Source organism: Pseudomonas sp. NPDC087814 (assembly GCF_044742865.1).
GTDB lineage: Bacteria > Pseudomonadota > Gammaproteobacteria > Pseudomonadales > Pseudomonadaceae > Aquipseudomonas.
Window position 1 is genome coordinate 57,672 of the sequence record NZ_JBIUVK010000004.1, and the last position, 111,550, is coordinate 169,221.

The 111,550-nt window shown below is 60.7% G+C and carries 111 protein-coding genes, 1 tRNA gene and 2 pseudogenes (2 of these 114 only partly in view); 83 read left to right on the forward strand and 31 right to left on the reverse strand.

Annotated features, from left to right (window positions below; genetic code table 11):
• The 4 genes in view from ACIOMR_RS04910 to ACIOMR_RS04925 are tightly spaced (each overlapping or abutting the next) and all read right to left on the reverse strand, a layout consistent with a single transcriptional unit that may run on beyond the window.
• Positions 1-824, reverse strand: partial view of a hypothetical protein gene (locus ACIOMR_RS04910; RefSeq protein WP_401192619.1) — the 5' portion only. The gene continues 250 nt to the left of window position 1, outside the view; the window shows 824 of its 1,074 coding nt (coding positions 1-824); its start codon is at positions 822-824; its stop codon lies off the left edge, out of view.
• A complete protein-coding gene (locus tag ACIOMR_RS04915) occupies positions 817-3,072 on the reverse strand; it encodes a tyrosine-type recombinase/integrase (RefSeq protein ID WP_401192622.1) in 2,256 nt (751 codons plus the stop codon). Before ACIOMR_RS04915 ends, ACIOMR_RS04910 begins: the two co-directional genes overlap by 8 nt.
• Positions 3,065-5,248, reverse strand: coding sequence for a hypothetical protein (locus ACIOMR_RS04920; RefSeq protein ID WP_401192625.1), 2,184 nt, complete (start codon positions 5,246-5,248; stop codon positions 3,065-3,067). Before ACIOMR_RS04920 ends, ACIOMR_RS04915 begins: the two co-directional genes overlap by 8 nt.
• Positions 5,248-6,114, reverse strand: coding sequence for a deoxynucleotide monophosphate kinase (locus ACIOMR_RS04925; RefSeq protein ID WP_401192628.1), 867 nt, complete (start codon positions 6,112-6,114; stop codon positions 5,248-5,250). The genes ACIOMR_RS04920 and ACIOMR_RS04925 overlap by 1 nt, the downstream gene beginning before the upstream one ends.
• A 97-nt stretch (positions 6,115-6,211) precedes the next feature.
• On the opposite strand from ACIOMR_RS04925, the pseudogene ACIOMR_RS04930 reads away from it, so the two are divergent.
• The 12 genes and pseudogenes from ACIOMR_RS04930 to ACIOMR_RS04985 all read left to right on the forward strand — a co-directional run.
• Positions 6,212-6,568: pseudogene (locus ACIOMR_RS04930) on the forward strand (dTMP kinase); the annotation flags it as partial.
• Positions 6,561-7,550, forward strand: a complete 990-nt coding sequence (locus ACIOMR_RS04935) for a DNA polymerase III subunit delta' (protein WP_004371282.1) — start codon at positions 6,561-6,563, stop codon at positions 7,548-7,550. The pseudogene ACIOMR_RS04930 and the gene ACIOMR_RS04935, both read left to right, overlap by 8 nt.
• Positions 7,551-7,613: 63 nt before the next feature.
• Positions 7,614-8,399: a TatD family hydrolase gene (locus ACIOMR_RS04940; RefSeq protein WP_169386005.1), complete on the forward strand. Its 786-nt coding sequence runs from the start codon at positions 7,614-7,616 to the stop codon at positions 8,397-8,399.
• 438 nt (positions 8,400-8,837) lie between these two features.
• Entirely contained in the window at positions 8,838-9,491 is a 654-nt protein-coding gene (locus ACIOMR_RS04945; RefSeq protein WP_004371278.1) for a TetR/AcrR family transcriptional regulator, read from the forward strand.
• Positions 9,492-9,630: 139 nt separating this feature from the next.
• A complete protein-coding gene (locus ACIOMR_RS04950) occupies positions 9,631-10,599 on the forward strand; it encodes a GTP 3',8-cyclase MoaA (protein ID WP_401192633.1) in 969 nt (322 codons plus the stop codon).
• Between the two features lie 75 nt (positions 10,600-10,674).
• Positions 10,675-11,280 (forward strand): DUF4823 domain-containing protein, encoded by a 606-nt coding sequence (locus ACIOMR_RS04955; protein WP_004371272.1) that lies wholly within the window; start codon positions 10,675-10,677, stop codon positions 11,278-11,280.
• 17 nt (positions 11,281-11,297) lie between these two features.
• Positions 11,298-11,858 carry a DUF1285 domain-containing protein gene (locus tag ACIOMR_RS04960; RefSeq protein WP_102604967.1) on the forward strand — a complete coding sequence of 187 codons (561 nt, stop codon included), beginning with the start codon at positions 11,298-11,300 and terminating at the stop codon, positions 11,856-11,858.
• 70 nt (positions 11,859-11,928) lie between these two features.
• Entirely contained in the window at positions 11,929-12,642 is a 714-nt protein-coding gene (locus ACIOMR_RS04965) for a GntR family transcriptional regulator (protein ID WP_080673275.1), read from the forward strand.
• On the forward strand, positions 12,639-13,640 hold the full coding sequence (locus ACIOMR_RS04970) for an ADP-ribosylglycohydrolase family protein (RefSeq protein ID WP_004371263.1): 1,002 nt from the start codon (positions 12,639-12,641) through the stop codon (positions 13,638-13,640). The genes ACIOMR_RS04965 and ACIOMR_RS04970 overlap by 4 nt, the downstream gene beginning before the upstream one ends.
• Before the next feature lie 198 nt (positions 13,641-13,838).
• Complete coding sequence (locus tag ACIOMR_RS04975; protein ID WP_177067002.1) at positions 13,839-15,305, forward strand: cytosine permease; 1,467 nt, start codon at positions 13,839-13,841, stop codon at positions 15,303-15,305.
• Complete coding sequence (locus tag ACIOMR_RS04980) at positions 15,298-16,218, forward strand: PfkB family carbohydrate kinase (protein ID WP_177019568.1); 921 nt, start codon at positions 15,298-15,300, stop codon at positions 16,216-16,218. The genes ACIOMR_RS04975 and ACIOMR_RS04980 overlap by 8 nt, the downstream gene beginning before the upstream one ends.
• Before the next feature lie 38 nt (positions 16,219-16,256).
• On the forward strand, positions 16,257-16,985 hold the full coding sequence (locus tag ACIOMR_RS04985) for a class I SAM-dependent methyltransferase (RefSeq protein ID WP_401192640.1): 729 nt from the start codon (positions 16,257-16,259) through the stop codon (positions 16,983-16,985).
• Positions 16,986-17,113: 128 nt separating this feature from the next.
• On the opposite strand, the gene ACIOMR_RS04990 is transcribed toward ACIOMR_RS04985, so the two are convergent.
• The 5 genes from ACIOMR_RS04990 to ACIOMR_RS05010 all read right to left on the reverse strand — a co-directional run bounded on the left by ACIOMR_RS04990 (position 17,114) and on the right by ACIOMR_RS05010 (position 20,239).
• Positions 17,114-17,494, reverse strand: a complete 381-nt coding sequence (locus tag ACIOMR_RS04990) for a Rho termination factor N-terminal domain-containing protein (protein ID WP_087692768.1) — start codon at positions 17,492-17,494, stop codon at positions 17,114-17,116.
• Positions 17,495-17,551: 57 nt separating this feature from the next.
• Positions 17,552-17,818 (reverse strand): hypothetical protein, encoded by a 267-nt coding sequence (locus ACIOMR_RS04995; RefSeq protein WP_004371249.1) that lies wholly within the window; start codon positions 17,816-17,818, stop codon positions 17,552-17,554.
• Between the two features lie 48 nt (positions 17,819-17,866).
• Positions 17,867-18,214 (reverse strand): hypothetical protein, encoded by a 348-nt coding sequence (locus ACIOMR_RS05000; RefSeq protein ID WP_177008408.1) that lies wholly within the window; start codon positions 18,212-18,214, stop codon positions 17,867-17,869.
• Positions 18,215-18,299: 85 nt separating this feature from the next.
• Positions 18,300-19,493 carry an MFS transporter gene (locus ACIOMR_RS05005; protein WP_401192644.1) on the reverse strand — a complete coding sequence of 398 codons (1,194 nt, stop codon included), beginning with the start codon at positions 19,491-19,493 and terminating at the stop codon, positions 18,300-18,302.
• Positions 19,494-19,579: 86 nt separating this feature from the next.
• The gene (locus ACIOMR_RS05010) at positions 19,580-20,239 is read right to left on the reverse strand and encodes an HD domain-containing protein (protein ID WP_004371242.1); all 660 of its coding nucleotides are present in this window, start codon (positions 20,237-20,239) and stop codon (positions 19,580-19,582) included.
• Between the two features lie 112 nt (positions 20,240-20,351).
• Here ACIOMR_RS05010 and ACIOMR_RS05015 point away from each other — a divergent pair, with 112 nt between their 5' ends.
• The 6 genes from ACIOMR_RS05015 to ACIOMR_RS05040 all read left to right on the forward strand — a co-directional run bounded on the left by ACIOMR_RS05015 (position 20,352) and on the right by ACIOMR_RS05040 (position 26,290).
• Positions 20,352-20,831 carry a GNAT family N-acetyltransferase gene (locus ACIOMR_RS05015; RefSeq protein WP_004371239.1) on the forward strand — a complete coding sequence of 160 codons (480 nt, stop codon included), beginning with the start codon at positions 20,352-20,354 and terminating at the stop codon, positions 20,829-20,831.
• Between the two features lie 149 nt (positions 20,832-20,980).
• Positions 20,981-21,802 carry an SDR family oxidoreductase gene (locus ACIOMR_RS05020; protein ID WP_004371237.1) on the forward strand — a complete coding sequence of 274 codons (822 nt, stop codon included), beginning with the start codon at positions 20,981-20,983 and terminating at the stop codon, positions 21,800-21,802.
• Positions 21,803-21,833: 31 nt separating this feature from the next.
• Positions 21,834-22,814 carry a substrate-binding domain-containing protein gene (locus ACIOMR_RS05025; protein WP_008434927.1) on the forward strand — a complete coding sequence of 327 codons (981 nt, stop codon included), beginning with the start codon at positions 21,834-21,836 and terminating at the stop codon, positions 22,812-22,814.
• Positions 22,811-24,319, forward strand: coding sequence for an L-arabinose ABC transporter ATP-binding protein AraG (gene araG / locus ACIOMR_RS05030; RefSeq protein ID WP_004371233.1), 1,509 nt, complete (start codon positions 22,811-22,813; stop codon positions 24,317-24,319). Before ACIOMR_RS05025 ends, araG begins: the two co-directional genes overlap by 4 nt.
• Positions 24,320-24,335: 16 nt before the next feature.
• Positions 24,336-25,301 (forward strand): L-arabinose ABC transporter permease AraH, encoded by a 966-nt coding sequence (gene araH, locus ACIOMR_RS05035; protein ID WP_004371231.1) that lies wholly within the window; start codon positions 24,336-24,338, stop codon positions 25,299-25,301.
• Between the two features lie 185 nt (positions 25,302-25,486).
• Complete coding sequence (locus ACIOMR_RS05040) at positions 25,487-26,290, forward strand: IclR family transcriptional regulator (protein ID WP_004371229.1); 804 nt, start codon at positions 25,487-25,489, stop codon at positions 26,288-26,290.
• A gap of 136 nt (positions 26,291-26,426) precedes the next feature.
• Here the strand turns inward: ACIOMR_RS05040 and ACIOMR_RS05045 are convergent, their stop codons facing one another.
• The gene (locus ACIOMR_RS05045) at positions 26,427-27,479 is read right to left on the reverse strand and encodes an NAD(P)-dependent alcohol dehydrogenase (RefSeq protein WP_177019619.1); all 1,053 of its coding nucleotides are present in this window, start codon (positions 27,477-27,479) and stop codon (positions 26,427-26,429) included.
• A 181-nt stretch (positions 27,480-27,660) separates the two neighbouring features.
• Here ACIOMR_RS05045 and ACIOMR_RS05050 point away from each other — a divergent pair, with 181 nt between their 5' ends.
• Positions 27,661-28,551, forward strand: a complete 891-nt coding sequence (locus ACIOMR_RS05050) for an AraC family transcriptional regulator (RefSeq protein ID WP_004371227.1) — start codon at positions 27,661-27,663, stop codon at positions 28,549-28,551.
• Between the two features lie 193 nt (positions 28,552-28,744).
• Here the strand turns inward: ACIOMR_RS05050 and ACIOMR_RS05055 are convergent, their stop codons facing one another.
• The gene (locus ACIOMR_RS05055; protein ID WP_008434918.1) at positions 28,745-30,409 is read right to left on the reverse strand and encodes an electron transfer flavoprotein-ubiquinone oxidoreductase; all 1,665 of its coding nucleotides are present in this window, start codon (positions 30,407-30,409) and stop codon (positions 28,745-28,747) included.
• A 553-nt stretch (positions 30,410-30,962) separates the two neighbouring features.
• Here ACIOMR_RS05055 and ACIOMR_RS05060 point away from each other — a divergent pair.
• The 14 genes from ACIOMR_RS05060 to ACIOMR_RS05125 all read left to right on the forward strand — a co-directional run bounded on the left by ACIOMR_RS05060 (position 30,963) and on the right by ACIOMR_RS05125 (position 42,634).
• A complete protein-coding gene (locus ACIOMR_RS05060; protein ID WP_004371224.1) occupies positions 30,963-31,712 on the forward strand; it encodes an electron transfer flavoprotein subunit beta/FixA family protein in 750 nt (249 codons plus the stop codon).
• 2 nt (positions 31,713-31,714) lie between these two features.
• Positions 31,715-32,644, forward strand: a complete 930-nt coding sequence (locus ACIOMR_RS05065; protein WP_004371223.1) for an electron transfer flavoprotein subunit alpha/FixB family protein — start codon at positions 31,715-31,717, stop codon at positions 32,642-32,644.
• An 83-nt stretch (positions 32,645-32,727) separates the two neighbouring features.
• Positions 32,728-33,543: an ABC transporter substrate-binding protein gene (locus ACIOMR_RS05070; protein WP_177027703.1), complete on the forward strand. Its 816-nt coding sequence runs from the start codon at positions 32,728-32,730 to the stop codon at positions 33,541-33,543.
• Positions 33,544-33,552: 9 nt separating this feature from the next.
• Entirely contained in the window at positions 33,553-33,915 is a 363-nt protein-coding gene (locus ACIOMR_RS05075) for a DUF4398 domain-containing protein (RefSeq protein ID WP_178902611.1), read from the forward strand.
• Positions 33,912-34,724, forward strand: a complete 813-nt coding sequence (locus ACIOMR_RS05080; RefSeq protein ID WP_004371220.1) for an OmpA family protein — start codon at positions 33,912-33,914, stop codon at positions 34,722-34,724. Before ACIOMR_RS05075 ends, ACIOMR_RS05080 begins: the two co-directional genes overlap by 4 nt.
• Before the next feature lie 313 nt (positions 34,725-35,037).
• The gene (locus tag ACIOMR_RS05085) at positions 35,038-36,477 is read left to right on the forward strand and encodes a PLP-dependent aminotransferase family protein (protein WP_401192656.1); all 1,440 of its coding nucleotides are present in this window, start codon (positions 35,038-35,040) and stop codon (positions 36,475-36,477) included.
• Between the two features lie 104 nt (positions 36,478-36,581).
• Positions 36,582-37,082 carry a hypothetical protein gene (locus tag ACIOMR_RS05090; RefSeq protein ID WP_004371218.1) on the forward strand — a complete coding sequence of 167 codons (501 nt, stop codon included), beginning with the start codon at positions 36,582-36,584 and terminating at the stop codon, positions 37,080-37,082.
• A 163-nt stretch (positions 37,083-37,245) separates the two neighbouring features.
• Complete coding sequence (locus ACIOMR_RS05095) at positions 37,246-37,500, forward strand: YkgJ family cysteine cluster protein (RefSeq protein WP_004371217.1); 255 nt, start codon at positions 37,246-37,248, stop codon at positions 37,498-37,500.
• A 44-nt stretch (positions 37,501-37,544) separates the two neighbouring features.
• Positions 37,545-38,150 (forward strand): START domain-containing protein, encoded by a 606-nt coding sequence (locus ACIOMR_RS05100; RefSeq protein WP_004371215.1) that lies wholly within the window; start codon positions 37,545-37,547, stop codon positions 38,148-38,150.
• Positions 38,151-38,229: 79 nt separating this feature from the next.
• Positions 38,230-38,490: a hypothetical protein gene (locus tag ACIOMR_RS05105; RefSeq protein ID WP_004371213.1), complete on the forward strand. Its 261-nt coding sequence runs from the start codon at positions 38,230-38,232 to the stop codon at positions 38,488-38,490.
• Between the two features lie 213 nt (positions 38,491-38,703).
• Entirely contained in the window at positions 38,704-39,045 is a 342-nt protein-coding gene (locus ACIOMR_RS05110; RefSeq protein ID WP_003193463.1) for a ribonuclease E inhibitor RraB, read from the forward strand.
• A gap of 425 nt (positions 39,046-39,470) precedes the next feature.
• The gene (locus ACIOMR_RS05115) at positions 39,471-40,880 is read left to right on the forward strand and encodes a circularly permuted type 2 ATP-grasp protein (RefSeq protein WP_087692761.1); all 1,410 of its coding nucleotides are present in this window, start codon (positions 39,471-39,473) and stop codon (positions 40,878-40,880) included.
• A gap of 3 nt (positions 40,881-40,883) precedes the next feature.
• Complete coding sequence (locus ACIOMR_RS05120) at positions 40,884-41,834, forward strand: alpha-E domain-containing protein (protein WP_004371204.1); 951 nt, start codon at positions 40,884-40,886, stop codon at positions 41,832-41,834.
• Entirely contained in the window at positions 41,831-42,634 is an 804-nt protein-coding gene (locus ACIOMR_RS05125; RefSeq protein ID WP_004371203.1) for a transglutaminase family protein, read from the forward strand. Before ACIOMR_RS05120 ends, ACIOMR_RS05125 begins: the two co-directional genes overlap by 4 nt.
• A 104-nt stretch (positions 42,635-42,738) precedes the next feature.
• Here ACIOMR_RS05125 and ACIOMR_RS05130 read toward each other — a convergent pair whose 3' ends face one another.
• Positions 42,739-43,542, reverse strand: coding sequence for a cytochrome c (locus ACIOMR_RS05130; RefSeq protein ID WP_177019576.1), 804 nt, complete (start codon positions 43,540-43,542; stop codon positions 42,739-42,741).
• Positions 43,543-44,223: 681 nt separating this feature from the next.
• Here ACIOMR_RS05130 and ACIOMR_RS05135 point away from each other — a divergent pair.
• From ACIOMR_RS05135 to ACIOMR_RS05145, 3 genes are all read left to right on the forward strand, one after another.
• On the forward strand, positions 44,224-45,429 hold the full coding sequence (locus ACIOMR_RS05135) for an acetyl-CoA C-acetyltransferase (RefSeq protein ID WP_008434901.1): 1,206 nt from the start codon (positions 44,224-44,226) through the stop codon (positions 45,427-45,429).
• Positions 45,430-45,445: 16 nt separating this feature from the next.
• The gene (locus ACIOMR_RS05140; RefSeq protein ID WP_401192665.1) at positions 45,446-47,590 is read left to right on the forward strand and encodes a 3-hydroxyacyl-CoA dehydrogenase NAD-binding domain-containing protein; all 2,145 of its coding nucleotides are present in this window, start codon (positions 45,446-45,448) and stop codon (positions 47,588-47,590) included.
• 95 nt (positions 47,591-47,685) lie between these two features.
• Complete coding sequence (locus tag ACIOMR_RS05145) at positions 47,686-48,414, forward strand: amidotransferase (RefSeq protein WP_401192668.1); 729 nt, start codon at positions 47,686-47,688, stop codon at positions 48,412-48,414.
• A gap of 131 nt (positions 48,415-48,545) precedes the next feature.
• Here the strand turns inward: ACIOMR_RS05145 and ACIOMR_RS05150 are convergent, their stop codons facing one another.
• The 3 genes from ACIOMR_RS05150 to ACIOMR_RS05160 all read right to left on the reverse strand — a co-directional run bounded on the left by ACIOMR_RS05150 (position 48,546) and on the right by ACIOMR_RS05160 (position 51,249).
• Positions 48,546-49,517: a magnesium and cobalt transport protein CorA gene (locus tag ACIOMR_RS05150; RefSeq protein ID WP_004371189.1), complete on the reverse strand. Its 972-nt coding sequence runs from the start codon at positions 49,515-49,517 to the stop codon at positions 48,546-48,548.
• 71 nt (positions 49,518-49,588) lie between these two features.
• Positions 49,589-50,344 (reverse strand): 1-acyl-sn-glycerol-3-phosphate acyltransferase, encoded by a 756-nt coding sequence (locus ACIOMR_RS05155; protein WP_004371188.1) that lies wholly within the window; start codon positions 50,342-50,344, stop codon positions 49,589-49,591.
• 215 nt (positions 50,345-50,559) lie between these two features.
• On the reverse strand, positions 50,560-51,249 hold the full coding sequence (locus ACIOMR_RS05160; protein ID WP_102369687.1) for a crotonase/enoyl-CoA hydratase family protein: 690 nt from the start codon (positions 51,247-51,249) through the stop codon (positions 50,560-50,562).
• Positions 51,250-51,582: 333 nt separating this feature from the next.
• Here ACIOMR_RS05160 and ACIOMR_RS05165 point away from each other — a divergent pair.
• The 3 genes from ACIOMR_RS05165 (at position 51,583) to ACIOMR_RS05175 (ending at position 52,479) form a co-directional block, all read left to right on the forward strand.
• Positions 51,583-51,672 (forward strand) — tRNA-Ser (locus tag ACIOMR_RS05165).
• A 111-nt stretch (positions 51,673-51,783) separates the two neighbouring features.
• Positions 51,784-52,017: a DUF4160 domain-containing protein gene (locus tag ACIOMR_RS05170; protein ID WP_169385986.1), complete on the forward strand. Its 234-nt coding sequence runs from the start codon at positions 51,784-51,786 to the stop codon at positions 52,015-52,017.
• 3 nt (positions 52,018-52,020) lie between these two features.
• Positions 52,021-52,479: a DUF2442 domain-containing protein gene (locus ACIOMR_RS05175; RefSeq protein WP_087692754.1), complete on the forward strand. Its 459-nt coding sequence runs from the start codon at positions 52,021-52,023 to the stop codon at positions 52,477-52,479.
• Positions 52,480-52,554: 75 nt separating this feature from the next.
• Here ACIOMR_RS05175 and ACIOMR_RS05180 read toward each other — a convergent pair whose 3' ends face one another.
• The 6 genes from ACIOMR_RS05180 to ACIOMR_RS05205 all read right to left on the reverse strand — a co-directional run bounded on the left by ACIOMR_RS05180 (position 52,555) and on the right by ACIOMR_RS05205 (position 56,167).
• Positions 52,555-52,824 (reverse strand): short-chain dehydrogenase, encoded by a 270-nt coding sequence (locus ACIOMR_RS05180; RefSeq protein WP_087692753.1) that lies wholly within the window; start codon positions 52,822-52,824, stop codon positions 52,555-52,557.
• A gap of 243 nt (positions 52,825-53,067) precedes the next feature.
• Positions 53,068-53,421 (reverse strand): gamma-glutamylcyclotransferase family protein, encoded by a 354-nt coding sequence (locus tag ACIOMR_RS05185; protein ID WP_401192674.1) that lies wholly within the window; start codon positions 53,419-53,421, stop codon positions 53,068-53,070.
• Positions 53,422-53,439: 18 nt separating this feature from the next.
• Positions 53,440-54,102: a M24 family metallopeptidase gene (locus ACIOMR_RS05190; protein WP_004371178.1), complete on the reverse strand. Its 663-nt coding sequence runs from the start codon at positions 54,100-54,102 to the stop codon at positions 53,440-53,442.
• A gap of 157 nt (positions 54,103-54,259) precedes the next feature.
• Positions 54,260-54,535: a hypothetical protein gene (locus ACIOMR_RS05195; protein ID WP_401192678.1), complete on the reverse strand. Its 276-nt coding sequence runs from the start codon at positions 54,533-54,535 to the stop codon at positions 54,260-54,262.
• A gap of 114 nt (positions 54,536-54,649) precedes the next feature.
• A complete protein-coding gene (locus ACIOMR_RS05200) occupies positions 54,650-55,228 on the reverse strand; it encodes a DUF4337 domain-containing protein (RefSeq protein WP_177067022.1) in 579 nt (192 codons plus the stop codon).
• A gap of 54 nt (positions 55,229-55,282) precedes the next feature.
• On the reverse strand, positions 55,283-56,167 hold the full coding sequence (locus ACIOMR_RS05205; protein ID WP_401192683.1) for a LysR family transcriptional regulator: 885 nt from the start codon (positions 56,165-56,167) through the stop codon (positions 55,283-55,285).
• A 96-nt stretch (positions 56,168-56,263) separates the two neighbouring features.
• On the opposite strand from ACIOMR_RS05205, the gene ACIOMR_RS05210 reads away from it, so the two are divergent.
• Positions 56,264-57,232, forward strand: a complete 969-nt coding sequence (locus ACIOMR_RS05210; protein WP_401192686.1) for an NAD(P)H-binding protein — start codon at positions 56,264-56,266, stop codon at positions 57,230-57,232.
• On the opposite strand, the gene ACIOMR_RS05215 is transcribed toward ACIOMR_RS05210, so the two are convergent.
• Positions 57,219-57,575 carry a DUF2784 domain-containing protein gene (locus ACIOMR_RS05215; protein ID WP_087692747.1) on the reverse strand — a complete coding sequence of 119 codons (357 nt, stop codon included), beginning with the start codon at positions 57,573-57,575 and terminating at the stop codon, positions 57,219-57,221. The genes ACIOMR_RS05210 and ACIOMR_RS05215 overlap by 14 nt on opposite strands.
• Before the next feature lie 24 nt (positions 57,576-57,599).
• A complete protein-coding gene (locus ACIOMR_RS05220; RefSeq protein ID WP_401192689.1) occupies positions 57,600-58,496 on the reverse strand; it encodes a LysR family transcriptional regulator in 897 nt (298 codons plus the stop codon).
• Positions 58,497-58,593: 97 nt separating this feature from the next.
• Here ACIOMR_RS05220 and ACIOMR_RS05225 point away from each other — a divergent pair, with 97 nt between their 5' ends.
• Positions 58,594-59,442, forward strand: a complete 849-nt coding sequence (locus ACIOMR_RS05225) for an oxidoreductase (RefSeq protein WP_307520324.1) — start codon at positions 58,594-58,596, stop codon at positions 59,440-59,442.
• Positions 59,443-59,546: 104 nt separating this feature from the next.
• On the forward strand, positions 59,547-60,233 hold the full coding sequence (locus ACIOMR_RS05230; RefSeq protein ID WP_004371166.1) for an HAD-IA family hydrolase: 687 nt from the start codon (positions 59,547-59,549) through the stop codon (positions 60,231-60,233).
• Positions 60,234-60,288: 55 nt separating this feature from the next.
• Here ACIOMR_RS05230 and ACIOMR_RS05235 read toward each other — a convergent pair whose 3' ends face one another.
• On the reverse strand, positions 60,289-60,681 hold the full coding sequence (locus tag ACIOMR_RS05235) for a YbaN family protein (protein WP_177008388.1): 393 nt from the start codon (positions 60,679-60,681) through the stop codon (positions 60,289-60,291).
• Positions 60,682-60,701: 20 nt separating this feature from the next.
• A complete protein-coding gene (locus ACIOMR_RS05240; protein WP_004371163.1) occupies positions 60,702-61,289 on the reverse strand; it encodes a YecA family protein in 588 nt (195 codons plus the stop codon).
• A 276-nt stretch (positions 61,290-61,565) separates the two neighbouring features.
• On the opposite strand from ACIOMR_RS05240, the gene recQ reads away from it, so the two are divergent.
• Both recQ and ACIOMR_RS05250 read left to right on the forward strand, forming a co-directional pair.
• A complete protein-coding gene (gene recQ / locus ACIOMR_RS05245) occupies positions 61,566-63,692 on the forward strand; it encodes a DNA helicase RecQ (RefSeq protein ID WP_004371161.1) in 2,127 nt (708 codons plus the stop codon).
• Between the two features lie 121 nt (positions 63,693-63,813).
• A complete protein-coding gene (locus ACIOMR_RS05250) occupies positions 63,814-64,248 on the forward strand; it encodes a MarR family transcriptional regulator (RefSeq protein WP_004371158.1) in 435 nt (144 codons plus the stop codon).
• 133 nt (positions 64,249-64,381) lie between these two features.
• Here the strand turns inward: ACIOMR_RS05250 and ACIOMR_RS05255 are convergent, their stop codons facing one another.
• On the reverse strand, positions 64,382-66,571 hold the full coding sequence (locus tag ACIOMR_RS05255) for a patatin-like phospholipase family protein (RefSeq protein ID WP_003214625.1): 2,190 nt from the start codon (positions 66,569-66,571) through the stop codon (positions 64,382-64,384).
• A gap of 83 nt (positions 66,572-66,654) precedes the next feature.
• Between ACIOMR_RS05255 and ACIOMR_RS05260 the strand changes: the two genes are divergently transcribed.
• The gene (locus tag ACIOMR_RS05260) at positions 66,655-66,942 is read left to right on the forward strand and encodes a SelT/SelW/SelH family protein (protein ID WP_003214624.1); all 288 of its coding nucleotides are present in this window, start codon (positions 66,655-66,657) and stop codon (positions 66,940-66,942) included.
• On the opposite strand, the gene ACIOMR_RS05265 is transcribed toward ACIOMR_RS05260, so the two are convergent.
• A complete protein-coding gene (locus ACIOMR_RS05265; RefSeq protein WP_401192696.1) occupies positions 66,936-67,826 on the reverse strand; it encodes a DMT family transporter in 891 nt (296 codons plus the stop codon). The genes ACIOMR_RS05260 and ACIOMR_RS05265 overlap by 7 nt on opposite strands.
• Before the next feature lie 174 nt (positions 67,827-68,000).
• Entirely contained in the window at positions 68,001-68,771 is a 771-nt protein-coding gene (locus ACIOMR_RS05270; RefSeq protein WP_401192699.1) for an AraC family transcriptional regulator, read from the reverse strand.
• 133 nt (positions 68,772-68,904) lie between these two features.
• Between ACIOMR_RS05270 and ACIOMR_RS05275 the strand changes: the two genes are divergently transcribed.
• A complete protein-coding gene (locus ACIOMR_RS05275; protein ID WP_003214618.1) occupies positions 68,905-69,714 on the forward strand; it encodes a UDP-2,3-diacylglucosamine diphosphatase in 810 nt (269 codons plus the stop codon).
• Between the two features lie 141 nt (positions 69,715-69,855).
• Here ACIOMR_RS05275 and ACIOMR_RS05280 read toward each other — a convergent pair whose 3' ends face one another.
• The 3 genes from ACIOMR_RS05280 to phhA all read right to left on the reverse strand — a co-directional run bounded on the left by ACIOMR_RS05280 (position 69,856) and on the right by phhA (position 72,304).
• Entirely contained in the window at positions 69,856-71,052 is a 1,197-nt protein-coding gene (locus tag ACIOMR_RS05280) for an amino acid aminotransferase (protein WP_102604680.1), read from the reverse strand.
• Positions 71,052-71,408, reverse strand: coding sequence for a 4a-hydroxytetrahydrobiopterin dehydratase (locus ACIOMR_RS05285; RefSeq protein ID WP_003214616.1), 357 nt, complete (start codon positions 71,406-71,408; stop codon positions 71,052-71,054). The genes ACIOMR_RS05280 and ACIOMR_RS05285 overlap by 1 nt, the downstream gene beginning before the upstream one ends.
• Positions 71,409-71,512: 104 nt before the next feature.
• Positions 71,513-72,304, reverse strand: coding sequence for a phenylalanine 4-monooxygenase (gene phhA, locus ACIOMR_RS05290; RefSeq protein ID WP_003214615.1), 792 nt, complete (start codon positions 72,302-72,304; stop codon positions 71,513-71,515).
• Between the two features lie 266 nt (positions 72,305-72,570).
• Between phhA and ACIOMR_RS05295 the strand changes: the two genes are divergently transcribed.
• The 37 genes and pseudogenes from ACIOMR_RS05295 to flhF all read left to right on the forward strand — a co-directional run.
• Positions 72,571-74,136, forward strand: coding sequence for a sigma-54-dependent phenylalanine hydroxylase transcriptional regulator PhhR (locus ACIOMR_RS05295; RefSeq protein ID WP_003214613.1), 1,566 nt, complete (start codon positions 72,571-72,573; stop codon positions 74,134-74,136).
• A gap of 307 nt (positions 74,137-74,443) precedes the next feature.
• Positions 74,444-75,184, forward strand: coding sequence for a flagellar basal body rod protein FlgF (locus ACIOMR_RS05300; protein WP_401192705.1), 741 nt, complete (start codon positions 74,444-74,446; stop codon positions 75,182-75,184).
• Between the two features lie 63 nt (positions 75,185-75,247).
• The gene (gene flgG / locus ACIOMR_RS05305) at positions 75,248-76,033 is read left to right on the forward strand and encodes a flagellar basal-body rod protein FlgG (RefSeq protein ID WP_003214609.1); all 786 of its coding nucleotides are present in this window, start codon (positions 75,248-75,250) and stop codon (positions 76,031-76,033) included.
• 53 nt (positions 76,034-76,086) lie between these two features.
• The gene (gene flgH, locus ACIOMR_RS05310; protein ID WP_003214607.1) at positions 76,087-76,782 is read left to right on the forward strand and encodes a flagellar basal body L-ring protein FlgH; all 696 of its coding nucleotides are present in this window, start codon (positions 76,087-76,089) and stop codon (positions 76,780-76,782) included.
• A gap of 27 nt (positions 76,783-76,809) precedes the next feature.
• Entirely contained in the window at positions 76,810-77,898 is a 1,089-nt protein-coding gene (locus ACIOMR_RS05315; protein ID WP_032899355.1) for a flagellar basal body P-ring protein FlgI, read from the forward strand.
• Positions 77,899-77,902: 4 nt separating this feature from the next.
• Positions 77,903-79,165 (forward strand): flagellar assembly peptidoglycan hydrolase FlgJ, encoded by a 1,263-nt coding sequence (flgJ, locus tag ACIOMR_RS05320; RefSeq protein WP_102604681.1) that lies wholly within the window; start codon positions 77,903-77,905, stop codon positions 79,163-79,165.
• A 10-nt stretch (positions 79,166-79,175) separates the two neighbouring features.
• Positions 79,176-81,212, forward strand: a complete 2,037-nt coding sequence (gene flgK, locus ACIOMR_RS05325; protein WP_401192710.1) for a flagellar hook-associated protein FlgK — start codon at positions 79,176-79,178, stop codon at positions 81,210-81,212.
• Positions 81,213-81,226: 14 nt separating this feature from the next.
• Positions 81,227-82,810, forward strand: a complete 1,584-nt coding sequence (locus ACIOMR_RS05330; RefSeq protein ID WP_003214602.1) for a flagellar hook-associated protein 3 — start codon at positions 81,227-81,229, stop codon at positions 82,808-82,810.
• A gap of 303 nt (positions 82,811-83,113) precedes the next feature.
• Positions 83,114-84,043: a ketoacyl-ACP synthase III gene (locus tag ACIOMR_RS05335; RefSeq protein ID WP_177067027.1), complete on the forward strand. Its 930-nt coding sequence runs from the start codon at positions 83,114-83,116 to the stop codon at positions 84,041-84,043.
• Between the two features lie 266 nt (positions 84,044-84,309).
• A complete protein-coding gene (locus ACIOMR_RS05340) occupies positions 84,310-85,743 on the forward strand; it encodes a flagellin (protein WP_087694338.1) in 1,434 nt (477 codons plus the stop codon).
• Positions 85,744-85,817: 74 nt separating this feature from the next.
• Positions 85,818-86,174: a flagellar protein FlaG gene (locus tag ACIOMR_RS05345; protein ID WP_177035126.1), complete on the forward strand. Its 357-nt coding sequence runs from the start codon at positions 85,818-85,820 to the stop codon at positions 86,172-86,174.
• Between the two features lie 80 nt (positions 86,175-86,254).
• Positions 86,255-87,646, forward strand: coding sequence for a flagellar filament capping protein FliD (fliD, locus tag ACIOMR_RS05350; protein WP_401192716.1), 1,392 nt, complete (start codon positions 86,255-86,257; stop codon positions 87,644-87,646).
• A 129-nt stretch (positions 87,647-87,775) separates the two neighbouring features.
• Positions 87,776-88,171: a flagellar export chaperone FliS gene (fliS, locus tag ACIOMR_RS05355; RefSeq protein ID WP_003214591.1), complete on the forward strand. Its 396-nt coding sequence runs from the start codon at positions 87,776-87,778 to the stop codon at positions 88,169-88,171.
• Between the two features lie 24 nt (positions 88,172-88,195).
• Complete coding sequence (locus ACIOMR_RS05360; protein WP_008434847.1) at positions 88,196-88,492, forward strand: hypothetical protein; 297 nt, start codon at positions 88,196-88,198, stop codon at positions 88,490-88,492.
• Between the two features lie 171 nt (positions 88,493-88,663).
• Positions 88,664-90,139, forward strand: a complete 1,476-nt coding sequence (locus tag ACIOMR_RS05365) for a sigma-54 dependent transcriptional regulator (RefSeq protein WP_003214588.1) — start codon at positions 88,664-88,666, stop codon at positions 90,137-90,139.
• Positions 90,140-90,249: 110 nt separating this feature from the next.
• Positions 90,250-91,461 carry a PAS domain-containing sensor histidine kinase gene (locus ACIOMR_RS05370; RefSeq protein WP_102604700.1) on the forward strand — a complete coding sequence of 404 codons (1,212 nt, stop codon included), beginning with the start codon at positions 90,250-90,252 and terminating at the stop codon, positions 91,459-91,461.
• Between the two features lie 6 nt (positions 91,462-91,467).
• On the forward strand, positions 91,468-92,850 hold the full coding sequence (locus tag ACIOMR_RS05375) for a sigma-54-dependent transcriptional regulator (protein WP_401192721.1): 1,383 nt from the start codon (positions 91,468-91,470) through the stop codon (positions 92,848-92,850).
• A gap of 129 nt (positions 92,851-92,979) precedes the next feature.
• The gene (fliE, locus tag ACIOMR_RS05380; RefSeq protein ID WP_003214581.1) at positions 92,980-93,312 is read left to right on the forward strand and encodes a flagellar hook-basal body complex protein FliE; all 333 of its coding nucleotides are present in this window, start codon (positions 92,980-92,982) and stop codon (positions 93,310-93,312) included.
• 14 nt (positions 93,313-93,326) lie between these two features.
• The gene (fliF, locus tag ACIOMR_RS05385; protein ID WP_008434839.1) at positions 93,327-95,102 is read left to right on the forward strand and encodes a flagellar basal-body MS-ring/collar protein FliF; all 1,776 of its coding nucleotides are present in this window, start codon (positions 93,327-93,329) and stop codon (positions 95,100-95,102) included.
• Positions 95,095-96,114 (forward strand): flagellar motor switch protein FliG, encoded by a 1,020-nt coding sequence (fliG, locus tag ACIOMR_RS05390; RefSeq protein ID WP_003214577.1) that lies wholly within the window; start codon positions 95,095-95,097, stop codon positions 96,112-96,114. Before fliF ends, fliG begins: the two co-directional genes overlap by 8 nt.
• Before the next feature lie 10 nt (positions 96,115-96,124).
• On the forward strand, positions 96,125-96,889 hold the full coding sequence (fliH, locus tag ACIOMR_RS05395) for a flagellar assembly protein FliH (protein WP_008434837.1): 765 nt from the start codon (positions 96,125-96,127) through the stop codon (positions 96,887-96,889).
• Positions 96,879-98,237 (forward strand): flagellar protein export ATPase FliI, encoded by a 1,359-nt coding sequence (fliI, locus tag ACIOMR_RS05400; RefSeq protein WP_087694334.1) that lies wholly within the window; start codon positions 96,879-96,881, stop codon positions 98,235-98,237. Before fliH ends, fliI begins: the two co-directional genes overlap by 11 nt.
• 3 nt (positions 98,238-98,240) lie before the next feature.
• Positions 98,241-98,690, forward strand: coding sequence for a flagellar export protein FliJ (gene fliJ / locus ACIOMR_RS05405; RefSeq protein WP_008434833.1), 450 nt, complete (start codon positions 98,241-98,243; stop codon positions 98,688-98,690).
• An 88-nt stretch (positions 98,691-98,778) separates the two neighbouring features.
• The gene (locus tag ACIOMR_RS05410) at positions 98,779-99,084 is read left to right on the forward strand and encodes an STAS domain-containing protein (protein ID WP_003214569.1); all 306 of its coding nucleotides are present in this window, start codon (positions 98,779-98,781) and stop codon (positions 99,082-99,084) included.
• A pseudogene (locus ACIOMR_RS05415) lies at positions 99,081-100,798 on the forward strand (SpoIIE family protein phosphatase). Before ACIOMR_RS05410 ends, ACIOMR_RS05415 begins: the two are co-directional and overlap by 4 nt.
• Before the next feature lie 30 nt (positions 100,799-100,828).
• Entirely contained in the window at positions 100,829-101,176 is a 348-nt protein-coding gene (locus ACIOMR_RS05420; RefSeq protein ID WP_003214564.1) for an Hpt domain-containing protein, read from the forward strand.
• A gap of 415 nt (positions 101,177-101,591) precedes the next feature.
• On the forward strand, positions 101,592-102,962 hold the full coding sequence (locus tag ACIOMR_RS05425) for a flagellar hook-length control protein FliK (RefSeq protein ID WP_401192728.1): 1,371 nt from the start codon (positions 101,592-101,594) through the stop codon (positions 102,960-102,962).
• Positions 102,963-103,185: 223 nt separating this feature from the next.
• Positions 103,186-103,686, forward strand: a complete 501-nt coding sequence (fliL, locus tag ACIOMR_RS05430; RefSeq protein WP_003214560.1) for a flagellar basal body-associated protein FliL — start codon at positions 103,186-103,188, stop codon at positions 103,684-103,686.
• A gap of 9 nt (positions 103,687-103,695) precedes the next feature.
• Positions 103,696-104,664, forward strand: coding sequence for a flagellar motor switch protein FliM (fliM, locus tag ACIOMR_RS05435; protein WP_003214559.1), 969 nt, complete (start codon positions 103,696-103,698; stop codon positions 104,662-104,664).
• A 34-nt stretch (positions 104,665-104,698) separates the two neighbouring features.
• Complete coding sequence (gene fliN / locus ACIOMR_RS05440) at positions 104,699-105,166, forward strand: flagellar motor switch protein FliN (protein ID WP_003214557.1); 468 nt, start codon at positions 104,699-104,701, stop codon at positions 105,164-105,166.
• A 1-nt stretch (position 105,167) separates the two neighbouring features.
• Positions 105,168-105,602, forward strand: a complete 435-nt coding sequence (gene fliO, locus ACIOMR_RS05445; RefSeq protein ID WP_023659254.1) for a flagellar biosynthetic protein FliO — start codon at positions 105,168-105,170, stop codon at positions 105,600-105,602.
• Positions 105,602-106,345 carry a flagellar type III secretion system pore protein FliP gene (gene fliP, locus ACIOMR_RS05450; RefSeq protein WP_003214554.1) on the forward strand — a complete coding sequence of 248 codons (744 nt, stop codon included), beginning with the start codon at positions 105,602-105,604 and terminating at the stop codon, positions 106,343-106,345. The genes fliO and fliP overlap by 1 nt, the downstream gene beginning before the upstream one ends.
• 3 nt (positions 106,346-106,348) lie before the next feature.
• Entirely contained in the window at positions 106,349-106,618 is a 270-nt protein-coding gene (gene fliQ / locus ACIOMR_RS05455) for a flagellar biosynthesis protein FliQ (protein ID WP_003214552.1), read from the forward strand.
• 13 nt (positions 106,619-106,631) lie between these two features.
• Positions 106,632-107,408, forward strand: a complete 777-nt coding sequence (fliR, locus tag ACIOMR_RS05460) for a flagellar biosynthetic protein FliR (RefSeq protein WP_003214551.1) — start codon at positions 106,632-106,634, stop codon at positions 107,406-107,408.
• Positions 107,409-107,411: 3 nt separating this feature from the next.
• On the forward strand, positions 107,412-108,548 hold the full coding sequence (gene flhB, locus ACIOMR_RS05465; protein WP_087694331.1) for a flagellar biosynthesis protein FlhB: 1,137 nt from the start codon (positions 107,412-107,414) through the stop codon (positions 108,546-108,548).
• 489 nt (positions 108,549-109,037) lie between these two features.
• Positions 109,038-111,152: a flagellar biosynthesis protein FlhA gene (flhA, locus tag ACIOMR_RS05470; RefSeq protein ID WP_023659255.1), complete on the forward strand. Its 2,115-nt coding sequence runs from the start codon at positions 109,038-109,040 to the stop codon at positions 111,150-111,152.
• A gap of 11 nt (positions 111,153-111,163) precedes the next feature.
• On the forward strand, positions 111,164-111,550 hold the 5' portion of the coding sequence (flhF, locus tag ACIOMR_RS05475) for a flagellar biosynthesis protein FlhF (RefSeq protein ID WP_401192736.1). The gene runs 930 nt beyond the window's last position; only the first 387 of its 1,317 coding nucleotides appear in the window; it begins with the start codon at positions 111,164-111,166; its stop codon lies beyond the right edge, outside the window.

A 111,550-nucleotide genomic window follows, 5' to 3' on the forward strand; every position in this document is an offset into this window, starting at 1 on the left:
ATCAGGCAGGTCTCGTCGGGCAAGGTTGTATACCGCTCGGCGAACTTGTTGAACCTGGAAACGTACCTGTCTGCAAACAGCACCACATGGACATCGGGCATGGATGTGAACCGAGCAAATTTTTCCCTGATGGCTATGAGCTCCGCCTCCTTCGCATCCTCGAAATCATCCAGGCTCTTCGTACGTTGGTAATGGATGCACAGCTGCTCGATGTCGACATCGTAGATGATCTTGTCCCGGCTCGATGCGCTCTGCAGCGGTGCTTCCCGCTGGAAGGATGTAGCAAGCTTGAGCTCCAGTAGGGCGTTTTTCTTCGTGAGCTCGACCGCGTGCAGGGTTTGTTTCTCCAAAGACTTACGCAACTGATTGCTTTCGAACATGGCGATGTCGTCGTTCATCAGCGTACTGACATGGCTGTTGATGGCCTTGGCAATCTCCTTGTCTCGCTCCACGAGAACCTGATCAAGACGTGCCTTCCATTTCGCGTCAGTGGCATTGATGGTGGCCTGGGTTTCCACCTTCGCCTTGGCCGCCGTGCCATCCACAAGGTCAGTCACATCCTTCTTGCCAGCGATATACGGCTTGAACTCGGAGTAGTAGCGATCCAAAGCTTGACGCGTAATGCCAGCGCGCTTAGCTACATCCTTCAGCTTGAGTTTGTGGATAGCTCCGGACGTGTAATGCGAGACGATGATGTCCTTGATGACCTGGCGGCGGTCGGCTTGAGCAGCAGCCTGTGCCAACAGAGCGTCTGCGCTACAGTCCTCTGGTACTGCTTGTACTGGGATATCGGCGTCGTTATGAACCTGCTTGACTTTAGACATGGCGCGCCTCGATGTGCGTCGACGCTGAATGTCCGGTGCTGATGAGGTTATTCAGGTGACCTTCGCTCGTCGCAATACGACGCAGCAGCTCGGACTCCACTTTCGGTGCGAGCTTCCCACGAGCGTTATCAAGTACCGCCTCGTAGAACTGGATGTTGTCAGTCAGGGCTTGCTTCGCTGAGCCCAGCATGACGATCTTTTTGCATTCCAGCTTGCAGTTACCAGGGTCTGGCATGATCAAGCCCTCGTCGAACTGTCTGCCATCCAGGCAAGGGGGCAGGTTCGACGGGGTGAAGCGCTCTCCGGAGAGGCAATACGTGCCCAAGGCGGTACGGCGGATGAAGAGAGGCTCGCCAGCCTTCAGCAGGTGGCTGACATACGAGACGATAGTCACTTTGAACTGCTGGCCAGCAAACTCATCCGGACGCTTGAGGATTTGCTTGTAGATACGCTGCGCAGCGGCCCCTGAATGACCAAGCCGTAGGCCGGCAACGATGTCGTGAAATTCCCGGGCGTAGTTCTGCTCAATCGCCAGGGCGACGCTGCGCACCATGAGCGGATTTCGGGCGATGTACCGAAGCGTCATCGCATAGCTCTTGTGCCCGAACAACGCACGGATGATGTCGATGTTGCGTTCATCCCGGTTGATCAGGATCTCAGCAATTGTCTTTCTGAACCTGTGGCAATGCAGCCGCTCGATGGGTAACGCATTTTTGAGCTGCTCAATCACCGAAGTGATCTGAGAGGGGGTGGCCCTGTTAACGACCTTGGTTGAGCGCATAGGCTGAAACAACCAGCCTTCCTTCACAAATGGAGGAATCGATCGCAACTGCTCATACTTGCGGATCATGTCTCCGACGAAACGGGGTAGGGGGAGGATGTCCTCTTCACCGTGCTTCGGACTGGCAGCGGTCTTCCAGCGAGTGATCTTCAGCCAGTAGTCGCCGTTATGATCTTGCGTGACATGAGAGAAATGCATCGCTGCCAATTCACCCTTGCGCGCACCGGTCACCAGAGCGACGAGGATGAAGATCGAGTTGCGAATGCCATCCAGAACTTTGCCGTAGCCAGTCACCCAGCTATAGGTAAGGTGCGGCAGGTCGTCCTTGTAATGTTCGTGCACCTTGGGCGACATCACTGTTTTTCCATCGACTTCGATGTTGCACAGGGATTCCAGCTCCGGCAGACGCTCCCGTCGAGTAACCACTAGGTCTTTGAGGAACGCAAACTTGCTTTCCACTAGATAGTCCTTGAGCGCCTCCGCTTTGGGCATGACGCGTTCAAGCCAGAAGAAGGCGTACTCCATGAGAATCTCCAGATCCTCTTCCGAATACGCGATCCAGCTTTCGATTGCGCCGTTGAAGCGATTCTGTACCACTTCCTTTCGGCGCTCTGGGATGTCGATGTGCTCTGACGAGACATCCAGTCGAAGCGCTTCTGGGAGCAGCTTCTGTTCGGATAGCCTGGCCCAGAAGCGCATGTGCTTGAAGAGCGCGAAATAGTGATGCTTCGCCGTGCTGGCTTTGGCACGCTCAAAAGCCTGGTTGATCATCGGCATTGAGATCAGAGCGATATGCTGAGGCTCGGCAGTGAGGCCGTTATCTTTGAAGATATACTGCTCGACGATCGCGTACTCGTTGCCGAATGCCTTGGTCGTGGTGTTCGAGCGGATATAACTGAACGGCGAGAACGCAGGGATGGTGTGATATGTCAGCGCGCGCTTGAGATCATTGGAGCCCGGGAGTTCGCGATCAAATCGGATGTTGTTCGGATGCGCGTGAGGCCCGTGGGGCAATGACCACATGGCAGCCCCATAGCTAACACCGTTGCTAACCGGGAAGTCCTCGCCCATCTCGGCGATCTTGTTGGCCAGCGACATCGATGGCAGTGACGCCTTGGACGTCAGCTCCTCTTGAAGTGCTTCAAGCTCCTCAAGAAGGGCCTCCGAGTAATCTTCATTGATGTCATCCAGGATCGCTTGAGCGTCTGCATCGATAATGTTTTCGGTGGCCTCGGTGTCTTCAGCTGCTTCAGTGTCTTCGTGGCTGGATTTGTCGCGTGCTTGCGTAGGCTGGCCAGGCTTTTTGGCTTTGGCTTTGGCTTTGGCTTTGGCTTTGGCTTTGGCTTTGGCTTCTGGTTGAGTGCCTTCCTGGCTGACCTCGGCAGTGGTCGCTGGCTGGATTCGCTCGTCTTCGATCAGGGCGCCGTCAGGCTGAATCGAGAAGGAGGTGAAATTGTTGTTAGGCATTGTGCACCTCACTTTCAAAGATGATTTCCAACAAATCGAGGTCGCGCGGGAGCAGCGGGCCATTGTTACGGCGGTAGCGAGCGGCTTGCTTGATCTCGTCGTAATCACCCCATTCGTCGAGGATGAACCTGATAGCTTCTTGCTCTTTCACAAACCGAGAAGAGAACCCGCCGGCGCCAGATTCCAGCAGCTCGCTCAGGTGCGCATCACGCTCCATCAGGTAGGGAAGGGAGTCTTGGAAAATCCGAAGTTGAGAGCAGAAAATGCACTCCTTGATCTTCCAGCACTTCTTGCCAGTCGTGGCAATGATCTCGGAGCCGACCCAGTTCGGCTTGGTTTGATCCGCACAGCCCCACAACGCCTTGAGTTGGCCGGGGATATGGAAAACCTTCCACATAGCTGCGGCCAGCGCTTGAGTATGCTTGCTCAGCATCCCTTTGAATCTGCGGGCCCGCAGCAGCTCGATGATGGCCTCCAACTCACTACGCAAGCGTTGCAGGCGCTCCTGGTGAGCGACTGCAGAGTTGTCGTAGAACATATCCGTCGTGTCCCGACTTTCATGGCCCATCGTCATGGATAGCAGTGCAATGGGGTTGTCCCGCTTCTTATAAAGCAGCCAGGTAGGGCGCAGGCGTCGAGTCAGTTCACTGGCACTCGTCAGTCTCTTGCCGTTTTCCATGACTTCGTACTGCTGAAGGAAATGCTGCACGCACACGCGGAACGTTTTGGGATGAGCGATGGAAGTTAGGCGGCCACCCCGGCTCCAGTCTTCTCGCAGGCGCAAGCAGAGGAACAGCGGGTTCATCTGGTCTTCCGTCATGTCCACTGGGATCTGATCGATCGGGTAAGGGGACAGGGGAGCGGCCAGGTGCTTGGCCAGCCGGATCAGGTTGTAGAACGAGTAAGGATCATCGCCGCTTGTGGGGATCTCGATGCGTTTAGCTGAGAAGTAAGGCTTGTCATTCCCCTGGGAGCGTGCTTTCTCCGCGAACACGACCTTAACTGCTTCATCAATGGTGCCGGTCAGGAGGTGCTCGAAATTGTCTTTATCCAGCGACAGAGCTGTCTCTTTGTTCCACCCCGACTGGAACATCATGAAGAGCAGAATGGCGGTCATGTCGACAACTGTCGGGTAGTAGTACCCAAGTACTTCGTCGACCATAGGCAGGAACAGCGACTCTTCACGGTTCGCCACAGTGAACCGGTACAGAAGCAGCTTGATGACGTCCTGGCAGCCCACCCCGTGAGCATTCAAATTTTTTCTGCGCAGCTCGTTGTAGAGGTAATCCAAAGACATCTCGAACGGGTAGCCCTGAGTGAGGAAGGTCTTGATCACGCGGTGGTAGTCAGGCTGCCAGTAGCTCATGGGAATGCCCGCGAGGGGATCTTCCCCCGTGTCGAATGAGGGAAGACTTCTCAGCTCCCGTTCGTAGATCGCTCTGAGGCGTTGCATCGCCGTTTCGGGGGTGAGCGTGAGCTCGCGAAGTTCCGGATCCGTGGATTCGGAGAGTCGCTTCAGCCAAACTTGTTTTTTGGGCTTGATGTCGTTTACACGCTGGTAGTGAAAGGACTGCAGCATCCTGACCCGAGTCCGAACTGGGAATACTTGGTCGTTGATCTCATCGGCGGTATATGGCTGGACGCTTTCCACCACTTCGCGGAACAACATCTTGTCCCAGAGGACGTTGACGTGCGCCGTCAGTGCTTCCTCCAAAGAGTTGAGGCCCTCGGCGGACAAAGGCGGGTTCTTGCCGGTCTTGGGCGGCAGGGGCACGATTGGCAGCGTCAGCGGCGGAAGCTTGCCGGTTTCTTCCGGTACGACTTTGGCTGCGGTTTTGAAAATTTCCGGCTTGGCGGGTGTATCGCCCAGGTCTTTTACGTACTCGATGTAGCGGTTGAAGATCTCTGCGTTGATGTCCGTGTACATCTTGATATGCAGGGGTTCGGGGTTGTTCGAGTTGTGAAGGTGCGCAAAGTCCACAAAGAGGTTGATGGCATCGCGCAGCAGGTAAGCCCGTGCGTGGTTTCTGGCAGGGCAATAAAGAAGGAACAACCAGTGGAGACAGGCGCAGACGTTACTGGTTGGATCGTAGTTCGGGTTGCTCAGGTATGAGCACTCCACCTTCCGGCCAGTGGAGGTCATTACTTCGGTAATGCTGTGGTCGAAGGCAGACATCAGTTGCGGCCTCCGGTGCGGCTGGTTTCTGAGTTGGCTTCGGTGTTGTTTGTTGTAGGCGACTGGCGATGGACGTGGGATTGCCAGGCCTCCGCTACACGGGTCTTGAGGTCTTCCAGGGTGCCATCATTGATTAGACACAGATCGCCGGAGGCCTGGGCGATGCCAAGCTCTGAGGAGTGGGCGTTGATTTTCTGCAGGTTTGGTCTGGTGATGTGCCAGATCTCACCGTTGTGCGCTCGAAGGAACGCAGCTTCGTTTTCAAAGCGGATGTCCTTGAAGATGATTGTTCTCGCGTTAGCCGGAATCTGTCCGCGCGGGGTCGGCTTGCTGACAGGGCGGTGACTGCGCAGGGCATCGAAGTCCGGGTACAGGTCATAAGCGTGACGTTTGAGCAGCGCTACGGCATCGGCAGGGGAGAGGCCCCAGTAGCTGTCGAGAGTCATGTAGGACTCCGAGTTCCAAATCTGGTCGTCGCTGAAGTCGAAAATCGCCTGAGCTGCCAGCAGGAATGGAGCGTCCGGGGCGCTGAGGTTTGCGGGTGTTGCAGGGGTTTGTGGGCGCTCTGGGGGATTGATCTCCCTCGCAGCTCTCATTAACCAATGCTCTGCGTTATGATGGCGCATCCATTCAGTACCCACCGTTTGAAAGAACGCCCGAGGCGAACGGCCCCAGAGCTCGATGGTTTCTTCCTTTATGTCGTCCTGCCACGCCTCTGCGTCTGTCAGGCCGAACAACGCTTGGCATCCCATTTTGAGTGGGTCAGCCAGAGCAAAGGCGGCTACCCCCGGGATGCTCAGAAGCATCGAAGCTACGGTGTCTTTGCCGGATCTGGCTAGGGCGGCAAGGCCGATAATGGTTCTCACGGTGGACTCCTGTTTTCGGCTCAAGCCTTGTGGTACGGGGATTTGAGCACGTTTACCTTTTTGTGAAAAGGGTTATAATTTTCTGATGTTGACGTTTTTGAAAAACCGAAAACAAGATTCCACCTATGCCTATCAGGGCGGCGGCCGTGGGTTGTCCCTGGAGCGCATTGCGGCCTTGGAAACCTTCGTCCAGGGCGATTTGCGGCCCGACCTGACCCTGGTGTTCGATCTCCCGGTGGAAGTCGGCATGGCCCGTGCCACCGCCCGGGGTCGCCTCGATCGTTTCGAACTGGAAACCCGAGCCTTTTTTGAAGCTGTGCGCGGCGCGTTTCTCAAGCGCGCCGAAGCCGACCCCGCTCGTTACTACCTGTTGGACGCCGCACAACCGTTGACTCAGGTTCAGCAGTGCATTGACGCCCTGTTGCCGAAGCTTGTGGAGCGTGTCCGTGGCTGAAGCCTATCCATGGCAGGACAGCCTCTGGCAGCAACTGGCGGGCCGTGCCCAGCACGCCCACGCCTACCTGCTCCACGGCCCGGTGGGCATCGGCAAGCGCGCCCTGGCCGAGCGGCTGATGGCCAGCTTGTTGTGCCAGCGGCCCAACGGCCTGGAAGCCTGCGGCGAATGTAAATCCTGCATGCTGCTCAAGGCCGGTAGCCACCCGGACAACTATCTGCTGGAACCGGAAGAGGCCGACAAGGCGATCAAGGTCGACCAGGTGCGTGATCTGGTCAGCTTCGTGGTGCAGACCGCGCAGATGGGCGGGCGCAAGGTGGTGCTGATCGAACCGGTGGAGTCGATGAACATCAACGCCGCCAACGCCTTGCTCAAGAGCCTGGAAGAACCGTCCGGCGATACCGTGCTGCTGCTGGTCAGCCACCAGTCCAGCCGCCTGCTGCCGACCATTCGCAGCCGCTGCGTGCAGCAGGCCTGCCCGTTGCCGAGCGAAGCCATGAGCTTGCAGTGGCTGGCCCAGGCGTTGCCGGACTGCGGCGAGGCGGAGCGCGTCGAGTTGCTGACCCTGGCGGCCGGTTCGCCCCTGGCGGCGGTCAAGCTCCAGGCCCAGGGCGTGCGTGAACAGCGTGCGCTGGTGGTGGACGGGGTGAAGAAACTGCTCAAGCAGGAAGTGTCGGCCACGCAACTGGCCGAAAGCGCCTGGAAAGACATTCCCTTGCTGCTGCTGTTCGACTGGTTTTGCGACTGGTCGAGCCTGATCCTGCGCTACCAGCTGACCCAGGACGAAAACGGCCTTGGGCTGCCGGACATGCGCAAAGTCGTGCAATACCTGGCGCAGAAGAGCGCCCAGGACAAGGTGCTGAACATCCAGGACTGGATCCTCGCCCAACGCCAGAAGGTCCTCGGCAAGGCCAACCTCAATCGCGTGCTGTTGCTTGAGGCCTTGCTGGTGCAGTGGGTCGGTTTGCTCGGCCGCCGTTAATTTCAGTGGCCGACGGGTGTATCGTTGGCCAGACACTTTCCGTGACTCAAGTTGTAGATCCCTATGCTCGTAGATTCCCATTGCCACCTTGATCGCCTCGACCTGGCCCAGCACGGCGGCTCCCTCGACGCCGCCCTTGAAGCTGCGCGCCAGCGCGGGGTAGGGCACTTCCTGTGCATCGGCGTCAGCGCGGAAAACGCCGCCGACGTCAAAGCCCTGGCCGATCGTTATGCCGATGTCGACTGCTCGGTGGGCATTCACCCGCTGGACCTCAAGCCCGGCGAAGCCCCGGCCCTCGACTGGCTGCTCGGTGAACTCAATCACCCGCGCGTGGTGGCCATCGGTGAGACCGGCCTGGATTACCACTACGAACCGGAAGCTGCCGAGTTGCAGCAGGCGTCGTTCCGTCTGCACCTGCAAGCCGCCCGGCAGACTGGCAAGCCGGTGATCGTCCACACCCGTGGCGCCCGTGCCGACACCCTGACCCTGCTGCGCGAAGCCGCGCTGCCCCAGGCTGGTGTGCTGCATTGCTTCACTGAAGACTGGGACATGGCCAAGGCCGCGCTGGACCTTGGTTTCTACATTTCCTTGTCGGGCATCGTGACCTTCCGCAACGCCGATGCCCTGCGCGATGTCGCGCGCCAGGTCCCGGCAGACCGCCTGCTGGTGGAAACCGATTCGCCGTACCTGGCGCCAATTCCCCATCGCGGTAAACCCAACCTGCCGGAATACGTACGGGATGTGGCGGATTACCTGGCGATGCTGCGGGGCGAGTCCTACGAGCGCTTTGCCGAACAGACCACCGAAAACTTCAAGCGCCTGTTCCCGCTGGCCCACGTCGGCCACTGAATCGCAGGCAAAAAAAACCCGGGTTCTGGGGGGTGAATCCGGGCTAAGACCATTAGGAGTAAAACAAGGGTACGCAGTCCGTCGGTACCCAGGTCGACGCGTCACTTGGGGGAGATGCCACGCCGACATTTCAAGTATTGATCAGTATCCGATTCAGTCCAGCCACATCTGATCGTTTTTTAAACAGATTTGGAATACGCCCGCTTCGGTTGAGTTCTCATTGGATGCGATGCACACGCGCCAATCACCTGTTTTATTTCTGACTCGAATCGGCACATTCGTTGGCGTGTTGTAAGTTAAGTGCAAAGGTTGTTCATATAGGCGTTGCCCAACGACCGTTCAGTCGGGATAATCCCGCGCACCGGGTAAAACGTTCCGACAAGCACGGCTTGGGGAGCGAACGCCCTTCCAATATCCATCTCTGCAGACCTTTTTCTTATGCACAAAGAACCCCGCAAGGTCCGTGAGTTTCGCCGCCGCGAGCAGGAAATTCTCGACACCGCACTCAAGCTGTTCCTCGACCAGGGTGAAGACAGCGTCACCGTCGAGATGATTGCGGATGCCGTGGGTATCGGCAAAGGCACCATCTACAAGCACTTCAAGTCCAAGGCCGAGATCTACCTGCGCCTGATGCTCGACTACGAGCGCGACCTGAACGAGCTGCTGCACTCGGCCGATGTCGACAAGGACAAGGAAGCGCTGTCCCGCGCCTACTTCGAGTTCCGCATGCGTGACCCGCAGCGCTACCGCTTGTTTGATCGCCTGGAAGAAAAAGTGGTGAAGGGCCATCAGGTGCCGGAAATGGTCGAGGAGCTGCACAAGATCCGTGCCTCGAACTTCGAACGCCTGACCCTGCTGATCAAGGGCCGTATCAGCGAAGGCAAGCTCGAAGACGTGCCACCGTATTTCCACTACTGCGCCGCCTGGGCGTTGGTGCACGGCGCCGTGGCGTTGTACCACTCGCCGTTCTGGAGCAATGTGCTGGAAGACCAGGAAGGTTTCTTCCAGTTCCTGATGGACATCGGCGTGCGCATGGGCAACAAGCGCAAGCACAGCACTGATTTGCCGAACGCCGAAACGCCGGCCACTTGAATCATTCGCCAGCGTGATGGCGATATGATTTCCTGCCCAGCGCAGTAACCCAGGAATATACTCAGGCAAGGACCTTGCTAAAACTTGATTTTTAAGTCAGGTTTTAGTGCGCCCGAATTATCCTCTGCCGGAGTGATCCATGATCGTTGATCGTCAAGGCAGGCGATTCCGCAATTTGCGGATCAGCCTGACCTCAGCCTGCAATTACGCCTGTACCTACTGCGTGCCCAACGGCAAGCGGCTGGTGGCTGCGCAGGACGAACTGTCGGCCGAGGCGATGGCGCGGGGTGTCGAGTACCTGATCGAGGCCGCCGGCATCGAGCGCCTGCGGATTACCGGCGGTGAACCGTTGGTCAGCCCCAAGCTGGAAGCCTTCATGGGCGCGGTGGGGCAGATGGGGCTCAGTGATATCAGCCTGACCACCAACGGCCAACTGCTGGCGCGCAAACTGCCGCTGCTGGTGGACGCCGGGATTCGCCGGATCAACGTGTCCCTCGACACCCTGGACGCCGACGCCTTCCGCAGCATCGCTCGCGGTGGCGACCTGGCCACCGTGCTCGATGGCATGGACCAGGCGAGCGCCGCCGGAATCAAGATCAAGGTCAACATGGTGCCGCTGCGCGGCCAGAACCTCGACCAGGTGATGCCGCTGCTCGACTACTGCCTGGAGCGTGGCTACGAGTTGCGCTTTATCGAATTGATGCGCATGGGCCACCTCGCCAACGATTCCAACGCGTTCCTGCAGCAATTCGTCAGCCTTCAGCAATTGCTCAGCCTGATCGGCGAACAGTACGAATACCTGCAAGCCAACGCCCCGGTGGACGCCACTGCCGTGCGCTACGAAGTGCCCGGCAAAGGTTTCTTCGGTGTCATTGCCAACGAAAGCGTGCCGTTCTGCCGGACCTGTTCGCGTTTGCGCCTGTCGTCCACTGGCTGGCTGCATGGCTGCCTGTCGTCGAGCAACCGCCACTACGTCGGCGACCTGCTGGACAAACCCCGCCACCAGGCCCTGCCGGCCTTGCAGCGCTTGTTGGTCAAGGCCTTGAGTGACAAGCAGGAAGTGGCCTTCTCCGGCGGCGCCACCATCATGAAGATCATCGGCGGCTAGTCTCGCAAGCTGGCGCAAAATCTGCATCTCGTGCCCATTCGCCGGTTTTCCGTCACCGGCCTCTGGAGAATTAGGATGCGTAGTCTGGTTTTGGTGCTGGCGTCACTCGCGCTGGGTGGCTGCATGACCGTCAGTGATATGGCCGAAGGCACGCGCTATCAGATGAGCGATGCCGGGCTGCTGGACCACAGCGATACTCGCCGCGTCAATTCGGTCCGCATACAGCCGGACTCCTTCGTCTTCATCGCCCAGGGCGCCTTCACCCCGCCGGGCAGTGCTTATCCACGGCCTAACGTGGTGGCCGAGGAAGCCTTCAACGGCTTTGTCGAATATTTCCCGATGGTCCGCCGCGCCCGCAAGCCGGAAGGCCTCGAGCAGGCGATGTCGGAAGCCCGCGCGGCGGGTGCGCATTACCTGCTGTACTGCCGCTTCGCCCAGGCGGATGACCGTATCGGCAACGCCGATGAATGGTCTGACCAGGAGGCGGTGGATCGCCTGGGTATCGACACCGGAACCATCCAGGTCATGTTGATCGAGACCAGTACCCAGTATTTGATTGATACTGTGCGCATCCATAGCCGTGGCGGTTTACTGACGTTCCACGACAACAAGCCTGAAGATCTGATCGGCAAGCCCCTGGCGCACTACGCGCGCAGCCTGTTGGGCATGAGCGATCAGTAAGACACAAGGAGAGCAGCATGACCGATTCGGCCAAGGCCAATGAGTTGTTGGCGCAATTGCCCAAGGGCAAGGGGCCCGCGCCGGTGCATCTGTGGAACCCGGCGTTTTGCGGCGATATCGACATGCGCATCGCCCGTGACGGCACCTGGTTCTACATGGGCACGCCGATTGGCCGCAAGCCGATGGTCAAGCTGTTCTCCAATATCATTCGCCGCGATGGCGATGATTATTTCCTGATCACCCCGGTGGAAAAGGTCGGGATCAAGGTCGATGACGCGCCCTTTGTCGCCGTGACCCTGGAAGTCGAAGGGCAGGGCGAGAGCCAAGTCCTGCGCTTTACCACTAATGTCGATGAACAGGTCGAAGCCGGTATCGAACATCCGCTGCGGGTGATGATTGACCCGGAAACCCAGGAACCCTCGCCGTACCTGCGGGTGCGCACCAACCTCGAAGCCTTGGTCCATCGCAATGCGTTCTATCAGTTGGTGGAGTTGGCGGTGACCCGTCCGATCAACGGTAAGAACTGGCTTGGCGTCTGGAGCGGCGGGGTATTTTTCCCCATCGGCCTGGAGCCCTGAGGCTGATTTCTCGCTCTCCCTGAAATAAATCGCTTGCTGTAGCCGGGCGCTTTCGGTTATCAATTTGTACATGATTAGACATGTCCGATTTGATAAGAAAAAACGCGTCGTCGACGAGCTGATCCGCCGTATCGAGGGTGGAGTGATGGCTGACGGTGTCCTGCTGCCGGGCGAGCACCAACTGGCCGAAGAGTTTTCCGTCAGCCGCGGCACCCTGCGTGAAGCCCTGGCCGAACTCAAGCGCCGCAGCTACATCGCCACCCAAAGCGGTGTCGGCTCCATCGTCACCTTCGACGGCATGGTGCTCGACCAGCGCAGCGGCTGGGCCCAAGCCCTGGCCGACACCGGCGCGGTGGTGACCTCCGAAATCCTGCGCCTGGAAGCGGTCACCCGCCCGGACCTGCTCAGCCGTCACGGCAGCGACCAATTCATCGCCCTCGACCGCCGCCGTCGCGCTGCCGACGGCACGTTCGTGTCCCTGGAGCGCTCGCTGATGCCGGCCTCGGGTGGCCTGGAAAGCCTGCCGCAAGTCGGCCTGATCGATAATTCCCTGACCATCACCCTGGCGGCCTATGGCTATGTCGGCGCCACCGGCAACCAATGGATCGGTGCCGAGCCTCTGAACGAAGAAGACGCCCAGCTCCTGGGGCGCCCGGTGGGCACGGTGTTCCTCAAGGCCCTGCGCACCACCTACGACCGCCAGGACCGCTTCATGGAATCCGTCGAAAGCCTGCTCGACCCTCTGCATTTCCGCTTGCACCTTCAATTTGGAACACCGACATGACCGCCACCACCCGCGCCCTCGGCGCCTTCTACGGCCTGGCCTTGGGCGATGCGTTGGGCATGCCCACCCAGTCCCTGAGCCGCGAGCAGGTCAAGGCGCGTTTCGGCGCGATCACCGGCCTGGAAGATGCCGACGCCGATCAGCCGATCGCGCCGAACATGCCCAAGGGCTCGATCACCGATGACACCGAACAGGCGATCCTCGTCGGCCAGTTGCTGGTGGACGGGCAGGGCAGGATTGAACCCACCGAACTCGCCCAACGTTTGATCGACTGGGAAGCGGTGATGCGCGCCAAGGGCTCCCAGGATTTGCTGGGCCCGTCAACCAAACGGGCGATCGACATGATCCTGGCGGGCCATACCCCGGAAGAGTCCGGGCGCTACGGCACCACCAACGGCGCCGCCATGCGCATCACCCCGGTGGGCATCGCGGCGGACGTCAACGACCCGGCGCAGTTTATCCAGGCGGTGATCCAGGCGTGCCAGGTCACCCATAACACCAACCTGGGCATCTCCAGCGCGGCGGCGGTGGCGGCGGTGGTTTCCGCCGGGATCAACGGCGTCGATCTGGGCGAAGCGCTGAACATCGGCACGCAGATCGCTCAGCAGGCGGAAAACCACGGCCACTGGATTGCCGGCGGGCGCATCGCCACCCGCATCAGTTGGGCGCGCACCTTGAGTGTCGACAGCGGCGACAAGGCGCTGTTTACCGACCTGCTTTACGAATTGATCGGCACCTCGGTGGCGTCCCAGGAATCGGTGGTCGTGTCGTTTGCCCTCGCGCAGCAAGTCGCGGTGGGTGAAATGAACGCCATCGAAGCCCTGTGCATGGCCGCCAGCCTCGGCGGCGACACCGACACCATCGCGGCGATTCTCGGCGCGATGCTCGGTGCGTGCCTGGGGATGCAGTGCTGGCCTGAGGCGATGATCGAACAGGTCAAGCAGGTTAACCGCCTGGACCTGGAACCCTTGGTCCAAGGCCTGCTCGAGCTGCGCTGAGCACCGCAGATCGAAACATGTGGGAGCTGGCTTGCCTGCGATAGCGGTCGATCAGTTGATGAATCATCGACTGACACCACGCTATCGCAGGCAAGCCAGCTCCCACATTGATCCAGTCGAGTCAGGAAGACCGGAACACAGATTCAACTTGCCAACCTGCCACAACCACAAAAAAACAGGCATCAGGAGCACCCCACCATGAGTACGTCCTCTTCCGGCCAAAGCGCCGGGCAATTGGAAACACGCGGCATCGAGCCGGTCCCGGAAGGCGAGTGCAACGGCCATCCGCTGCAACTGTTCTGGGTCTGGTTTGCGGCCAACATCAGCATCCTCGGCTTGCCCCTGGGCGCGACCCTCGTGGCGTTTCGCGGCCTGGCGATCTGGCAGGCGATCATCGTCGCAATCCTCGGCGCTGCCGGTTCGTTTGCGGTGGTCGGCATCATCTCCATCGCCGGCCGTCGTGGCCGTGCACCGAGCCTGACCCTGTCCCGGGCGATCTTTGGCGTACGCGGCAATATCGGCCCGACGCTGGTGTCGCTGATGTCGCGCCTCGGCTGGGAAACCGTCAACACCACTACGGCTGCGTTCGTGCTGTTGTCGTTGTGCTCGATCCTGTTCAATTCGCCGGTTGCCGCCAAAAGCGCTCCGGTACTGACCCTGCTGTTCATCGGCATCTTCGTGCTGCTGACCCTCGCCGTGTCGGGCCTGGGCCATGCCACCTTGCTGGTGATCCAGAAGTGGGCCACCTACGTGTTCGGCGCACTGAATATCCTGGTGGGCGGCTTCCTCTGCGCCACCATCGACTGGAGCGCGGTATTCAACGCCTCGCCTGCGCCGTTGAGCGCGATGATCATCGGCGTCGGCACCATGGCCGCCGGTACCGGTATCGGCTGGGCCAACGCCGGTGCCGACATGTCGCGCTACCAGCACCGCAGCGTCAAGGCCGTGCGCCTGGTGGCCTCCGCGGCATTCGGTGCGGGGATTCCGCTGGTGCTGTTGATCACCCTCGGCGGCTTGCTGTCGGTGGGCAACAATGACCTGGCGTCGGCCACTGACCCGATCATCGCGATCCGCGACATGCTGCCGACCTGGATGGCGGTGCCGTACCTGATCACCGCGTTTGGCGGGCTGTTGCTGTCGAATAACCTGTCGGTGTACTCGGCGGGCCTCACCACATTGACCCTCGGCTTGAAGGTCAAGCGCGTGCACGCAGTGATCGTCGACATCGTCGCGATCTTCGCCGGTTCGATCTACTTCATGCTGATCGCCGACAGTTTCTACGGCCCGTTCATCACCTTCATCTCGCTGCTGGCGGTACCGATCACCGCCTGGGTCGGGATCTTTGTCGTCGACCTGATTCATCGCCACTACTACAGCCCCAAAGACCTGCTGGACGTAACGCCAAGCAGCGCCTACTGGTACCGTGGCGGGGTTGAATGGCGTGCGTTCGGCGCCTGGGCGATTGCGATCGTGCTGGGCTTCAGCTTCACCACCATCGGCACCACGGCCGAGAACATCTGGTTCGCCGGTCCGCTGTCCGATTCGTGGCTGGGCCACAACGGCCTAGGCTGGATCGTCACCTTCCTGGTGGCCGGCGGGATTTATGCGGTACTGGGTGGCGCGGCTGATCGTCGCCCGGCTTTGGTAGAGAGCGCTAATGTCTAGATTGCTGCACAGCGGCCAGGTCATCGTCGACCTGGTCATGTCCCTCGACACATTGCCCGCCACCGGCGGCGATGTATTGGCCAACTCCGCCAGCTTCGAAGCCGGCGGCGGCTTCAACGTGATGGCCGCCGCTCGGCGCAACGGCTTGCCGGTGGTCTATCTGGGCCGCCATGGCACCGGCCGCTTCGGCGACCTGGCACGTGCGGCAATGCAAGCCGAAGGCATTGAAATGGCCCTGGCCGCCAGCGACGACAAGGACACAGGCCTGTGTGTGTCCCTGACCGAAGCCACCACCGAGCGTACCTTCATTTCCCATATCGGCGCTGAGGGTGACTTGCTCGCGCAAGACCTGGCCAATGCGGTACCACGCGACGACGACTACGTGTACGTCAGCGGCTACAGCCTGCTGCTGGAAGGCAAGGCCCAGGCGTTGCTCGATTGGCTACTGGCATTGCCGCGCCAGATCACGGTGGTGTTCGATCCGGGCCCGCTGGTGAAGGCACCGGACTCGGCCTTGATGGTCGCCCTGTTGCCGCGTATCGATATCTGGACCAGCAACGGTCCGGAAGCGCTGGCCTTTACCGGCGCGAGCGATCTGGCGGGGGCATTGCTCAAGCTCAACGAGCACCTGCCCGCCGAAACCTTGCTGGTGGTGCGCGATGGACCGAATGGCTGCTGGATCAGCCGTAATGGCCAGGCCGAGCATGTGCCGGGATTCAAGGTCAAGGCGGTGGACAGCAACGGTGCCGGCGATGCCCACGCCGGAGTGTTTATCGCCGGCCTGGCCAATGGTTTGGCGCCAGCTGTCGCGGCACGTCGCGCGAACGCGGCGGCGGCCTTGGCGGTCACGCGCTGGGGGCCGGCCACCTCACCGGGCACGGCTGAAGTGGATGCGTTGTTGAGCGAGGGCTGATTCGGCAGAATAGTCGCCATTCAGCACGGAGCAGCGTCATGACCCAGAATATCTACGACACCGAGGTTTTCTTCGAGGGCTACAGCAAAATGGGTCGCTCGGTAGAAGGCCTCGCCGGCGCGCCGGAGTGGCCGGCGTTGCAATCCATGCTGCCGCCCATGTCGGGATTGAAAGTGGTAGACCTGGGTTGCGGCTACGGCTGGTTCAGTCGCTGGGCCCGGGAGCAGGGCGCCGAGCAGGTGCTGGGGCTGGATGTCTCGCAAAAAATGCTGGCGCGGGCAAAGGAGATGACTTCGTCGTCGGCCATCACCTACGCCATCGCCGACCTGGAAAAACTCGACCTTCCGGATGCCGCTTTCGACCTGGCCTACAGCTCATTGGCGTTTCATTACATCGTTGATCTTAAGGGCCTGTTCGCGCGTATCCATCAAGCGTTGGTGCCGGGCGGGCGGTTGGTATTTTCCATCGAGCATCCGATCTTCATGGCGCCCCGGCAGCCGGGCTGGCTGATTGATGAGCAAGGGCGCAAGAGCTGGCCGGTGGACAGCTACCAGTTGCAAGGACCACGGGTGACAAACTGGCTGGCGGAGGGTGTGATCAAGCAACATCGCACCGTGGGCACGTTGCTGACGCTGTTGATCCAGGCGGGGTTTACCCTGACTCATGTCGACGAGTGGGGCCCGAGCGAAGCGGACCTGAAAGCCCGCCCCGCACTTGCAGAAGAGCTTGAGCGCCCAATGATGCTACTGGTGGCCGCCCACCGCTGATTCCTTGGGTGAAAACCCGACCAAAAATGTGGGAGCGGGCTTGCTCGCGAATGCGGTGGCTCAGCCAATGAATCTGGCACTGATACACCGCTTTCGCGAGCAAGCCCGCTCCCACATTTTGTTCCGCGTTAACCGGCCTTTTTCAGCGCCTCAATCAACTCATCCTTGCGCATGGTCGAGCGCCCGGGAATGTCCTTGGCACGCGCTTCTCTCAGCAAGCTTTCCTTGGTCTGCGTACCCAGCGAAACCCGGCTGTTACGCGGATGCCCCTCACGGCTGGCAGCAGCCCGCTTGGCCGACTCATGCCGGTCCTGGGACTTCTTCGCCGGCGCCTTGCGCTGGCCTGAACCGCCGGCCTTTTCGCCGCCGCCAGACTGCTTGTTGACGGTGGCCCAGGCCCGCGCCTCGGCTTCTTCTTTCGACAAGCCCTGGTGCTCATAACTCTCTTCGATATGGGCGGCCTTGCGCTTCTGTTCGGTGGTGTATTTGGCTTTGCTTCCACGAGGCATTGCGATACTCCTTCTGGCCCTCATACAAGATACAAGGGCCAGACCAGGCAAGGTGTGTTATTGGCCCGCTTCGCTTTCCAGCTTGCGAGCCGCTTCCACGCCGGACGCGGTGAGCTTGATCGGCAGGTTCAGCGAATGTTCACCGGCATCGTTGCAGGTCACATGGCCTTCCTTGATCCACCCGCGGTCCTGCAAGGTGGCCAAGGCGCTGGCCACCACTTTTTCACCTCGGTAGTTGTCCAGCACTTCTTTGCCCAACCCACTGGGATGAGCGTGGAGCAGACGGGTGAGGACTTCTTTTTCAAGGTTGTGATCGACGTTCATGCATACCTCTTCACTGGGAAATGGTTGGGTGTTCGTCTTTCTTGCGCATTAAGGCGCTGGCTGTTTTGGCGCGCCGGGGATGTTGGAGTCGTCACCCTTGTTGATCGAGGGCGAAGTGGCACCTGGGCCCATTTTGCCGTTGGGCACCGCACCGCTGTTGCGATTGGTGTCGTCGCCCTGGGTGCGTGGGTCCCTGCTGTTGTCGATGATGGCGCCGCCGTTGGTGTCCATGCCGGTACCCATCGAGTCCTTCGACTCTTGGGCGGCCGGGTTGGGCGGGCTGCCGACAGGGTCGGTCGGGCCGGTGCTGGAACCTGTGGTGGCGGCAAAGCTGCTCAGCGAAACAGCAGACAGCAAACCGGTGAGGGCGAGGGCGGCAAATTTGGAAGTCGTCATGATGGTGTCTCCATATGATTAATGTCCTTACCTGATATTGGTCCGCCCCCGTTTGTGATTCGTGCCTCGATACCGACGAACGGTCTTAGGTCGCTTGTAAGATTTTGTGTGACGAGATTCGGCGCCAGATCAACCGCGCCACCGTGATCAGCCAATTGAGCAGCGCCACCGCCAGTACACTTATCAACAGGGTCGGCATGCCGTATTCGACGATGAGCTTGCCCGCCAGCAACGGGAAACCGAACACCCCGATAAAGTACGCCAGGCTGAACAGCAGCAACGCCTGGGACGTGGTGCCCGCAGGTGTCTCGTTCGCAGCCAAACCATTGATCACCGAATACGTCAGGCCATAACCCACGCCCAGGGTGACGGCCGCCAGCAGGTAGCTGTAGTTGCCACTGACCCTGAACCCGAACAGGAAAATCGACCCCAGCATCAACCCGGACAACACACACGCCGCCCAATACGGATCACGCTTGACCACGATGCCGGCGATCAGCAGGCGGCTGGTAATCGCCGCACTCATGAAGCCCAGGAAGAACAGCGAATAGTCCAGCCCGTGCAACGCCGCGTAGCTGGTCTGGAAACTCGACAGCCCGCCAAACACGCAACCGCCGAGGCCCACCATGATGATCGCGAACACCGCCCGGGACGACAGCACCTTGCGTGTCGCCGACCAGGAAATCTTCGCCACCGGCGCGGTGTGTTGACTCAGCGCGCGACCCAGTCGCCAGAAAATCAGCACACCCACCAGGCTCGCCAGCGCTGCTATATGAAAGGCCGCCGTCAGCGAAAAATCCAGGGCACTTGCCGCCCGCCCCAGCAGTGGCCCGGAGCCGATTCCGGTCATCATGCTGCCCGACAGCAGGGCGAAATATTTGGCCCGCTGCGCCGGTTCCACCAGCATCGCGACGATGATCGGACCCAGCGTATAGAAGACGCCCCAGCCCAACCCCAACGACAAGCCAAAAAGCATCAAGCCCTCGCCGAACCCCGGCGCCAGCGCAAAGCCCAGGCACGCCACCACCAGCAATACGCCGAGCAGGGCGATCGACCTGGCAGCCCCCAGCAGGTCGGCCAGATGCCCGGAAACCAGCACCGCCACAAAGGTGCTGAGCATCGCCATGGAGATCACGCTGCCGGCGTCGTGTTCGTTGCCGCCGCGCGAATGGATCAGCAGCGACAGCAAGAATGTCGAGCCATAGGACAGGGAAAGCAGGTAGCTGGCGAGGCAGAAAAGGGCGAACAGTTTTCCGCCGACCGCAGGTGAGGCGTGCATGGGGGAGCCTTGCGTCTGTTGGATTTATGCCCAACTTTTTACCATGCACGGCACGTGGGATTGTTCTGTGGTTCGCGGCGCTTGCGTTAGCCCGCAGCGGAGTATGGCGTGCCTATTTCTTCGATGAACAGGTTCATGAAACCCTTCAACCGCTCATGGCGCGCCAGGGCCATGCGTTGCCCCGTCGGCGTCTGAAATCCGCCCGCCAGATGCAGCAGCTTGGTCTGGAAATGGTCGAGGCAAAAGCGCTTGTCGTCGTACTCGCGATGCTGCGCCGTTGGGTCAGCCGGGTCATACAGCCCGCTGCCCATGCGCCCGGCGATGTAAAATGTGCGGGCCACGCCGATCATGCCCAGGGAGTCCAAACGGTCGGCATCCTGCATAATCTTTGCTTCAAGCGTCACCGGCGTCAGGCCCGCCGAAAAGCTGTGGGTCTCGATGGCGTGGGTCACCGCTGCAATCGTCTCGGGCTGCCACGCCAACCCCTGCAAAATCTGCCCGGCCTTGTCCGCCGCCAATGTTGAGGCCTTGGAACGCAACGGCGAATTCTTCTCCACCGCGACGCAGTCATGGAGCAGCACCGCCGCCAGCAGCACCTCCAGATCGCCACCTTCCTCTGCCTGGATCGACCGCACGTTGTGCCACACCCGTTGCAAGTGGGACAGGTCGTGGGCGCCGTCTTCCGAAGGCTCAAGGGCGTGAGGCAATAACGTCGCGGCGAGGTCGGTCAAGGGCGTGAAGGGCATGGGGATTCTCAAAGGTCGATGGCCTGCAGGTTAGCCGCGAATCAAATTGCACTGCAATCGGTCATTAAAGCGCCTTAGTATGTGTGCTCTCTTTCCCTGACAAGGCCTGCCCATGACCATCGAGATTCGCCCCGCCGTGCCCAGCGATGCTGCGCAGATCCTGACCTTCATCACCGAGCTTGCCGACTATGAAAAAGCCCGGCACGAAGTGATCGCCAGCGTGGTGGACATCGAGCGCAGCCTGTTCAGTGAAGGTGCCACCGCCCACGGCCTGATCTGCCTGCGCGACGGTTTGCCGATCGGCTTTGCGGTGTTCTTTTTCAGCTATTCCACGTGGCTGGGCAGCAACTGCCTGTACCTCGAAGACCTGTACATCAACCCCGAGCAACGCGGTGGCGGGGCGGGCAAGAAGTTGCTGCGCCACCTGGCGAAAATCGCCTGTGACAACGGCTGCGGGCGTTTCGAGTGGAGCGTGCTGGACTGGAACGAGCCGGCCATCGCGTTCTACAAATCCATCGGTGCCCAGCCCCAGGAAGAGTGGGTACGCTACCGCATGGAAGGCGACGCCCTCAGGGATTTCGCACAGGGTTAAGTGTGCATAAAGGACCGGCTTTTAAAGCCGGTTTTTTTATATATTTGCTCACTATATGGGATGATAATTTATATATTGAGATGTTCCGGTTTCTGGGTTTATAGTCTTGCGCATCAGCACTCACTACCAAAAACAAAACAGGTGAAGCGATGCAGGCACAACCGTTGTCGTTACCTCCGGTGCCCGAGCCGACTTACGGCGAGCGACTGAAGAACAAAGTCGTGGTCATCACCGGTGCCGCCCAAGGCATTGGCGAGGCTATCGTCGCCTGCTTCCAGGCTCAGCAGGCGCGCCTGGTGATCGGTGATATCCAGGGCGAGAAGGTCGAGCAGGTCGCCGCCCACTGGCGCGAACACGGCGCCGAGATCTACGCACAACCTGTCGACATCACTTCCAAGGATCAATGGCGCGCCCTGGTGGACGTCGCTATCGAACGCTTTGGCCGCGTCGATGTGCTGGTCAATTGCGCCGGCGTCAACGTGTTCCGCGACCCGCTGGAAATGACCGACGAAGACTGGCGCCGCTGCTTCGCCATCGACCTCGACGGCGCCTGGTACGGCTGCCGTACCGTGTTGCCGCACATGATCGAGCAAGGCATCGGCAACATCATCAACATCGCCTCCACCCACTCCAGCCACATCATTCCCGGCTGCTTCCCGTACCCGGTGGCCAAGCACGGCTTGCTCGGGCTGACCCGCGCGCTGGGCATCGAATACGCGCCCAAGGGCATCCGCGTAAATGCCATCGCGCCGGGCTATATCGAAACCCAACTCAACGTCGATTACTGGAACGGCTTTGCCGACCCGCACGCCGAGCGCCAGCGTGCCTTCGACCTGCACCCGCCCAAGCGCATCGGCCAGCCGATTGAAGTGGCGATGACGGCACTGTTTCTTGCGACCGATGAGGCGCCCTTTATCAATGCCACCTGCCTGATGATCGATGGTGGGCGGTCGGTGATGTACCACGATTAAAACTTTTCCAAATAACAAGAAGAGGTGGTTCATGCTCAAGAAAACACTAGGCACCCTTGCCCTCACGATGGCGCTCAGCGGCCTGGCCTCTGCCGAAGAAGTAAAGATCGGCTTCCTGGTCAAGCAGGCGGAAGAGCCCTGGTTCCAGACCGAATGGGCCTTCGCTGAAAAAGCCGGCAAGGACCATGGTTTCACCGTGATCAAGATCGCCGTGCCCGACGGCGAGAAAACCCTGTCCGCCATCGATACCCTGGCCGCCAACGGCGCCAAGGGTTTCGTGATCTGCCCGCCGGACGTGTCCCTGGGCCCTGCGATCATGGCCAAGGCCAAGCTGAATAACCTCAAAGTGCTGGCGGTAGACGACCGCTTCGTCGACGCCAAGGGCAAGCCCATGGAAGACGTGCCTTACGTCGGCCTGGACGCCTACAAGATCGGCCAGAAACAGGGCGAAGCCATGGCCACCGAAGCCAAGCATCGCAACTGGGACTGGAAGGACACCTACGCCGTCATCAATACCTTCGACGAGCTGGAAACCGGCAAGAAACGCACCGACGGTTCGGTAGAAGGCCTCAAGGCCGCCGGCCTGCCGGTTGACCATATCCTGTTCACCGCGCAGAAAACCCTCGACGTGCCGGGCGCCATGGACTCCACCAACTCGGCCCTGGTGAAACTGCCCAGCGGTGCGAAAAACCTGCTGATTGGCGGCATGAACGACAGCACCGTACTGGGCGGCGTACGCGCCACCGAAAGCGCCGGCTTCAAGGCCACGAACGTGATTGGCGTGGGCATCAACGGCACCGACGCCATCGAAGAACTGAAGAAATCCGACACCGGTTTCTACGGCTCGATGCTGCTCAGCCCCGATGCGTCCGGCTATAAAACCGCGACCTCGATGTTCGAGTGGGTGACCAAAGGCACTGAGCCTGCCAAGTTCACCGCACTGGATAACGTGACCCTGATCACCCGCGCCAACTTCAAGGAAGAGTTGAGCAAGATCGGTCTGTGGAAATGAACAGCGCCGCTGCAGAGAGCCTGCGCTTCAACGGCATCGGCAAGGAGTTTCCCGGGGTGAAGGCCCTGGCGCAGATCAGCTTCGAAGCGCGGCCCCATTCGGTGCATGCGCTGATGGGCGAGAACGGCGCGGGCAAGTCGACCTTGCTGAAAATCCTCGGCGGTTTTTATCCGCCCAACAGCGGCAGCTTGCAGTTGGGCGAACGCAGCGTGAGTTTCAAGTCGGCGGCCGACAGCATCGCCAGCGGCATCGCAGTGATTCACCAGGAGCTGCAACTGGTGCCGGAAATGACCGTCGCCGAGAACCTGCTGCTGGGGCATATGCCGTCGCGCTTTGGCGTGGTCAATCGCGGGGCGATGGTGCGCAAGGCACGGGAACTGCTCAAGGGCCTGGCGGATGAAATCGATCCGAACATGCGCCTGGGCAGCCTGTCCCTCGGCCAGCGGCAACTGGTGGAAATCGCCAAGGCCATGTCGCGCAACGCCCATGTGATTGCGTTCGACGAACCCACCAGCAGCCTCTCGGCCCGTGAGATCGAGCGGCTGATGGTGATCATCGCCCGACTGCGGGATGAAGGCCGGGTGATCCTCTACGTGTCGCACCGCATGGAAGAAGTGTTCCGTATCTGCGATGCGGTGACGGTGTTCAAGGACGGGCGCTTCGTGCGCACGTTCGAGGACATGACGCAGTTGAACGTCGACCAACTGGTCAACTGCATGGTCGGGCGCGATATCCAGGATATCTACGACTACAGGCCGCGCGAGCACTGCGGTGAAGCGCTGCGAGTCGAAGGTTTGCTCGGGCCGGGGTTGCAGGAACCGGTGAGCCTGCAGGTGAACAAGGGCGAGATTCTCGGGCTGTTCGGCCTGGTGGGGGCCGGGCGCACAGAGTTGTTGCGCCTGCTCGCCGGGCTGTCCCGCAGCACCCAGGGGACTCTGGTGCTGCATGGCCAGGCGCAGACGTTCAAGACACCACGGGATGCGATTGCGGCGGGGGTGTTGCTCTGCCCCGAGGACCGCAAGAAGGAAGGCATCGTGCCCCGCGCGAGTGTTGCGGAGAACATCAATATCAGTGCGCGGCGTGACCATGCGCGCTTCGGCTGGCTGATCCAGGGCGGCTGGGAACGCACCAACGCCCAGCGGCAGATCAGCGCGCTGAACGTGCGCACGCCGTCGGCGGACCAGCCGATTCTGTTCCTGTCGGGCGGCAATCAGCAGAAGGCGATTCTCGGCCGCTGGTTGTCGATGCCGATGAAAGTGTTGCTGCTGGACGAGCCGACCCGCGGCATTGATATCGGTGCGAAATCGGAGATCTACCAGATCATTCATAACCTGGCGGCCAGTGGCATCGCGGTGATCGTGGTGTCCAGCGACCTGATGGAAGTGATGGGCATCTCCGACCGCATCCTGGTGATGAGCGAAGGCGCCCTGACCGGCGAATTGACCCGCGATCAAGCGGACGAAGCACGGCTGCTGCAACTGGCTCTTCCGCGTACGCGGGACTGAAGAATACGAGGTGGGTATGTCACAGGTAAAAACTGCAAGAAGCTTCTGGCCGGGGTTCAACCAGCGCAAGTTTCTCGATGATTGGGTCATGCTGCTGGCGGCCTTGAGCATCTTTGTGCTCAGCGCCATCTTCATCGACAACTTCCTCTCGCCGCTGAACATGCGTGGCCTGGGTCTGGCGATTTCCACTGTGGGGATTGCGGCCTGCACCATGCTGTTTTGCCTGGCGTCGGGGCACTTCGACTTGTCGGTGGGTTCGGTGATCGCCTGTTCGGGCGTGGTGGCGGGGATCGTGATTCGCGACACCGACAGCGTGTTCTTCGGCGTGTCGGCGGCGTTGGCCATGGGCCTGGTGGTGGGACTGATCAACGGCATCGTGATCGCCAAGCTGCGGATCAACGCGTTGATCACGACGCTGGCGACGATGCAGATCGTGCGTGGGCTGGCGTATATCTTTTCCAACGGCAAGGCGGTCGGCGTGATGGACGAAAACTTCTTCGTCTTTGGTAACGGCCAGCTGTTTGGCGTGCCGGTGCCAATCGTCATCACCGTGCTGTGCTTTGTGTTTTTTGGCTGGTTGCTGAACTACACCACCTACGGGCGCAACACCATGGCCATCGGTGGCAACCAGGAAGCGGCGCTGTTGGCCGGGGTGAATGTCGATCGCACCAAGATCATCATCTTTGCCGTGCATGGCGTGATCGGCGCGTTGGCCGGGGTGATCCTGGCGTCGCGGATGACCTCGGGGCAACCGATGATTGGCCAGGGGTTCGAGTTGACGGTGATCTCGGCGTGCGTGCTGGGCGGGGTGTCGCTGAGCGGCGGGATCGGGATGATCCGGCATGTGATTGCCGGGGTGCTGATTCTGGCGATCATCGAGAACGCGATGAACCTGAAGAACATCGACACCTTCTACCAATACGTGATTCGCGGCTCGATCCTGTTGCTGGCGGTGATTATCGACCGCATGAAACAACGATAAAAAGGGCGCCACACGACCAATGTGGGAGCGGGCTTGCTCGCGAAAACGGTGTGTCAGTCAGCGTATGCATTAACTGGAAAACCGCCTTCGCGAGCAAGCCCGCTCCCACATTTTGATCTCCTCTGTTTTGCTGGTCCGCATTTGCCATAATGCTCGCCGTTTTCGTACTTCCCAATAGGCCCGATATGCAGGAAAACGCCCAAACTCCCGTCAAAGAAGCCGCGCCCACCGGCACTCAAACCCTGCTTCGTGGCCTGGGCGTGGTGCAGGCAGTGGCGGCCGGTGCGCGGGATCTGAAGGAAATCGCCAAGCGCATCGGCACCACCCGCAGCACCACTCACCGCCTGGCCAGTTGCCTGGTGGAAGAACGCTACCTGCGCGTAGTGCCGCAAGTCGGTTATCTGCTGGGCCCCAAATTGATCGAGCTGGGTTTCCAGGCCCGTGAAGAACTGCCTTTGGTCAGCCTGGCAGTGCCGTATCTGGACGAGTTGTCGGCGTTGACCGGCGATACCATCCACCTGGCTATTCGCGAATACGACGACGTGCTGTACCTGCACAAGAACCCTGGCCGCAACGGCCCGGAAATGCGCTCGCGCGTCGGCCATCGCATGCCGCTGGCGCGCACCGGGATCGGCAAGGCGTTGTTGCTGGATGACAGCGTGGAAGAGTGGCAGCGCCTGTATCAGGTCAGCCTGCCGACGGGCGGGAAGAATCTGCAGTGGCCGCAGCACCCCGAGCAATCCTGGGCGCAGTTTGAACAGCGCATGCAGGAATACGTGGCGGGCGGTTATGCGTTCGACCTGGAAGACAACGAACCGTCGATCCGTTGTGTCGCGGCACCGGTGCGCGATGCCAGCCGGCGAATCGTCGCCGGCATCAGCATCGCCAGTACCGTGCCCTACATGCCGCTGGAGAAAATGGCCGAGCTGATCCCCGTGATCAAACAGGTCGCAGCACGGCTGTCAGCGGAGTTGGGCGCGAAGGCCTGATCAGGCCGTGATCGTTCCCACGCTCCGCGTGGGAATGCCGCTTCGGATGCTCCGCGTCCAGCACTTGAGCCCTGCGCAACGGTGACGCGGAGCGTCACAGCATGCGTTCCCACGCAGAGCGTGGGAACGATCTTGGTCAGGCCTTGAGGGTCGCCATGTCGATCACGAAGCGGTACTTCACATCACCGGCAATCATGCGGGTGTAGGCTTCGTTGATCTGGCGGATGTCGAGCATCTCGATGTCGCAGGTGATGCCGTGCTCGGCGCAGAAATCCAGGACTTCCTGGGTTTCGGCAATCCCACCGATCAACGAACCGGCCAGCACCTTGCGGCCCAGCACCAGCTTGGCAGCGTTGACGGGCGGGTCGACCGGCTCGATCAAACCTACCAGGATGTGCACGCCGTCAAAGCGCAGTACGTCGAGGTAGGGATTCAAGTCGTGCTGCACCGGGATGGTGTCCAGCAGGAAGTCGAAATGCCCGGCAGCGGCTTTCATCTGGGCTTCGTCGGTGGACACGATCACGTGGTCGGCGCCCTGGCGACGGCCTTCTTCAGCCTTGCTCGCGGAGCGGGTGAACAGCGTCACTTCCGCGCCCATGGCCTTGGCGAACTTGATGCCCATATGGCCCAAACCGCCCATGCCCAGAACGCCAACCTTGTCGCCAGCCTTCACGCCGTAGTGCTTGAGCGGCGAGTAAGTGGTGATGCCGGCGCAGAGGATCGGCGCGGCGCTGGCCAGGTCGAGCTTGGCCGGGATCTTCACCACGAAGTGCTCGCTGACCACGATGCTGTCGGAGTAGCCGCCCATGGTGTTGCTGCCGTCGACCCGGTCCGGGGTGGCGTAGGTCATGGTCGGGCCTTCGAGGCAGTATTGCTCGAGGTCCGCGTGGCAGGCGTCGCAGTGACGGCAGGAGTCGACCATGCAGCCAACACCCACCAGGTCGCCGACTTTGTGCGCGGTGACGCTGGCGCCGACGGCGGTGACTTTACCGACGATCTCGTGGCCCGGCATCAGCGGGTACACGGCGATGCCCCATTCGTTGCGTGCCTGGTGGATGTCGGAGTGGCAGACGCCGCAGTAGAGAATTTCGATCGCCACGTCATCGACGCGCGGGCTACGGCGTTCGAAGGACATGGGGGCGAGGGGAGTGGTGGCCGATTGAGCGGCATAACCGATGGCGGTGTACATGGAGAAACCTCGCAGGTGCAGTAACAGGTGAGGTGGCGCATTCTCCGCGCCGTGCCTGGGTGCGGCCATGGCGATTGCTCCGAGTCTCATGCCTATTCGTCCGGGAGTGCCCCTGGATTGGATCACTGTGGCGCCAGACCTGCGATGATGGTCTCATCCCCTTTTTCGCGAAGTTTTTGCCATGTTGTTGACCCGCCATGTCGATGCCAATGCCGCGTTGGTTGCCTTGATCGAACCCCTGACACCCCGTGATGGGTTCTCGCCCACGAACCTGCCGGGCGTGCAGGTATTGCGTGCCAGTTGCGACGTGGCGCGGGGCCCGCAGATTTATGAACCGAGCCTGATGATCGTCGCCCAGGGCAGCAAGGTCGCGTACCTGGGCCCGCGTACCCTGGAGTACGGCGCGGGGCATTACCTGATCCAGGCGATGCCGGTGCCGTTCGAATGCGAGACTTTTGCCATGCCGAATGCACCGCTGTTGGGTGTGACGGTAGGCATTGATCGGGTGGTGCTGGGTGAGCTGGTGATGGCGATGGGGATCCAGAGCGGGCCACCGCCGGCGGCGCAGACGTTGGAGTCGATGAGTTCGGTGGTGCTGGACGACGCCATGCGCGGCTGTGTCGAACGCCTGTTGCAGTGCCTGCACGATCCGCTGGAGAGCCGGATCATGGGCCCGGCGCGGGTGCGGGAATTATTGTTCACCGCATTGCGCGGGCCACAGGCGGATGTGTTGCGGGCGTTGGTGGAGCAGCAGGGGCAGTTTTCGCGGGTGGCGACTTCGTTGAATCACCTGCATGCCCATTACGCCGAGCCGCTGAATATCGAGACATTGGCAGGTTATGCGCACATGAGTGCGTCGACCTTCCACGAACACTTCAAGCGCTGCACGCTGTTGTCGCCGGTGCAGTACCTCAAGCGTCTGCGGTTGCTCAAGGCACAACAGTTGCTGTTGGTGGAGGGCATGGGCGTGGCGCAGGCGGCCCACAGTGTGGGGTATCAGAGCACGTCGCAGTTCAGCCGGGAATACAAGCGCTACTTCGAGCGCAGCCCTGGGGATGAGCGGGCGGCGTAACTCTCCCGGGCACAATTCGGTCAAAAATGTGGGAGCGGGCTTGCTCGCGAAAGCGGTGGTTCAGCCAAAACATCTGTGACTGATACACCGCTTTCGCGAGCAAGCCCGCTCCCACATTTGACCGAGTCGATGGGTCTTTTTCCGGGCTACAAAAAAGGCCCCCATTTGGGAGCCTTCTGTTCAAGCAGCGGATTTACATATTCGGGTAAGTCGGCCCACCCGCACCTTCCGGCGTCACCCACGTAATGTTCTGCGAAGGGTCCTTGATGTCACAGGTCTTGCAGTGCACGCAGTTCTGGGCGTTGATCTGGAAGCGCTTCTCGCCGTCTTCCTTGGTGATCACTTCATACACGCCGGCCGGGCAGTAGCGCTGCGCCGGTTCATCGTAAAGCGGCAGGTTGGTGCCGATCGGGATGCTCGGGTCTTTCAGCTTCAGGTGGCACGGTTGTTCTTCTTCGTGGTTGGTACCGGAGATGAACACCGAACTCAGCTTGTCGAAGCTCAGCTTGCCGTCGGGTTTCGGGTAGTCGATCTTCTTGCTGTCCTTGGCCAGCTTGAGGCAGGCGTAGTCCGGCTTGGTATCGTGCAGGGTAAACGGCATTTTGCCGCCGAGGATGTTCTGGTCGAACCAGTTGAAGCCGGCACCAATGATCGGGCCGAACTTGTGCATCGCCGGGCCGAAGTTTCGGCTGGCGAACAGTTCTTCGTAGAGCCAGCTGTTCTTGAAGCTGTCGACGTAAGCGGTCAGTTCGTCACCGCCTTCGGATTCGGCGAACAGGCGATCGGCCACGGCGTCAGCGGCGAGCATGCCGGACTTCATCGCGGTGTGGCTGCCCTTGATCTTGGCGAAGTTCAGGGTGCCCAGGTCGCAGCCGATCAGCGCGCCGCCCTTGAACACCATTTTCGGCAGTGAGTTCAGGCCGCCTTTGCAGATGGCGCGGGCGCCGTAGCTGATGCGTTTGCCGCCTTCCAGGTACTGGGCCAGCACGGGGTGATGCTTGAGGCGCTGGAACTCGTCGAACGGCGACAGGAAGGTGTTGCTGTAGGACAGGTCGACGATCAGGCCGACGACCACCTGGTTGTTTTCCAGGTGATAGAGGAACGAACCGCCGGTGTTCTCCGCGCTCATGATGTCCAGCGGCCAACCGGCGGTGTGCACCACCAGGCCTGGCTGGTGTTTGGCCGGGTCGATTTCCCAGATTTCCTTCAGGCCGATGCCGTAGTGCTGGGCGTCGGCGTCGCTGTCCAGGTTGAAGCGCTGGATCAGTTGCTTGCCGATGTGGCCACGGCAACCTTCGGCGAACAGCGTGTACTTGCCACGCAGTTCCATGCCCGGGGTGTAGACGCCTTCTTTCGGGTTGCCTTCACGGTCGACGCCCAGGTCACCGGTGATGATCCCGCGCACCACGCCGTTTTCGTCGAACAGCGCTTCCTGGGCGGCGAAGCCCGGGTACACTTCCACACCCAGGTTTTCGGCCTGCTGGGCGAGCCAGCGGCACAGGTTGCCCAGGGAAATAATGTAGTTGCCTTCGTTGTGCATGGTCTTGGGCACAAAGAAGTCAGGCACCTTGGTGGAAGCTTCGCTGGAGCGCAGTACATAGATGTCATCACGCACAACAGGGGTGTTGAGCGGTGCACCGAGTTCTTTCCAGTCCGGGAACAGTTCGTTCAGGGCACGGGGTTCAAACACGGCACCGGACAGGATATGAGCGCCGACTTCGGAGCCTTTTTCGACCACGCAGACGCTGATTTCCTTACCGGCTTCGGCGGCCTTCTGCTTCAATCGGCAGGCGGCAGACAGGCCTGCCGGGCCAGCGCCGACGATGACCACGTCGAATTCCATGTATTCGCGTTCCACAGGCTATCTCCTACTCAAGGCTCAACGGCTTTTTTTTCTAATGGGTGGAGGTTCGGTAATCCGTCCCACAATGCCTGCATCAATCTCATGCAAGGGGCAGGGACGACCCACCTTTCTCTCTAGGTGGCGCATTATATCTACACCACTCTCAGCGTCCAATACAAACGTTTGTTTGAATTGCCCGCAAGCTAGGTAAATCAAAGCAACGCGGCTTATAACTGACCATTTTGGCGTATTGACCGGAATAGGCGTTCCGGTCAATATACGGTCGGTTTTGCGCATCCCGTAGGCAGACTGTGGGTTTCAAGGCCACCTCGAAAGACAGGCTGAAGGCAAATAAGGGTGACGCGCGAGCCACGATGGCGCGCAGTTTACACGCCACGATAATGAATGACCTCTCAGTCACCGCTGACGAACGGTCATCACTCCCGTGAGCAAGGTCCCCCGCCGACGATTGCCGGTGTTTTTGGAGGTGCCCTTGTGTGCCGATGAGCATCAAACCGCCAGGTTCGCCTAGGCGACTTTCTTTTCACCGGAGAGTAACGAGGAATCCATGAAGGTTCTTGTAGCTGTCAAACGCGTTGTCGATTACAACGTGAAAGTTCGCGTCAAGGCGGACAATTCCGGCGTCGACCTCGCTAACGTCAAGATGTCGATGAACCCTTTCTGCGAAATCGCCGTGGAAGAAGCCGTACGCCTGAAAGAGAAAGGTGTTGCGACTGAAATCGTCGTCGTTTCCATCGGTCCGACCACTGCTCAAGAGCAGCTGCGTACCGCCCTGGCGCTGGGTGCCGATCGCGCCATCCTCGTCGAATCCGCTGAAGAGCTGACTTCCCTGGCCGTTGCCAAGTTGTTGAAAGCCGTTGTCGACAAGGAACAGCCATCGCTGGTGATCCTCGGCAAACAAGCCATCGACAGCGATAACAACCAGACTGGCCAGATGCTGGCTGCACTGACCGGTTACGGCCAGGGCACCTTCGCCTCGAAAGTCGAAGTGAGCGGCGACAAGGTTGCCGTGACCCGCGAAATCGACGGCGGCGCGCAGACAGTTTCCCTGAAACTGCCGGCCATCGTCACCACCGACCTGCGTTTGAACGAGCCGCGCTACGCGTCCCTGCCAAACATCATGAAAGCCAAGAAGAAGCCTCTCGAAGTGCTGACTCCGGATGCTTTGGGCGTTTCCACCGCCTCCACCAACAAGACCGTAAAAGTCGAAGCGCCGGCTGCACGCAGCGCGGGCATCAAGGTCAAGTCGGTGGCTGAACTGGTCGAGAAACTGAAAAACGAAGCGAAGGTAATCTAACCATGACTATCTTGGTAATCGCAGAACACGACAACAAGGTCGTGGCTCCGGCCACCCTGAACACTGTTGCCGCCGCCGCCAAAATCGGTGGTGATATCCACGTGCTGGTCGCCGGCCAAAACGTTGGCGCCGTGGCTGAAGCCGCTGCCAAAATCGCTGGCGTGAGCAAAGTACTGGTTGCCGATAACGCAGCCTACGCTCACCAATTGCCGGAAAACGTTGCGCCGCTGGTTGCAGAGCTGGGCGCTGGCTACAGCCACATCCTGGCTGCCGCCACCTCCAATGGCAAAAACATCCTGCCGCGCGTTGCTGCGCAACTGGACGTTGACCAGATCTCCGAGATCGTTTCGGTAGAAAGCGCCGACACCTTCAAGCGTCCGATCTATGCCGGTAACGCCATCGCTACCGTGCAGTCTACTGCGTCGGTAAAAGTCATCACCGTGCGTGCCACCGGTTTCGACCCGGTGGCTGCTGAAGGTGGTTCGGCTGCGGTTGAAGCTGTGGCCGCTGCCCACGACGCTGGCACTTCCAGCTTCGTTGGCGAAGAGCTGGCCAAGTCCGATCGTCCGGAACTGACCGCTGCCAAGATCGTCGTTTCCGGCGGCCGCGGCATGCAGAACGGCGACAACTTCAAGCACCTGTACGCCCTGGCCGACAAGCTGGGCGCTGCGGTCGGCGCTTCCCGCGCAGCCGTCGACGCAGGTTTTGTACCGAACGACATGCAGGTCGGCCAGACCGGCAAGATCGTTGCGCCACAGCTGTACATCGCCGTCGGTATCTCCGGCGCGATCCAGCACTTGGCCGGTATGAAAGACTCCAAGGTGATCGTTGCGATCAACAAGGACGAAGAAGCACCGATCTTCCAGGTGGCTGATTACGGCCTGGTCGCGGACTTGTTCGAAGCCGTACCCGAGTTGGAGAAGCTGGTCTAATCCAGCCGCTTCACTTATAAAGAGCCCGGTCTTTTGACCGGGCTTTTTTTTGCCCGGTAATTTTTCAACTGGAGAACCCTGCCATGGAATTGCGTTCCTGGACTGTACTGCTGGCCCTGTCACTGCTGCCGGCGGTGTCGCTGGCGGCTGGCAAATGTGATCGCCTGGTGATCACCGGCAGCCCGGACGCACCACCTTATCTGTGGCGTGATCCCCAGGACCCCACGCACTTGATCGGCGCCACCGCCGACATGCTGCAGCAAGTGGCCAAGGACCTCGGGGTGAAAATCGACCTGCTGTACGGCGGCAAACGTTCCCTGGCGCTGGAAGAAGTGCGCAGCGGGCGCATGGACATCCTCGCCGACGCGCCATTGACCCTCGACGCCCTGGACTCCCTCGACTACATCCACCCGGCATTGGTGCAAACCGATTATCTGGTCTGGACCCGCAAGGATTCCTCCCTGGCCTACAGCCAGGCCAGCGACCTGCAGGGCCACAAGGGCGCGGTGTCGGAAAGGGCGCGCCTGAGCCGCGACTTTGAAACCTTGGCCGCCGAGCAACTGACCTTGCAACGCTTGCCCAGCCTGACCCCGGCGTTCCAGAAGCTGCTGCTGGGGGAAGTGGACTACGTACTCGCCGGACGTTATTCCGGCATGGCCATGGCCCAGACCCTGGGCATGAGCAACGACCTGGTGGCGCGGGAAATCCCCATCGACCAGCCGGGCCTGTACCTGGCCATTTCCCACAACTCCGCCTGCAACGATCCGTGGTTGCGCGGACAGCTCGCCAAAAAGATGACAGAATTGCCCGCGTCCGGTCTGGCGGAAACCGCGCTGCAGAGCAATCTTGAGCGCTGGAAAGCGCAGTTGCAGCAACCCGTCGGCACCCCAACAAAGTAGGGATTTTAAGTGACTATTCGACCTCTTTTCGCGGCCCTCGCCGTTGTAGCTCTGGCGGGATGTGCAGCCGATCCTGCGCCGAATGAACAGATGCGCCTGACCCGGCAAGCCCTGGAACAAGCCAGCGCCGTGGGCGCCGTTGCCAGCGATTCGCCCGAGCTGAAGCTGGCGGAAGACAAGTTCACCCAGGCCCGTGCCGACATGGCCGATGAATCCTACAAGGACGCCCGCATGCAGGCTGAAGAAGCCGAGCTGGACGCCCGCCTGGCGGAAGCGCGGGTGCTGACCCGCAAAAGCCAGGAGCAACTGAACGTGCTCAACACCCGCATCACCCGCCTGCGCAAGCAGTTGCAGTTGGGAGACGCCCAATGAGCCCGTTGATGCGTGGGTTGAGCTGTGTGGTATTGCTGGGCAGTGCGCTGGGTGGTTGTGCGACGCACCCCGACAGTAACCTCGCCTTGCAACAGGCCAGCACTGACTTCCAGAAGGTCAAGGAAGATTCGAATGTGCTGCGTATCGCACCCAAGGACGTGATTCGCGCCGGTGAGTCCCTGGCCCGTGCCGACCGTTTCTCCAGCTTCTGGGGCAGCGGCGCCGATGTGGCGCATTACGCCTACCTGAGCCAGCGCTACAGCGCGATTGCCCGGGAACACACCGAGCAGGCACTCAATCAGGAGCGTGGGGTCAAGCTGGAGCTGGAACGCCAGCGCCTGCAACTGGCCCTGCGTGAAGCCAAGCTCTCCAGCGTTCAGCAACAGGGCAAATGGATTGAGGCGCAGATATCCAGCCTGACCACCGTCCAGCCTGATCGCGGGCTGGTGATGACCCTGGGTGACGTGCTGTTCGATACGGGTGATGCAGAGCTGCAAAACTCGGCCAACCGCACCGTGCTCAAAGTGGTGCAGTTCCTGCAACTGAACCCCAAGCGCGTGGTGCGCATCGAGGGTTACACCGACAATACCGGCGGCGAACAGGAAAATATCAAACTGTCCCGGGACCGCGCTCAAGCGGTTGCGGATGTACTGAGCGACCTGGGGATCGACGAAAAACGCATTCAGGTCGAAGGCTACGGCGATCAGTATCCGGTCGAAGCCAACGCGTCTGAGCGGGGCAGGGCGCAGAACCGTCGGGTAGAAATTGTGTTCTCCGACGAAAAAGGCCAGCTGGGCGCTGCTCGCTAAACCTGTTGTTCAAGATGGAGGGGTGATTCCTGTAGGAGCTGTCGAGCCCCAGCGAGGCTGCGACAGGATCGCCTCGGTGGACCTGCGAGACCGCAGCGCCTGCATCGCAGCCTCGCTGAAGCTCGACAGCTCCCACATAAGCCCGATCAATGATCGGGTTTTTTATGCCCGCGATTCAGTTCGCAACCCTTACAGTTTTTTCTATCACTGCCGCCCGCGCTCGACTATTGTGGCAACTGTCCCCGTACACTTCTAAACTGTGCCGGTATGTTTCACACAAAAATAAAATACCCGTGAAATCGAGTGCTGCGTCATGACCAATCTGTTGCTCTACCAACGTATCGCCCAGCAGCTGGCTGAGGATATCCGCCGCGGTGTCTATCAACCGGGCGAGCGCGTGCCTTCGGTACGCAAAATGAGCTCCCAGCTCAACGTCAGCCACGCCACCGTGTTGCAGGCCTACGCGAACCTGGAAGACCAGGGTTTGATTCGCGCGCGGCCGCAGTCCGGGTATTACGTGCACCAGACGCCGGCGCTCACTGCGCTCACGCCGGACATCGCCCGGGTCGAGCGTCCAGGGTTGGTCACCCGCAGCAGCATCATTCAACAGGTGTTGGTGGAATCCCGTCGCGAAGGCGTGTTCCCGCTGGGCGCCGCCGTGCCGAGTGTCGACTACCTGCCTGTGCGCGCGCTGCATCAGCAACTGGCCAAGGTCACGCGTTTCCAGAGCCCGCGGGCGTTCAGCTACATGTTCAGCCCGGGTTTCGAGCCGCTGCGGCGCCAGGTGGCGATCCGTATGCGCGATGCCGGGGTGGTGGTCGACCCCTCCGAAGTGGTGATCACCCATGGGTGTGTCGATGCATTGCAGATGTCGCTGCGGGTGCTGACCCGTCCCGGCGACCTGATCGCCGCCGAATCGCCGACCTATTACGGCTTGCTGCAACTGGCGGATCTGCTGGGCCTGAAGGTCATCGAAATCCCCAGCGACCCGGCCACCGGCATGAGCCTGGAAGCCCTGCAACTGGCAGCCAACCAATGGTCGATCAAGGCCCTGGTGCTGACCACGCGCCTGAGCAATCCCCTGGGCGGCACCATGCCCGAAGAGCGGCAGAAACAGTTGCTGCGCCTGGCCTCGGATTTCGATATCCAGGTGGTCGAGGACGATATCTATGGCGAACTGATGTTCGAACTGGGCCGCACCAAGGCCCTGAAAGCCTACGACCGTCTGGACCGGGTCATCTATTGCTCGAGTTTCTCGAAGACCCTGTCACCGGGCATTCGCATTGGCTGGATGATTGCCGGCAAGTACCAGCAGGAAATCCAGCGCCTGCAAATGTTCAGCACCCATTCGGCCTGCAGCGTGACCCAGATGGGCACGGCGGCGTACCTGGAGAATGGCGGTTACGACCGCCACCTGCGCTATATCCGCCAGGAGTACCGCAAGAACCTCAGCGCGTTCCAGCTGGCCGTGCAGCAGTATTTTCCCGAAGGCACCCAGATGACCCGCCCGACCGGCGGTTTTATCCTGTGGGTCAGTTTGCCTGGACGGGTCAATACCCAGGAACTGCACGTGCGCGCCTTGCAGCAGGGCATCAGCATTGCACCGGGGCTGATCTTCAGTAATACGGAACAGTTCAACCACTGTATTCGCCTGAACTGCGGCACCCCGTGGAACCGCGAGGCGGAGCGCGCCTTGATGACCCTCGGGATGCTGGCAAGCCAGTTATGCCAGGAGACTGCGGCGGGTTTTTGAGGCATGGAAAGGGGACACGACGGGTAGCTGGCTAATTACCATGCTTGTCATACCGTCCTCAACAAGCGAGCATATGGCCTTCTGCCGTTAATGCTGCTGGCGATATGACTTATACCTTTCCTGCTGCCCTGCTGATCTGCGTGTTAAGCCTGTGTAACGCTGGCGCTGTCCTGGCGGCTCCCGCCGGTGAAGCGGCACCTGCTGCCAGCTCCCAGCAAACGGTGCCGGCGAAAAAAGCCGCTGCGGCCAAGAAGGCACCGGTCGCGAAGAAAGCCCCCGCAAAGAAAGCAACGCCGGTTAAAAAACGTGCGCCTATCGCCAGCAAGTCAAAGTCGGCCCACGAAGTCGCCAAGACGCCGCTGCCGCCTGCAGAGCTGGATTTGAGCCTGCCGTCGAACATGGTTCGCCACCTGCAACCCCTCGGCACCATGCCGCAGCCGAAGAACGTGCCGCTGCTGCCGCCGATGTTTGCCGAAAAGCCCACTGACAACAGTGCCTTCCAGATCAACGGGCGCCTGCTCAGCAATGAAATGCAGCTGCAACTGCGCAACGAAGAACGCCGCGAAGTTGAAGGTGCGGCTCTGGATTTCCAGTTCAAGCAATAAACCCGACGAGTAAACGTGACGCGCACCCCTGACCTTCTGTCGCAGACTGGTCAGTCACTTTTGTTTTCGGTGAAAAACCCCTGTTAAGCCAATTTAAAACGTCTGTTTAAGGGCGTAGTCTTACGTGGCCATCAACACTTGAGTTGTCGAGGATCTGTTCGTCATGAAATGCCGTGAAGGCTGTGGCGCTTGCTGCATTGCCCCATCCATCAGTTCTCCGTTGCCGGGAATGCCTGCCGGCAAACCGGCGGGCGAACGCTGCCTGCATCTTTCGGTCGAACAACTGTGCCAGTTGTTTGGCCAGCCTGAGCGGCCCGCAGTGTGTAGTTCGTTCCAGGCGGATATCGAGGTCTGCGGCAGTAGCCAGGCAGAAGCGATCAGGTTGATCGGCTGGTGGGAACAGATGACGGCGGCTTAGTGGGCTGTTCAAAGTACTGAACTTCAACAATAAGGAATAAGACCATGGGTTCACTGAAACGAATTGCTGTGTTGTGCGGTTTTACCGCGTTGTTCGCTGCCGCAGCGCATGCTGAAGACTGGCAGACGGCCAAGGATGAAGACGGCATCAAAGTGTCCTTGAGTGAAATTGCCGGTTCCAAGTACAAGGCTTATCGCGGTGTGACGACCATCAAGGCGCCGCTGGCCAAGATCCAGGCGCTGCAGGAAGACGTGGCGGGGGCCTGCTCCTGGATCCACGAATGCAAGTCGCAGAAACTGCTCAAGCAGGAAGGCGACAAGAGCTGGACCTACACCCAGTTCAAGGCACCGTTCCCGGTGACCGATCGTGACTCGATCCTGGAAATCACCACCACCAAGGCTGCCGATGGCACCGTCACCCGTAAGCTGTTGGAAGTGCCGACCTACCAGCCAGAAGTCAAAGGCTATGTGCGCGTAGCCCAGGTCGATGGTTACTGGAAACTGGTGCCTAAAGGCGACAACCTGACCGAAGTGACCTACCAGGTGCACACCGAGCCAGGTGGCAGCGTGCCGTCTTGGTTGGCCAACAAGTTCGTGGTGGACGCACCGTTCAACACCTTGAAAGCCCTGAAAGAACACGCTGAAAAATAACTGCAGTTGATCAGGTGCCTCCTGCCTTGAGTGGAACGATTTCCAGGCCCTCAAGGTCCAGATAGATGTAAGCCCACCCATGGGTTTTATCGAGGAGGCTCTGATGCCAAAGTGGAACGTTTCCTTCACCAATGATCATGGTGAGTCGGTGGTCGAGCAATTCGAGTGCGAGCAAAAACCCACGCTTGAAGAAGCTGCGCGCCTGGTTCGCGCCCGCGTATCACCGGTGCTGGAGGAACTGGATCTCAACGATCTGGAGGGGCGTATTGCCGAACCTACGGTCAAGATTCTGAAAGATCAAAACAGCATCAAAGACCTCAAGGTCGACCCCGCCGCCTGAACATTCCCTGTACGCATTTAAACAGACTCTGGTGGAGGTGATAGCTTCGCGCTACTCTGCAATGGAGATCAGCGAATGAATCGCTAAGGTCTGGTCTTGTCAGCTACATGCTTGTCTCCCAGCGGCGACGTCACTGCCGTAACACCCGCGCCCTTGCAGCGCGGGCCTTGGGAAGCACGGAAAGTCTATCCATCGGTTTGAGGAGGACGTTTCATGAGCACAGCCTATCAAGAAGACATCAGCACCAACGTGTTGCGCCGCATGAAAGAGGGCGGCTTTGACTTCTCGCGTTTCCACCCCATCGAGTTCTACGCCATTTTCCCGGATGAGGAACGTGCGCGGCGGGCTGCGGGTCGGTTTCGTGGGGAATCCCTGAATGCCCAGGTCAGCGCGCGGGATGACGGCGCCTGGTACCTGGAATTGAGCAAAATCATGTTCGCCACCTACGACGGCATAGGAGACTTCGAGCAGGACTTTGAGGCGGTGGTCGAGCCCTTGGGCGGAATCATCGAGGGATGGGGCGTGAAACAGGAGGTGCGTGGGTTACCCATGTAGCGACATGAGCAACAACACAGCGTATCGGCTGACCTTTGGGTCGGCCGTTTTTGTTTCTGGCGCGGGAAAAATCCTGCGCAAAAAAAAGCCACCCGAGCGGGGTGGCCAAAGGGAAGATCGCAAAGGAGGAGAGCGATTCGGTACAAGCGGTAATGCGCAATGGATGGAGCTGTAGGACGCGTCCTGTTCAGCTGATGGAGGTGATTATCCGCGGGGTTTGCCGGGCAGTGAAATCAACTCTGACTATGCTGGTGATAGTCATGGCCTGCATTGCAATGAGGCGCCGCCCATGACAGCGGGCATTTGCTGCACCGGGACGGTGCGATGAGACCTGCGTCTATATCCAACTGATTGATACTTAAGTGTTTATGCCGCTGGCACGGGCCTTGCGATGGTTCTGGCGTCCGGGTGACAAGGAGTACGGCATGATCCGCACTTATTATGATGAGATGTACGACGGGGCAGGGCAGGTGCGCCCCCATTACCGCGAATTTGCCCGCTGGTTGGCCGACACGCCGGCCGAACTGCTGGCCCAGCGCCGGCGCGAAGCCGATTTGCTGTTTCACCGGGCCGGTATCACCTTCACCTTGTATGGCGATGAGCAAGGTACCGAGCGCCTGATCCCCTTCGACACGATCCCCCGCAGCATCCCGGCCAGTGAATGGCGGATCGTCGAGCGCGGCTGCATCCAGCGGGTCAAGGCGCTGAACATGTTTCTCGCCGACCTCTACCACGAACAACGCATTATCAAGGCTGGGATCATCCCCGCCGAGCAAGTCCTGGCCAACGAGCAGTACCAGTTGGCGATGCAGGGCCTGGACCTGCATCGGGATATCTATTCCCACATCTCAGGTGTCGACCTCGTACGCGATGGCGACGGCACTTACTACGTCCTCGAAGACAATCTGCGTACCCCCAGCGGCGTGAGCTACATGCTCGAAGACCGCAAGATGATGATGCGCCTGTTCCCCGAACTGTTCGCGGCCCAGCGCATTGCGCCCATCGACCACTATCCCAACCTGTTGCTCGACACCCTGAAAAGCTCCAGCCCGCTGGATAATCCCAGTGTGGTGGTGCTGACGCCTGGGCGTTTCAACAGTGCGTTCTTCGAGCATGCATTCCTGGCCCGGGAAATGGGCGTGGAACTGGTGGAAGGCGCCGACCTGTTCGTGCGTGATGACCGCGTGTTCATGCGCACCACCGATGGTCCCAAGGCGGTGGATGTGATCTACCGTCGCCTCGACGACGCGTTCCTCGACCCGCTGGCCTTCAACCCGGACTCCATGCTCGGCGTGCCGGGCCTGCTGGCGGCGTACCGCTCGGGCAACGTGGTGTTGGCCAATGCCATCGGCACCGGGGTGGCGGATGACAAGTCGGTGTACCCCTTCGTCACCGAGATGATCCGTTTTTACCTGGATGAAGAACCGATCCTGAAGAATGTTCCGACGTTCCAGTGCCGTAATCCCAGCGAACTGTCCCACGTGCTCGCCAACCTTCCGGACTTGGTGGTGAAGGAAACCCAGGGCTCCGGTGGCTACGGCATGTTAGTCGGCCCGGCCGCCTCGGCGGCGGAAATCGAAGCCTTCCGCGCACGCATCAAGGCCAAGCCCCACGCCTATATCGCGCAACCGACCCTGTGCCTGTCGACATGCCCGACCTTCGTCGAAAACGGCATCGCGCCACGCCACATCGACCTGCGCCCGTTTGTGCTGCAAGGCAAGGAAACCCGTGTGGTCCCCGGCGGCCTGACTCGTGTGGCGCTGCGGGAAGGCTCGCTGGTGGTCAACTCGTCCCAGGGCGGCGGCACCAAAGACACCTGGGTGGTCGAGGATTGAAATATGTTGAGTAGAACTGCCTCGGATTTGTATTGGATGTCACGCTACCTGGAGCGCGCGGAAAACCTCGCGCGGATGCTCGATGTCAGTTATTCGCTGTCGCTGATGCCCCAGGACGGGCGCGGCGATGGCCTGCATGAACTGGCGATGCCGCTGCTGATCACCGGCACCCTCGACGATTACCGCGAGCGCCACGGTGAACTGCACGCCGAACGCCTGCTGCACTTCTTCGCCCTGGATGCGGCGAACCCGGCCAGCATCTACAGCTGCCTCGGCGCTGCACGCGCCAGTGCCCATGCCGTGCGTGGGCGAATCACCGCCGACATGTGGGAAAACATCAACGCCACCTGGCTGGAAATTCGCGACATCGCCCAGCAAGGCCTGAGCCGCTACGGCATGAGCCGGTTCTGCGAGTGGGTCAAGGAACGTTCCCACCTGTTCCGCGGTGCCACCTACGGCACCATCATGCGTAACGACGCCTTTCGTTTTATTCGCCTGGGCACCTTTATCGAGCGCGCCGACAACACCCTGCGCTTGCTCGACGCCCGCTATGAAATGGCCGGCGACCAGGCCGAAGCGGTCACCGATGGTACCGCCCATGCCTACTATCAATGGAGTGCGTTGTTGCGGGCGTTGTCGTCGTTCGAGGCCTACACCGAAATCTACCGTGATGCCCCGGGCGCCCGACAAGTCGCCGAGCTGTTGCTGCTGCGCGCCGACGTGCCGCGGTCGCTGCGGGCCTGCAGTGAAGAGATCGACCAGATCCTTGGCAGCCTGCCCGGCATCAACGGTCGCCCGGCCCAACGCCTGGCAGCGGAAATGGACGCACGCCTGCGCTATACCGCCATCGACGAAATTCTCGAGGAAGGCCTGCACGCTTGGCTGACCGACTTCATCCCGCTCGTGCGCGAGCTGGGCGATGCTATTTACAGTTCCTACCTGGAGGCGGCATGAGACTTTCCATCAGCCACGAAACCACCTACCACTACGAAGACCAGGTGCGTGCCAGCATCCAGTACCTGCGGCTCACGCCCCACGACAGCGAGCGCCAGCATGTCCTCAGTTGGCAGTTGGACTTGCCCCGGCCGGTACGGGCGCAACTGGACCCGTTCGGCAATATCCTGCACGTGTTGACCCTGGACGAGCCCCATGAAGCCATCATCATTGGCGCCCGTGGCCAGGTGGATATCGACGAATTGCGCGAAGCCGAACATGAAAGCCAGTCGGCCTTCCCGTTCCTGCGCTGCACCCGGTTGACCGAGCCGGACGAGGCCCTGCGCAGCTTTGCCGAAAAGCATTGCCATCAACGCCGCGACCGCAGCGCATTGATCGACCTGATGCACGCGCTGAACCAGTACATGACCTATTCGCCGGGTTCTACCGAAGTCGACACCTGTGCGGCCAAGGCGTTTGCCGGGCGTGCCGGGGTGTGCCAGGACCACACCCACGCCTTCCTCGCCTGTGCCCGCAGCCTGGGGATTCCGGCGCGTTATGTGTCGGGGTATTTGTACAGCGAAGACTGCGAGCACCTCGCCAGCCATGCCTGGGCTGAAGCGTGGCTGGATGACGCCTGGTACAGTTTTGACGTGACCAATCAACTGGCGCGGCCGGAGCGGCATTTGAAGCTGGCGGTGGGTCTGGATTACCTGGACGCCTGCCCGGTACGAGGCATGCGTCGTGGGGGAGGGCATGAGCAGATGCATGCCAAGGTATTTGTAGCACCGACACCGGTGATTTCGGTGCAGCAGCAGTAGGATCCAGGGAGAGAGGGAGCTGTGTGTAGCAGGAAAGCTCTCTGTGCCAGGAAAGCTTTTTGTGGCGAGGGAGCAAGCTCCCTCGCCACAGATTTACCTGAGCCTTAAGGCTGCTTTCTGCCCGCCATATGCTTCAAATACCCCACCAGCAGATCCAGGTCCGCATCCGGCAACACGCTGGTGGCAAACGCTGGCATCTTCGCCTGTGGCCAGTGCCGCATGCTTTGCGGATCGCGGATGTAGCGCTTGAGGAAATCCCCGGCAAAATATTCAGTGGGGTTGTAAGGAATATTCAGGTCCGGCCCCACCTGCGCATCGCCGGCCCCGTTCAGGCGATGACATGCCAGGCAGTTCTTCTGGAACAGTGCGAACCCCTGATTCACCGGGTCATTCGCCGCCAGTTTCGGATCCGGCAACAACGCCGGGAAGCGCTCCGCCACCGTCTTCAACTGCTTGATCCCGGAAATCTGAAACGGCCACTGCTCAGGGCTGATATTGCCTGCCTGCGGATCGGTCCACACCAGATAAAACGGCCCGGCACTGGGCTTGCCGTCTGCCAGTGGCGGCCACGGATGCGCCGGATCTTCCACCGCCAGCCAGGCCCGCGCGCCGCTTTTTGATAGCAGCGGTGCCGCCGTCAGTTCCGCGGCAAAGCCGTCGAGGGCCACTGCCTGCAGATGATTTTCCGGCGTGATGCCCGGCAACAGTGCTGCCAGCGGCACTGCGCGATACGTCATGTTGCGCTTGTAGGAAACGTCATCAACGATCTGCACCGTCTGCACATCCGGACGCTTGAGCAGTTCGGTGGTTTCCCAGGTTTTGCTGGCGTGATCCAGCTCGACGGTCAATTTCGCGGCGTGCGCCGGCAAGGCCAGCAGCAGGATCAGGAGGACGATGATCTGTTTCAAGGAAGGGCCACATATCGGAAAAGGCGGTGGAACTCACGATACCGCAAAATCAAAAAATCTCGGCGCGCAAAACGGCAGCCCCTGACGGGATCGCTATACGCAATATCCCGAAAGGCGCTGCCAAAGGCTGCGATCCTGGCGCTGTGTCTGCGCAGAATGTGGGGTGTGAGAGGTCACCCAATGACCTTGGTGAGGTTGGGCAAGATCAGAATCAGGGTGGTGGCGAACAGAATAAGTCCCGCCTGACGTACTTTCGAATGCTTGAACATGGCTGACTGCCTTTTGTTGTTATTCCTGAGCGTCAAATGCGTGCCGGTCGATTCAACTATGACGGTGCTACATGACTCTTTTCTTACAGTTCCTACAGGTGCTCCAGCAAAACCCGGCAGCAACCTTTAACTTCTCTTACAGATTCAACCTTAGAGCCCTCGTTCTATATGGCTTAGATCCATTTCATCTCATCACCTGAAGAAAACTTATTAAAAAGGCATGAGGCCAATTGCCAGCCAGACGCCAGCCCTACGGCTAGACAGCTAAAACGATTAATCAGCCGATTCCCGTAGCCTCCTACCGTTCGTCTGAGCGTGAGCGTCAAGGTCAATGAGCGGTTCGGTCATTGAATCCGGCGCCCCGGCGCCTAAGGTAAGGGCACGATTCGTTGCATAGTGATTCGAGGACGTCATGACCCAAGCTTTGATCTTTGATGCGATACGCACGCCCCGGGGCAAAGGCAAGGCGGATGGCGCCCTGCACAGCGTCAAGCCGGTGAACCTGGTGGCCGGTTTGCTGACGGCACTGCAACAGCGCACCGACCTCGACACCCGGCAAGTGGATGACATCGTCCTGGGCTGTGTCACACCGATTGGCGACCAGGGCGCCGACATCGCCAAGACCGCCGCGTTGGTGGCGGACTGGGATATCAGCGTCGCCGGTGTGCAGATCAACCGGTTTTGCGCCTCGGGCCTGGAAGCCGTGAACCTCGGCGCGATGAAAGTGCGCTCCGGCTTTGAAGACCTCGTGGTGGTGGGCGGCGTCGAGTCCATGTCCCGAGTGCCCATGGGCAGTGACGGCGGCGCCTGGGTGCTCGACCCGCAAACCAATATGCACAGCCACTTCACCCCGCAAGGCATCGGTGCCGACCTGATCGCCACCCTGGAAGGCTTCACCCGCCAGGACGTCGACGCCTTTGCCCTGCACTCACAGCAGAAAGCGGCGCGGGCCAGATCAGACGGTTCCTTCAACAAGTCGCTGATCGCCGTGCAGGACCAAAATGGCATTGTGCTGCTGGATCAGGACGAATTCATCCGTGCCGACTCCACCCTCGAAGGCCTGGGCAAACTCAAGCCCAGCTTCGAAATGATGGGCCAGATGGGCTTCGACGCCACGGCGTTGCGAGTCTATAGCCACGTCGAGCGCATCAACCACGTGCACACACCGGGCAACAGTTCCGGGATCGTCGATGGCGCGGCGCTGATGCTGATCGGTTCTGAAGCCAAAGGTCGCGAACTCGGCCTGCAACCCCGGGCGCGGATCGTCGCCACCGCTGTCACCAGTACCGACCCCACCATCATGTTGACCGGCCCGGCACCGGCAACCCGCAAGGCACTGGCCAAGGCGGGTTTGCGGGTTGAAGACATCGACCTGTTCGAGGTCAACGAAGCGTTTGCGTCGGTGGTGCTCAAGTTCATCAAGGACATGGGCATCGACGCCGCCCGGGTCAACGTCAACGGTGGCTCCATCGCCATGGGCCACCCGCTGGGCGCCACGGGCTGCGCGATTCTCGGCACCTTGCTCGATGAGCTGGAGGTGCGCCAGCAGCGTTATGGCCTGGCCACCCTGTGTGTCGGCGGCGGCATGGGTATCGCCACTATCATCGAACGCCTCTGAGCCTAAGGAATCAGTCATGACCGATGCCATTCGTTACGAAAAGGGCCAGGACCAGATTGTGGTGCTGACCATCGACATGCCCGGCCAGAGCGCCAACACCATGAACGGGGTGTACCGCGAGGCCATGGCGGCCACCGTCGCCCGCCTGGACGCCGAGAAGGATTCGATTGCGGGCGTGATCATCACCTCGGCGAAGAAGACCTTCTTTGCCGGCGGCGACCTTAATGAACTGATCAAGGTCGACAAGCCCCACGCCAAGGATTTCTACGACAGCGTGCTGGTGCTGAAGGCGCAACTGCGCACCCTGGAAACCCTCGGCAAACCGGTAGTGGCCGCGATCAACGGCGCAGCGCTGGGCGGTGGCTGGGAGATCTGCCTGGCGTGCCAGCACCGTGTGGCGCTGGACCACAAGTCGGTACAGATTGGCCTGCCGGAAGTCACCCTCGGGCTTTTGCCGGGTGGCGGCGGTGTGGTGCGCATGGTGCGGATGCTGGGCCTGGAAAAAGCCTTGCCCTACTTGCTGGAAGGCAAAAAGATTACGCCGCAGCAGGCGCTGCAAGCCGGGTTGATTGATGAGCTGGCGGCAGACCGTGACGAGCTGCTGGCCAAGTCCCGGGCGTGGATTCTGGCCAACCCCGAGGCGAAACAGCGTTGGGACATCAAGGGCTACCAGATCCCGGGTGGCACGCCGTCCAACCCGAAAGTCGCGCAAATGCTTGCCATTGCGCCATCGATCCTGCGCGCCAAAACCAACGGCTGCTTCCCGGCCCCGGAGAAAATCCTCTGCGCCGCCGTGGAAGGTGCCCAGGTGGATTTCGACACCGCGCACTTGATCGAGACCCGCTACTTCACCGAGCTGGTCACCGGGCAAGTGGCGAAAAACATGATTGGCACCTTCTGGTTCCAGCTCAATGAAATCAATGCCGGCAGTTCGCGGCCCAAGGGCTTTGCGCCGTATGTGACACGCAAGGTCGGCGTGCTCGGCGCCGGGATGATGGGCGCGGGCATTGCCTACGTCAGCGCCTCGGCGGGCATTGAGGTGGTGCTCAAGGACGTCAGCCAGGCGGCGGCAGAGAAGGGCAAGGCCCACTCGGCCACGTTGCTGGACAAGAAGGTCGGGCGTGGGCAATTGACCGCCGAACAGCGGGAAACCATCCTCGCGCGGATTGTTCCTACCGAATCCGATGCTGATCTTGCCGGCTGCGACCTGATCATCGAAGCCGTCTTCGAGGATCGGGAACTCAAGGCCAAGGTCTCGGCGGCCGCGCAAAACGTGGTGGGTGCCGAAGCGGTGATCGCCTCCAACACCTCCACCTTGCCCATCAGCGGGTTAGCCACCGCCGTTCCAGACCAGGGCAAGTTTATCGGCCTGCACTTCTTCAGCCCGGTGGACAAAATGCCCCTGGTGGAAATCATCAAGGGCGCCCGCACCAGCGACGAAACCCTGGCGCGGGGGTTCGACTTCGTACTGCAAATCAAGAAAACCCCGATTGTGGTCAACGACAGTCGCGGCTTCTTCACCTCGCGGGTGTTCGGCACCTTCACCAACGAAGGCATCGCCATGCTCGGCGAAGGCGTGGCGGCGCCGATGATCGAGACCGAGGCACGCAAGGCCGGCATGCCGGTGGGGCCGCTGGCGGTCTCTGACGAAGTTTCCCTCAGCCTGATGAGCCATATCCGTCAACAGACGGCCAAGGACTTACAGGCCGAAGGCAAGCCGTTACCGCAGCACCCGGCGTTTGCCGTGATCGACCTGTTGCTCAATGAATACAAGCGCCCGGGCAAGGCGGCGGGTGGCGGTTTCTACGAATACCCGGCGGGCGGGCAGAAACACGTGTGGCCGGAGCTGAAAAGCCGCTTCGAAAAGCCCGGCCAACAGATCTCGCCGCAAGACGTGCGCGACCGTTTGCTGTTCATCCAGGCCATCGAAACCGTGCGCTGTGTGGAGGAGGGCGTATTGATGTCGACGGCTGATGCCAACGTCGGCTCGATCTTCGGTATCGGCTTTGCCGCCTGGAGCGGCGGAGCGCTGCAATTCATCAACCAGTACGGCCTGAACGATTTCGTCGCCCGCGCCCGCTACCTGGCCGAGCAATATGGTGAGCGCTTCACGCCGCCGGCGCTGCTGTTGGAGAAAGCTGCACAGAACGCGACCTTCTGACGCTTTTGGGCATGTGCGGGGCTTGCCTTGAAAGGGTATTTCAAGGCAGGCTCTGGGGGTGTTCATTATTCCCATCGCCGTGTCAGGTATTTTTTATGTCGTTACGCGTGTGCATCCTGGAAACCGATATCCTGCGTCCTGGGCTGATCGATCAGTACCAAGGGTACGGGCAGATGTTCAAGCGCCTGTTCTCCAAACAGCCGATTGCCGCCGAGTTCGTCATCTATAACGTGGTGCAGGGTGAATACCCGGCGGATGAAGAAGTGTTCGACGCGTACCTGGTGACGGGCAGCAAGGCCGACTCATTTGGCACCGATCCGTGGATCCAGACCCTCAAGACCTACCTGCTGGACCGCCATGCCCACGGCGACAAACTGATCGGCATCTGCTTCGGCCACCAGTTGCTGGCGCTGCTGTTGGGCGGCAAGACCGAGCGGGCGACCAAGGGCTGGGGCATGGGCATCCATGACTACAAACTGAACGCCAAGGCACCGTGGATGAGCCCGGTGGTGGAAGAACTGACGCTGTTGATCAGCCACCAGGACCAGGTCACCACCTTGCCGGAAAACGCCACCGTGATCGCCTCCAGCGAGTTCTGCCCGTTTGCGGCGTATCATATTGAAGACCAGGTGCTGTGCTTCCAGGGCCACCCGGAATTTATCCACGACTATTCCCGCGAGTTGCTGGAGATTCTTCAGACAACGCTGGGGGAGAAGGTCTACACCAACGGTGTGGCCAGCCTGGAGCGAGACCATCACGGCGTTACCGTGGCGGAATGGATGATGCGGTTTGTGGCGCACAAACCAAAAGCGGACGTGGCCTAACTATTCGGGTTGATTGACGAGCTTTTTGTGGCGAGGGAGCTTGCTCCCGTTCGGCTGCGCAGCAGTCGCAAGCCTTGGGGGCGCTTCGCACCCCAGCGGGAGCAAGCTCCCTCGCCACAACAGCAGTTTTCCTACAGCCAGCCTGAACGCTTGAAGCTGGCCCACAAACTTGTACACCCCACCGCAATAAACCCCAGCACCGCAAAATAGCCGTAGTGCCACTGCAGCTCCGGCATGTTCTGGAAGTTCATCCCGTAAATCCCGGCCACCGCCGTCGGGAACGCCAGAATCGCTGCCCACGCGGCAAACTTGCGTTGCACCACGCTTTGGCGCGAGGCTTCCAGCAACACCCCAATCTCGATGGTCTGGCTGGCGATATCCCGCAAGGTGGTCAGGTCTTCCATCTGCCGGGTGACGTGAATCTGCACATCGCGAAAGTACGGACGCATGTTCTTGTCGATAAACGGGAAGCTCAGTTTCTGCAATTCCTGACTGATCTCCACCATCGGTGCCACATAGCGCTTCAGTCGCAGCACATCGCGGCGCAGGCCGTGGAGCTTCTGGATATCCGCTTCACTCAGGGAGTTGCACAACACGTTGCGCTCCAGTTCATCGACCTCGGCATGAATCGCCTCGCTCACCGGCTGATAGTTCTCGGTAACAAAATCCAGCAGCGCATAGAGTACGAAATCTTCCCCATGCTCCAGCAACAGCGGTCGCGCCTCACAGCGCTGGCGCACATAGCCGTAGGAAGCCGAGTGGCCGTTGCGGGCGGTGATGATGTAGCCGTTGCCGGCAAAGATATGGGTCTCGATAAACTCCAGCTTGCCGTTATCGCGCACCGGTGAGTAGGTCACGATAAACAGCGCGTCGCCGAAGGTTTCAAGCTTGGGCCTGCTGTGTTTTTCCAGGGCGTCTTCGATGGCCAGTTCGTGCAGGTTGAACTGGCGCTGCAGGTTGGCCAGTTCCAGTGCGCTGGGCTCTTCCAGGCCGATCCACACAAAATGGTCAGGCTTGGCGGCCCACGCGGCGCCTTCGTCGAGGGTGATATCAGTGACTTTCTTACCGGCGCTATAGACGGCGGCCGCAACAACTCTACCCATAGTGCTGATCGCTTCTTCTTGAATGGCAGATGACAACTGTCAGGCAGCTTAGCTGCCCTGCCCAATCAGAGTCAGCAAATTCGGCGGGGTTCAGCCGTGATTGCAGGTGTGGTTTGCAGCTCGCGGTCCATCGCCTCGATGCAGTCGCGCATTTGCTCGCGACAGGTCTGCATTAACAGCGGCATGTCATCCATCGTCAGCCCCTTCGTAGGAATCGGCGGCAACGAGCGAATCAGAATATCGCCACTGTTCCAGCTATTGAGCTTCATCTGCTTCACATAGGTGCTGACACACACCTGCACAATCGGCACGCCTGCGGCGATCGCCATCTGGAACGCGCCTTTCTTGAACGGCAGCAGGGTTTCACCGAAGTTGCGCGTGCCTTCCGGGAACACCCAGATCGAGGTGTCGGCATGCTGCAAGGTGTGGGTGGTGGTCAGCATCGAACGCCGCGCCTTGTGCGCATTGCCCCGGTCGATCAACACATTGCCCGCCAGCCAGAACAACTGTCCGAACAACGGCACCCACTTCAGGCTCTTCTTGCCGATACACACCGTGCGGTACGGCACCACGGTGCCGAACACAAACAGGTCGTAGTTGGATTGATGGTTGGCGATGATCACGCAACTGCTGGGCTTGTTACGCAGCGAGTCGACATCGGCCTTCACTCGCAGGCGCAATAGCCACATCGCCGGCACCGCATACAGGCGCGCGCAGTAACGGCTGTTGTCCGGATTGAACGGCCGACAGATCCCCAGCAGCACGCCCAGTACGCCCGCAATCATAAAATGCAGGCCCATCAACAACATGCGTAACAAAAAAAGCATCGACACAGCCCATCGGGACAAAAGGTGGCGCAGTGTACGGATGTGCACTGTATTCGGCAATTGCCCCTATAGAGTCGGAAGATAGGCGATGTTTAAGCGCATGTTTCAACGTGCCGTGACAGACACCGCCTAGAGCGGTTGTAGGCAATCCGGAATTCTTTGTAAGAAAAAGCCCGACTCAAGGTCGGGCTTCGATTTAGCAGGCGTAGGTTTGATTAACCCAAGTGCCCCTGATCCTGAATGATCGCGTCATCCAGGGCTTCCAGCAGCGCCTTACGCACCTTCAGCTTGGTGTGTTTGTGGGCGTTCATATTGATCTTCTTCAGTTGGCGAGCGGCTTCCAGCGCCGCGGCCTGCAACTCTTCCGGCGCGACCACCTTATCCAGGAACCCGGCGCCCAATGCGTCCTGCGGGTTAAACATCTCGGCATTGATCACCGAACGGTGGAACGCCGACTTGCGCAGACGATCCCGCGCCAGCTCGATCCCGGCGTGGTGCATGGTCATGCCGATCATCACTTCATTCAGACCAATGCTGAACGGTCCGTCTACACCGATCCGGTAATCCGCCGACAACAACAGGAATGCCCCCTTGGCCACCGCGTGCCCGGGGCACGCCACGATCACCGGGAACGGGTGCGACAACAGGCGGCGGGCGAGGGTGGAGCCCGACGTCACCAGGCTCACGGCTTCTTTAGGGCCGGCGGTCATCACCTTCAAATCATAGCCACCGGACAAAATCCCCGGCGTGCCCGTGATGATCACCACCGCCCGATCCTTCTCGGCCTGATCCAGCGCTTGATTAAACGCACTGACCACTGCCGGCGAAATGGCATTCACCTTGCCGTTGCTCAGGGTCAGGGTCGCGATACCGTCTTCGAGGTGGTAGGCAATCAACTCACTCATGACGCGATTCCTTGTAATGCTTGTAATAGAAGGACAGACGGCAGACGTTACCCACCGCGCCCGCCCTGGTAAAGCGCCATGACTGACTACCCAGTCAGACTTTTCCCCCATGCCCACCCGCAGGCGGCCTTCGGCAAGGCGCAGCAGCTACTATAGACAAGCGCCGCGAGTGCCCGAGAATGGCAGAATCGCCGTGGTGTGCGTGGCGCCGCAGAGGGCTGGAACGGCATAACCGCCTAAGCGCATGAAAATTCTGAAAAAAACCTTTGCCATCGGAAAAGCTTTCGACTACATTAGCGCGCCTCGACAGACTGAATCAGTTTGACGAGATACGGTGAAGTGTCCGAGTGGCTTAAGGAGCACGCCTGGAAAGTGTGTATACAAGAAATTGTATCGAGAGTTCGAATCTCTCCTTCACCGCCAAATTCGATGTAAACAAAACCCCTGGTTTCGAGAGAAGCCAGGGGTTTTGTGGTTTCTGGGGTTTGAATACAGGGTTGTGCTAGAGAAAAATTTTCTCTAGCATCTGTCCCCATGGCTACCCTTCACAGTGAACGAAACTGGAAAATAAAAATCTATCCCGACGACCACGCGCCGCCGCACTTTCACGTGCAAACGCCGGATGGAGAGTCGTTGGTTCAGATAGAAGGGCTGGTGGTTCTCGGCAAAGGTGCCGAAACCAAGGCCTTGAAAGCTGCCCTGCTTTGGGCAAGAGTCCATACCACTGATCTTTGGCGCGTATGGAATGAACAAAACCGGAGGAACTGACTTATGACCAGCAAGCTTCGCATCTCTGCTGTGCAACCAGTTGCCGGCAAGCATGCCATCGAAATTGAGTGGAATAACGGTAAGCGACACACCGTTGATCTCACTGATCACATAAATACCTTCCCGATTCTAAAACCCCTTCAGGACTTGGCTCTATTTGGTCGGGTTGAAGTCGGTGAGTGGGGCTTTGACGTGACTTGGGGCAATGACCTGGAGTTGTCCTCCGTCACCTTGCATCGTTTGGCGCTGGAACAGTCCGGCGAGGTCATGCTGACGCAGGACTTCAGAAAGTGGATGCTCAGCAACAATCTGTCGCTCTCCGCTGCGGCTGTGGAACTAGGCTTCACTCGTAGGACCATTACTTCCTACAGCAGCGGGGCCGCTCTGATTCCCAAGCATGTAGGGTTGGCGTGTAAGGGGTGGGAGTACGAGCATAAGGCTCGTGGCACACGTTGCGTTTAGGTTGGGTAATGTTCGCAAAAAGGGATGACTGAGAGGTCGTCCCTTTTTCGTTTTTGCGGGGTCAAGCCAATGGGTTCAGGAATACTGCGCTGCCATCCTCCGACCTATGACATCCAGCAGATCGCATCCATCGCGTAACGGAATTGCGCAGAGCAAGGAAAAGTCGCCCAGCACGACCGTATCACTACTGATTTCTGCACGCAGCGCCAGGTTTTCTAGAACTTGGGTTACGGCGCGAATCCGATAGTTTGCAGCATCAAGCAGGACATCCAGCGGTGCTGTTGTGTCTACGAAAAGGGCGGGTGTGGTGCAGTCGTTGCTGGTGAGTGCCATATATTGATTCATACGGGAGTCCATCTGAGACAAATAGAAAAATAGCTAACCTTTTTTCAAGTTAGACCTTCATAAAACAGCCGCCGCCTGAAAAACTGGTTCGCAGAGTTTTAGTTTTCAGATTTGTCTTCGAGTCGCCAAACTCGGTCGCCATGACGGCGACCGAGGAACTATAGATCTAGCATTACGAGGCGGGCAGGGCATGCTTTCAGATTGATCTGTAGGAAATCACTCCGACTGACCAACTGCACCCCCTCAAGCCTGCACATACACCCAAGCCGTCAACCCCGAAGCCAACCCCACCGAAACCCGCTTATAGTCCGACACCTCATACGTATCCGCCGCCGCCAGCTCCTTCTCGGTAATCTGAAACACCATCCCCTCAACACTGTCTTCATTGCGCCCGCTGGGAGCAACGATCGGATGATGGGTCTTGCCGCTGGCCGCCAATACCTCAGGATCGGTAATCTCCACCCAGCTTTTTGAATACCCCAGCATCGCATCCTGCTGACCCACCAACTCCCGCCCAAAGTTGGCCAGCTGCACTGCCTTGTCCTGCAACGTGCCGTAGGAAAACAACAGCACGGGAAATTCGGTCGAGCGTTCCATCTTTATTCCTTGAAAAAGTTAAGCCAGCAAATCTTCGTAAAACGCACCATAAGCCCCGCTCGGGTGCGCGATCTGTATCTCCAGAATCCACAGCCCTTCATTGGGATACTGGTCAAAGTCCCCAAGATCACCGCCACGATAAATCGCATGGGGGAAATCGCTGACGCGGTGCCCTTTGATGTCCAGGTTCAGCATCCAACCCATTTCCTTCGCTTGCTCTTCGGCAAAACGATACAGCTCCAGGCCGACGACTTTGTCGTTCCTCCAGCGCCGCTCAACCCGATCAAACAGCTCTTTTGCCGCGCTCGCACATGCCTTCATCTCGGGGTCGTTACCGGTGCTGAATGTCGCCCCCGCATCACCTTCATGGCCTTGCCACACGGCGCCCATGTCGATGAAGTAGATGTCGTTTTCCCCCAGCACCGGGTCGCCGTCGGAGCGTTCCTTGAAGGTCTTGAGGGTGTTGGCGCCAAAGCGCACCAGCAGGGGGTGCCAGATGCGCTGCATGTCGAGGTCGGCGAGGACTTTTTTGCCGAGTTCGCGGGCTTCGGATTCGAGCATGCCGGGGCGGATGAGCTTGGACAGCGCTTCGATGGCGCGCCAGGTCATGGCCTGTGCGTAGCGCATTGACTCGATGCTGTAGGCGACGCCCACAGCTTCCTTGGATGATTGTGCGGTCACCGGCTTTTCCTCGGCCTTATAGTGTCAGGCGTTATGCGTTTTACTATATAGCGAGTAGGTGTAGGACCCCAAGCGGATATGCCGGAATATGCCGATGTTTTCTGACGCGAGGGGCTGGTGAATATAAGTGAGTCTAGGAGGAGGGGGTATCAGATGGTTAGTAGAAGATTCCCGCAAGATTGCCCTTTTCTACGAATTCACGCGGCTCGCGTAAAATTTGCTCCAGAATTGAGAGTCTCGAGCTGCCTTCTTCGCGTAGAAGGGTACCGACGAGTAGGACTCTTTTAAGCGTCGCGAGCCCTGCGCCCGCCTTTCGGCTTCCTGGATGCTCAAAGCTCCACTTTGCCAGATTTCCATCCAGAAGCTGTCGGCCCGCAGTGTCTCGGAAGGTTTTGTTTGCGAAGTCGTAATAAGCATTTCGTACCTCCGGCACGTTGCGAGCGATGGCGAGTTTTATAGTCGGTTTGGTTTGGTGATAGCTATCAGCGAAATACGACGATACGTGACGTCGTATTTCTGCTTTCGAGGGGCGATGAAAATCCAGCTCTCAAATATGCAACCACGCCATCCCACCCAACACCACACTCATGCCACCGGCGGTATAGGCCATGCGTTTCAACCACTCCTTCCTTGTCAGCAAGGTAATCGCCGCCATCGAAATCGCGATCTGAATCGCGGTCATCGCCTGCGCCCAGCGGTGATGCTGATGCAGCGCCTGTTCTGACTTTTCATCCCATTCCTTCGAGGTGGCTTCGAGCTTTTCGGCTTGTTTGCGCACGTCTTCCTTCTGGGTTTTATAACGCTCGATCTCGTCGGTGTAGTGCTTGGCATCAACCCCCGGAATATGCGTCGCCAGCTCCGCAAGGTTCTGCCGGCTGGATTTGGCCTGGTAGTAGTTCCACTGGTTGGCGGCTTCGGTCTTGAAGATGGCGGCGTTGTTTTTGTCCATCGCCGCTTCGCTTTCGGTGGAGCCGGCCTGGTAGCTGAGCATGGCGCCGACGGTGGCCATGATGGCGGTCATCACGGCGATGCGGCTGGCGAAATTGTCTCCGCTGCGGTGGGCATGTTCGGTGGCGTGTTCGACGTGTTTTTCGTGGGGGCTGGGGACTTCGAAGGCTTCGGACATGGGGGCGTCTATGAAGGGTTTGAGGGACTCTGATTCTTCACCAGCGAAGCTGTCTCAATCCTGTACGTAATGCTGCAAACCGGCCACCAGGGCGTCAAAGGTGACGCGGCAGCGCGGGCTGTTGCGCAGGTCTTCGTGCATGGTGACCCAGGTGTCCAGTTGCAGGGCAAATGCGTCCGGCAGCACTCGGCTCAGGCGGGCGTCTTGCCGGGCCAGTTTGACCTGGCAGCCACCGATACCGGCACCGGCGCGGATCAGGGCCAGTTGTGCGAGGTCGCTGTCGCTGCTGAGGGAAAAGGCGCTGCGCTCGAAGCCTTTGACGGCCAGGCTGCGGATGAAGGCGCTTTCCTGGTCGTAGCCGATGACTGAATGAGCTGAGAGATCATTCAGGCTCTGGGGTGTGCCATGTTGTTGCAGGTAGTCGTTGCGCGCATGCAGGCCGACTTCAATAACGCCGATCCTTTTCGCCAGAAGTTGTTCCTGGCTGGGTCGGACCATTCGCACAGCGATGTCTGCCTCCAGTTGCAGCAGGTCCAGCAGGCGATTGCTCAGCACCAGTTCGACCTTGAGGTGCGGGTGCTGTTGGCGCAGGCGGGTGATGATCGGCGGCAGGACTTCCACGCCGATCACTTCGCTGGCAGACACTCGTACCACGCCGCGCACTTCGGGGCCTTGGGGCGACGCGGCGCGCTCGAGTGCGGCGGCGGTGGTTTCCATGGTTTCGGCATGGGTGCGCAGGGTGAGGGCGACCGCCGTGGGCAACAGGCCGCTGGCGGAGCGGGTGAACAGCACCACGTTGAGGGATTTTTCCAGCGCAGCGATGTGCCGCCCGACCGTGGGCTGCGTGATGCCGAGCTGCCGTGCGGCCCCCGACAACGATCCTTCCTTGAGTACCCCGAGGAACGACCGGTAAAGCTCCCAACCAATATTTGATGCCATGCATAAATGTATAGCGTCTGGATGATCTTCGGCAATTCCTCTATAGCTCGCCGGCGAACAGAATCGCCCCATCACACAACCCTCAGGGGAAAAAGCATGAACAAGGTTCTGGTAATGGGCGCGACAGGCGGGATTGGTGGTGAGGTGGCACGGCAGTTGTTCGCTGCGGGCTGGCAGGTGTGCGCCCTGACGAGGGATGTGGATAAGGCTCACAAGCAGAATGCCGATTTCACCTGGATAAAAGGTGATGCGCTGAACCGTGGGGAAGTCGTCGCAGCGGCCCGGGGTTGTTCGGTGATCGTGCATGCGGTGAATCCGCCCGGTTACCAGCGCTGGGCGGAGCTGGTGCTGCCGATGATCGACAACAGCATCGCGGCGGCAGTCGCTGAAGGGGCGACGATTGTCTTGCCGGGCACGGTGTACAACTTCGGGCCTGATGCATTCGCGCGGTTGGAGGAAGATTCGCCGCAGCATCCACTTACCCGCAAGGGCGCGATCCGGGTAGAGCTGGAGCAGCGTTTGCTTGAGGCGACCCGGCAGGGCGCACGAGCGCTGATCGTGCGGGCAGGCGATTTTTTCGGCGCCAACGCCGGCAGCAGCTGGTTTTCCCAAGGCCTGGTCAAACCCGCAAAACCGGTGGCCAGCGTGAGTTATCCGGGAGCACCAGGCGTGGGGCATCAGTGGGCCTATCTGCCTGATGTGGCGAGGACCATGGTCGAGTTGATTGCACGCCGCGACAGCCTTGATGCCTTCGCCCGTTTTCATATGGCGGGGCATGTTGATGCGGACGGTCGGCAGATGAGCCAGGCGATTCAGCGGGTGGTGTCACGCAGGACCGGCCGCCGGCCTTCTGTCAGGGCTTTCCCATGGTGGCTGCTGAAACTGGCCGCGCCCTATGTCACCACCTTCCGCGAGATGCAGGAAATGCGTTACCTGTGGCAAACCGAGGTGCGGATGGACAACCGCCGCCTCGTACAGATATTGGGCAGTGAACCGCATACGCCTTTGGACGAGGCGGTTGAGGCGACATTGGTGGGTATCGGCTGCTTGCCTAAGCGCGCCTGATCAGCCGCACATACACCGCGATATTGATCAACAGCACCAGCGCGCCCAGCCCCAATTGAATCTGCGGCGTCAGCCCGGCCGGGTAGATCAGGGCCAGGATGTAATGCTCGATAAACCCGCCGCCATAACCGTCCTGCCCGGCCAGGTGGCGAAACAGGTTTTCCCAGCGTGTCAGCGGGCAGGGCAGGTGGAACACTTCCACCGCAACGCCCCAGGCAGCAGCGGGCAAGTGCAGCCACATCACGGGCCGCCATCTCAGGGCGAGCAAACCGCCAAACAGCACGAACAGAATGAACGACAAATGAAACAGCACCAGGCCGTCGGCGGCGAAGCGGTAGAGCATGATTGGGTTCGCTTTTTGAATGGATCAGGTCCCGAATTCTTCCTTCAGGAACTCGATAAACACCCGCAATTTCTTCGGCGTGTTCGTACGGTTGAAGTAATACAAATACAGCGCGCTGTGGGCAATCCAGTCGTCCAGCACCTCCACCAACTCACCGCGTTGCAGGTACTGCTCGACGCTGGAGCGCGCCACGTAGGCAAAGCCAAACCCGTCCAGCGCACCGCGCACCATCAATTCAACATCGTTGGTCGCCAGCCGGCCTTTTACCGTAACCCGCATCTGCTTGCCGGCTTTTTCAAAGTCCCAGCGGTGCAGCGAGCCGGTCTGCGCACTGCGGTAGTTGACGCACTCATGCTCGAGCAAGTCGTGGGGATGAGTGGGCAGTTTGCGCCCCTGCAAATACTGCGGCGTGGCGACGATGACGAATCGCAACTGCGTCGCCACCGGCACCACCACCATGTCTTCGGCCAGCACATGGTCGTAGCGGATGCCCGCGTCAAAACCCTGGGCGACGATGTCCACCAGGCTGTTGTCCACCGCCACTTCCAGGTTGATGCCCGGGTATTTGCGCAGGAAGCGCTGGAGCAACGGTTGCAGGACCATTCGGCTGGCAGTGGAGGGAATGTTCAGGCGCAAGGTGCCGGCGGCGTCGACCGTCGCCGCTGCTACGCTGTGCAGGCTGGTTTGCAGTTCTTCCAGCAGCGGCGTGATCTTCTGGATCAACTGCTCGCCGGCCTCGGTCACGCTGACGCTGCGGGTGGTGCGGTTGAGCAGTTGCACACCCAACTGTTTCTCGAGGGCGCGCACGCGATGGCTGACGGTCGACACCGACAGGCTGCTGGCGTCGGCCGCCTGGGTGAAGCTTTTCGAGCGGGCGACCTGCAGTAGCAGTCGCAACTGCTGAAAATCGGGCGTGTCCATTGTGTAATATTTCCGAAAGGGCCTTGCAGATTATGCATCTTTTTAGCAAGAACAGCGGCGCGCATACTTTTCCTACACACACGAGGATTGGCCCTTTATGACGATTTCCACCGCAAAACCCGTCTGGTTCATCACTGGCTGCTCCACCGGTTTCGGCCGTCAGCTGGCGTTGCACACCCTGAGCCTCGGCTACCCGACTGTGGTCACCGCGCGTAATCCGCAGCAGGTGCAGGACATCGTTGCCGGTCACGAAGAAAACGCGCTGGTCCTGACGCTGGACGTTACCGACCAGGCCCAGGTCGAGGCGGCTGTCAAAGCAGCTGAAGAACGTTTCGGCCATATCGACGTACTGGTCAACAACGCCGGTGTCGGCTACTTCGGCTCCTTCGAAGAAAGCGACCTGGATGACGTGCGCAACATGTTCGAAATCAACGTGTGGGGCTTGAGCGCCATGACCCGCGCGGCCTTGCCCGGCATGCGCGCCCGGCGCTCGGGCAGCATCGTGAACATTTCCTCGGTGGGCGGTGTGGCGGCGTTCCCGTCGCTGAGTTTCTACAATGCGACCAAGTTTGCGGTGGAGGGCCTTTCCGAGGCGCTGTCCCAGGAAGTCGCGCCGTTGGGGATCAAGGTGTTGCTGGTCGAGCCGGGCCCGTTCCGCACCGACTGGGCCGGGCGTTCGGCCAACGAGGCGGCTCACGGGATTGCCGACTACAAGGAAACGGCGGTGGCACGGGCCAATATGGTTCGCAACTACAGCGGCAAGCAGCCGGGTGATCCGGTGCGCGCGGCGATTGCCATCGTCAAGGCGGTGGAGGCTGAGCAACCGCCATTGCGCCTGTTGCTGGGCAAGGCTGCGTTGACCTTTGCGCGGACCAAGGTGAAGGCGCTGAGTGCGGATTTTGATGCGTGGGCTGAGGTAACTGAGGGGGCGGATTTTCCCGAGTGAAGCACTGACTGGATTCGGCACAAGGCCGTAACGGTTGCTTGCAGGTAACGCTGGCCGTTATTGTGCTGAATCCTTTTAGTCCTTTTGCCCACGGATCTGTAGTGATGAATGCACCGCGTACCGCTGTCCCGATCAAGGCTGTCATTTTCGATATGGACGGGTTGTTGCTGGACACAGAAGGCATCTACACCGAAGTCACACAGATCATCGCCGAACGCTATGGCCGTACCTATGACTGGGGGATCAAGCAGCACATCATTGGTCGCGGCGCCCAGGACCTGGCGGATTACGTGGTCAAGGCGCTGGACCTGCCGATTACCCCCGCAGAATTCCTGGTGATCCGCGAGCCGCTGATGAGCGAGCGTTTCCCCAAGGCCTTGGGCATGCCGGGTGCTGAGGCGCTGGTGCGGCACTTGAAGGCGCATAACATTCCGATTGCCGTGGGCACCAGTTCGTCGCGCAACTCGTTTGGCCACAAGACCACGTTGCACCGTGAGTGGTTTGGGCTGTTCGACACCATCGTCACGGCGGATGACCCGGAGGTCGGGGCGGCCAAGCCGGCGCCGGATATCTTCCTGACGGCGGCGCGCCGCTTGGGTGTGGCACCGGAGGATTGCCTGGTGTTTGAGGATTCGCCGTTTGGCGTGACAGCGGCGAAGGCTGCGCACATGACCGCGATTGCGGTGCCGGATGAGGCGATGGCGGACAGCAAGTACCACCATGCCGACCAGATTATTCGCAAGTTGGCTGACTTTGATTTGGCGGCGTATGGCTTGCCGCCGATGCGTTGATCCCTCTGAAGCGACTGGATTAAAAATGTGGGAGCGAGCAAGCCCGCTCCCACATTTAGTCCTGCGGTGCCTTGGGCAAGGTCTTCTGCCGCAAAATATAAACCGTCACCAACACCGCACTGGTCAGCATGAACCCTCGCGCCCAGATCAGCGGCACCAGGTAGCAGGAAAACCCGATACTCACCCACATCAACCCAATGGCATACACCTTGCCCTTGAGCGGAATCCCGTTGCCATCCAGATAGTCACGGATCCACGGCCCCAGGCGCGGGTGTTCCACCAGCCAGTGGTAGAAGCGCGGGGAGCTACGGGCAAAGCAGGCGGCAGCCAGCAGAAGGAAGGGGGTAGTGGGCAGCACCGGCAGGAAGATGCCGATTACCCCGAGCGCCACGCTCAACCAGCCGATGGCTAGCAGAACGTAACGCAGGATCGCGGAACGGTTGCCCATGGGCTCCACGGGCAACGGTCTTAGTGGTGGCGAGGCTTGAGGATCGCCGGCTTTTCGTCAGGTGCGTTGCACAGCAGGTACAGGGCGGTCAGCGCTTCCGGGATCTGAACGATCATGTCGTCCATCAGGTTGGCGTCGGCGGCGATGTCGGAGAACTCAGGTTGCTCGTCGAACAGGCCGGAACCGACCATGATCGGCAGCAGCATTTCGCTGACTTCTTCTTCAGCCGTTTCGAACCAGGCCTCTTCACGCAGGAACACGCCTTCCATGAAACCGATGCACCAGCCGCGCAGTTCGGAGTCGTCCGGGTCTTCGCCCAGGTCCAGGTCGCAAGGCAGTTCGAACTCTTCATCGGAAGCCAGTTGGCGGCCAATGTGAGCCTTGAGGGCCAGCAGGGTCGATTCGATTTCTTCGCGCTGGGCGGCATCACTGTAGTGAGGCTCTTCGGAGAACAGGGCGTCGATCCATTCACGGTCGGGAACGACATCGGAGCAGATCGACAGCGCGGTCAGATAGCCGTGGGCGGCCACGTAGTCCAGCGCCTCGTCGTGCAGCTCATCGGCATCGAGGAAGGCTTGCAGGCGGGTTAGTTGCTCAGCGAAGGACATTGACGGACTACCTTGGGAATAAACGATGGGCAATTCTAGGCTTTCTTGAGCTGCCAGGCCAGCCGCAGCACAGATTTGAGAGGTATTTGAGCCCGGCGGCAATTCACCAACGGCACCCTTTGCCGGGTAACGCTCGGGTATACTGCCGCGTTTTGTGATGCCCCTGCAGGCCAAGCGCCAGTCGCGGGAAAAGTTCGCTTACGGATTATTTCCCGCTCAAGCGTGCTTTTTCGACCAGCCTGTACAGAGGGATTTCGGCGATATTTGGAGTTTTTCATGCTCGAGCAGGCTCAACGCGTCCTCAAGGACATCTTCGGCTACGACAGTTTTCGTGGCCGCCAGGGTGCGATCATTGAGCGCGTGGCCAATGGCGGTGACGCCCTGGTGCTGATGCCTACCGGCGGCGGCAAGTCGCTGTGCTTCCAGGTACCGGCACTCCTGCGGGAAGGGCTTGCGGTGGTGGTGTCGCCGTTGATCGCCCTGATGGACGACCAGGTGGCCACCCTTGAAGAGCTCGGCGTGGCGGCTGCTTCGCTGAACTCCACCCTCAGCGCCGAACAGCAGCGTGACCTCGCCGCCCGGATCAAGCGCGGCGAAGTGAAGATGCTTTACCTCGCCCCCGAGCGCCTGGTGCAGCCACGGATGCTGGCGTTCCTGCAGAGCCTGGAAATCGCCCTGTTCGCCATCGACGAAGCCCACTGTGTGTCCCAATGGGGCCACGATTTCCGTCGTGAATACCTGCAACTGGGCCAACTGGCGGAACTGTTCCCCAACGTCCCGCGCATCGCCCTGACCGCCACCGCCGACAAGCGCACCCGCGAAGAAATCGTCGAGCGCCTGCACCTGCAGAACGCCGAGCGCTTCCTCTCGAGCTTCGACCGGCCGAATATCTTTTACCGCATTGTGCCCAAGGAACAGCCGCGCAAGCAGCTGCTGGCGTTCCTCTCCGATCGGCGCAGCGACGCCGGCATTGTCTATTGCCTGTCGCGCAAGAAGGTCGATGAGGTCGCCGCATTCCTCAGTGAACAAGGCTACCCGGCACTGCCGTATCACGCGGGTTTGCCCAACGAACTGCGGGCCTACCACCAGAAGCGCTTCCTCAACGAGGAAGGCCTGATCATGGTCGCCACCATCGCGTTCGGCATGGGCATCGACAAATCCAACGTGCGCTTCGTGGCCCACATGGATTTGCCCAAATCCCTTGAGGCGTACTACCAGGAAACCGGGCGTGCCGGCCGTGACGGCCTGCCGGCGGATGCGTGGATGGTCTACGGCCTGCAAGACGTGGTGATGCTCAAGCAGATGCTGCAGAACTCCGAAGGCGACGAGCGCCACAAGCGCCTGGAACAGCACAAGCTCGACGCGATGCTGTCGCTGTGTGAAGAAACCCGCTGCCGTCGCCAGACCTTGCTCGCCTACTTCGACGAAGACATGCCCAAGCCCTGCGGCCACTGCGACAACTGCGTGGACGGCGTGCAGACCTGGGACGCCACCGAGCCGGCGCGCCAGGCGTTGTCGGCGATCTACCGCACCGGTCAGCGCTATGGCGTCGGCCACCTGGTGGACGTGTTGCTGGGCAAGGACAATGAAAAGATTCGCAGCTTCGGCCACGAAAAACTCTCGGTCTACGGTGTGGGCAAGGCTCGCGCCGAAGGTGAGTGGCGCTCGCTGTTCCGGCAGATGGTCGCCCGTGGCCTGGTGGACATCGACCTGGAAGGCTACGGCGGCCTGCGCCTGAACGACAGTTGCCGGCCGCTGCTCAAGGGCGAAGTCAGCCTGGAGCTGCGCCGCGACCTCAAGCCGCAAACCACCGCCAAGAGCAGCACCAGCCAGGCCAGCCAACTGGTGCGTTTCGAAGAGCGCGAACAGTGGGAAGCCCTGCGTGCGCTGCGTAAGAAGTTGGCGCAGGAACACAGCGTGCCGCCTTACGTCATCTTCCCGGACTCCACCTTGCTGGAAATGCTTCGCGACCATCCCACTACCCTCGGCGAGATGGCCAGGGTCAGCGGCGTCGGTGCGCGCAAGCTGGAGCGTTATGGCCAGGCCTTCCTCGAAGTGCTCGGCGGCCAGGTCGAGGCGCCGAAAGAGGTCGCCGACATCCGCCACGAGTTGATCAGCCTCGCCCGTGCCGGCATGACCCCGATCCAGATTGCCGGGCAGCTGCAGTGCTCGGAAAAGAACGTCTACACCTTGCTCGCCGAGTCCATTGGCAAGCAGCAGTTGTCGTTGGAGCAGGCCCTTGATCTGCCGGAAGATTTGCTCGGTGAAATCCAGGATGCATTCCTGGATGGAGAAGGCGAATTGCCACCCGTTTCCGAGATTGCGCCGCTGTTTACCGGCCGCGTTCCCGAGGGCGTTTTGTACTGCGTAAGGGCCGCTTTGCAGTCGGAATTCGAGATTTGATGTGCCAATTACGACAATGTAACGAATCAGTACATACCGGGTCTTGCCTACTGGCATGGGTCATGCTTAGCTGACTAATAATTAGCCACACTTTATTTTCAGTCTAATCCATGAGTTTTTTATGCCGTTAACCGATCAACACCGTTTTGGCATGCAGTTGGCGCATATGTCCCGAGGATGGCGTGCCGAGCTGGATCGCCGCTTGGCAGGTTTGGGACTGTCCCAGGCACGCTGGCTGGTGCTGCTGCACCTGGCCCGTTTTACCGAACCGCCTACCCAGCGTGAGCTGGCGCAGAGTGTCGGGGTAGAGGGGCCCACCTTGGCCCGTTTGCTCGACAGCCTGGAAAGCCAGGGCCTGGTGCAACGCCAGGCCGTGGTGGAAGACCGCCGCGCCAAGCGCATTGTGCTGTGCGACACCGCGAAGCCGCTGATCGAGCAGATCGAGACCATCGCCACGGCCTTGCGCCATGAGCTGTTTGTGGGTGTCGATGAAGAGGATCTGCGGGTGTGCATGCGGGTGCATGAACACATCCTCGGAAATCTCGAGAAGTCCTGATCCCAAGTACACAGAAGATCAAAAATGTGGGAGCGGGCTTGCTCGCGAAGGCGGAGTGTCAGTGAATATATGTGCTGACTGACACACCGCCTTCGCGAGCAAGCCCGCTCCCACATGGGTTTTGTGGCGTAGATTAGAACGTCTGCCCCAGGTTCAGGTACACCGCCTGCTGACTGTCATCGTTAAACCCATAACTGAAATTCAACGGCCCCAGCGGCGTATCAAACCCCAGGAAAATACTGGCGGCGTTGATGTACCCGCTGTCGTATTCATTGTCGTTGTTCCAAGCCCGCCCTCGCTCCAGTGACGCGCCCAGGTACAACGGGAAATCCAGCGGCAAATAAGACCGCGGCGTCAGCCGGCGATAGTAGACCGCGCGCATCAGGCTAATGTTCTGCCCGGCAATCGCATCCTCCCGGAAGCCCGACAACTGCCGCGCGCCCCCCAGCAGGAAGCTGGAAATCACCACGTCCGACTTATCCAGGGTGCGCCCATAGCGCCCGCCGAGGATCAGCGTGTCCGGCCCGCTGCTCATGGCTTTGTCCAGCTTGAACTCCCACTGGCGATAGCGCTGGTCCGAACCCAGCCCCGGTTCGAACTCCCGGAAGGCCAGGCCAATGTCTTCGCCGGTATGGGGGAAGTACACGTTGTCGAACGAGTCGAAGGAGTACTTCAGCTCATAGAAACCCTCGCTGAAGTTGATGCTCGGTGAATTCCGGTCGCCAATGCGCACATCCGCCTTGCCCCAGGCCTCGCCGACGCCGAAACGAATCTCGCCGCTGTTGCCGATCTGCCGGCCCACGTTCAGGCCGAAGCCGTAGCGTTCCAGGCGGTATTCGGAGATCGGGTTATTGTCTTCAATCAGTTCGACGTTCTGTGCCTGGGCACTGATATAGGGCGCGACGAAGTAGCGTGAACCGGTGTCCATCGGCTGATAGAACTCGCTGTACAGCTCCTGCTTGTCCCCGATCTGCACCCGCGTCAGCCATTCGGCGCCGAGGCGGTTGATGCCGTTCATGCGGTAGCTGGCGCCGAGGTTGAAGGCGCTGTCGCCGCGCATGTCATCCGACAGGTTCAGGCCCAGGCGCAGGTAGTCGGTGCCGCTGCGTTTGCCCCGGGCACTGATGACCAGGGTGTTGTCCTTGCCCTTTTTCACCACGCGGTATTGCACCTGTTCGAAGTAATCCAGGCCGTACAGAGTGCCCATGTCGGTTTGCAGGCGGGCCAAGTCCAGGGGCTCGCCGAGGTTCTGGCGGATGTAGTAGCGGATCACCTCGTCGCCCACCTTGGAGTCGTTCTCTACCTTGATCGCGGTGATCACCGGGTTGCGCTCGCCAGGCGTTCGCGCGGCCACCAGCGACGGGTCCACCGGTTCGGCCGGGCGCAGGTGCGCCAGGCGCACGTCGAGTGCGCGGGTGGCGCGGTAGCCCGCGTCGATCATGTCCTTGGCGCGCCCGAAATCCGTCACCCCGTAGGCGGCCAGGGGCGGCTGGATCAGCACGTCGCGGGGCGCCAGGGCCTTGAGTTGTTCTTCGGAATTGCGCCGGGTCATCAGGGTGATGGACTGGTTGAGCACGTCCACCACGGTGTTGAGTTGCTTGCGTGAGCGCAGCGGGGTGCCGATGTCGACGACGATGGCGATGTCGACCCCCATTTCCCGCGCCACATCCAGCGGGATGTTATCGGTCATGCCGCCATCCACCAGCAGCCGGCCATCCAGCTCCACCGGGGCAAACACCGCCGGGATCGACATGCTGGCGCGGATCACCTGGGGCAGGTGGCCTTTGCGGAACACCACTTTTTCACCACTGGTGATGTCGGTGGCCACGGCGCGAAAGGGGATCGGCAGCTTGTCGAAATCCCGCACGTTACTGGTGTGGGCGAACATGCTTTCCAGCAGCAAGGCCAGGTTCTGACCCTGGATCACCCCCAGTGGCAGGCCGAGGCTGCCGTCGTCGCGGAAGCTGAGTTTCTGTTTGACCAGGAAATCCCGGTCATCCTGCTTGCGCCGGAATGGCACGTCTTCCCGCGGTGGCGCGTCAGACAGGGCGAGCTTCCAGTCGATGTTCAGCGCGAGTTTTTCCAGCTCGTCGATCTTGTAGCCCGAGGCGTACAGCCCGCCGATCACCGCACCCATGCTGGTGCCGGCAATCGCATCGATGTGGATGCCCTGTTCTTCCAGGGCCTTGAGCACGCCAATGTGCGCCAGGCCACGGGCGGCACCGCCGGAGAGGACCAGGCCGATCTTCGGGCGCGGATTTTCGACGGCTTGGACGAGGACAGGGAACAGGCACAGCAACAGGCAGGACAACAGGCGGCGCATCATCAATCTCAAGGCAGGACGATAAAGGCCGGTATTATAGCCACTCGATCCTTTCAACCCGCCAAGCAGGAGCCAGTCAATTCATGTCAGCGGCCAAGCCCGAGATTGTCATCACCTATTGCACCCAGTGTCAGTGGCTGCTGCGCGCCGCCTGGCTGGCCCAGGAATTGCTGAGCACGTTCGCCGATGACCTCGGCAAAGTGGCCCTGGAGCCGGCCACCGGCGGTGCGTTTCGGATTACCTGCGACGGTGTGCAGATCTGGGAACGCAAGGCCGACGGTGGCTTCCCGGAAGCCAAGGTGCTCAAGCAAAGAGTGCGCGACCAGATCGACCCGCAACGGGACCTGGGGCATAACGACCGTACTCAGTGAACCTCGGCCGTGGTGGCCGGCTGCTTGGCCGGTTTGGCGCCGCCCATCAGCCCGGACACCACGATGGCGACGATGATCAGCGCGCCGCCCATCAGCATGCGCAGGGTTGGCGTTTCAGCAAACAGCAGCCAGGCCGCGGTGATGCCGTACACCGGCTCCATGGCAAACACCACCGCCGCCGTGCGCGCCTTGAGCACCGCGAGGCTGGCGACAAACAGGCTATGGGCCAGGCCGGTGCAGAACACCCCGAGCAGGCCGATCCACAGCCAGTCCAGTGGTCGCACTTCGGCCAGCCCGGGCGCGGCGACGGGCAACAGGCACAGCGCTACCACCACGTTCTGGCACAAGGCGGCCTGCACCGGCGGGATGCGCCCACTGGCGCGGTTGTTCAACGACAGCAGCGAGAACAACAACCCGGAGCCGACCGCCCACAGCAAGCCGCTGGTGGCCTGGCTGGCGAGATTGAAATCCGGCGTGACCAGCACCAGGCCGATGCTCACCAGCACCACCAGCAGGATCTCGTTGGCGCGAATCCGCTCGCGGAAAATCAGGCCTTCGAGAATCACCGTGAACGCCGGGAAGGTGGCGAAGCCCAGGGTGGCGATGGCCACACCGGCGACCTTTACCGCAATAAAGAAACTCACCCAATGCCCGGCCAGCAGCAGGCCGCTGACCAGCAGGCGGCGCCAGTCGCGGGCTTGCAGCTTCTGCCAGGGCGTGTTGCTGGCAAAGCGCGCAAAGATCGCCAGGGCAATGACCGCGAACGCGGCGCGGCCGAACACGATAATCGCCGACGAAGCGGCCGCCAGTTTGCCGAACACACCAGTGAGGCCAAACATCAATGCGCCGATATGCAGGGCGCCGAGGGCTGTGCGGGGAGTCATTGCGATCCTTAAACGACGGGTTTACAGGATCGCAGTCTAGAGGGTTGCAGGCATTCACGTCTGTCGTTGGGCTCGCGGCTTTTGTCGCAGGACTCTTGCTCGGTGAAGATCCCTGTGGGAGCTGGCTTGCCTGCGATGCAGACAACTCGGTCGTTCAGATAGCGCGCGGTGATGCTATCGCAGGCAAGCCAGCTCCCCACCGGGCGGTGCTCGTCTGAAGGCTCGGGGCGAGAGGCCAAACTCGCGCAACATCGCCGCAGCAAATGCACTTTGCGAACCATAGCCCACCCGCGCGGCAATCTCGCCGATCGGCAGCTGGCTGTCGCGCAACAGGCCGCGGGCCATCTGCAAGCGCCGGGTGCGTATGTAGTCCATCGGCGTCTGCCCGCTTTCCGCGATAAACCGTGCATGCAGGCGGGCGACGGACAGGTCGGCGAGCTTCGCCAGGTCCGCCACTTGCAGTGGGTGCGCGGCGTGCCGCTGGATATGCGCATCGAACGCGGCATAGGGCAGGCGCTTGCCCACCGGCGGCTGCGCAAGGTTGAGGCTGGCCAGCAGCAACACGGCGCCTTGCTGGGCGATCAGCGGGTCGTCCACCGGGCTGCTCGCCAGCCATTGCACCAGTTGGCTTTGGCGATTGTCGAGGGTCAGGTGTGCGCACCGGTCGAGCAAGCGGCGGCTGGCGTCGGCATGCTCGCCCAGGGACTGCGCCAGCCAGTGCTCATCGGGCACGTCCAGCACCAGGCAGCGGCTGCCATCGCGACTGCGGCACGCGTGATGGGCGGAGTAGGGCAGCACCATCACACTGCTGTGCTGCACCTGGCCGCCCCGGCCATCCACCTCGAAGTCCAGGTGCCCGGACAGGCCAAACACCAGCTGTGCATGGTCGTGGCTATGGGCGATAGGCGCATCGGGGTAGTGGCGTAGCGTGAGGTTGGGTCTCATCGCAGTCTCCTGGGCAGGCCTGCAGTTTACATCGCTTCGCCGCCTGTGGGCGCTGTCATCAGACTGACGCAACACTGTCATGGGCTATTAATCCCGTGGGCGCAAGCTCGCGAAAACACCGTGAGGCATGCCCATGACCAGCGCCGAACTCGCCAAACCCAGCCGCAAGCAACGCGTGCGTACCCTGTGGATTTCCGACGTGCATTTGGGCACCCGGGATTGCCAGGCCGAACACCTCTCGCATTTCCTCAAGGGCTACCACGCCGACAAGGTCTACCTGGTGGGCGACATCATCGACGGCTGGAAGCTGCGCAGTGGCATGTATTGGCCCCAGGCCCACACCAACGTGATCCGCCGCCTGCTGACCATGAGCAAGCGCGGCACCGAGGTGATCTACGTCACCGGCAACCACGATGAATTCCTGCGGCGTTATTCGAAGCTGATCCTTGGCAATATCCAGTTGGTGGACGAAGCGGTGCACGTGACTGCCGATGGCCGGCATTTGCTGGTGATCCATGGCGACCAGTTCGACGTGATCACCCGGTACCACCGCTGGCTGGCGTTCCTCGGCGATTCGGCCTACGAATTCACCCTCACGCTCAACCGCTGGTTGAACCACTGGCGGGCGCGTTATGGCTACGGCTATTGGTCGTTGTCGGCGTACCTCAAGCACAAGGTCAAGACGGCGGTGAGCTTTATCAGTGATTTTGAAGAAGCGATCGCCCACGAAGTGACCAAGCGCGAGCTGCATGGTGTGGTGTGCGGGCACATCCACCATGCGGAGATTCGCAAGGTGGGCGAGGTGGACTACCTCAATTGCGGGGATTGGGTGGAGTCGTGCACGGCGCTGATCGAGCACTGGGACGGGCATATCGAGCTGTATCGATTGGCGGATGCCCAGGCGAAAGAGGCACAGCTCAAAGCCGAAATGGTCGCGGGCTGAGCCTCAAACCCACAGACTCACTCGGTCTAAATGTGGGAGCGGGCTTGCTCGCGAATGCGGTGGGTCAGTCACCAGATAATTCGACTGACCCACCGCATTCGCGAGCAAGCCCGCTCCCACATTTGGAGCCGGTTTCTTCAGTCAGGTGTGGGAAACATCCGCGATCGCTTCTGCCAACAACGTCAACCGCGTCGCATCAATCCCCGCCACGTTCGCACGCCCGGAATTGACCATATACACGCTGTGCTTGTCCCGCAGTTGCTTCACCTGGTCCGCACTCAACCCGGTATAGGAAAACATCCCGCGTTGCGCCGCGATGTGCGCAAACCGCTCCGACAACCCATGGGGCGCCAACGCCTCCACCAGCCCGGAACGCAGCTGCGCAATCCGCGCCCGCATCGCTTCAACTTCCTCGGCCCACTGCTTTTTCAGCCCGGCGTCACCGAGAATCGTCGCCACCACAGCAGCACCATGGTCCGGCGGCGTCGACCACAAGTTACGCGCAATAAACGCCAGCTGGCTGCGCACATCCGTCAGTTTCTCGGCGTCCGCCGCGCACACAATCAACGCGCCGACACGGTCGCTGTACAAGCCGAAGTTCTTCGAGCAGGAACTGGTGATCAGCACTTCAGGCAGCTCAGCCGCGAACAGCCGCACCGCCCATGCATCCTGTTCCAGGCCATCGCCAAAACCCTGATACGCAAAGTCGATCAGCGGCAGCAACTGACGTTCCTGGACGATCTTCAGCACCTGGCGCCAGTCATCGTGGGACAGGTCGAAACCGGTCGGGTTGTGGCAGCAGGCGTGCAGCAGCACCACATCGCCCTCAGGCACCGTCGACAGGGTGGCCAGCATTGCCGCTACGTCCAGACGATTGTCGCTGCCCACGTACGGGTAATGGCTGACCTTGAGCCCGGCCTTGGCGAAGATGGTTTCGTGGATCGGCCAGGTCGGGTTGCTCAGCCATACGCCACGGCCGGGCAGGCTGTGGGCGATAAAGTCGGCGCTCAGGCGCAGCGCGCCGGTGCCGCCAGGCGTCTGGGTGGCGCCGGCGCGGCGTTCACTCAGCAGTGGCGAACCGGCGCCCAGCACCAGCTCGCTGATCAGCGAGCCGAACGCGGCGTTGCCATGGCCGCCGATGTAGGTCTTGGTGGTTTGTTGCTCCACCAGGCGCTGCTCGGCCAGTTTCACCGAATGCGGGATCGGCGTCAGGCCCTGGTCGTCCTTGTACACGCCCACGCCGAGGTCGAACTTGAGCGGGTTCGGGTCCTGGGCATACAGCTCCATCAGCCCGAGGATCGGGTCTCCGGGCACCCGGCCAATTGCGTCGAAATGCATTACTTGCGGCCCTCGGCATCCTTGGCCACTTCGTCGGTGCGCGCGGCCATGATGAAGTCGTTGCGGTGCAGGCCCTTGATGGAGTGGCTCCACCAGGTCACGGTGACTTTGCCCCATTCGGTGAGCAGGCCCGGGTGATGGCCTTCAGCTTCGGAGATCACGCCCACGGCGTTGGTGAAGGCCAGGGCGAATTTGAAATTCTTGAACAGGAAGACCTTTTCCAGCTGCATCACGCCATCGCGTACTTCGATGTTCCAGTCGGGGATCTGCTTGATCAGCACCGGCAACTCTTCGTCGCTGACTTGCGGGGCGTCGGCGCGGCAGGCTTCGCAGTGGGCTTGGTTCAACGTGGTCATGTGGGTATTCCTGAAATCGAGTATTTGGAAACGGTCGTCAGTAGCGTCACCCTAAAGCAACGCGGGGCCAGGGAACAGACTCACCTGGCCCTAAAAGCCGCAGTTCAAGCCGCTTTTGGCTTGGGCGGGAACTTCGGTGCGTGCAGCCCCAACTGCATCCCGCGTTCGACCATGCCCATGATGTCTTCCTGCGCCACTTCGAACAGGCGCTTGAGGTTGGGCAGGGCGAAGTACACGGGTTGCAGAATGTCGATGCGATACGGCGTGCGCATCGCTTCGAGCGGGTCGAAGGCTTGATGCTCGGGCACGTCCGAGAGGCAGTACACGGTCTCCTTGGGCGAAGACAGGATGCCGCCACCGTAGATGCGCCGGCCTTCGGGCGTGTCCACCAGGCCGAACTCGATGGTCATCCAGTACAGGCGCGCCAGGTACACGCGCTGTTCCTTGGTGGCGGCCAGGCCGAGCTTGCCGTAGGTGTGGGTGAATTCCGCGAACCAGGGGTTGGTCAGCAGTGGGCAATGGCCGAAGATCTCGTGAAAAATGTCCGGTTCCTGCAGGTAATCCAGCTCTTCACGGGTACGAATAAACGTCGCCACCGGAAACTGCTTGTTGGCGAGCAATTCGAAAAAAGTCTGGAAGGGGATCAGCGCCGGCACCCGGGCGACTTGCCAGCCCGTGGTCTCGGCCAGCACTTTGTTGACTTCCGCCAGCTGTGGAATGCGGTCGTGGGGCAGGCCGAGCTTGTCGATGCCGTCCAGGTATTCCTGGCAGGCGCGGCCCTCGATCACTTTCAGTTGGCGCGTGATCAGGGTGTTCCACACCGCGTGTTCTTCGGGCGGGTAGTCGATAAAACCGTTCGCGTCGGGCTCGCGGGCCACGTACTGCGTCTGCTTCATACTGCTCTCCTGCTAGGCATTCGTTCTTGTTATGTCCTGGGATGAGCCTATTGATACGCCGCCTGGGCCAGGAAGCCATCCTCCTATGCCACGCTTTTGTAGGAAAAGTTACTGAGATTCGTAAAGTTTTCGTTACGGATGAAGCGATTCGTTCTCCCTGTGGCGTATTTTGGGTGTGAATCGCCTCGCAGCTGTCACATAATCTTGACGATTATCTGCGGCCAGCGGCAAAAAGACGCAGCGACTCCACCTCTTCGGGCCTTCTCATGCGTATCAAAGTGCATTGCCAGAACCGCATCGGCATCCTGCGGGACATCCTCAACCTGCTGGTGGAGTACGGCGTGAACGTTGCCAAGGGCGAGGTCGGTGGCGAGCACGGCAACGCCATTTACCTCTATTGCCCGAACCTGGTGAACCTGCAGTTCCAGGCATTGCGCCCGCAGTTCGAGGCGATTGCCGGGGTATTTGGTGTCAAGCGGGTAGGGCTGATGCCCAGCGAGCGTCGGCATATGGAGCTCAACGCGCTGCTGGGGGCGCTGGAGTTTCCGGTGCTGTCCATCGACATGGGCGGCTCCATCGTCGCGGCCAACCGCGCGGCGGCGCAGTTGCTCGGAGTACGGGTGGATGAGGTGCCGGGCATTCCGTTGTCGCGCTACGCCGAAGATTTCGATTTGCCGGAACTGGTACGGGCCAGCAAATCGCGAATCAACGGCCTGCGGGTCAAGGTCAAGGGCGATGTATTCCTGGCCGATATTGCGCCGCTGCAATCCTCCGAGCATGACGACAGCGAAGCCATGGCCGGCGCCGTACTGACCCTGCACCGCGCCGACCGGGTGGGTGAGCGTATCTACAATGTGCGCAAGCAGGAACTGCGCGGCTTCGACAGCATTTTCCAAAGCTCCAGGGTCATGGCCGCCGTGGTGCGTGAGGCTCGGCGCATGGCGCCGTTGGATGCGCCTCTATTAATAGAAGGCGAAACCGGCACCGGCAAAGAGTTGCTGGCCCGCGCTTGTCACCTGGCCAGCCCACGCGGCCAGTCGCCGTTGATGGCGCTCAACTGCGCCGGTTTGCCCGAGTCCATGGCCGAGACCGAGTTGTTCGGCTATGGTCCCGGCGCCTTTGAAGGGGCGAGGGCGGAGGGCAAGTTGGGACTGCTGGAGCTGACGGCGGGCGGTACGTTGTTTCTCGACGGCGTCGGCGAAATGAGCGCGCGGTTGCAGGTGAAGTTGCTGCGCTTTCTGCAGGACGGCTGCTTTCGCCGTGTAGGCAGTGATGAAGAGGTGTACCTGGATGTGCGGGTGATCTGCGCGACCCAGGTGGACCTTTCCGAACTGTGCGCCCGGGGCGAATTCCGCCAGGACCTTTACCATCGTCTCAATGTGCTCTCGCTGCATATCCCGCCGCTACGCGAGTGCCTCGACGGTTTGCCGCCGCTGGTGGAGCACTTCCTGGATCAGGCCAGCCGGCAGATCGGCTGCCCGCTGCCCAAGCTCGCACCGGCGGCGATGGAACGCCTCAGCCATTACCACTGGCCGGGGAATGTGCGGCAGTTGGAGAACGTGCTGTTCCAGGCGGTTTCGCTGTGTGAGGGCGGCACCGTCAAGGCCGAGCACATTCGCCTGCCGGACTATGGCGTGCGCCAGCCGCTGGGGGATTTTTCCCTGGAAGGCGGGTTGGAGGAGATCGTCGGGCGCTTTGAAAAGGCGGTGCTGGCGCAGTTGTATGCCGAACATCCCAGCAGCCGGCTGTTGGGCAAGCGGCTGGGCGTGTCCCACACCACTATTGCCAACAAGTTGCGCGACTACGAAGTCGTCAAAGCCGAACGCGGTTAAACCTGTGGGAGCGGGCTTGCTCGCGAATGCGGTGGGTCAGTCGAATTATCCGGTGACTGACACTCCGCATTCGCGAGCAAGCCCGCTCCCACATGGGTTCTTTGTCGGTCTTGATACCTGCACTTGCCGTTAGCGGCATAAGTCCGCCGTTTTTTCGACTCTCTTCCTACTGCCCTCAGCTGCCACCTGCCGGCAAACCCCCGCCCCGCCTGGACTTTTCCTCATTTCAAAAAGTTGGTTCGCAAATTGCTTAAGCCTCATCAGTACAGCGGTGGGCGGCAAGCGTCCGTCAGAAAGAGGAAAGAGCGTGGATAAGTACCTTTACGTGGCAATGACCGGCGCCAGCCAGAATGCACTGGCGCAGAAGGCCCACGCCAACAACTTGGCGAACGTTTCCACCAATGGTTTCCAGCGTGACCTGGAACAGGCGCGCTCGATGCCGGTGTTCGGTGACAGCTTTCCGGCGCGGGCCTTTGCCTTGACCGAGCGCCCAGGCACGGACTTTTCCCCTGGCGCGATGATTGAAACCGGCCGTGACCTCGATGTGGCCGTCAGCGGTGACGGCTGGATGGCCGTGCAAAACCCGGATGGCGGCGAGTCCTACGTGCGCAGCGCCAGTATGAACGTCGATGCGCTGGGCGTGCTGCGGGCCGGCAACGGTATGCCGATCATGGGCAACGGCGGCCCGATTGCCGTGCCGCCCCAGCAGCAGATCGAAGTCGGCCAGGACGGCACCATCAGCATCCGCGCCATGGGCGAAGGCCCGCGGGTGATGGCTGAAGTGGACCGGATCAAGCTGGTGCAGCCCGACCTCAAGAACATGACCAAGGGCCTCGACGGCACCATCCACACCAAGGATGGCCAGCCGGCCCAGGCCGATGCCAACGTCAAGCTGACGTCGGGCTTCCTGCAGGCGAGCAACGTGAACGCCGTCGAAGAAATGACGGCAGTCCTGGCCCTGTCCAAGCAGTTCGAATTGCACATCAAGATGATGAACAGCGCCAAAGAAGACGACCAGGCCATGAGCCGTGTCCTGGCGATGAGCTGATAGCAGCCACACACTAATTTTTGTAGCGCGGCGCCATAAAACAGGCGCACGAAGGAGAAGAACATGCTTCCGGCTCTATACGTTGCCAAGACAGGCCTGTCCGCCCAGGACACCAACCTGACCACCATTTCCAACAACCTGGCCAACGTGTCGACCACGGGTTTCAAACGTGACCGCGCCGAGTTCCAGGACTTGCTCTATCAGATCAAGAAGCAGCCTGGCGCCCAGTCGACCCAGGACAGCGAATTGCCGTCGGGCCTGCAACTGGGTACCGGTGTGGCAATCGTTGGCACCCAGAAGAACTTCAGCGCCGGTAACCTGCAGCAGACCGGCCAACCGCTGGACCTGGCAGTCAACGGCAAGGGTTTCTTCCAGATCCTGCAGCCGGACGGCACCACCACCTACACCCGTGACGGTACGTTCCACCTGGACTCCAACGGCCAGGTCGTGACCGCCAATGGCTTCGCGCTGGAGCCGGCGATTGTCGTGCCGAACAACGCCCAGACTTTCACCGTCGGCAACGACGGCACCGTGTCGATCACCGTGGCCGGCAACCCGGCGTCCCAGGTGATCGGCAACCTGCAAACCGCCGACTTCATCAACCCGGCCGGCCTGCAGGCGATCGGTAACAACCTGTTCCTGGAAACCGCGTCCAGCGGCGCGCCGCAAATCGGCACCCCGGGCCTCAACGGTTTTGGTACCACCCTGCAAAGCACCCTGGAAACGTCCAACGTCAGCACCGTTGAAGAGATGGTCAACATGATCACCACTCAGCGCGCCTACGAGATGAACTCCAAGGTGATTTCCACCGCCGACCAGATGCTTTCGTTCGTAACGCAGAATCTGTAATCAAGTCTATGGGGCGCCCTTGAAGGCGCCTGCAACACCGTGAGGTATGGGTCATGAATCGCTATGTTTCTGTTCTGGCATTGAGTGGGATTGCTGTGCTCGCGGGCTGTGTCGCCCCGACGCCTAAGCCCAATGACCCGTACTATGCGCCGGTGTTGCCGCGCACGCCGTTGCCGGCGGCCGCCAACAATGGCTCGATCTACCAGGCCGGGTTCGAACAGAACCTGTACAGCGACCGCAAGGCCTTCCGGGTCGGTGACATCATCACCATCACGCTGAACGAGAAGACCCAGGCGAGCAAGAACGCCAACTCGCAGATCGGCAAGACCAGCAAGACCAGCATCGGCCTGACTTCGTTGTTTGGCGGTGTACCGAACACCAACAACCCGCTGGGCAGCGGTGACCTGAGCCTGGACGCCGGCTACAGCGGCGACCGCGCCACCAACGGCAAGAGTGCGGCAGGGCAGGGCAACAGCCTGACCGGCTCGATCACCGTGACCGTGGCCGACGTGCTGCCCAACGGCATCATTGCCGTACGCGGCGAGAAGTGGATGACCCTCAACACCGGTGACGAACTGGTGCGCATTGCGGGCATGGTTCGCGCCGACGATATCTCCACCGACAACACCGTGCCGTCGACACGGATTGCCGATGCACGCATCACCTACTCGGGTACGGGTTCGTTTGCTGACGCCAGTCAGCCGGGCTGGTTTGACCGTTTCTTCCTTAGCCCGCTGTTCCCTTTCTAGGTGATCACTTTGAACTTCAAACAGCTGATGGCTGCGATGTTGCTGCTGGCCCTGAGCGCAGGCGCCCAGGCCGAGCGCTTGAAAGACATCGCGAGCATTTCCGGCGTGCGGTCCAACCAGCTGATCGGCTACGGCCTGGTGGTGGGGCTTAACGGCACCGGTGACCAGACCACCCAGACCCCGTTCACCCTGCAGACCTTCAACAACATGCTCTCGCAGTTCGGCATCAAGGTGCCGCCGGGCTCGGGCAACGTGCAGTTGAAGAACGTCGCGGCGGTGTCCATCAGCGCTGACTTGCCGCCGTTCGCCAAGCCGGGGCAGGTGGTCGATATCACCGTGTCGTCCATGGGTAACTCGAAAAGCCTGCGCGGCGGCACCTTGCTGATGACGCCGCTCAAAGGTATCGACGGCAACGTCTACGCCATTGCCCAGGGCAACCTGGTGGTGGGTGGCTTTGATGCCGAAGGCCGCGACGGTTCGAAGATCACCGTCAACGTGCCGTCGGCCGGGCGGATTCCCGGTGGTGCCTCGGTGGAGCGCACCGTGCCCAGCGGCTTCAACCAGGGCAACAGCCTGACCCTGAACCTCAACCGCTCTGACTTCACCACCGCCAAGCGCGTGGTCGACAAGATCAATGAGCTGCTCGGCCCGGGCGTGGCCCAGGCCATCGATGGCGGCTCGGTTCGTGTGACGGCACCGCTGGACCCAAGCCAGCGTGTGGACTACCTGTCCCTGCTGGAAAACCTTGAGGTTGACCCGGGCCAGGCGGTGGCGAAAGTCATCATCAACTCGCGGACCGGCACCATCGTGATCGGCCAGAACGTCAAGGTTTCGCCAGCGGCCGTGACCCACGGCAGCCTGACCGTGACCATCACCGAAGACCCGATCGTCAGCCAGCCTGGCCCGTTGTCCAACGGCCAGACTGCCGTGGTCCCCCGTTCGCGGGTGAATGCCCAGCAAGAAGCCAAGCCGATGTTCAAGTTCGGCCCCGGCACCACCCTGGACGAGATTGTCCGTGCGGTGAACCAGGTGGGCGCAGCGCCCGGCGACTTGATGGCGATCCTCGAAGCATTGAAACAGGCCGGCGCCTTGCAAGCCGACCTGATCGTGATCTGACGCCATGGCCATGGACATGCGCAAGAGCGGCCTGACCAGCACGGCGGATTCGGGTTCCTATTCCGACCTCAACCGGCTTAACCAGTTGAAGGTCGGCGACAAGAACAGCGACGGCAACATGCGCAAGGTCGCGCAGGAGTTCGAGTCGCTGTTTCTCGGCGAAATGCTCAAGTCCATGCGTTCGGCCACCGAAGCCCTGGGCAAGGACAACCCGCTGAATACCCCTGCGGCCAAGCAGTACCAGGAAATGTACGACCAGCAGTTGGCGGTTTCCCTGTCTCGCGAGGGCGGTGGTATCGGCCTGGCGGACGTGCTGCTGCGCCAGATGCAGAAGAACAAGCCGGTGGACGCCCAGGCGGCCACCCTGCAAGGCCCGGCTGCGCCCGCGAAGAAGGTGGATGTACCGACTGAAATTGCCGCCGGTACCAAGGCCGATGGCCCGCTGGGCCGCAGCAATGGTCAGCGGCCATTGTGGGCATACCGCGTGGCGGTGCCTGAAGGCACCAACTCCCACGCCAACGACATGGCGCTGATGAACCAGCGACGCATCTCGTTGCCGAGCAAGCTGACGGATCGCCTGCTGGCCGGCATCGTGCCGGGTGCCGAGGCTACCACTGCCGCCAAGGCCGCGCCGCTGCGCAACAGCGCTGCCGATGATGGCGTGGTCAACAGCACCGCCCGCAGCCTTGCCGCCATACCGCCTCGCGGGCAGATGCAGGTTTACGGCCGCGCCGTAGCCCAGCCACCGCTGGCACCGGCGAAGAAAGCCTTCAGCTCGCAGGATGAATTTGTCGCCACCATGTTGCCGATGGCCAAGCAGGCCGCTGCGAGGATTGGCGTCGACCCACGCTACCTGGTGGCCCAGGCCGCCCTGGAAACCGGTTGGGGTAAATCGGTGATGCGTGCCGAGGATGGCACCAGCAGCCATAACCTGTTCGGCATCAAGGCCGGCCAGAGTTGGCAGGGCGAACAGGCCCGGGCGATCACCAGCGAGTTTCGCGATGGCGCGATGGTCAAGGAGACGGCGCAGTTCCGTTCCTACAATTCCTACCAGGACAGCTTCCATGACCTGGTCACGTTGCTGCAAAGCAATGATCGCTATAAAGAAGTTGTGAAATCAGCCGACAACCCGGAACAGTTTGTGCGCGAGTTGCAAAAAGCCGGTTATGCAACCGACCCGGATTACGCCAGCAAGATTTCGCAGATCGCAAAAACGATGAACAGCTACCAGAACTACGCTGCCGCGGGCGCTTCCACTCATTTATAAGGTCTGAATCATGAGTTTGCTCAATATCGGGATGTCGGGGCTCAATGCCGCCCAGGGATCGTTGTCGGTCTTAAGTAACAACATCGCCAACGTCAACACCCCGGGATACTCGCGTCAACAGAGCGCTCAGACCGCGAATGCGTCGAACGCCTACGGCGGCGTATTTATCGGCACCGGTACGACCCTGGCGGACGTGCGTCGGGTGTACAACCAGTTCCTCACCACGGCTTACCAGAACAGCACGGCACTCGACAGCGACGCCAACGCCTACCTGGACCAGGCCAGTGCCATCGACAAGACCTTGTCGGATTCCAACACCGGCATGTCTTCGGTGCTCAGTGCCTTCTTCGCGGCGGCGCAGACGGCTTCAGCCACTCCGGGCGACGTGTCCGCGCGCCAATTGCTGCTGACCAGCGCCCAGACCCTGAGCAACCGCTTCAACTCCATTTCCGGCCAGTTGAACCAGCAGAAACAAACGATCAACAGTCAGTTGAGCACCATGACGGATCAGGTCAACAAGCTGACGTCCTCGATCGCCTCGCTCAACAAGCAGATTGCCCAGGCCCAGGGGACTTCCAGCAGTGCGCCGGCCAACCTGCTGGACTCGCGTGACGAAGCGGTGCGCTCGCTCAACGAGCTGATCGGCGTTACGGCCACGGAAAAAAACGGACAGTACAGTATTACGACCGGTACGGGGCAGTCGCTGGTGGAAGGCGGGATATCCAATAATATCTCTGCGGTACCGAGTAGCACCGACAATAGCCAGTACACCATCCAGCTCTCGATGGGCGACTCGTCCATTGACCTTGGCAATGTGGTCACCGGCGGCAGTATCGGTGGCTTGCTGCGCTATCGCAGTGACGTGCTGATGCCGGCCATCAATGATCTGGGGCGCATCGCGATTGCCACGGCAGACACGATCAACAACCAGTTGGGCCAGGGCCTGGACCTCAACGGCGAATTCGGTTCGTCGCTGTTCACCGATATCAACAGCGCGGCGGCGATTTCCCAGCGCAGCCAAGGGGCCGCCGGCAACAGCGCGGGGTCTGGCAACCTGAATGTCACGATCAAGGACAGCAGCCAGCTGACGACCTACGACTACAAAGTCACGTTTACCAGCGGTAACCAGTACAACGTCGTCCGCTCCGACGGCAAGGCCATGGGTTCGTTCGACACCACCACCACGCCGCCGCCGGTGATTGATGGCTTTACCCTGGCGCTGGACGGCAAAGGGCCCATGGCTGCCGGTGACAGCTTCAAGGTCAGCCCCACGGCCAACGGGGCCACGGGCATCGGTGTCGATCTGAAGGACGTCAACAAGCTCGCCTTCGCGGGCCCCTTGGCGGGGAACGCAAGCAAGACCAACACCGGCACCGGTACGTTCACACCGCCTCAGCTGACTGTGCCGCTGGATATTCATGGCGGCGCTGATACCGCCCAGTTGCGCGCCGGCATCGAAAACTCCATGCCGGTAAAAATGCTCTTTGGCAAGCCGGCCGCCGACGGCACCCAGTCGTATACGGTGAGCGACGCGCAAGGCAATCCGATCGGCAGTGGCACCATCATCCCGGGCCAGGGCAACAAGATCAGCATCAACGTACCGATGCGCGATGCCTCCGGTGCGTTGATCCCGGGCAAAAGCTTCAACTTCGACACCACGGTCGGCGGCTCGCCTGCCAATGGTGACAGCACGACTTTCTCGTTCAACGCTTCGGGCACCTCCAACAACCGCAACGCCCAGCAATTGCTGGACTTGCAGACCAAGGCCACCGTGGGCGCCAGCGACGGCAGCCCGGGTGTGAGCCTGGTCAGCGCCAACGCCCGACTCGTGTCGCAGGTGGGCTCCAAAGCCAGCCAGGCCGCTACCGACTCCACCGCGACGGGTGCGCTGTTGGCAGCGAACAAGGCGGCCAGCAACTCGGTGTCCCAGGTCAACCTGGATGAAGAGGCGGGTGACATGATCAAGTTCCAGCAGTACTACACCGCGTCGTCGCAGATCATCAAGGCTGCGCAAGAAACTTTCAGCACACTGATTAATGCCCTTTAAAGGAGTCTGGGACGATGCGTATTTCTACACAGCAGTATTTCGACACCAGCGCCAGCAAGTACCAGACGAACTATTCCGGTGTGGTGAAAGCCCAGGACCAGGCGAGCAGCGGTATCCGGGTGCAGACCGCCTCCGATGACCCGGTCGCCGCCGCGCGCTTGCTGCAATTGCAGCAACAGAAAGACATGCTTGGCCAGTTCAACGGCAACATCAACACCCTGCAGAACTCGCTGACCAACGAAGAATCGGTGTTAAAGAGCATCAACACCGCCTTGCAGCGCGGTAATGAACTGGCGCTGCGTGCGGCCAACCAGTCCCTGAGCGATGACGATCGTAAATCCATCGCCAGCGAAGTGGGCGCGCTTGAGGACCAGGTGCTGGGCTTGCTCAACTCCAAGGATGCCAACGGCAACTACATGTTTTCCGGGTCGAAAACCGACACGCCGCCTTACATCCGCAATAACGACGGCACCTACACGTATCAGGGTGACGAGACGCCGCTGAGCTTGCAGATCTCGGACAATCTGTCGATGGCGGGGGGCGACACCGGTAAGTCGATGATGGAAAGTTCGACCAACACCGGTCGCACCCAGGCTACGTTGTTGCCGCCTGCGGTCAATGACGGCAAGGTCGCGGTATCGGCGGGCACGGTGACCTCCGGTGTCACCTACACCAAGAGTTTTACCGACGGCCAGCCCTACAAGCTGACCTTCAGCAGCAGCACGCAGTATTCCGTGACCGACAAGGACGGTAACGACGTTACCTCCGAGATTCCCGGCAACGGCACTTTCGACGCGACCAAAGAGGGCGCATCCAGCGTCAACCTGCGCGGCGTCAAGTTCGATATCAGCCTGACGCTCGGCGCGGACGTTGCGCCCGGCGCTGACTCCGACGCACTGGTGGCGGGCAAGGCGTTCACCCTGCAATCCAAGCCGGACACCTTCAGTGCTTCGCGTTCGCCAGGCAACGCGTCGACTGCACAAGTCACCGGTGGCCAGGTGACGGATCAGGCGGCCTACGCCAGCACCTTCCCTGATACCGGTGCGGTGATCAAATTCACCAGCGGCACCACGTATGAGGTGTATGCGCAGCCCTACAGTCCGAACAGCAAGACCATCGCGACCGGCACCATGGCTGCCGGTGCCACCTCGATCAACGCGGCCGGCGTGACGTTCGATATCAGTGGTGCGCCAGGGGCGGGCGACCAGTTTGCGGTCAGCGCCGTCAGCAACAAGAACGAAAACGCCCTGGACACGTTGAGCCAATTGCGCAAAGCCCTGGAAACGCCGGCTGACGGCAACCTGGTCGCGCAGAACAACCTCAAGGATGTGGTGGCCAAAACCATCGGCAACCTGAACAACGCCAGTTCACAGATTGACCAGGTGCGCGGCTCCATTGGTGCTCGCCAGAATGCCCTGGATCTTCAAACGGATGAAAACACCAGCTTGGGGACTGCCAATACCAACACCATGAGTTCCCTGGGCAACGTCGACATGGGCCAGGCGGCGATCAACCTGCAGCTTCAGCAAACCATGTTGCAGGCCTCTCAGTTGGCCTTTGTGAAAATCTCTCAGTTGAGCCTGTTCAACAAAATGTGATGTCCGCAGCTGCAAACCGGCGGCTCACCCTGGAAACGGGGTGGGCCGTTGTGGTTTTTGGCGTTTGTATGTCCCCGTGTTTCGCACAAAGCGCAGAAAATTGAGTGACCTGTGAGTCATAAAGCGCATCTTCACTGTATCGTGTGAAAAGGATAGGTCGTCGCCAGGTCTCTGCGAGGGCCTGCCGCCAGGGTAAAAAGGCGGTTTTCGGCGAGTTTTTTGCGGGGTCATCCCCATTATTGTCAGCACCCGGCGACGTGTCTCGCGGGGTGTTCTCCAGCTATTTAGTATTGGGAAGCCACAATGATTGGCATAAAAAGCATCGCCAGTTACGTGCCGGCAGACGGGATTGATAACTACGCCCAGGGTGCCAAATTCGCCAAGGATGAAGAATTCATCATTGGCAAGATCGGTTCGGCGTTCCTGCCGCGCAAGGATGCCGCGCAGGAAACCTCCGATCTGTGCGTCGAGGCGGTCAACGCCTTGTTTGCCAACAACCCCGATTTGAAGCGCGAGTCCATCGATGCGCTGATCGTCGTTACCCAGAACGGCGACGAAGAGGGCTTGCCTCACACCGCCGCCATCGTCCAGGACAAGCTGGGCCTGCCGACGCACGTGGCGGCCTTCGATATTTCCCTGGGCTGCTCGGGCTACGTCTACGGCATCTATGCGATGAAGGGCTTCATGGAGGCTACCGGCCTGAAGAACGGCCTGCTGGTGACCGCCGATCCGTACTCGAAGATCGTCGACCCTGAAGACCGCAACACCACCATGCTGTTCGGCGATGCCGCTACCGCCACCTGGATGGGTGAAGACGCGCCGTGGCAGTTGGGCAAGTCCAAGTTCGGCACTGACGGTTCCGGTGCGCCGCACTTGAAGGTCAGCGATGGCGTGTTCTTCATGAACGGCCGCCAGGTGTTCAACTTCGCTTTGCTCAAGGTGCCGGCGCATTTGCACGAGCTGCTCACCGAATCGGACCTCAAGGCTGACGAGATAGATGCGTTCTGCATCCACCAGGGCAGTGCGGCGATTGTCGACGCCGTGGCCCGGCGTTTCGAAGACGCGCCGGTGGACAAGTTCATCAAGGACATGGTCGAGACCGGCAATACCGTGTCCTCGAGCATTCCGCTGCTGCTGGAAAAGCACATGCTCGACTCCACCTGGAAGCGCGTCGCCATCAGTGGTTTTGGTGTGGGGCTGTCCTGGGGCTCGGCGATTTTGCACCGCCCTTGACGACTTAAAGGCGCTGCACAAAAAAACGCCCATGATCGAAAGATTATGGGCGTTTTTTATTTGGCGCCAGAAAGCCAACAATTGCTGGGGTTTGGGCTATCGTAAATGCTTGAATTAAAAGGGGTGGCACGGCGCCAGTAAAAAAAATCAAAAAAGTCCTCAAGCAACCTGCTTTCACGACGATAACTATTACGAAGGTTCTCTAGGCCACACCCGGCGGTTGCCAGGGCCGGAAGCCGCAGTACACCACCCACGAGGATTTCGTCATGGCATTAACAGTAAACACCAACCTTGCTTCGTTGACCGTTCAGAACAACCTGAACAAGGCTTCCAGCGCCCTGCAAACTTCCATGCAGCGCCTGTCCTCCGGCCTGCGTATCAACAGCGCCAAAGACGATGCGGCCGGCCTGCAAATCGCTGGTCGTCTGACCAGCCAGATCAACGGCCTGGGCGTTGCCATCAAGAACGCCGGTGACGGTAACTCCATCGCGCAAACTGCTGAAGGCGCGATGCAGCAATCCACCAACATCCTGCAGACCATGCGTTCCCTGGCTCTGTCGTCCGCTAACGGCTCCCTCAGCGCTGACGACCGTAAGTCGAACCAGGCTCAGTACGCGGCTCTGACTTCTGAATTGACCCGTATCGCTTCTACCACCACTTTCGGTGGTCGTAACCTGCTGGACGGTTCTTTCGGTACTACCGCTTTCCAAGTGGGCGCCAACGCCAACCAGACCATCAACATGAGCCTGGGCAACGTATCGGCTAACAACATTGGTTCGCAGCAGCTGCTGTCCAGTGCTCAGACTCCAGGCGCCGGCGTTGCAGGCGGCACTATCACTGTTACCGGTGGCGGCCAGACCTCTGCTGCACTGACCATTGCTGCCGGCGCCTCTGCCAAGGCTATCGCTGCTCAACTGAACGGCGCGGTCGGCGGCCTGCAGGCCTCTGCCAGCAACGAAGCCAAGTTCACTGTTCCAGCCTTCGCGGCTCCTAACCCAAGTGGCAGCTTCACTCTGGCCGTAGGCAGCGCTTCGGTTAGCTTCACCGGTATCACCAAAGCTTCTGACCTGGCTGACCAACTGAACTCCAACGCTGCCAAACTGGGCATCAGCGTTAACTTCGACCAGTCGACCGACTCCCTGTCGATCAAATCCGACTCGGGTGAGAACTTCACCTTCTCCGGTGCTGACGCTGGCGGCCAGACCATCGGCGTGCAAACCAAGGGCGGCAACGGTCAGTTCGGCACTGCCGCAACCCTGACCGCTGCAAACCTGGTTGCTACTGGCCAAGTCTCGTTGAACTCCAGCTCCAGCTACTCGCTGGCTGGCGACGGCGTTACCGGCGTGTTCGGCGCAGCGGGTGCTACTGCTGTCAACTCGGGCAAAGTCGTTGTCAGCAACACTGACGTGACCACCGCTGCCAACGCACAGAGCGCTGTTGACGTGCTGACCCAGGCACTGTCCACCATCGACTCCCAGCGTGCTGACCTCGGTGCTGTACAAAACCGTTTCGACAACACCATCGCCAACCTGCAGAGCATCTCGGACAACTCCACTTCTGCCCGTGGCGTGATCCAGGACGTTGACTTCGCCGCTGAAACCGCTCAGCTGACCAAGCAACAAACCCTGCAACAGGCTTCGACTGCGATCCTGTCCCAGGCGAACCAACTGCCATCCGCTGTACTGAAGCTGCTTCAGTAATAACGGCGCTTGGTAACTGACGGAAGGGCGCGTTTACGTGCCCTTTTGTCTTTTGTCTAATGAGGTGATTGGTCATGGACATGAGCGTCAAACTGAACCTGTCTTACCCTGCGGCAGCGCCACAGAATGCTCCAGCTCCTGTCAGTGCCGATCCGCAGAAACCCAAGGTGGACTCCGTTGCTGGCGCGAAAGATGCCCAGCAGCCGAGCCACACCGACTTGAAAAAAGCCGTCAACGACATAAACGAATTCATCCAGGCTGCCCAGCGCAAACTGGATTTTTCCATTGATGACTCCACCCACCAGGTTGTGGTTAAGGTCATCGCAACCGAGAGCGGTGAAGTCATTCGCCAGATTCCTTCGGAATTGGCCCTGAAACTCGCCCAGAGCCTTCATGACGCCAGCAGCTTGCTGTTTGACGCCAAGGTCTAAACTGGCATGAACTTTGTTGCGAAAACTGCCTAGAGTGTGATTCGTCAATAAAGCATCAGCCCCGGATTAGGAGAAAGACGATGACAGTCGTAGCAGGTCTAACGGTCAACGGCCCGGGTACGGGTATCGACGTTCAAGGTCTTGTTAAGTCATTGGTGGGTTCGCAAACCGCACCCAAGCAAGCGCAGATCGATAGCCAGACCAAAATATCCACTGCGCAACTGACCTCGATCGGCAAGATCCAGGCGGCCCTGGATGCGTTCCGGGGCGCGCTGGACAACATGACCAAGACCGTCAACTTCAGCGGCCTGAGTGCGACGGTTTCGAACGACAAGCTCGCGACGGTCACGCTGGGCCCGGGCGCTGCGGCCGGCAACTTTACGTTGAACGTTACCAATTTGGCCACGGCGTCCAAAGTCTCCACGGCAGTGATTCCTGGTGGGCCGACGGCGGTTGTCAATTCCGGGGCTTCGGCGACGGTGTTTACGGTCTCCCAATCCGGCAAGGATTACAGCGTCAGTGTGCCGCCGGGCGGGACCCTTCAGCAGGTGCGTGACTCGCTCAATACGCAGTACGGCAATTCGGGCTTGAGTGCCAACATCCTGACTGACTCCAACGGTTCCCGGTTGGTGGTCACGTCCTCGACTACCGGTAAAGGTAGTGACATCACCTTCAAGGGCTCCTCGGGCCTGGATACGGGCGCGACTGTCGTGGGCGCGGCACCGGTGAACGCCGTGTATACCCTGGACGGCAGTCCTCAAGAGTCCACGAGTAATACCCTGCCCGACGCAATCAGTGGTGTGAGCATCACCTTGACGGGGGTTTCGGCAGCTGCCGACGGCCCTAACGGCGATTCGACGATCAAGGTGTCTGCGAACGCCGCCACCCTGAAGTCGGCAGTCAAGGGTTTCACGGACACGTACACAGCGTTGGTCAAGGCTGTGAATGCCGAGACTCAGGTCACCACCAATGCCGACGGTTCCGTCACGCCAGGCGCGCTGACCGGGGACAGCTCTGTGCGTACCATGATGGCGTCGATCCGCAACGTGATGAACTCGGTGACCGGTAGCGGCACGTTTTCATCCCTGGCGCAGTTTGGCGTGACCACGGACCAGACAGCGGGCACGCTGAGCGTCAGTGATGTGGCGTTTGACAAGGCCGCCCTCACTAACGGCTCCGACATCAACAGCATCTTCACCGGCCCCAATGGGCTGTTGACGAGCCTGACGAATGCCACAGCCAACTATGCGCTGAGCAAGACCGGGGTGTTCGCCCAAAAGTCCACGACCCTGCAGGACAACCTCAAGGACCTGACCAACCAGCAGACCGCCCTGAACACGCGTTCTGATGCCCTGACGGCCTCCCTGACCCTGAAATACAACGCCATGGACTCCCTGGTTGCGCAGCTCAAGGCTCAGGGCGACAGCGTCATGACCACGCTCAACTCGCTGAACAATCCGAAGTCCACCTGATTGGCGGATGGATAAAGCCCGCCGAAGGCGCTGAGTCAAAGCGCCAGGCGGGCTAAAGTTTTGTGTAACACCGTCGACATAATAATCAGCGTCCACCCTTTTAGCTGTCGCCTGTCACGAGGTAGAAACATGAATCCCATGAGAGCCCTTCGCCAATACCAGAAGGTCAACACCCACGCCCAGATCTCCGAAGCCAGCCCGCACCGCCTGGTGCAGTTGCTGATGGAAGGCGCACTGGATCGTATGGCGCAGGCCAAGGGTGCGATGGCTCGCGGTGATATCGCGCAGAAGGGGTTGATGCTGGGCAAGGCGGTGGACATCCTCGTCGGGTTGCGTGACGGCCTGAACCCCGAGAAGACCCCGGACCCGATTGCACTGCAGCAGTTGGATAACCTGTATGCCTTCATGACCATGCGCCTGCTGGAAGCCAACCGTCAGAATGACGCTGCGATGATCGATGAGGTCGCAGGCCTGATGATTACGCTCAAGGAAGGCTGGGACGGTATTGCCACAGAGGTACAGTAGGCCGTAAGGCCTGAGGACGATGTCATGAGCCAAGCATTGCAAAAAATCGACGAGACCCGTGAGGCGCTGTCCGAGGCGTTGGCTGAACGCAACTGGGGGGCGATCGGCGAACTGGATTTGGGCTGCCGCGCGTTGATCGATGCTGCGCTCAACGAGGATTCGGCGGATGAGGCAGCCATTCGGGCAAAACTGGAAGACTTGCTTTCGGTCTACCAGCAGTTGCTTGAGGCGACGACAGGGGAGCGACAGGCTATTTTCGAAGAGATGTCGCAGTTCAACCGAGCTAAACACGCGTCAAAGGTTTACCATATGTTCGGCTGAAGGCTCAGTTAATCCGAACACCGCGCGTCATAAATTTGACTGTGCACGATTTTTTGACTTAACTAGTGCTATTTTCAGACGTCAGAAAGCCGTAGCGCAGAAAATGCCTACAGCAATCTAGATTGCCCCAACTCGAGGGCATTAGAGTTTTACTAGGGAAGTTGCTATTGCATGTGGCGTGAAACCAAAATTCTGCTGATCGATGACGATAGCGTTCGGCGCCGCGATCTGGCGGTGATCCTGAATTTTCTTGGCGAAGAAAATCTACCCTGCGGCAGCCACGACTGGCAGCAGGCGGTCAGCTCTTTGTCGTCGAGCCGCGAAGTCATTTGTGTGCTGATCGGGACGGTAAACGCTCCTGGTGCAGTTCTGGGCTTGTTAAAGACACTGTCGACCTGGGATGAGTTCCTTCCTGTTTTGCTGATGGGCGATATTTCTTCCGTGGACCTTCCGGAAGACCAGCGCCGCCGCGTGCTTTCCACCCTTGAAATGCCCCCCAGCTACAGCAAATTGCTCGACTCCCTGCACCGTGCCCAGGTCTACCGCGAGATGTACGACCAGGCCCGCGAGCGCGGCCGTCACCGCGAACCCAACCTGTTCCGCAGCCTCGTCGGCACCAGTCGTGCGATCCAGCACGTGCGCCAGATGATGCAGCAAGTAGCCGACACCGACGCCAGTGTGCTGATCCTTGGCGAGTCGGGCACCGGCAAGGAAGTGGTCGCACGCAACCTGCACTACCATTCCAAGCGTCGTGACGGGCCGTTCGTGCCGGTCAACTGCGGGGCGATCCCGGCAGAGCTGCTGGAAAGCGAACTGTTCGGCCACGAGAAGGGCGCCTTTACCGGGGCGATCACCAGCCGTGCCGGGCGTTTTGAACTGGCCAACGGCGGCACCCTGTTCCTCGACGAAATCGGCGACATGCCGCTGCCGATGCAGGTCAAGCTGCTGCGGGTATTGCAGGAGCGCACCTTCGAGCGCGTGGGCAGCAACAAGACCCAGAGCGTCGACGTACGCATCATCGCGGCCACCCACAAGAACCTCGAAAGCATGATCGAGGTCGGCAGCTTCCGCGAAGACCTGTACTACCGCCTCAACGTATTCCCGATCGAAATGGCGCCCCTGCGCGAGCGCGTCGAAGACATCCCGTTGCTGATGAACGAGCTGATCTCGCGCATGGAACACGAAAAGCGTGGTTCGATTCGCTTCAACTCGGCGGCGATCATGTCACTGTGTCGCCACGGCTGGCCGGGCAACGTCCGCGAGTTGGCCAACCTGGTGGAGCGCATGGCGATCATGCACCCGTACGGGGTGATCGGCGTGGTCGAGCTGCCGAAGAAATTCCGCTACGTCGACGACGAAGACGAGCAATTGGTGGACAGCCTGCGCAGCGACCTGGAAGAGCGCGTGGCCATCAACGGCCACACGCCGGACTTCGGCTCCACCGCCATGCTGCCGCCGGAAGGCCTGGACTTGAAGGACTACCTCGGCAGCCTCGAACAAGGCCTGATCCAGCAGGCACTCGACGACGCCAACGGTATCGTCGCCCGTGCCGCCGAGCGCCTGCGCATCCGGCGTACCACCCTGGTGGAGAAGATGCGCAAGTACGGCATGAGTCGCAAGGAAGGTGATGAACAGGCGGATGATTGACGCCTGTTTTTCAACTGACTGAAAACTAAGCCTATTTTTTTAGGCACGGGTATTGCTACAGCACTCGCAACGTTCCGTTTAACTGACGGTCAGCCAAGCGAGAGAGCATGATGCCCCACGCCGCCCAACTATCTTCGGTCCCTGACACTCAGGGGCCGGCCCCCTCCGTAGAGCAGATCAGCCGTCTGGGGCTTGAACAGGCTTTTTCCCTGTTCAACCAGATGTCGAGCCAGTTGACTGACTCCTACAGCCTGCTGGAAGCCCGGGTTTCCGAGCTTAAAGGCGAGTTGGCCGTGGTCAGTGCCCAGCGCATGGAAGAGCTGGCCGAGAAAGAGCGACTGGCCAACCGTCTGCAAAACCTCCTCGACCTGTTGCCCGGTGGCGTGATCGTCATCGACGAGCAGGGCCGTGTGCGCGAAGCCAACCCGGCGGCCTGCAACATGCTTGGCCTGCCGCTGGAGGGCGAGCTGTGGCGCGAGGTCATCACCCGCTGCTTTGCCCCCCGGGAAGACGACGGCCACGAAATTTCCCTCAAGGATGGACGCCGCCTGTCCATCGCCACGCGTTCCCTGGATGCCGAGCCTGGCCAGTTGGTGTTGCTCAACGACCTGACTGAAACCCGGCACCTGCAAGACCAGTTGGCCCGCCATGAGCGCCTGTCGTCTTTGGGGCGAATGGTCGCTTCCCTGGCCCACCAGATTCGTACGCCATTGTCGGCCGCGCTGATTTACGCCAGTCATTTGACTGATGAGCAATTGCCCGCCGCCACCCACCAGCGTTTTGCCGGCCGCCTCAAGGAGCGCCTGCACGAACTGGAGCATCAGGTGCGCGACATGCTGGTGTTTGCCCGCGGCGAATTGCCGCTGACCGACCGCGTCACCCCGGCCGCCTTGATGCAGTCCCTGCAAGCGGCGGCCGCCACTCATATCCAGGAAGCGTCAGTCCGTTGGCAGTGCGACAGCCATTACGGCGAGTTGCTGTGCAACCGCGACACCCTGGTGGGCGCGCTGCTCAACCTGATCGAAAACGCGACCCAGGCCAGCGGCCCCGGGGCGCGGCTCAAGGTGCACCTGTACAACCGTGGCGAGACCCTGCGCCTGAGCATCAGCGACAGCGGCAGCGGGATTGACCCGGCAGTGCTGCAGCGCCTCGGCGAGCCTTTTTTTACCACCAAGACCAACGGGACCGGCCTGGGCCTGACCGTGGTCAAGGCAGTCGCCCGTGCACATCAGGGAGAATTGCAGCTGCATTCCCGGTTGGGTCGTGGCACGTGCGCGTTGATCACGCTGCCGCTGTTTTCATGCGCCGTCAGCGCGGAGTAAAAGGTCATGGCTATCAAGATTTTATTGGTTGAAGACGATCGCGCCCTGCGTGAAGCATTGGCTGACACGCTGTTGCTGGCGGGCCATGACTATCGGGCGGTCGGTTCTGCCGAAGAAGCCCTGGACGCGGTGGAGCAGGAGTCCTTCAGCCTGGTGGTCAGCGACGTCAACATGCCGGGCATTGACGGACACCAGTTGCTCGGCCTGTTGCGTGCGCGCCAGCCGCAACTGCCGGTGCTGCTGATGACCGCCCACGGCGCCGTGGAGCGTGCCGTCGACGCCATGCGTCAGGGCGCTGCGGATTACCTGGTGAAACCCTTCGAACCCAAAGCCTTGATCGAACTGGTCGCCCGGCATGCCCTCGGCACCCTGGGCGCTGCAGAGGGTGAAGGCCCGATTGCCTTCGAACCGGCCAGTGCGCAATTGCTGGAGCTGGCGGCCCGTGTCGCCCGCAGCGACTCCACCGTATTGATCTCCGGCGAGTCCGGTACCGGCAAGGAAGTGCTGGCGCGCTACATCCACCAGCAGTCCCATCGTGCCAGCCAGCCGTTCATTGCGATCAACTGCGCGGCCATTCCCGACAACATGCTCGAAGCCACCTTGTTCGGCCATGAGAAGGGCTCGTTCACCGGCGCCATCGCGGCGCAGGCCGGCAAGTTCGAACAGGCTGACGGCGGCACCATCCTGCTCGACGAAATCTCCGAAATGCCCCTGGGCCTGCAAGCCAAGTTGCTGCGGGTATTGCAGGAGCGCGAAGTGGAGCGGGTGGGCGCACGCAAGCCGATCCAGCTGGACATCCGTGTGGTCGCCACCACCAACCGCGACCTGGCGGGCGAAGTGGCGGCGGGGCGCTTCCGCGAGGACCTGTTCTACCGGCTCTCGGTGTTCCCGTTGGCCTGGCGCCCGTTGCGCGAGCGCCCGGCCGACATCATCCCGCTGGCCGAGCGCCTGCTGGGCAAGCACGTCAATAAAATGAAGCATGCCCAGGCGCGCCTGTCGGCCGAGGCCCAGGCCTGTCTGATCAGTTACCCGTGGCCCGGCAACGTGCGGGAACTGGACAATGCGATCCAGCGTGCGTTGATTTTGCAGCAGGGCGGCCTGATCCAGCCCCAGGATTTCTGCCTGGCCATGGGCGCGGGCGCAGCCCCGCAGCCGAGCCTGGCTGCCGCGCCACAGGTCGAAGCCGTGCCTGCCGAATCCGCCGGCGCCCTGGGCGACGACCTGCGCCGCCGCGAATTCCAGATGATCATCGACACCCTGCGCTCCGAGCGCGGGCGCCGCAAAGAAGCCGCCGAGCGCCTGGGCATCAGCCCGCGCACCCTGCGCTACAAGCTGGCGCAGATGCGTGACGCCGGGATGGACGTGGAAGCCTACCTCTACGCCACCTGAAAATTCTCAAAGCCGACAGGGCCAGTCGCCTTTTCTTACAGAATGCCACGGAGCTGGCACCCTTGTTGCTACCACCCCTGTAATCGCTGTGTAGTGTCAAAAAATTGCGGGTCGTCGGAGAGAAAGTTCATGAGCCAAGGTGTTGAGTTCAATCGGTTGATGTTGGATATGCGGTCCATGCAAATGGATGCCATGGCTCAACCGAAATCCGCCGCGCAAGCCGTACCGGAATTGGGCCAGAGCAGCTTTGCCGACATGCTCGGCCAGGCCATCAACAAAGTCAGCGACACCCAGCAGGCATCCAATCAGTTGGCGACCGCCTTCGAGATCGGCAAGAGCGGCGTGGACCTCACCGACGTGATGGTCGCCTCGCAAAAAGCCAGCGTTTCATTCCAGGCCTTGACCCAGGTGCGCAACAAACTGGTTCAAGCCTATCAAGACATCATGCAGATGCCGGTTTAAGGACGATTTGAGTCATGGCAGAAGCACTCGTGGATAACGCACCCGCCAAGGCAGACGGCAAGCCGCCGCTGTTTGGCCTGTCGTTCCTGGAAAACCTCTCCGAGATGACCATGTTGCGTCAGGTAGGCCTGATGGTCGGCCTGGCTGCCAGCGTGGCGATTGGTTTTGCCGTGGTGCTGTGGTCCCAGCAACCGGATTACCGTCCGTTGTACGGCAGCCTGGCCGGCATGGATTCCAAGCAGATCATGGAAACCCTGGCGGCGGCAGACATCAGCTACACCGTCGAACCGAATTCCGGCGCACTGTTGGTCAAGGCCGACGATGTGGCCCGTGCGCGGATGAAACTGGCGGCTGCCGGCGTAACCCCGTCCGACGCGAATATCGGCTTTGAAATCCTCGACAAGGACCAGGGCCTGGGGACCAGCCAGTTCATGGAAGCCACCCGCTACCGTCGCGGCCTGGAAGGCGAACTGGCGCGCACCATCTCTGCCCTGAACAACGTCAAGGGCGCCCGCGTGCACCTGGCGATTCCGAAAAGCTCGGTATTTGTGCGCGATGAACGCAAGCCCAGCGCCTCGGTCCTGGTCGAACTCTTTGCCGGCCGCTCCCTTGAGCCTGGTCAGGTATTGGCGATCATCAACCTGGTGGCCACCAGCGTTCCTGAATTGAGCAAGTCGCAGATCACCGTAGTCGACCAGAAGGGCAACCTGCTGTCGGACCTCGCGGAAAACTCTTCGCTGACCATGGCCGGCAAGCAGTTCGACTACAGCCGTCGCATGGAAAGCATGCTGACCCAGCGGGTGCACAACATCCTGCAACCGGTGTTGGGCAATGATCGCTACAAGGCTGAAGTGTCGGCCGACGTCGACTTCAGCGCCGTCGAATCGACCTCCGAGCAGTTCAACCCGGACCAGCCGGCCCTGCGCAGCGAGCAATCGACCACCGAACAACGTACCGCCAGCAATGGCCCGCAAGGCGTGCCGGGTGCCCTGAGCAACCAGCCGCCCACCCCGGCCACTGCCCCGCAAACCACCGGTGGCGCTGCCGCTACCGCAGGCGCGGTGCAGCCTGGCCAGCCGCTGCTGGACGCCAACGGCCAGCAGATCATGGACCCGGCCACTGGCCAGCCCATGCTCGCGCCGTACCCGGCCGACAAGCGCAACCAGTCCACCAAGAACTTCGAGCTTGATCGTTCCATCAGCCACACCAAGCAGCAACAGGGTCGGATCAATCGCCTGTCGGTGTCGGTGGTGGTGGATGACCAGGTCAAGGTCAATGCCGCAGACGGCGCCATTACCCGCGCCCCATGGAGCGCCGATGAATTGGCGCGCTTCACTCGCCTGGTACAGGATGCGGTGGGCTTCGATGCCAGCCGTGGCGACAGCGTCAGCGTGATCAACATGCCGTTCTCCGCCGAGCGTGGCGAAGTCATCGCCGAGGCAGCGTTCTATACTCAGCCGTGGTTCTGGGACATCGTCAAGCAAGTGCTGGGGGTGTTGTTCATCCTGTTGCTGGTGTTCGGCGTACTGCGCCCGGTGCTCAACAACATCACCGGCCACGGCAAGAAGCAACTGGCCCTGGCCGGCGGCGACGTCGAACTGGGTGGCATGGGCGGCCTCGATGGCGAACTGGCCAACGACCGCGTGAGCCTCGGTGGCCCGCAAAGCATTCTGTTGCCGAGCCCGAGCGAGGGTTATGACGCTCAGTTGAACGCAATCAAGAGCCTGGTGGCCGAAGACCCGGGTCGTGTGGCCCAGGTCGTGAAAGAGTGGATTAACGCAGATGAGTGATAGCCGAGCTGCAGTAGCCAAACTCTCCCGGGTCGACAAAGCCGCCGTGCTGTTGCTGTCCCTCGGAGAAACCGACGCCGCCCAAGTGCTGCGCCACATGGGGCCCAAAGAGGTTCAGCGTGTCGGCGTGGCCATGGCGCAAATGCGCAATGTGCACCGCGAGCAAGTCGAGCAGGTGATGAGCGAGTTCGTCGAGATCGTCGGCGACCAGACCAGCCTGGGCGTCGGCTCCGACAGCTACATTCGCAAGATGCTCACCTCGGCCCTGGGCGAAGACAAGGCCAACGGCCTGATCGATCGCATCCTGCTGGGTGGCAACACCAGCGGCCTCGACAGCCTCAAATGGATGGAGCCGCGGGCCGTGGCCGACGTGATCCGCTACGAACACCCGCAAATCCAGGCGATCGTGGTGGCGTATCTCGACCCCGACCAGGCCGGTGAAGTGCTCGGCCACTTCGACCATAAGGTGCGCCTGGATATCATCCTGCGCGTCTCGTCGTTGAACACCGTGCAGCCAGCGGCCCTGAAAGAACTGAACACGATTCTCGAGAAGCAGTTCTCGGGCAATTCCAACGCTTCGCGCACCACCCTGGGCGGCATCAAGCGTGCGGCCGACATCATGAACTTCCTCGACAGCTCGGTGGAAGGCCAGTTGATGGACTCGATCCGCGAGATCGACGACAGCCTGTCGGTGCAGATCGAAGACCTCATGTTCGTGTTCAACAACCTCTCCGACGTCGACGACCGTGGCATCCAGGCGTTGCTGCGGGAAGTGTCCTCCGACGTGCTGGTGCTGGCGCTCAAGGGCTCGGACGAAGGCGTCAAGGAAAAGATCTTCAAGAACATGTCCAAGCGGGCTTCCGAACTGTTGCGCGACGACCTCGAGGCCAAGGGCCCGGTGCGCGTCAGCGACGTGGAAACTGCACAGAAGGAAATCCTCACCATTGCCCGCCGTATGGCCGAAGCCGGAGAAATCGTTCTCGGTGGGAAGGGCGGCGAAGAAATGATTTAAGGCGCCGCGCATGTCGAACAAAGATGAGACGCCCAGCGATCTGATTCGCGCACGGGACGTCGGAGGGTTCGACGTCTGGTCGCTGCCCAGTTTCGACCCGCATCGCCCGGAGCCTGAGCCGGAGCCGGTAGAAGAACCCCCGGCCGAGATGGAAGAAGTGCCGCTGGAGGAAGTCCAGCCACTGACCCTGGAAGAGCTCGAAAGCATTCGCCAGGAAGCCTACAACGAAGGTTTCTCCACCGGCGAGAAGGACGGTTTTCGCAGCACCACCCTCAAGGTCCGCCAGGAAGCCGAGGCCGCGCTGAGCGTCAAGCTGGCCAGCCTGGAAACCCTGATGGGCAGCCTGTTCGAGCCCATCGCCGAGCAGGACTCGCAGATTGAAAAAGCCATGGTCGGGCTGGTGGAGCACATCACCCGCCAGGTGATTCAGCGCGAATTGGCCCTGGACTCCACGCAAATCGAAAGCGTGATGCGCGAAGCCCTCAAGCTGCTGCCCCTGGGCGTCGGCAACGTGCGGCTGTACATCAACCCGCAGGATTTCGAACAGGTCAAAGCCCTGCGCGAGCGCCATGAAGAAACCTGGCGCATCGTCGAAGACGCCGCGCTGCTGCCCGGTGGTTGCCGGGTCGAGACCGAGCACAGCCGCATCGATGCCACGGTGGAGACGCGCATCACGCAGATCATGGCCAAGCTGTTCGATCAGTTGCACGAGCAGGCGCTGCACCCGGCAGAGCCGGACTTGAGCGTCGAGCTGGACACCCCCGATGCGCCTTGATCGCACCAGCTTCGCCAAGCGCCTGGGTGGCTATGCCGAAGTCACCGAGTTGCCCGGCCAGCCGATCCTGGAGGGCCGGCTGCTGCGCATGGTCGGCCTGACCCTGGAAGCCGAAGGCCTGCGCGCCGCCATGGGCAGCCGCTGCATGGTGATCAACGACGACAGCTACCACCCGGTGCAGGTCGAAGCCGAAGTGATGGGGTTCTCCGGCAGCAAAGTATTCCTGATGCCCGTCGGCAGCGTTGCCGGCATTGCCCCCGGCGCTCGCGTGGTGCCGCTGGCCGACACCGGCCGCCTGCCGATGGGCATGAGCATGCTCGGCCGCGTGCTGGATGGCGCCGGGCGCGCCCTCGACGGCAAGGGTGGGATGAAGGCCGAAGACTGGGTGCCGATGGACGGCCCGACCATCAACCCGCTCAAACGCAACCCCATCAGCGTGCCGCTGGACGTGGGCATTCGCAGCATCAACGGTTTATTGACGGTGGGCCGCGGCCAGCGCCTGGGCCTGTTTGCCGGTACCGGCGTGGGTAAGTCGGTGTTGCTGGGGATGATGACGCGCTTTACCGAGGCCGACATCATCGTGGTCGGGCTGATCGGCGAGCGGGGCCGCGAGGTGAAGGAATTCATCGAGCACAGCCTCGGCGAAGAAGGCCTCAAGCGTTCGGTCGTGGTGGCCTCACCGGCGGATGACGCGCCGCTGATGCGCCTGCGCGCCGCGATGTACTGCACACGCATCGCCGAATATTTTCGCGACAAGGGCAAGAACGTCCTGCTGCTGATGGACTCCCTGACCCGTTTCGCCCAGGCCCAGCGGGAAATCGCCCTGGCCATCGGCGAGCCGCCGGCCACCAAGGGCTATCCGCCGTCAGTGTTCGCCAAGCTGCCCAAGCTGGTGGAGCGTGCCGGTAACGCCGAAGCCGGTGGTGGTTCGATCACTGCGTTCTACACCGTACTCTCCGAGGGCGATGACCAGCAGGACCCGATTGCCGACTCGGCGCGGGGCGTGCTCGACGGGCACATCGTGCTGTCCAGGCGCCTGGCCGAAGAAGGGCACTACCCGGCCATCGACATCGAAGCCTCCATCAGCCGGGTGATGCCGTCGGTGGTCACCCCGGAGCACATGATGCGCGCGCAGCAGTTCAAGCAACTGTGGTCGCGTTATCAACAGAGCCGCGACCTGATCAGCGTCGGCGCCTATGTGGCCGGCGGCGATCGCGAGACCGACCTGGCGATTGCCCTGCAACCGCAACTGGTGACGTACCTGCGCCAGGGCCTCAACGACAAGATCAGCATGGGTGAAAGCGAGGCACACCTGGGCACCATCTTCGCGCCGGCGCCGGGCGGATAAACCATGGCCAACACTCGCGCCGCGCGCCTTGCCCCGGTAGTGGACATGGCCGAAAAAGCTGAAAAGACCGCCGTCCAGCGCCTGGGGTACTTCCAGGGCCAGGTTCGCCTGGCGGAAAGCAAGCTGGGGGACCTGGAGCGCTTTCGCGGCGAGTATCAGCAGCAGTGGATCGAGCGTGGCAGCAAGGGCGTCTCCGGGCAGTGGCTGATGGGCTACCAGGGCTTTCTCAACCAGTTGGAAACCGCCGTCGGCCAGCAGCGCCAGAGCCTGGCCTGGCACCAGGCCAACGTCGACAAGGCCCGCGACAGCTGGCAACAGGCCTATGCCCGGGTCGAAGGCCTGCGCAAACTGGTGCAGCGCTACATCGACGAAGCCCGTGCACTGGAAGACAAGCGCGAGCAGAAATTGCTGGATGAATTGTCCCAGCGTCTTCCCCGCCAAAACCCCTATTAACCACGCCCTCGCTCCTACATGGATTTGCCCACTTCCCTATCACCTGCTACACCTTGTTGCACATTGCCAATGACAAGGAAGCAGTCGTATGTCAGTCGAATCAGAAGTGTCCCTGGACGGGACGAAGTTGACGATCACCGTCAGGGGGCGATTCGATTTCGGTAGCCACCAGGCCTTTCGTGATGCCTACGAGCGGTTCTACAAGGTGCCCGAGATCTACGTGGTGGACTTGAAGGAAACCACCTACATGGACAGCTCGGCCCTGGGCATGCTCCTGCTGTTGCGTGACCATGCCGGAGGCGACAATGCCGAAGTGCAGGTGGTCAACGCCAACTCCGATGTGCGCAAGATCCTGGCCATTTCCAACTTCGACAAACTGTTCGACCTCACTTGAGCGTCCTGGCCCCGGTCCTCGAGGCGCTGACGGTGTTGATCGCCGAAGACAGCGCCGCCGACCTGTTGTTGCTGTCGACCATCGTGCGCCGCCAGGGCCACCAGGTGCTGACCGCCAGCAACGGCCAGGAAGCGGTCGATGTGTTTACCCGTGAACGGCCGCAGTTGGTGTTGATGGACGCCCTGATGCCGGTGATGGACGGCTTCGAGGCGGCCCGTCAGATCAAGCAGCGGGCGGGGGAGGCGCTGGTGCCGATCATCTTCCTCACCTCCCTGCGCGAGAGCGAAGCCCTGGCCCAGTGCCTGGATGCCGGGGGTGACGACTTCCTGGCCAAACCCTATAACCAGGTGATCCTGGCGGCAAAGATCAATGCCATGGATCGCCTGCGTCGCTTGCAGGCCACGGTGTTGCAGCAACGCGACCTGATCGCCCGGCACCACGACTACCTGCTGCAGGAGCAGCGAGTGGCCAAGGCGGTGTTCGACAAGGTGGCCCACTCGGGCTGCATCAACGCCGCGCCGAATATTCGTTATGTGCAGTCGCCCTACGCGCTGTTCAACGGCGATTTGCTGCTGGCCGCGTACACGCCGTCGGGCGATATGCATGTGCTGCTGGGGGACTTTACCGGCCACGGTTTACCGGCGGCGGTCGGCGCCATGCCCCTGGCGGAAGTGTTCTACGGCATGACTGCCAAGGGCTACGGATTGGCGCAAACCCTGCGGGAGATGAACGCCAAGCTCAAGCGCATCCTGCCGGTGGACATGTTCTGTTGTGCCACCTTGCTGTGCCTCAGCGCCCAGCGACAGGTGGTGGAGGTGTGGAACGGCGGCATGCCCGACGGCTACGTGCATGACGTCACCACCGGCAAGCGCACGCCGCTGGTGTCGCGGCATTTGCCATTGGGCGTGCTGGCGGCCGAGGCGTTTGATGACCGCACTGAAGTCTGGCCGATGGCGCTGGGTGACCGAGTGTTTTTGCTGTCGGATGGTGTGCTGGATACCGCCGATGCCCATGAACAGTTGTTTGGCGCCGAGCGGTTGCAGCAGGTGTTTGCGGCCAATCGCGAGCCGGACCGGTTGTTCGAGGAGATCGAACAGGCCCTGGCGGGTTTTCGCGGTGAGGTGCGCGATGACATCAGCATGGTGGAGATCAGCCTGCAGGCGGATGAGCCGTTGCGTTCGTCGTCGGTGGTGTATTCCGACAGTGGGCAGTCGTCGCCGCTGGATTGGTCGGTAAGTTTTGAGTTTCGTGCCGAGACGCTCAAGTCCTACAACCCTTTGCCGTATTTGTTGCAGTTGCTGTTGGAGATTCATGGACTGCGGGAGCAGAGCGGGGCGTTGTACAGCGTGATGGCGGAGTTGTATTCCAATGCGCTTGAACATGGTGTGCTGGGGCTGGATTCGCGGCTCAAGCGGGATGCGCAGGGGTTTGCTGCGTATTACCGCGAGCGTAATGAGCGGCTGGCGCGGTTGGATAGCGGGTATGTGCGGGTGCACCTGGATGTGGTGCCGACCGGGGAGGGGGGGGGCTGACGCTGCGGATCGAGGACAGTGGGGCCGGGTTTGATGTGGATAAGGTGCTGGCCAGGCCGCTGGATGTTGACCGTCTGTCTGGTAGGGGATTGAGCCTGGTGCGCCAGTTGAGCAGCGATGTAGGCTGGTCTGACGGCGGGCGGTGTGTGTGCGTGGAGTTTTCATGGAAGGCTCTGGCATAATCCGCCGATTCTTGATCAAGGAGCGAACAAGTGGCAGAGATTCATCTGGACCCCGATGTGCTGACTGGCTTGCAGGAGGTCATGGAGGGCGAGTATCCGAAGCTGCTCGACACTTTTCTCGATGACTCGCAAAAGCGGGTAGAGGCGTTGCGCCGGGCTCGGGATGATGCCAAGGCGCTTGGGCGGATTGCGCATAGCTTCAAGGGGAGTAGCGGTAATCTTGGGGCGGTGCGGTTGGCTGAGCTTTGTCAGTTGCTCGAGGATAAGTCCGCCAAGCCTGTGGTTGCGGATTTGGCGCAGTTGGTGGATGAGATTGACCATGAATTCGCGCTGGTGCGGCCGTTGTATGAGCATGAGCGGGGGCGGTTTCAGCTCTGACGCTTTTGGTGTGTATATCCGTTTCTTCGGTAACGGCGGCTTATGGTTTCGCTCTTGCAGCGAGTCACTTTGCAAAAGCGGCACAGTAACCAAAGCGCTCTGCCCCATCAAAAACCAGAGCGAAAGCAGAGCTGCTTTTCTGTGGGAGCGGGCTTGCTCGCGAAAAACCTGAGAGCGCCGCGTTCATCCAGAATGCCAGCGTCATCGTTAACGACCTTCGCGAGCAAGCCCGCTCCCACATTTGGACCGTGCCCGCTTTTGATTTGGCTGTTGCTTTTGCTCTTCAACACTCAAGACCCTATACAAGCCCTCACCCAAATAACGGATATACACCCTTAAACCAAAACCTGGCCCAACTCTTGCTCTATCTCCTGTTACCGCACCCTCGACCCCTGTGCGGCGGAGACTCTTGACTATGGCAATCACCCCGAATTCGCTCCTTCAGGCAGCCCTTGCGGCCAAGCCTCAAGCGCCCGCTGCCAATCCACCGGCAGTGGCTGCGAACCCGCGGGACAAGGCCCCGGGCTTCGCTCAGGTGTTCGCCAACCAGGCCCCTGCGCCTGCGGCAAAACCTGTCGACACCCCCATCAAATCCACCCGCGACAAGCCTGCGGACAACAGCCCCAAGCCCGCCGCCAACAACGACAAGCCTGCCGCCGGTACCCCATCGGTTGCCGATAACGGCAAGACTTTGCCTGCCAACCCGCCGGCCAAGGCGGACACCCCGGACACCACCGCCAAGTCAGACGACGATGCCCCGGCAGACGATCCGTCCCTGGCCCAGCAACCTCCGGTCGACCCCGCCGTAGACCCGGCGCTGATAGCCGCGGTAGTCCCTGTCCCCGTCCCCGCTACGCCGGCGCCCGTCGAGACCCCGACGCCGGCCACCGCGAAGGATGACAAAAACCAGCCAGTCGTGGCGCCACCGATGGCCGCGACCGACGACGCCAAGCCCGCCTTCGACCCCGAGGCCGATCCGCTGGATGCAATGCCCGCCGTGCGCCTGGCCATGGAACAGGGCGGACACGTGTCCGCCAGCAGCCAGGCCCCGGCAAAAACCGCCCCGGCCCCGACCCAGGATCAGCCGACTGCCGCGCAAAACTTCGTCACAGGCCTGGCCAATATGGTCGACCAGCAAGCGTCCAAGGACAGCACCGACCAGGGCGGCGACAAAGCCTTTGCCGGTCTGATCGACGGCGGCCTCAAGGATTTGAAGGACGCCAGCAGCGACACCCGTGTCGATGACTTCGCCAACCGCCTCGCCGCGCTGACCCAGGCTGCCACGCCGAAAACTGCGAATGCCCTGCCGCCGGTGGCCAACGCGCCATTGGCCATGCACCAGAGTGGCTGGACCGATGAGGTGGTGAACCGGGTCATGTACCTGTCCAGCGCCAACCTCAAGTCGGCAGAGATCCAGTTGCAGCCCGCTGAACTGGGTCGCCTGGACATCAGCGTGAAGATGTCCGCCGACCAGCAGGCGCAAGTCACCTTCATGAGCGGCCATGCGGTGGTGCGTGAAGCCCTGGAAAGCCAGTCGGGCCGCCTGCGGGAGATGTTTGCCCAGCAGGGCATGGGCCAGGTCGACGTCAACGTGTCGGACCAGTCACGTGGCTGGCAGGGGCAGCAGGGCCAGGACCAGCAACAGCAGAACCAGGCTCGCGGCGTCAGCGGCAGTGGCGGGCGGGGTGATGGGGTTGATGGCGGCGGTATCGGTGAGGTGGCTGAAGTGGCCGCGCCGGTGGTGCAGTCGGTGATTGGCTCCAGTGCCGTGGACTACTACGCCTGATCCGAGGCCTGGCGATGATCAAAATGTGGGAGCGGGCTTGCTCGCGAATACGGAGTGTCAGTCACAGTTACAGGTGCTGATCCACCGCTTTCGCGAGCAAGCCCGCTCCCACATTGGTTTTGCAGTGTCGGCGAAACCGTGACCGAGCTGACAACTCTGGCATAACACTTGCTCTTGCCTTTCCCCAGAACTATGAATCCCAAAATAGTGACGGATTATTGGCATGGCGAAGAGCGACGACGCAGCAAAAGCACCCGCAGGCAAGGGCAAGCTCAAGCTTATCCTGCTGATTGTCCTGGCCTTGTTGCTGGCGATCGGCCTGTCCGTGGGGGCTACCTGGTACTTTATGCACAGTGCCCAGAGCAAACCGGCCGCCACGGCCGAGGTCAACCCCAACGTCAAGCAACCGGCAATCTTCGAGCCGATGCTGCCGGCGTTTGTCGCCAACTTCAATCAGAACGGCCGTCAACGCTACCTGCAGGTGAGCATTACCCTGCTGGCGCGTAACCAGGCAGACCTGGATGCCCTCAAGGTGCACATGCCAGTGATCCGCAACAACCTGGTGATGCTGTTTTCCGCCCAACCCTTCGACACCCTCGCCACCCCGGTGGGCCAGGAAATGCTGCGCCAGAAGGTCACTGCCAGCGTGCAGGAAGTGGCCCAGAAGGAAGTCGGCAAACCGGTGATCGAGCAGGTGCTCTTCACTAATTTCGTATTGCAGTAGGATCACGACATGGCCGTGCAGGACCTGCTGTCCCAGGATGAAATCGATGCGCTGCTCCATGGCGTCGACGATGGTCTGGTACAGACCGAAATGGCTGCCGAGCCCGGCAGCGTCAAAAGCTACGACCTGACCAGCCAGGATCGCATCGTCCGTGGACGCATGCCGACCCTGGAAATGATCAACGAGCGTTTTGCCCGTTACACCCGTATCAGCATGTTCAACATGCTGCGCCGCTCGGCGGACGTGGCGGTGGGCGGTGTGCAGGTGATGAAGTTCGGTGAATACGTGCACTCGCTGTACGTGCCCACCAGCCTCAACCTGGTGAAGATCAAGCCACTGCGCGGCACCGCGCTGTTCATCCTCGACGCCAAGCTGGTGTTCAAGCTGGTGGACAACTTCTTCGGCGGCGATGGCCGTCACGCCAAGATCGAAGGCCGTGAATTCACCCCGACCGAGTTGCGGGTGGTGCGCATGGTGCTGGAGCAGGCCTTCATCGACTTGAAGGAAGCCTGGCAGGCGATCATGGAAGTCAATTTCGAGTACATCAACTCGGAAGTGAACCCGGCCATGGCCAACATCGTCGGCCCCAGCGAAGCCATTGTGGTCTCCACCTTCCACATCGAACTCGATGGCGGCGGCGGCGACCTGCACGTGACCATGCCGTACTCGATGATCGAGCCGGTGCGCGAGATGCTCGATGCCGGTTTCCAGTCCGACCTCGACGACCAGGACGAACGCTGGGTGAAAGCCCTGCGCGAAGACCTGCTGGACGTCGACGTACCCCTGAGCGCCACCGTGGCCCGTCGCCAGCTGCGTTTGCGGGATATTTTGCACATGCAGCCGGGGGATGTGATTCCCGTCGACCTGCCGGAAGAACTGATCATGCGCGCCAACGGCGTGCCGTCGTTCAAGGTCAAGCTCGGTTCTCACAAAGGCAACCTGGCGTTGCAAGTGATCGAACCGATCAACCGTCGCTGATCCACCTTAATTTCTGCTCCGCCGAGGACATGTAATGGCTACCGAACACGAAAACACTTCCGCCGAAGACCAGGCCCTGGCTGACGAGTGGGCGGCTGCCCTGGAAGAAACCGGCGATGTCGGCCAAGACGATATCGATGCACTGCTGGCGGCCGATGCAGCCACTGCACCGGTCGGCAACCGCCTTCCCATGGAAGAGTTCGGCAGCGTGCCGAAGAACAATGACCCGGTGACCCTCGACGGTCCGAACCTGGACGTGATCCTCGACATCCCGGTGTCGATCTCCATGGAAGTCGGCAGCACCGAAATCAACATCCGCAACCTGCTGCAGCTCAACCAGGGGTCGGTGATCGAGCTGGACCGCCTGGCCGGCGAGCCGCTGGACGTGCTGGTCAACGGCACGCTGATCGCCCATGGCGAAGTGGTGGTGGTCAACGAGAAGTTCGGCATCCGCCTGACCGACGTGATCAGCCCGAGCGAACGCATCAAGAAGTTGCGTTGATATGAAGCGCTCATTGGTAGGACTGTTATCGACGCTGCCCTTGAGCGTAATGGCAGCAGAACCGGTTGCCCAGGCGGCTGCGCCGGCACTCGGCAGCGGTGTGGGCGGGCAACTCACCCAGTTGGTGCTGGGGTTGTTGCTGGTGGTGGGGCTGATCTTCGTGCTCGCCTGGGTGTTGCGCCGCGTGCAGCGCATCGGCCCGGGCAATGCCCAGGTCATCGAGCTGGTGGGTTCACGCGCCCTTGGCCCGCGGGACAGGCTGGTGCTGGTGCAGGTCGGCGACGAGCAGATCCTGCTGGGCATCACCCCCGGTCGCATCACCCCGTTGCACGTGCTCAAGTCGCCTGTGGAAGTGGCCCAGACCCAAGCGGCCACGCCGGAATTCGCCCAGCGCCTCATGGAGTTGCTGGGCAAGGATCAGAAGGATAAGAAGTAATGCGCGTTTTATTGACGCTCATGCTGTTGCTGGCAGCGCCGCTGGCGTACGCAGCAGACCCGTTGTCGATCCCGGCGATCACCCTGGGCACTAACGCGGCGGGCGCGCAGGAGTATTCGGTCAGCCTGCAGATCCTGCTGATCATGACCGCGCTGAGCTTCATCCCCGCGTTCGTGATGCTGATGACCAGCTTCACCCGCATCATCATCGTGTTCTCGATCCTGCGTCAGGCCCTCGGCCTGCAACAGACGCCGTCGAACCAGATCCTCACCGGCATGGCGCTGTTCCTGACGCTGTTCATCATGGCGCCGGTGTTCGACAAGGTGAACCAGCAAGCCCTGCAACCGTACCTGGCGGAGAAAATGACCGCCCAGGATGCGATCGACAAGGCCCAGGGGCCGATCAAGGATTTCATGCTGTCGCAGACCCGTTCCAGCGATCTTGAGTTGTTTGTGCGGTTGTCCAAGCGTACCGACATCGCCAGCCCCGACATGGCGCCGCTGACCATCCTGGTGCCGGCGTTCGTGACCTCGGAGTTGAAGACCGCGTTCCAGATCGGCTTCATGATCTTCATTCCGTTCCTGATCATCGACCTCGTCGTGGCGAGTGTGCTGATGGCCATGGGTATGATGATGCTGTCGCCGCTGATCATTTCGTTGCCGTTCAAGATCATGCTGTTTGTGTTGGTGGACGGGTGGGCGCTGATAATCGGCACCCTGGCCGGCAGTTTCGGTGGGGTGTAGGCCATGACGCCAGAAGTAGCAGTCGACCTGTTTCGCGAAGCCCTGTGGCTGACCACCATGATGGTCGCCGTACTGGTGGTGCCGAGCCTGTTGGTGGGCCTGTTGGTGGCGATGTTCCAGGCCGCGACCCAGATCAACGAACAGACCCTGAGCTTTTTGCCGCGCCTGCTGGTGATGCTGATCACCCTGATCGTTGCCGGCCCGTGGCTGGTGCAAACCTTCATGGAATACATCCTGCAGCTGTACGGCAGTATTCCGCAGTTGATCGGCTGACCCCGTGAATTCGATGCTGGCCTTGACCGACACCCAGATCAGCACCTGGGTGGCCTCGTTCATCCTGCCGTTGTTCCGGGTCACGGCCGTGCTGATGACCATGCCGGTGTTCGGCACCACCCTGGTACCACGGCGCATCCGCCTGTATTTCGCGGTGGCGATCACCGTGGTGATCGTGCCGGGCTTGCCGCCGATGCCACCGGTGAATGCCCTGGACCTCAGTGCAATGATGCTGATCGCCGAGCAAATCATCATCGGCGCCTTGCTGGGCTTCTCCCTGACGCTGTTCTTCCAGGCCTTCGTGATCGCCGGGCAGATCATCTCGATCCAGATGGGCATGGGCTTCGCGTCCATGGTCGACCCTACCAACGGCGTGTCGGTGGCGGTGATCGGGCAATTCCTGACGATGCTGGTGACCTTGCTGTTCCTGGCCATGAACGGCCACCTGGTGGTGTTCGAGGTGATGACCGAAAGTTTCACCACCTTGCCGGTGGGCAGCGGGTTGGTGGTCAATCATTTCTGGGAGCTGGTGGGGCGCTTGAGCTGGGTGCTCGGTGCATCCCTGCTGCTGGTATTGCCGGCGATCACTGCGCTGCTGGTGGTCAACATCGCCTTTGGCGTGATGACCCGGGCGGCGCCGCAGTTGAACATTTTCTCCATCGGTTTCCCGTTGACCCTGGTGCTGGGCATGGGGATTTTCTGGGTCGGCATGGCTGACATTCTCAATCAGTATCAACCGCTGGCGACCGACGCCTTGCAGTTTTTACGTGACTTGGCGCGGGCGCGGTAAGCCATGGCCGAGAGCGAGAGTGGCCAGGACAAGACAGAAGACCCCACGGAGAAACGTAAAAAGGACTCCCGGGAAAAGGGCGAGATTGCCCGCTCCAAAGAGCTCAACACCCTGGCGATCATGCTCGCCGGTTCCGGCGGCCTGCTGATCTACGGCGGTGGCCTGGCCCTGGACCTGATGGAGTTGATGCGCCTGAATTTCTCCCTGCCCCGCGACGTGCTGCTGAGCCCGGGGGCCATGGGCTTGTACCTGCTGCACTCGGGCAAGATCGCGATCCTCGCGGTGCAGCCGATCCTCATCACCTTGTTGCTGGCGGCCCTGATCGGCCCGATTTCCCTCGGCGGCTGGCTGTTTGCCGCCGGCAGCCTGGCGCCCAAATTCAGCCGGATGAACCCGGCGGCCGGGCTCAAGCGGATGTTTTCCACCAAGGCCCTGGTGGAGCTGCTCAAGGCCTTGGCCAAGTTCATCCTGATCCTGTTTGTGGCGTTGACGGTGTTGTCGTCCGACATCGACGACCTGCTGCGCATCGCCCATGAGCCGATTGAGCTGGCGATCATCCACAGTGTGCAAGTGGTGGGCTGGAGCTCGCTGTGGATGGCTTGCGGGCTGATCCTCATTGCTGCGGTGGATGCGCCGATCCAGCTGTGGGAAAGCCACAAGAAACTGCTGATGACCAAGCAGGAAGTGCGCGACGAGCACAAGGACCAGGAAGGCCGGCCCGAGGTCAAGCAGCGGATTCGCCAGCTGCAGCGCGAGATGTCCCAGCGCAAGATGATGGCCTCGGTGCCCGATGCCGATGTGGTCATCACCAACCCGACCCACTACGCCGTGGCGCTCAAGTACGACCCGGAGAAGGGTGGGGCGCCGATGTTGCTGGCCAAGGGCAGTGATTTCACGGCGTTGAAAATCCGCGAGATTGCGGTAGCCAATGACATCCTGCTGCTGGAATCGCCGGAGTTGGCGCGGTCGATCTTCTACTCCACCGACCTGGACCAGGAGATCCCGGCCGGGTTGTATCTGGCGGTGGCTCAGGTGTTGGCGTACGTGTATCAGATCCGCCAGTACCGGGCGGGCAAGGGCAAGCGGCCGGATCCGCTCAAAGACCTGCCGATTCCACCGGATTTGCGTCGGGATTCCTGATTTTGTAGCGTCCCTCCTGGCCTCTTCGCGAGCAAGCCCGCTCCCACATTTGACCGTGTATATCCTGTAGAAACGCGGTCAAATGTGGGATCGGGCTTGCTCGCGAAGGCGTCCGCCCAAACAACAGAAATCCCCCTGAGCGTTCCCGCAATTGCATCTCGCACCGTGTAAGTCGCGGGCGAGGGCGCTACCTCAATCAGCGTGGCGAGGGAGCTTGCTCCCGCTGGGGTGCGAAGCGCCCCCAATAAAGCTAGCGCGGTGATTCAGGCAAAGCGCGCAAGCCGTTCCGGGGCTGCTGCGCAGCCCAACGGGAGCAAGCTCCCTCGCCACAGGTGATGTGTGTACGGCGGTAGCCCTTCGCTGTTCGTGAGACCGATCTGCTTCCTCAAGCAAAAGTTGGAAGGCTTCTTGCAATACCGCCTCCAGGACGCTTCCCGGCGTCAAAAGTTTGCTTCAAGGAAACGAGGAATACCGGTGGATCGCTCTCAAATGCTCAGCACGGCCCGTGGCACCCTGACTGACCTCTCGCGAGGCAATCTGGGTGTGCCGTTGTTGTTGCTGGTGATGCTGGCAATGATGATGTTGCCGATGCCGCCGTTCCTGCTGGATGTGTTCTTCACCTTCAACATTGCGCTGTCGGTCGTCGTGTTGCTGGTGTGCGTATACGCCCTGCGGCCGCTGGATTTCGCGGTATTCCCGACCATCCTGCTGATCGCCACCCTGCTGCGGCTGGCGCTTAACGTGGCTTCCACCCGGGTGGTGATGCTCCACGGCCAGGACGGCCACGCCGCCGCGGGCAAGGTGATCCAGGCCTTCGGCGAGGTGGTGATCGGCGGTAACTACGTGGTCGGTATCGTGGTTTTTGCGATCTTGATGATCATCAACTTCGTGGTCGTGACCAAGGGCGCCGGGCGGATTTCCGAGGTGAGCGCGCGTTTTACCCTCGACGCGATGCCCGGCAAGCAGATGGCGATCGACGCCGACCTCAACGCCGGCCTGATCGACCAGAACCAGGCCAAGGCCCGTCGCCTTGAAGTCGCCCAGGAAGCCGAGTTCTACGGTTCCATGGACGGTGCCAGCAAATTCGTGCGCGGCGACGCCATCGCCGGCCTGTTGATTCTGTTTATCAACCTGATCGGCGGCATGGCGGTCGGCATCTTCCAGCACGGCATGACCTTCGGCGACGCCGGCAAGGTTTACGCCCTGCTGACCATCGGTGACGGTTTAGTGGCGCAATTGCCATCACTGTTGTTATCTACAGCTGCGGCGATCATGGTGACCCGTGCTTCGGGCTCCGAAGACATGGGCAAGCAGATCAGCCGGCAGATGTTTGCCTCGCCCAAGGCGCTGGCGGTGGCGGCAGGCATCATGGCGATCATGGGCATCGTGCCGGGCATGCCCCATGTCTCGTTCCTGAGCATGGCCGCCATGGCCGCCGGCGGTGCCTACCTGTTCTGGAAAAAACAAAACAACATCAAGGTGATTGCCCAGCAGGAAGTGGCGCGCCAGCAGGAACTGCTGCCATCGCCGGCCCGCGCCCTGGAAACCAAGGAGCTGGGCTGGGACGACGTGACCCCGATCGACATGATCGGCCTGGAAGTCGGCTACCGCCTGATTCCCCTGGTGGATCGCAACCAGGGTGGGCAATTGCTGGCGCGGATCAAGGGTGTGCGCAAGAAGTTGTCCCAGGACCTGGGCTTCCTGATGCCCACCGTGCACATTCGCGACAACCTCGACCTGGCCCCGAGCGCCTACCGCCTGACCCTGATGGGGGTGATTCTGGCCGAGGCCGAGATCTACCCGGACCGCGAACTGGCGATCAACCCGGGCCAGGTGTTTGGCAGCCTCAACGGGATTACCGCCAAAGATCCGGCTTTTGGCCTGGAAGCGGTATGGATCGAAATCAGCCAGCGCAGCCAGGCGCAGTCGCTGGGCTACACCGTGGTCGACGCCAGCACTGTGGTCGCCACCCACCTCAACCAGATTCTGTACAAGCACTCCCACGAGCTGATTGGCCACGAAGAAGTCCAGCAACTCTTGCAATTGCTGGCCAAGGCCTCGCCAAAACTCGCCGAAGAGCTGGTACCGGGTGTGCTGTCCACCTCGCAACTGCTCAAGGTGCTGCAAGCGCTGTTGGCCGAGCAGGTGCCGGTGCGGGACATTCGCAGCATTGCCGAAGCTATCGCCAACAATGCCGCCAAGAGTCAAGATACTGCCGCCCTGGTGGCCGCAGTGCGCGTCGGATTGTCGCGTGCAATCGTCCAAAGCATTGTAGGGCTTGACTCCGAGCTGCCTGTTATCACCTTGGAACCAAGGTTGGAACAAATATTGCTCAATAGTATTCAGAAGGCTGGGCAGGGCGCTGATGAGGGCGTGTTGCTGGAGCCAAGCATGGCAGAGAAGCTGCAGCGTTCGTTGATCGAGGCCGCGCAGCGCCAGGAAATGGAAGGCCATCCGGTGATCCTGCTGGTGGCTGGCCCCGTCCGGGCGATGTTGTCGCGGTTTGGACGCCTGGCTATACCGAATTTGCACGTATTGGCTTACCAGGAAATTCCTGACAATAAGCAAGTGACTATCGTCGCGACAGTAGGGCCCAACGGCTGAGGTAGTGGGATATGCAAGTGAAGCGTTTTTTCGCCGCCGATATGCGTCAGGCCATGAAACTGGTACGTGATGAGTTGGGCGCCGACGCTGCGATTATCGGTAACCGTCGTATTGCAGGCGGTGTGGAGCTGACGGCTGCCCTGGATTACAAACCCTCGGCCCTGGCGCCGCGCGTGCCGAACATGGAACTGGAAGACGAGCTGCGCAAGACCGCTTCGCGCATTGTCTCGGCCCAGGCTGAACTGAGCATGCGTGGCGACAGCGACGCCTCCACCAATCGCCAGCTGTTTGCCGGGCTGCCGTTGACCGCGTCCGAGCCGCTGGTAGAGCCGACTTTTGTTGAACCACCGCGTCCTGCTGCGTCAGCCCCGGCGCCGGCGGTAGACCAGCGGGTGTTC

Bases quoted from the DNA above. Each gene is read 5' to 3' on its own strand.
- ACIOMR_RS04980 (WP_177019568.1), top strand. From the start codon at position 15,298: ATGTCTAGATTGCTGCACAGCGGCCAGGTCATCGTCGACCTGGTCATG.
- fliS (WP_003214591.1), top strand. From the start codon at position 87,776: ATGAATCCCATGAGAGCCCTTCGCCAATACCAGAAGGTCAACACCCAC.
- ACIOMR_RS05335 (WP_177067027.1), top strand. From the start codon at position 83,114: ATGATTGGCATAAAAAGCATCGCCAGTTACGTGCCGGCAGACGGGATT.
- araG (WP_004371233.1), top strand. From the start codon at position 22,811: ATGAACAGCGCCGCTGCAGAGAGCCTGCGCTTCAACGGCATCGGCAAG.
- ACIOMR_RS05210 (WP_401192686.1), top strand. From the start codon at position 56,264: ATGAACAAGGTTCTGGTAATGGGCGCGACAGGCGGGATTGGTGGTGAG.
- fliO (WP_023659254.1), top strand. From the start codon at position 105,168: ATGAAGCGCTCATTGGTAGGACTGTTATCGACGCTGCCCTTGAGCGTA.
- ACIOMR_RS05410 (WP_003214569.1), top strand. From the start codon at position 98,779: ATGTCAGTCGAATCAGAAGTGTCCCTGGACGGGACGAAGTTGACGATC.
- araH (WP_004371231.1), top strand. From the start codon at position 24,336: ATGTCACAGGTAAAAACTGCAAGAAGCTTCTGGCCGGGGTTCAACCAG.
- phhA (WP_003214615.1), bottom strand. From the start codon at position 72,304: ATGAAGCAGACGCAGTACGTGGCCCGCGAGCCCGACGCGAACGGTTTT.
- ACIOMR_RS05090 (WP_004371218.1), top strand. From the start codon at position 36,582: ATGACTTATACCTTTCCTGCTGCCCTGCTGATCTGCGTGTTAAGCCTG.
- ACIOMR_RS05145 (WP_401192668.1), top strand. From the start codon at position 47,686: ATGTCGTTACGCGTGTGCATCCTGGAAACCGATATCCTGCGTCCTGGG.
- ACIOMR_RS05000 (WP_177008408.1), bottom strand. From the start codon at position 18,214: ATGACGACTTCCAAATTTGCCGCCCTCGCCCTCACCGGTTTGCTGTCT.
- ACIOMR_RS05045 (WP_177019619.1), bottom strand. From the start codon at position 27,479: ATGTACACCGCCATCGGTTATGCCGCTCAATCGGCCACCACTCCCCTC.
- ACIOMR_RS05365 (WP_003214588.1), top strand. From the start codon at position 88,664: ATGTGGCGTGAAACCAAAATTCTGCTGATCGATGACGATAGCGTTCGG.
- ACIOMR_RS05120 (WP_004371204.1), top strand. From the start codon at position 40,884: ATGTTGAGTAGAACTGCCTCGGATTTGTATTGGATGTCACGCTACCTG.
- ACIOMR_RS05200 (WP_177067022.1), bottom strand. From the start codon at position 55,228: ATGTCCGAAGCCTTCGAAGTCCCCAGCCCCCACGAAAAACACGTCGAA.
- ACIOMR_RS05275 (WP_003214618.1), top strand. From the start codon at position 68,905: ATGACCAGCGCCGAACTCGCCAAACCCAGCCGCAAGCAACGCGTGCGT.
- fliD (WP_401192716.1), top strand. From the start codon at position 86,255: ATGACAGTCGTAGCAGGTCTAACGGTCAACGGCCCGGGTACGGGTATC.
- ACIOMR_RS04975 (WP_177067002.1), top strand. From the start codon at position 13,839: ATGAGTACGTCCTCTTCCGGCCAAAGCGCCGGGCAATTGGAAACACGC.
- ACIOMR_RS05150 (WP_004371189.1), bottom strand. From the start codon at position 49,517: ATGGGTAGAGTTGTTGCGGCCGCCGTCTATAGCGCCGGTAAGAAAGTC.
- ACIOMR_RS05250 (WP_004371158.1), top strand. From the start codon at position 63,814: ATGCCGTTAACCGATCAACACCGTTTTGGCATGCAGTTGGCGCATATG.
- fliH (WP_008434837.1), top strand. From the start codon at position 96,125: ATGTCGAACAAAGATGAGACGCCCAGCGATCTGATTCGCGCACGGGAC.
- ACIOMR_RS04915 (WP_401192622.1), bottom strand. From the start codon at position 3,072: ATGCCTAACAACAATTTCACCTCCTTCTCGATTCAGCCTGACGGCGCC.
- ACIOMR_RS04970 (WP_004371263.1), top strand. From the start codon at position 12,639: ATGACCGCCACCACCCGCGCCCTCGGCGCCTTCTACGGCCTGGCCTTG.
- ACIOMR_RS05235 (WP_177008388.1), bottom strand. From the start codon at position 60,681: ATGGGCAACCGTTCCGCGATCCTGCGTTACGTTCTGCTAGCCATCGGC.
- ACIOMR_RS04965 (WP_080673275.1), top strand. From the start codon at position 11,929: ATGATTAGACATGTCCGATTTGATAAGAAAAAACGCGTCGTCGACGAG.
- ACIOMR_RS05280 (WP_102604680.1), bottom strand. From the start codon at position 71,052: ATGCATTTCGACGCAATTGGCCGGGTGCCCGGAGACCCGATCCTCGGG.
- ACIOMR_RS05115 (WP_087692761.1), top strand. From the start codon at position 39,471: ATGATCCGCACTTATTATGATGAGATGTACGACGGGGCAGGGCAGGTG.
- ACIOMR_RS05155 (WP_004371188.1), bottom strand. From the start codon at position 50,344: ATGCTTTTTTTGTTACGCATGTTGTTGATGGGCCTGCATTTTATGATT.
- ACIOMR_RS05270 (WP_401192699.1), bottom strand. From the start codon at position 68,771: ATGAGACCCAACCTCACGCTACGCCACTACCCCGATGCGCCTATCGCC.
- fliP (WP_003214554.1), top strand. From the start codon at position 105,602: ATGCGCGTTTTATTGACGCTCATGCTGTTGCTGGCAGCGCCGCTGGCG.
- ACIOMR_RS05240 (WP_004371163.1), bottom strand. From the start codon at position 61,289: ATGTCCTTCGCTGAGCAACTAACCCGCCTGCAAGCCTTCCTCGATGCC.
- ACIOMR_RS05060 (WP_004371224.1), top strand. From the start codon at position 30,963: ATGAAGGTTCTTGTAGCTGTCAAACGCGTTGTCGATTACAACGTGAAA.
- ACIOMR_RS05265 (WP_401192696.1), bottom strand. From the start codon at position 67,826: ATGACTCCCCGCACAGCCCTCGGCGCCCTGCATATCGGCGCATTGATG.
- flgG (WP_003214609.1), top strand. From the start codon at position 75,248: ATGCTTCCGGCTCTATACGTTGCCAAGACAGGCCTGTCCGCCCAGGAC.
- ACIOMR_RS05015 (WP_004371239.1), top strand. From the start codon at position 20,352: ATGACCATCGAGATTCGCCCCGCCGTGCCCAGCGATGCTGCGCAGATC.
- ACIOMR_RS05220 (WP_401192689.1), bottom strand. From the start codon at position 58,496: ATGGACACGCCCGATTTTCAGCAGTTGCGACTGCTACTGCAGGTCGCC.
- ACIOMR_RS04940 (WP_169386005.1), top strand. From the start codon at position 7,614: ATGCTCGTAGATTCCCATTGCCACCTTGATCGCCTCGACCTGGCCCAG.
- ACIOMR_RS05370 (WP_102604700.1), top strand. From the start codon at position 90,250: ATGCCCCACGCCGCCCAACTATCTTCGGTCCCTGACACTCAGGGGCCG.
- ACIOMR_RS04995 (WP_004371249.1), bottom strand. From the start codon at position 17,818: ATGAACGTCGATCACAACCTTGAAAAAGAAGTCCTCACCCGTCTGCTC.
- ACIOMR_RS04955 (WP_004371272.1), top strand. From the start codon at position 10,675: ATGCGTAGTCTGGTTTTGGTGCTGGCGTCACTCGCGCTGGGTGGCTGC.
- ACIOMR_RS04985 (WP_401192640.1), top strand. From the start codon at position 16,257: ATGACCCAGAATATCTACGACACCGAGGTTTTCTTCGAGGGCTACAGC.
- ACIOMR_RS05255 (WP_003214625.1), bottom strand. From the start codon at position 66,571: ATGCGCCGCCTGTTGTCCTGCCTGTTGCTGTGCCTGTTCCCTGTCCTC.
- fliJ (WP_008434833.1), top strand. From the start codon at position 98,241: ATGGCCAACACTCGCGCCGCGCGCCTTGCCCCGGTAGTGGACATGGCC.
- ACIOMR_RS05215 (WP_087692747.1), bottom strand. From the start codon at position 57,575: ATGCTCTACCGCTTCGCCGCCGACGGCCTGGTGCTGTTTCATTTGTCG.
- ACIOMR_RS04950 (WP_401192633.1), top strand. From the start codon at position 9,631: ATGATCGTTGATCGTCAAGGCAGGCGATTCCGCAATTTGCGGATCAGC.
- flhA (WP_023659255.1), top strand. From the start codon at position 109,038: ATGCTCAGCACGGCCCGTGGCACCCTGACTGACCTCTCGCGAGGCAAT.
- ACIOMR_RS05025 (WP_008434927.1), top strand. From the start codon at position 21,834: ATGCTCAAGAAAACACTAGGCACCCTTGCCCTCACGATGGCGCTCAGC.
- ACIOMR_RS05345 (WP_177035126.1), top strand. From the start codon at position 85,818: ATGGACATGAGCGTCAAACTGAACCTGTCTTACCCTGCGGCAGCGCCA.
- ACIOMR_RS05330 (WP_003214602.1), top strand. From the start codon at position 81,227: ATGCGTATTTCTACACAGCAGTATTTCGACACCAGCGCCAGCAAGTAC.
- ACIOMR_RS05170 (WP_169385986.1), top strand. From the start codon at position 51,784: ATGGCTACCCTTCACAGTGAACGAAACTGGAAAATAAAAATCTATCCC.
- ACIOMR_RS05005 (WP_401192644.1), bottom strand. From the start codon at position 19,493: ATGCACGCCTCACCTGCGGTCGGCGGAAAACTGTTCGCCCTTTTCTGC.
- ACIOMR_RS05040 (WP_004371229.1), top strand. From the start codon at position 25,487: ATGCAGGAAAACGCCCAAACTCCCGTCAAAGAAGCCGCGCCCACCGGC.
- fliN (WP_003214557.1), top strand. From the start codon at position 104,699: ATGGCTACCGAACACGAAAACACTTCCGCCGAAGACCAGGCCCTGGCT.
- ACIOMR_RS05160 (WP_102369687.1), bottom strand. From the start codon at position 51,249: ATGAGTGAGTTGATTGCCTACCACCTCGAAGACGGTATCGCGACCCTG.
- ACIOMR_RS04960 (WP_102604967.1), top strand. From the start codon at position 11,298: ATGACCGATTCGGCCAAGGCCAATGAGTTGTTGGCGCAATTGCCCAAG.
- ACIOMR_RS05050 (WP_004371227.1), top strand. From the start codon at position 27,661: ATGTTGTTGACCCGCCATGTCGATGCCAATGCCGCGTTGGTTGCCTTG.
- ACIOMR_RS05010 (WP_004371242.1), bottom strand. From the start codon at position 20,239: ATGCCCTTCACGCCCTTGACCGACCTCGCCGCGACGTTATTGCCTCAC.
- ACIOMR_RS05260 (WP_003214624.1), top strand. From the start codon at position 66,655: ATGTCAGCGGCCAAGCCCGAGATTGTCATCACCTATTGCACCCAGTGT.
- fliM (WP_003214559.1), top strand. From the start codon at position 103,696: ATGGCCGTGCAGGACCTGCTGTCCCAGGATGAAATCGATGCGCTGCTC.
- fliL (WP_003214560.1), top strand. From the start codon at position 103,186: ATGGCGAAGAGCGACGACGCAGCAAAAGCACCCGCAGGCAAGGGCAAG.
- fliE (WP_003214581.1), top strand. From the start codon at position 92,980: ATGAGCCAAGGTGTTGAGTTCAATCGGTTGATGTTGGATATGCGGTCC.
- ACIOMR_RS05230 (WP_004371166.1), top strand. From the start codon at position 59,547: ATGAATGCACCGCGTACCGCTGTCCCGATCAAGGCTGTCATTTTCGAT.
- ACIOMR_RS05110 (WP_003193463.1), top strand. From the start codon at position 38,704: ATGAGCACAGCCTATCAAGAAGACATCAGCACCAACGTGTTGCGCCGC.
- flgK (WP_401192710.1), top strand. From the start codon at position 79,176: ATGAGTTTGCTCAATATCGGGATGTCGGGGCTCAATGCCGCCCAGGGA.
- recQ (WP_004371161.1), top strand. From the start codon at position 61,566: ATGCTCGAGCAGGCTCAACGCGTCCTCAAGGACATCTTCGGCTACGAC.
- ACIOMR_RS05205 (WP_401192683.1), bottom strand. From the start codon at position 56,167: ATGGCATCAAATATTGGTTGGGAGCTTTACCGGTCGTTCCTCGGGGTA.
- ACIOMR_RS05175 (WP_087692754.1), top strand. From the start codon at position 52,021: ATGACCAGCAAGCTTCGCATCTCTGCTGTGCAACCAGTTGCCGGCAAG.
- ACIOMR_RS05425 (WP_401192728.1), top strand. From the start codon at position 101,592: ATGGCAATCACCCCGAATTCGCTCCTTCAGGCAGCCCTTGCGGCCAAG.
- flhB (WP_087694331.1), top strand. From the start codon at position 107,412: ATGGCCGAGAGCGAGAGTGGCCAGGACAAGACAGAAGACCCCACGGAG.
- ACIOMR_RS05080 (WP_004371220.1), top strand. From the start codon at position 33,912: ATGAGCCCGTTGATGCGTGGGTTGAGCTGTGTGGTATTGCTGGGCAGT.
- ACIOMR_RS05315 (WP_032899355.1), top strand. From the start codon at position 76,810: ATGGCTGCGATGTTGCTGCTGGCCCTGAGCGCAGGCGCCCAGGCCGAG.
- ACIOMR_RS05105 (WP_004371213.1), top strand. From the start codon at position 38,230: ATGGGTTTTATCGAGGAGGCTCTGATGCCAAAGTGGAACGTTTCCTTC.
- ACIOMR_RS05340 (WP_087694338.1), top strand. From the start codon at position 84,310: ATGGCATTAACAGTAAACACCAACCTTGCTTCGTTGACCGTTCAGAAC.
- flgJ (WP_102604681.1), top strand. From the start codon at position 77,903: ATGGCCATGGACATGCGCAAGAGCGGCCTGACCAGCACGGCGGATTCG.
- ACIOMR_RS05100 (WP_004371215.1), top strand. From the start codon at position 37,545: ATGGGTTCACTGAAACGAATTGCTGTGTTGTGCGGTTTTACCGCGTTG.
- fliG (WP_003214577.1), top strand. From the start codon at position 95,095: ATGAGTGATAGCCGAGCTGCAGTAGCCAAACTCTCCCGGGTCGACAAA.
- ACIOMR_RS04945 (WP_004371278.1), top strand. From the start codon at position 8,838: ATGCACAAAGAACCCCGCAAGGTCCGTGAGTTTCGCCGCCGCGAGCAG.
- ACIOMR_RS05065 (WP_004371223.1), top strand. From the start codon at position 31,715: ATGACTATCTTGGTAATCGCAGAACACGACAACAAGGTCGTGGCTCCG.
- ACIOMR_RS05070 (WP_177027703.1), top strand. From the start codon at position 32,728: ATGGAATTGCGTTCCTGGACTGTACTGCTGGCCCTGTCACTGCTGCCG.
- ACIOMR_RS05140 (WP_401192665.1), top strand. From the start codon at position 45,446: ATGACCGATGCCATTCGTTACGAAAAGGGCCAGGACCAGATTGTGGTG.
- ACIOMR_RS05225 (WP_307520324.1), top strand. From the start codon at position 58,594: ATGACGATTTCCACCGCAAAACCCGTCTGGTTCATCACTGGCTGCTCC.
- fliQ (WP_003214552.1), top strand. From the start codon at position 106,349: ATGACGCCAGAAGTAGCAGTCGACCTGTTTCGCGAAGCCCTGTGGCTG.
- fliR (WP_003214551.1), top strand. From the start codon at position 106,632: ATGCTGGCCTTGACCGACACCCAGATCAGCACCTGGGTGGCCTCGTTC.
- ACIOMR_RS05295 (WP_003214613.1), top strand. From the start codon at position 72,571: ATGCGTATCAAAGTGCATTGCCAGAACCGCATCGGCATCCTGCGGGAC.
- ACIOMR_RS04990 (WP_087692768.1), bottom strand. From the start codon at position 17,494: ATGCCTCGTGGAAGCAAAGCCAAATACACCACCGAACAGAAGCGCAAG.
- ACIOMR_RS05185 (WP_401192674.1), bottom strand. From the start codon at position 53,421: ATGGAACGCTCGACCGAATTTCCCGTGCTGTTGTTTTCCTACGGCACG.
- ACIOMR_RS05095 (WP_004371217.1), top strand. From the start codon at position 37,246: ATGAAATGCCGTGAAGGCTGTGGCGCTTGCTGCATTGCCCCATCCATC.
- flgH (WP_003214607.1), top strand. From the start codon at position 76,087: ATGAATCGCTATGTTTCTGTTCTGGCATTGAGTGGGATTGCTGTGCTC.
- ACIOMR_RS05085 (WP_401192656.1), top strand. From the start codon at position 35,038: ATGACCAATCTGTTGCTCTACCAACGTATCGCCCAGCAGCTGGCTGAG.
- ACIOMR_RS05135 (WP_008434901.1), top strand. From the start codon at position 44,224: ATGACCCAAGCTTTGATCTTTGATGCGATACGCACGCCCCGGGGCAAA.
- fliF (WP_008434839.1), top strand. From the start codon at position 93,327: ATGGCAGAAGCACTCGTGGATAACGCACCCGCCAAGGCAGACGGCAAG.
- ACIOMR_RS05375 (WP_401192721.1), top strand. From the start codon at position 91,468: ATGGCTATCAAGATTTTATTGGTTGAAGACGATCGCGCCCTGCGTGAA.
- ACIOMR_RS05360 (WP_008434847.1), top strand. From the start codon at position 88,196: ATGAGCCAAGCATTGCAAAAAATCGACGAGACCCGTGAGGCGCTGTCC.
- ACIOMR_RS04920 (WP_401192625.1), bottom strand. From the start codon at position 5,248: ATGTCTGCCTTCGACCACAGCATTACCGAAGTAATGACCTCCACTGGC.
- ACIOMR_RS05125 (WP_004371203.1), top strand. From the start codon at position 41,831: ATGAGACTTTCCATCAGCCACGAAACCACCTACCACTACGAAGACCAG.
- ACIOMR_RS05285 (WP_003214616.1), bottom strand. From the start codon at position 71,408: ATGACCACGTTGAACCAAGCCCACTGCGAAGCCTGCCGCGCCGACGCC.
- fliI (WP_087694334.1), top strand. From the start codon at position 96,879: ATGCGCCTTGATCGCACCAGCTTCGCCAAGCGCCTGGGTGGCTATGCC.
- ACIOMR_RS05020 (WP_004371237.1), top strand. From the start codon at position 20,981: ATGCAGGCACAACCGTTGTCGTTACCTCCGGTGCCCGAGCCGACTTAC.
- ACIOMR_RS05180 (WP_087692753.1), bottom strand. From the start codon at position 52,824: ATGAATCAATATATGGCACTCACCAGCAACGACTGCACCACACCCGCC.